This is a genomic window from Variovorax endophyticus (genome assembly GCF_025376855.1).
Taxonomy (GTDB): Bacteria; Pseudomonadota; Gammaproteobacteria; order Burkholderiales; family Burkholderiaceae_C; genus Variovorax.
Genome location: NZ_JAHUTH010000006.1, coordinates 225,256 through 315,011, shown reverse-complemented (window position 1 = coordinate 315,011; position 89,756 = coordinate 225,256). Strand labels below are relative to the sequence as shown.

Below are 89,756 nucleotides of genomic sequence, written 5' to 3'. Positions count from 1 at the left end.
GACATGCATGTCGCCGTCGTCCTTGCCCACGCGCGCGAAGCGCGTGACCTGGCCGCTGATGAAGCGCCGGCCCGCGCCGCCGAGCTCGGTCGCGAGGTCGATCTCGATCGTCATGTCCTTGCCGAGCACGCTCCGGGCGGCGATGCCGGGCGTGTCGGCGACCAGGCGCACGCGCGATTCGAACAGCGTGGAGATCCGCTCCTGTCCCGTCATCGAGCGAAACTTCACGCGCTCGCCCAGCGGACTGTGGGCGATGAAGCTGCGGTTCATTCCTTCTGGTCTCCCCGTGACCTGATGGCCGTCGATCGCTGGAGCGCAAGACGGTGTGGCCCCAGGTGCTGCGATGACCTTATGAAGCTTTCATGGCCGGGATATGACACGCGGCGCGCGGCGGGCGATCCGGTCGCGCGAGGAGTACGAAAGCTCGCAGCGGCCGCGCGCGCTACGGCATCTGGACCGTCGCCAGGTGCGCGCGCACGCCGTGCCTGAAGGTGTAGAGCGCCAGTTGCGGATGCAGCAGGTCGCCCTTCGCATCGAAGGAGATCCTGCCCGTGAGCCCGGCGTAGTCGCGCGTGCGTGCCAGGAAGGGCAGGTAGGTCTCGGGGTTCGCGGAATCGGCGCGGCGCATCGCATCCGCGAGCAGTTTCACCGCGTCGTAGGAATACAGCGAGACCAGCTCCGGGTCCATGTCGAAGCGCTGGCGGTAGGCCTTCCGGAAGTCGCGCAGCCGGCCTTCGCGGTCGTCCTCGATCTCGCCCGAGGCCGCGCAGAACACCTGGTCGTCGCGCGCCGCGCCGCCGCCCAGGCGCAGCAGCTCGTTGTCGCAGATGCCGTCGCCGCCGAGCATGCCGGCACCGAGCCCGAGCTGCTTCATCTGGCGCAGCATCGGGCCGGCCATCGCGTACATGCCGCCGACGAAGATCGCATCGGGTTGCTGTGCCTTGATCGCGGTGAGGATGGCCGAGAAGTCGCTGCTCCTGTCGCTCGCGTGCTCGCGGCCGACGATGGTGCCGCCCGCGCGCACTGCGGCCTTGGCGAACTCCTCGGCGATGCCGTGGCCGTAGGAGCTGCGGTCGTCGACGATCGCGAAGCGCTTCATGCGCAGCCGCTGCACCGCATGGGTGGCGATCGCGTCGCCGATGCTGGCGTCGCCCGCGACGATGCGGAAGGTGGTCTTGAAGCCCTGGTCGGTGTACCTGGGTGCCGTGACCGAAGGCGAGACCTGCGGAATGCCGGCCTCGCTGTAGAGCCGCGAGGCGGGAATGGCCGAGCCCGAGGTCTGGTGGCCGACCACGCCGTGGACCCTGGCGTCCACCAGCTTCTGCGCGGCCGCGGTGCCCTGCTTCGGATCGCCCGCATCGTCCTCGGCCATCAGCTCGAAGCGCGCGCGTCGTCCGCCGATGCGCAACTGCTGCCGGTTGAGTTCGTCCACGGCCAGTTGCCCGCCCTTCTGGTTGGCCTTGCCCGAGACGGCCAGCGCGCCGCTCATGGGCGCGACCAGGCCGATGCGGATGGTCTGTTCCTGCGCGAGCGCGCCGAAGGCGAGACCGGCCAGCGCGCTCGCCAGCACGCGCCTCGCCATGCGCGACGAAGAAGGCTTCATGGGGTCTCCCGCGCCGCGAACCAATGGGCCGCGAACTCGCGCACCACCTGCACCAGCTTCTGTTCGCCCTTGCTGGCCAGCCGCACGAGCGCGACCGGGATCGACAGCTCGAGCTGCGACTCGACCGTGATGCGCCGCAATCGGCCCGCGGCGATCTGCTCGCCGGCGGCCGCGAGCGCGCCGAAGAAGATCGCGTCGGAGCGCGCCGTCGCGGCGATCAGGGGCTCGAGTTCCTCCGACTCCACGGTGGTCGAGTGGCGCACGTCGTCGCTCAGGCCGTAGTGCTCCTTCGTCAGCGTCGCCACCTCGTCCGACACGTCGGTGCTGAGGATCGGGTACTGCAGCAGGTCCTGCATCGTGACCGCCGCGCGCGCGGCCAGCGGATGGCCGACGCGGCAGATGGCACCGCCCGCGAGGCCGCCCATGCGCTCGACCACGAGCTCGTCGGACAGCACCAGCGAGCGCGCGTCGATCAGGACGGCGTCGATCGAGCGGTCGCGCAGGGCACCCATGAGGAAGCGCGCCGTGCCGCGGCGCACCAGCAGCTTCACGCGCGGATGCGCCTCGAGCACGTGGGCGATGAAGTCCGCGCTCATGCAGGCGCCGGGTCCGGCGCCGAAGCCCACGCGCAGCGTGCCCTCGAGCACGGCCTCGTCCCTCACGCCGATCGAGAGGTTGTCGACGTCGACCAGCAGCCGGCGCGCGCGCTCGACCACCAGCGAGCCCGCCGCGGTGGTGGTGCAGCGCCGCCCGAGCCGCTCGATCAGCGGCACGCCGATCTCGGCCTCGAGCGACTGGATGCTCTTGCTCAGCGCCGATTGCGTGAGATGCAGGTTGGCGGCCGCGCGGCTGAAGGAGCCGGTCATCGCCAATTCGATCAGGTGCGCCAGCTTTCTTGTCTCCATGAGGATCCGGAATAGGTAAATCGAAAATCTTTCGTTAGACGCTGGCAGGACCGGGCACTACAGTCCGCCCCCGGGAGTGCGCACCCCCCAAAAAAGCCTGGCGAGCATGCCAGAGATTCACAACTTGAGGAGACTCACAGTGCCCTTCACGCACGCCACGTCGCGCCGCGCATTTCATTCCCTGATCCTGTTCGCCACCATCGGTATTTCCGCTTGCGGCGGTGGCGGATCGGGCACCGCCTTCGCCCCCGTCGTTCCCGCCGCGCCACCGGCGCCTCCGGCCGAGAGCACCACGCTCAACGCGGGCGCGGTGGCATCGCCCGACCAGTTCGGCGCGGCCGCCGCCAAGCAGATCCTCGACGCGGGCGGCAATGCCGTCGATGCCGGCGTCGCCACGGCCTTCGCGCTCGCCGTGACCCTGCCCGAGGCGGGCAACCTCGGCGGCGGCGGCTTCATGACGACCTGGATGAACGGCAAGCCCTACTTCCTCGACTTCCGCGAGAAGGCACCGGGCGCGGCCACGCCCACCATGTACCTCGACAAGAACGGCGACGTGATCCCGGGCCTGAGCCTCGACGGCTCGCTGGCCGCGGGCGTGCCGGGCTCGGTCGCGGGCATGTGGACCGCGCACCAGCGCTTCGGCAAGCTCAGCTGGGCGCAGGTGCTGGCACCGGCCATCGCCTATGCGCGCAACGGCTTCGTCGCGTACTCGACGGCCGAGCTGACCACCGTCAACAGCCGCTCGAACTTCAACAAGTACTTCGGCGGCAAGATGATCAAGGGCCAGCTGTTCAAGCAGTCCGAGCTGGCCGACACGCTGCAGCGCATCAGCGACAACGGCGGCAGCGAGTTCTACACCGGCAAGACGGCCGACCTGCTGGTGGCCGAGATGGGACGCACCGGCGGCCTCATCAGCAAGAACGACCTGAAGAACTACCAGGCGGTGTGGCGCGATCCCGTGGCCATCGACTGGAACGGCCACACGGTCTACACCGCGCCGCCGCCGAGTTCGGGCGGCTTCGGCATCGGGCAACTGCTCAAGATGAAGAAGGACCTCGAGCCGCAGTTCGCCAAGGCGCCGCTCAACTCGGCGCAGTACGTGCACCTCACGGCGGAGATGGAGAAGCGCGTGTTCGCGGACCGCGCGCAGTACCTCGGCGACTCGGACTTCTACCAGGTGCCGATGCTGAAGCTGCTGGCCGACGACTACCTCAAGGGCCGCGCGGCCGAGGTCAACCCCGCCACGCCGACGCCGCTGGCCAAGGTGAAGCCGGGCCTCGGCACCGACCCCGTGCCGCCGGTCAGCACCGGCGAGAAGCCGCAGACCACGCACTTCTCGGTGGTCGACAAGTGGGGCAATGCACTGGCCATCACCTACACGCTCAACGGCGGCTTCGGCAGCGGCATCGTGGTCGAGGGCGCGGGCTTCCTGCTCAACAACGAGATGGACGACTTCTCCGCCAAGCCCGGCGTGCCGAACCAGTTCGGCGTGGTCGGCGGCGATGTCAACTCGATCCAGCCCAACAAGCGCCCGCTGTCGTCGATGAGCCCGACCATCGCGGTGAAGGACGGCAAGCTCGCGCTGGTGCTCGGCACGCCCGGCGGCTCGCGCATCTTCACGGCGGTCTACCAGGTGCTGGTCAACGTGCTCGACTACAAGCTGCCGCTCGACCAGGCGCAGGCGCAACCGCGCTTCCACCACCAGCTCCTGCCCGACAACGTCATCTACTACGAGGCCGAGCGCTTCCCCGCGGCCACGGCCGACAACCTGCGCGCACGCGGCTGGACGATGCAGGACGGACTGGCCGGCGGCCAGAACATCCAGGCGATCCAGGTCGTGGGCAATGCGCCGGTGCCGGTGTCCGACCCGCGCAATCCCGACGGCCTCGCGCTCGTGGTGGCGCCGAAGCCCTGAGGCCCTGACGTGAAAAAGGCGGTGAAGGCGTTGCCGCCTCCACCGCCTTCATCGCCTTGCGGATGGCGAACGCCGGTGTGGCGTCAGACCACCGTGCCGCTGACCTCGCCGAGCCCGATGCGCACCGCGCCCGCGCGCTCGCACCAGCCGCGCATCACCAGCGTGTCGCCGTTCTCGAGGAAGGTGCGCTTCTCGCCGTTGGGCAAGGTCACCGCCTGCTTGCCGCCGAGCGTGAGCTCCATCAGCGAGCCGGCCTGGTCGGGCTTCGGGCCCGAGAGCGTGCCCGAGCCCAGCAGGTCGCCGGGCTGCAGGTTGCAGCCGTTCACCGTGTGGTGGGTCACGAGCTGTGCCGCGGTCCAGTAGGCGGCCTCGGTGGTGTTGCCGAGCGTGAGGCGCACCGGCGCCTCGCCGGCCTCGCGCATCTTCGCGGTCTGCAGCAGCACCTCGAGCGTGATGTCGAGCGCGCCGGCTGCGCGGTTCGACGGCGCATCGAGGTAGGGCAGCGGCTGCGGATCGCCCTCGGGCCGCTCGAACTTCGCGCGGAAGGGCGCGAGCGCCTCCATGGTCACGATCCACGGCGACAGCGTGCTCGCGAAGTTCTTCGCGAGGAAGGGGCCGAGCGGCTGGTACTCCCAGGCCTGCAGGTCGCGCGCCGACCAGTCGTTGAGCAGGGTCACTCCGAACAGGTGCTCCTCGGCCTCGCCGATGGCGATCGGCTCGCCGAGCGCATTGCCGCGGCCGACCAGGAAGCCGAGCTCGAGTTCGTAGTCCAGGCGCTTCGACGGACCGAAGCTGGGCTCGGCGGCATCGGGTGCCTTGGTCTGGCCCTGCGGGCGCTTGAAGACCTGGCCGCTCACGCCGATCGACGAGGCGCGGCCGTGGTAGCCGATCGGCACCCACTTGTAGTTGGGCATCAGCGGCTGGTCGGGACGGAACAGCTTGCCGATGGTGGTCGCGTGGTGGATGCCGGTGTAGAAGTCGGTGTAGTCGCCGATGCGGCAGGGCACGGTCATCTCGGCTCGGGCCTGCGCGACGAGCGCCTTCGACCAGGCGGCCTGCTTGTCGCTGCCTTCGGCGAGGCCGGCCGAGAGCGCGGCGCGCAGCGCCTGGCGCTCCTGGGTGCCGGCGGCCATCAGCGCGTTCATGTCGTCGCTGTCGACCAGGCCCGCGGCGCGCAGGTCGAGCACCTGGTCGCCGATGGCGACGCCGATGCGGAAGGCCTCGGTGCTGCCGGCGGCGCGGAAGCGGCCGAAGGGCAGGTTCTGGATCGGGAAGTCGCTGCCGGCTTCATTGGCCGAGGCGACCCAGCTGCGCAGCTTGGGGTCGTGGGTGGCGTTCAGTGCGGTGGTCATGGATGTGTCTTTCGTTGCGGTGTTCGGTTCACTCGGCCGTCATGCCGGCCTTCTTCGCCACCTCGCCGAGCCGCTGGTACTCGGTCTGCGTGAGCGTGGCCAGTTCCTGCGCGCTCGAGCCGCGCGGCGAGAAGCCGGCCTGCGCCAGCTTGGCTTTCACGTCGGGCTGCGCGAGCGCCTCCACGAAGGCCTCGTTGAGCGCCTTCACGATCGGCGCCGGCAGGTTGGCCGGGCCGTAGACGCCGAACCAGGGCTCGAGCGCATAGCCCTTGAGGCCGGCCTCGGCGATGGTCGGCACCTCGGGCAGCGAGGGCGAGCGCGTGGGACCGGCCACGGCCAGCGCGCGCAGCTTGCCGGCCTGGATGTGCGGCAGCGAGGCCGGAAGGTTGTCGAACATCAGGCCGATGTTGTTGCCCAGCATGTCGGTGATGGCCGGGCCGCTGCCCTTGTAGGCCACGTGCGTCAGCTCGGTACCGGTCATCTGCGCGAACATCACGCCGGCCAGGTTCATCGAGGTGCCCGTGCCCGCGGTGGCGTAGGGCATGCCCGGAGTCTTCTTCGCGGCCGCGATCAGGTCGGCCACCGACTTGATCGGCGAGGCCGCCGGCACTTCGAGCACGATGGTCGAGGTGCCCAGCAGGCTGATGGCCGTGAAGTCCTTGCGCGGGTCGAAGGCCATCGACTTGTAGATGTGCGGGTTCAGCGCATTGGTCGAGATCGCGCCGAAGCCGATGGTGTAGCCGTCGGGCGCGGCCTTGGCCACGGCATCCATGCCGATGTTGCCGCCCGCGCCGCCGCGGTTGTCGATCAGCACCGGCTGGCCCAGCTTCTCCGACACCTTCTGGCCCACGGTGCGCGCCACCAGGTCGGTGGTGCCGCCCGGGGTGTAGGGCACGATGAAGCGGATCGGCTTGGCGGGGAAGTCCGCGGCCTGCGAGAACAGGGGCGCGGCGAGCAGCGCGAGGACCGCGGCGCGGCGCGTCAGTGCGAAGACGGGGTTCATGGCTTGAACTGGTCCTTGAGGCCGGCCCAGCAGTCGGCGTAGTCGGTGTCGAGCGCCTTGCTCTGCAGCGCGAAGTTCGTCGGGATGAAACGGTAGCGGCTCTCGAACATGAAGGCCAGCGTGTTGTCGAGCTTGTGCGGCTTGAGGTCGGCGTGGGTGGCCTTGTCGAAGGCTTCCTCGTCGGGGCCGTGCGGCACCATGCTGTTGTGCAGGCTCGCGCCGCCGGGCTTGAAGCCGCCGGGCTTGGCGTCGTACTCGCCGAGCACCAGGCCCATGAACTCGCTCATCAGGTTGCGGTGGAACCACGGCGGACGGAAGGTGTTCTCCATCACCATCCAGCGCGGCGGGAAGATCACGAAGTCGCAGTTGGCGGTGCCGGGCGTGTCGCTCGGCGAGGTCAGCACGGTGAAGATCGAGGGATCGGGATGGTCGAAGCTGATCGAGCCGATCACCATGAAGTGCGCGGTGTCGTACTTCACGGGCGCGAGGTTGCCGTGCCAGGCGACCACGTTGAAGGGCGTCTGCTTCATCGGCGCGTGCCAGAAGCGGCCGCCGAACTTCTTGACGATCTCGTAGCCGCCTTCTTCCGCTTCGAAGGCGGCCACCGGCGCCTGGAAGTCGCGCGCGTTGGCCAGGCCGTTCGAGCCGATCGGGCCGAGCTCGGGCAGGCGGAAGTGCGCGCCGTAGTTCTCGCAGACGTAGCCGCGCGAGAGGCCGTCGGGCAGCGCCACCTTGAAGGCCATGCCGCGCGGCAGCAGCGCGATCTCGCCGGGCTTCACCTCGAGCACGCCGAGCTCGGTGGTAATGACCAGCCGGCCCTGCTGCGGCACCACCAGCATCTCGCCGTCGGCGTTGACGAAGGCGCGCTTGTCCATCGAGCGGCCCGCCAGGTACATCAGCGAGCCGATGCCGACCTGCGATTCGGCATCGCCGTTGGCCGCGATGGTGTGCATGCCGTCGACGAAGTCATGTTCCCCCGCGCCGTCCAGCGGCTGCGGATGCCAGCGCAGCGGCTCGGGCGGCAGCGCGATCTCGCGGTCGGCGCCGGTGGTCCAGTGCGCCTGCGCATAGGGCTGGTAGCGGCCCGACACCACCGAGGGCTGGCGGCGGTAGAGCCAGGTGCGGCGGTTCTCGTGGCGCGGCGCGGTGAAGGCGGTGCCCGAGAGCAGCTCGGTGTAGAGGTCGAAGGGCCCGCGCTGCGGGTTGTTGCGGCCCTGCGGCAGCGCGCCGGGCACGGCCTCGGACGCGTATTCGTTGCCGAAGCCGCTCTGGTAGCGGCGCTCGGTGGCGGGAGTTGCGGCGGTCATGGTGTCCTCACTGGGTGGTGTTCATTTCGCGGCCGCGAGCGCTTCGCGCAGCACGGGCAGCGAGCCGATGTGGTTGGCCAGCAGCAGCACGAGGCGCGCGTTGTACGCGTGGCTCTCCTCGGTGCTCAGGCCCTGGTGCGCCTCGATCAGCGCTTCGTAGAAATCGTCGGGCGCCTCGAGGTGCGCGTCGGTGATCAGCGTGGGGGTGGATGCGGTCATGGCAATGTCTCGCTGCGTGTGGTCTCAGGCCTTGCCGAGCGCGCGGTCGAAGGCCGCGCGGATCTGCGCGGACGATGGCGTGCGCCAGCGCGCGCTCACATGCTGGTCGGGGCGCAGCAGGTAGACGGTGCCGGGCCGCGCATCGTAGCGCCGCACGGCCAGTTCGCTCGCCGCGTCCGCGGGCACGCGCACCGTGCGCAGCGGCAGCGCCGCGGCCTCGATGGCGCGCAGGCTCTGCGTCACGGCCGCGTCGTCGGCATCGCCGAACACCAGCGCCGTGAAGCCGTGCGTGCGGCCGAGCTCGCGCAGCAGCCAGCCGCTGCCGCCATCGGCGAGCGCCACCGGCGCGTCGGCCGCGGCCGCGCCCGGCACCATCGCGCCCGCGAAGCCGTCGCCTTCCACGTCGGGCGTGTTGAGCGGCGAGCCGCGCAGCACCGAGGGCACCGACAGCCGGCCGCTGTTGACCAGCGTGCGCGCGAAGGCGTGCCGCCGCGTCAGCGCCAGCACGGCGTCGCGGAACAGCCGGCTGACCTCGCTCTTGGGCGTGATGAAGTCGGTGGCGCGCGTGGAGTTGCGGATGTTCTCGTCGGCCGCGTACTCGCGCTCGCCGGCGTAGCTGTCGAGCAGCGCATCGGGCGCCTCGCCGCGCACCACGGCGGCCAGCTTCCAGGCCAGGTTGTCGGCGTCCTGCACGCCCGAGTTGGCGCCGCGCGCGCCGAACGGCGACACGCCGTGCGCCGAGTCGCCCGCGAACAGCACGCGGCCGTGGCGGAAGCTGTCCATGCGCTGGCAGGCGAAGGTGTAGACGCTGGCCCAACCGATCTCGAACTGCACGCCCGCGTGGCCGATGCTGTCGAGCAGCGCGCGCACGCGCGGCACGATGCGCTCGGGCTTGCGCTCCTCCACCGGGTCGGCCTCCCAGCCGAGCTGGAAGTCGATGCGCCACATGCCGTCGGCCTGCTTGTGCAGCAGCACGCTCTGGCCCGGATGGAAGGGCGGGTCGAACCAGAAGCGGCGCTCGGTCGGCAACTGCGCGTCCATCGTGATGTCGGCGATCAGGAAGCGGTCGCGGAACACGCGGCCCTTCGATTCCTGGCCCAGCAGCTGGCGCAGGTTCGAGCGCGAGCCGTCGCAGGCGCTCACGTAGTCGGCGGCCAGCCGGTACTCGCCCTCGGGCGTCTCCACGGTCAGCGTCGCGCCCTCGGCGTCCTGCGCGATGCCGGTGACCTTGTTGTTCCAGCGGATGTCGATCAGCGGCAGCTGCGCCGCGCGCTCGGCCAGGTAGCCCTCGACGTAGTACTGCTGCAGGTTGATGAAGGCCGGGCGCTCGTGGCCGGGCTCGGGCAGCAGGTCGAAGCGGTAGACCTGCTCGTCGTGGAAGTAGACCTTGCCGATGTTCCACGACACGCCCTTGTCGACCATGCGGTCGCCGCAGCCCAGCCGGTCGAAGACCTCGAGCGTGCGCTTGGCGAAGCAGATCGCGCGCGATCCGGTCGACAGGGTGTTGTCGTTGTCGAGCAGCACCACCGGCACCTGGCGCAGCGCGAGGTCGATGGCCAGCGCCAGGCCCACGGGGCCGGCGCCGACCACCACCACCGGGTGGCGCGCGGGCGGGGCCGCGTCCTGGTCGGGGTGGCGGCGGTAGTCGAAGCGCAGGCTCTGGTAGTCGACCTGCGCTGCTTCGGTGGCGAGTGCGTTCACGTCCGTTGTCTCCGTCTCTTCTGTCCTGCCGCTCCCTCGGCGGGGAGGGAGCGCCCGTCTCAGCCTTCGAGCGCCTTCCACATCTCCACGTCGCGCTCGGCGGTCCACACGCGCGGGTCGACATGGCCCGAGGCCTCGTCGTAGGCGCGGCTCACGTCGAAGGGCATGCAGTGGTCGAAGATCACCCACTGGCTGTACTTGGGCTTGAGCTTCTCGTAGGTGTCCTTGTAGACCGCGTTCAGGTCGCGCCCGGCCTTCACGCCTTCCTGCACGCTGGCGTAGACGTCGGCGATGAAGTCGCGCGTGCCCGTCAGGCCCTCGGCCACGGCCTCGGGCGTGGTCAGCGCGGCGCCGCGGCCCGGCACCAGCGCGGCGGGCTTGAGGGCGGCGACGTTGTCCAGCGTCTGCGGCCAGTCCTTGAAATAGGCGTCGCCCGCGTACGGCGTGGCGCCGAACTCGACCAGGTCGCCCGAGAGCAGCGCGCGTTCCTGCGGCAGCCAGACCACGGTGTCGCCCTTGGTGTGGCCGCGGCCGAGCTGCAGCAGCTGCACCTCGAGCTTGCCGAGCCACAGGGTCATCTTGCCGGTGAAGGTCATGGTGGGCCAGGTCAGGCCCGGCGGCACGGTCTCGACGTTCTGGAACAGGCGCGGGAAGCGGCCGATCTCGCTGGCCTTGTCCTGCTCGCCGCGCTCGACGATCAGGTCGCGCGTGTCCTGGCTGGCCAGGATGTGCTCGGCACCGTAGCCGGCCGCGCCCAGCACGCGCACCGCGTGGTAGTGCGTGAGCACCACGTACTTGATCGGCTTGTCGGTCACCTCGCGGATGCGGCGCACCACGTCAGCCGCCATCGCGGGCGTGGCCTGGGTGTCGGCCACCAGCACGCAGTCGTCGCCGATCACGATGCCGGTGTTCGGGTCGCCCTCGGCGGTGTAGGCCCAGGCGTGCTCCGAGATCTGGCTGAAGGTGACCTTCTTCTCTTCCATGTCGGCCTGGCTGGCGAATTTCTTGGCTTGGCTCATCGTGTGTCTCCGGTGGAGTGAGTGGGTGGATCGTGAATTCGTCTAAATCGAACGAATTTGCGGTTAACGAATTTCCGCGAGTGTAAGCCGCGAATCGCTTCATGTCTAATCCCCACTCCATGAACGAAGCACAACCTGACGCCGACCGCGCCCAGCGCGGCATCCAGAGCATCGAGGTCGGCGGCCAGCTGCTGCGCGCGCTGGTGCACCACGGCCGGCCGATGGCGCTCAAGGACCTGGCGCGCGAGGCCGACATGACGCCCGCCAAGGCCCATCCCTACATGGTGAGCTTCGGCCGGCTGGGGCTGATCGAGCAGGACCGCGCGAGCGGCCACTATCTGCTCGGCCCGCTGGCGCTGCAACTGGGCCTGATCAGCCTGCAGCAGGCCGACCCGGTGCACATCGCCACCCCGGCCATCGCCCAGCTCGCGCAGCAGACCGGCCACACCATCGCGCTGGCGGTCTGGGGCGCGCGCGGCGCGACCATCGTGCGCACGGCCGAATCGCCCTCGCCGGTGCACGTCAACATGCGCCACGGCACGGTGTTCTCGCTCACCAACACGGCCTCGGGCCGGGTGTTCGCGGCCTACCTCGACGCCGAGCGCGTGCGCGAACTGCTCGAGGCCGAGCGCCTGCGCCAGAAGCAGCGCAAGGCCGAGCCCGCGCCGCCGGCCGGCATGCCGCCGGTGCAGCCGCTGCCCTCGTGGGCCGATTTCGAGCGCCAGTTGCAGGAGGTGCGCGCGCACGGCATCAGCCGTTCCGACGGCGAGGTGATCGAGGGCGTGAGCGCCATGGCCGCGCCGGTGTTCGACCACACGGGCGCGATCGTGCTCGCGATCACCGCCATCGGCCCGGCCGGCATCTTCGACACGACCTGGGACGGCGCCATCGGCACCGCGCTCAAGGGCTGCGCCGACGCGGTGTCGCAACGGCTGGGGGCGAGCCGCCGATGAACGCGTCGAATGCCGTGGCCGCGGGCCTCCAGGCCCTCTCGCTGTCCGTCTCCCTCGCCTTCGCGGGCGCTGCCGCCGCGGCCGACGAGGGCCCCTGGCCCACCGCCGGCTGGACCGTCGCCACGCCCGCCTCGCAGGGCATGGACCCGGCCGAGCTCGCGCGGCTGGTCGAACTCGGCGCCACCCACCAGCTCGACAGCCTGCTGGTGGTGCGCCACGGCCGCATCGTGGTGGAGGCCTACTACGCGCCGTTCCGCCCCGGCCTGCGCCACGCGGTCAACTCGGTCACCAAGGCCGTGGTGGGCACGCTCGCGGGCATCGCCATCGAGGACGGCCGGCTGCGCCTCGACGACCCGGTGTTCGACGGCGCCACCGATCCCCGGCGCGCCGCGGTCACGGTCGCGCACCTGCTCGACATGACCTCGGGCATCGACTGGACCGAGCCGCTCAACGACCGCGGCAAGCCGGTCTCGCTGATCGAGATGGAGCGCGCGAGCGACTGGGCCGCCTACGTGCGCGGCCGCCCGATGGCGCAGGCGCCCGGCGCCGGCTTCAACTACAACAGCGGCAACTCGCAACTGCTGTCGGCGCTGCTCGCGCGGCGCACCGGCGGCGACCTGCGGGCCTACGCCGCCGAGCGCCTGTTCAAGCCGCTGGGCATCGCCGACCTGCGCTGGCGCCAGGACCCGCAGGGCCTGCCCGTGGGCGGCTTCGGCCTCGCGCTGCAGCCGCGCGACATGGCGAAGATCGGCCAGCTCTACCTGCGCGGCGGCCGCTGGGAAGACCGCCAGCTCGTGCCGGCCGCCTGGGTCGCGAAGAACCTCGCGGCCACGGTCGAGATGAAGGACCTCGGCACGCCGGGCTTCTTCTATGCCAACGGCTGGTGGACCCTGCCCGCGCGCCGCGTCTACATGGCCATGGGCCACAACGGCCAGGGCATCGTGGTGCTGCCCGAGGCCGACGCGGTGGCGGTGTTCACGAGCACGCGCGCGGCACCGGTGCCTCTGCTGATCGAGCGCATCCTGCGGTCGGTCAAGGCCGGCGGCGCCGTCGCCGACGATGCCGCGGCCCAGGCCGCGCTCGAGGCCGCGGTGGCGAAGGCCACGGCCGAGAAGCCCTCCGAGGCCGGCCCGGTGCCCGAGGCGGCGCAGCGCCTCGCGGGCCGCACCTGGCGCTTCGGTGCCAATCCGATCGGGCTGCGCAGCCTGCGGCTCGAGCTCGATCCCGCGAACCCGCGCTACGAGGTCGTGACCGCCGCGCGCCGCCCCGGCGGCGCCGACGAGCGCTTCACCGCGCCGATCGGCCTCGACGGCCTGTTCCGCACCAGCCCCGCGGGCGGCCCGATGCCGGTGGTCGCCACGCGGGGCCGCTGGAGCGATGCGCGCAGCTTCGACGTGGAGGCGCGCATCCTCGGCGAACCGCTGCGCACCCGCTACCTGCTGCGGCTGCGCGAAGATGGCGCCGAGGGCATCGACCTCGTCTTTTCCAACTCCTACGGCTTCCAGGCCGAAATGCGCGGGGAGCCCGCGCCATGACCATGAACGCTTCCTTCGCCAGGCTCTGGCTCTGGATCTTCGGCATCGGCTATGCCGTGCTCGTCGGGCTGCTGCTGCAGACCCTCTTCACGCCCGCGCCCTACGGCGACCTCGCGCGCATCGGGCGCATCTCCGACCACGACTTCGGCTGGCGCATCGACCCGCCGCACGTCGACCCCGCGCTGCTGCGCGGCGTGCCGCTCGAGCAGGCCGACATCCTGGTGATCGGCGACAGCTTCTCGGCCACGCACCGCTGGCAGTCGCAGCTCGCGAAGGCCGGATACGGCGTCGCCACCACCTACTGGCAGGGCATCGACGAGACGCTGTGCGACGACTTCGACGGCTGGCTCGCGGCCGGCGGCTTTCGCGGCAAGCTGGTGATCGTCGAGAGCGTGGAGCGGCTGGTCGATTTCCGGCTCGAGCGCTCGCAGGCCTGCCGCGAAATGAAGAAGCCGCTGGCGGCGAATCCCGAGGTGCCGTCGCCGCCGCTCGACAGCGTGCCGGGCTTCGCGCTCAACTGGGACGGCCAGCTCTACGCGGGTTTCCTCACGCAGCGCTGCACGCGCGCGGCCATCGAGGGCAAGCAGCGCAGCGGCTGCGACCAGCAGACGCGCGCGCACGCGGTGCCCGACGGCTGCGCGCTGTTCAGCAACCGGCGCTGCGAGATGGCGCTGTTCCTGGCCCAGGACGAGGACAGCCGCGAACTCACGGCCGCGCACGCGGCGCAACTGCAGGCCTTCGGCAAGGCGCGCGGCACGGTGCCGATCCTCTGGATGATCGTGCCCGACAAGACCACCACCTATCTCAAGCCCGCGCATTCGCGGGACTTCGTGAAGGCCTTCGGCGAGGCCGGCCTCGGCCCCGACCTGTACGCCTTCGCGCAGCAGCAGAAGACCGCGATGCGCGACTTCTACATGCCCAACGACACCCACATCTCGATGCAGGGGCAGCTGGTGCTGGGCGACCGCATGGTGCAGGCGGTGAAGGAGAAGCTGGCCGCGCCGCGCGGGGGCTGAGGCCGCGAGGCCGTTCAGCCCTTGCGGCCGCCGAACAGCACCAGCACGCCGCCCACCACGATCGCCGCGACGCCGGCCCAGGCCGGGAAGTTCACGGTCTGCTTCTCCTTGACCGACAGCTCGATCGGCCCGAGCTTGGCCTGGTGCGTCTCGCGCGTGAAGCTGAAGCCGCCGAGACCGAGCCCGGCGATGCCGGCGACGATCAGGATGATGCCGACGATGCGGGTGGCGTTCATGGTGGTGTCCTCCGTCCGTGGGCCGATGCGGTGTGCCGCGGCTGGCGGCAGCTTACTACCGCGGCTGCTGCTGTTGCTGCTGGTCCACCCACTGCACGATCTCGGCGATCGCCGCGTCGCTGGCCGCGGCCAGCGCCTTCACGCCGCCCGGTGCGTCGGCGCTCGGCGCGGGCCGGCGCACGGTGATCAGCTTCTGGCCCAGCACGCGGTCGCCGCCGGTGCCGCCGCGCACGAGCGTGACGCGCAGCCGCACCAGGCCCACGCTGGCGGTGGGCGAATCGAAGTAGTGGCTGAACTCGTCGAGCGAGAGACGCAGCGTGTCGGGCACGCGGCCCTCGGCGCGCGCGATGGTCGCGCTCTCCTCGGGGCCGAGCACGGTGCGGCGCTCGGCCAGCGTGTCGCGCAGCCGCTGGCGCAGCAGCTGCGCGGGCGACAGGCTCCAGCGCGACTGGCCGTAGGGCTTGAGTTCGTTGGCGTCGGCATAGCCGAGGCGGTAGAGGATCTGCGTGCCGTCGAGCCGTGGACTGGCCTCGATCTCGGGCAGCGCGATCATGGTCTGCGCCGTCGGTGCGCTGCTCGCCAGCTGCGCCGCCATCGGCCCGGGACCGAAGTCGTAGAGCGTGGCGCGCTGGGGCTTGTCGGGCAGCGCGCCGCAGCCGGCCAGCAGCAGCGCGAGGCCAAGGCCGAGAAGGGGATGCGTGGCGTTCTTCATGGTCGTTGTCCTGCCATCGTGGATGCCGGGGCCTCAGGGCCGGGCGCCGTTGCCCGAGGCGGGCGGCGGCGAGAAGCCCGGCTCGCCCGGTCCGGCCGCCGCGCCGCCGTTGCCGAACAGCAGCGATTGCGGGTTGTCGTTGATGCTGTCGGCCGCGCGGCCGAGCCGGCGCACCGCGTGCGAGGTGTCGTCGGCCACGCGGTTCACGCGCGGCAGCGTGGCCGCGTTGAAGGAATCGACCGCCTGCGCCAGCGCCTTGGTGCCGTCGCCCAGGCGCTGCACCGGTCCGTCGGGTGCGTTGAGCCGGGTCACGGTGCCGTTGAAGTTGTTCGCCACGCGCGAGACGTCGCCCGCGGCCTTCTTCACCGAATCGAGCGTATCGGGCAGCCGCTGCAGCACGGGGGCGACGCCGGTCTTCACGGTGCCGTCGAGGCGCTGCATCAGCTGGTTGGCGCTCGAGGTCGCGGCCGCGATGTTCTCGAGCGCATCGGCCACGCGCTTCTGGTTGTCGTCGTTGAGCAGGCGGTTGGCGCGCTTGGTCACCTCCTCGACCTGGTTGATGATCGCCTCGCCGCGGTCCTGCAGCTGGGCCAGCATCGAGGGCTTGAGCGGGATGCGCGGCGGGTCGCCGTTGTCGGGCTTGAGCGCCACGTTCGATTCGCCCTTGTCGTCCAGCGCGATGAAGGCCAGGCCGGTCACGCCCTGGTAGCTCAGCGTGGCGAAGCTCGAGGTGGTCAGCGGCACGCGTTCGTCCACCGTGATGCGCACGCGCACGTTGCCCTTCACCTTGGGGTCGAAGTCGATCAGCGTGACCTTGCCGACCGCGATGCCGCGGTAGCGCACCATCGCCTGCGGCTGCAGGCCGCTGACCGGGTCGCGCGTGGAGAGCTCGTAGATGTTGCGCACGGTGCTGTCGCGCGTGAACCAGACCACCAGTCCCACGAGCACGGCGAGCAGGCCGAGCACGAAGGCTCCGGCGGCGAGGGCATGGGCCTTGTTTTCCATGGACTACCTTTCGGCGCCGCCGGCCCCGAGCCGCGGCGCATGTGATTCGGGGGCGGGTTTGTCGTGCAGCGCCTCCAGGGCGCGCTGGCCGCGCCCACCGAGAAAGTACTCGTGGATGAAGGGATGCGGGTAGGCGATCACCTCGCGCGCGGTACCGCTCACGATGACCTTCTGGTCGGCCAGCACCGCGATGCGGGTGCTGAGGTCGAACAGCGTGTCGAGGTCGTGCGTGACCATCACCACCGTGAGGCCGAGCTCGCGGTGTAGCCCGCGCAGCAGGTCGCAGAAGCTGTCGGAGGCCTCGGGGTCGAGGCCGGCCGTGGGTTCGTCGAGCAGCAGCAGCGGCGGGTCCATGATCAGCGCGCGCGCCAGCGCCACGCGCTTGATCATGCCGCCCGACAGGTCGGCCGGGCTGCGGTTCGCATGGCGCGGCTCCAGGCCCACCATCTGCAGCTTGACCAGCGCCGCGTTGCGGATCAGCTCGTCGGGCAGCAGCTTGAGCTCGCGCAGCGGAAAGGCAATGTTCTCGAGCACGCTGAAGGCCGAGAACAGCGCGCCGTGCTGGAACAGCATGCCGACGTTGGCCGCGCCCGCCGCGCTGAGTTCGCCGGGCGCCTGGCCCAGCACCTCGACCGTGCCCTTCGAGGGCTTCTCCAGGCCGAGGATCTGGCGCAGCAGCACCGTCTTGCCGGTGCCCGAGCCGCCGACCAGCGACAGCACCTCGCCGCGCGCGATGCGCAGGTCGAGGTCGCGGTGCACCACCTGCTCGCCGTCGGTGTTCCTGAACACGGTCCACAGCCGGCGGATGTCGACCACGGTCTCGGGCGCGGCGGTGGAAGGCGTGGCCTGCGCGTTCATCCGCGGAACCCGATGCCCTTGAACAGCACGGCGAACAGCGCGTCGACCAGGATCACCGCGGTGATCGAGGTCACGACCGACGAGGTGGTGCCGCGCCCCAGGCTCTCGGTGTTGGGCTTGACCTTCATGCCGAAGTAGCAGCCGATCAGCGCGATCAGGATGCCGAACACCGCCGACTTGGCGGTGGCCAGCCAGAGGTTGGCGATCGGCACCGCGCGCGGCAGCGCCGAGAGGAAATAGGCCGGCGAGATGTCGAGCGCCGCGTCGGCCGCGAGCATGCCGCCCAGCAGCGCCGCCATCGAGGTCCACAGGCTGATCAGCGGCATCGCGATGGCGAGCGCCAGCACGCGCGGCATCACCAGCCGGAAGCCGTGCGGGATGCCCATCACGCGCATCGCGTCGAGCTCCTCGGTCACGCGCATCACACCGATCTGCGCCGTGATCGCCGAGCCCGAGCGGCCCGCGATCAGCACCGCCGCGAGCACCGGGCCGAGCTCGCGCACCAGCGACAGGCCGAGGATGTTGACCACGAAGGTCTCGGCGCCGTACTGGCGCAGCTGCTGCGAGATCAGGTAGGCCAGCACCACGCCGATCAGCAGCCCGACCAGCGCCGTGATGTGCAGCGCCGTCGCGCCGAACTGGTAGAGGTGGCCCGAGAAGTCGCGCCAGGGCCCGCGGTGCGGCGCCGCCAGCAGCTTGCCGACGTCGATCGTGAGCTGGCCGATCAGCCCGACGAAGTCGCGCACCACGCCCATCGCGCGCGGGCCGTTGTGCGAGAAGTCGCGCAGCCGCTCGGTCAGCGTCCTGGCCGGTTCCTCGGGCGTGCCGACCGTGTATTGCGCCACCTGGTCGAGCACCGCCTTGTGCCGCGGCGCCAGCTCGAGCGTGGCCGGCCAGTCGTGGCGCCAGCGCTCCCACAGCAACTGCGCGCCGATGTGGTCGAGCTGCGCGATCGGGCGCAGGTCCCAGGCCGCATCGTCCTGCCTGGGCAGCGCGTCCAGGCTCTTCGCGAGCGCCTGCCAGTCGGCGGCCGAGGACATCGCCAGCGTGGTCCAGCGGCCGCTCGCCACGATCCAGCGCCGGCCGTCCTGTTCGCGCGACTCGATGCGGGGGCTCGCGCCGACGTCGGCTGCAGCGGGGCTGTCGGCAGGCGTCGTGGTGGAGGGCATGGTCCGGGGGGCGGGTGGGAAGAGGAGGAAGGAGGAGCGAAACGAACCAAAGGTTTCAAAATGCAGCGCGCATCCTAACCGTAGGCCCCGGGGCGCCATGTGCGACCGAACCCTGGATTACGTAGGGAAGCACGCCGTTTTTCCTGAGGCCTTTCTTAACTTTTCGTGAAACCTTTTGGAGGCTCAGCTCCAGGCGCGCGTCAGCGCGTCCCAGGCACTCGCGATCACCGGCTCGTTGCGCCGCGCCGCCAGCGACACGAAGCGCAGCGCGCAGTCGAGCTGCACCCGGTCGGCCAGCACCAGCCCGTGGGCCTGGCTCTCGCGGATCGCGATCGAGTCGCGCAAGAGGCTCAGGCCCACGCCCGACTTCAGCAGGTCGAGCATCGAGGCCTCCTGGTCGACCAGCGCCACGCGGCGCGGCGCCAGGCCCAGCGGTCCGAACACGCGCTCGAGCAGCCGGTGGTGCGCCGATTCGGGCGGCGTCGCGAGCCAGGGCAGCGCCGCCAGCGCCTTCCAGTCGCGCCCCGTCACCTGAGGTCCCCAGCCGGCCGGCGCGACCACGCGGTAGGTGAAGCGCGTGAGGGTGCGCGCGGCCAGCGCGGCATCGCCGCCGTCCGCATCGCCGTCCGCATCGAGATGGAAGCCCACGTCGAGCTCGCCGCGCAGCACCTGCGCCAGCACCGTGCCGCTCATGCCGTGGCGCAGCTCGGTCTCGATCTGCGGCGCCGACTCGACCAGCTCGCGCAGGAACATGCCCAGGCGCGTGAATTCGGGGTCGAGGATGGTGCCGATGCGCAGCGCGCCGCGCACCGTCGACTGCAGGTTGCGCGCCGCCTGCTGCAGGTCGCCCACCGCGGCCAGCACGCGCTCGGCCTGCGGCAGCAGCGCCGCGCCGTCGGCCGTGAGCGCCAGCCCGTGCGGCGTGCGCGTAAACAGTTGCAGGCCGGTGTCCTCCGCCAGGCGCTTGAGTTGCAGGCTCACGGCGGGCTGCGTGAGGTGCAGCCTGGCGGCGGCGCGCGAGACGCTGCCTTCGCGCGCGGCCAGCACGAAGGCGCGCAGGATCTGGAGGTCCATCGGGGCGGCGGCAGTCATATAAGGTGGGTTTATACGCTGGGCGAACCGAATTCATTGGCTTTCCCCTCGTGGATTGGGCCCAATGACGGCCATGGAGCAGTCGTCGCATCCATCAGTCCGTGAAATATCTTTCGCCGTCACCGGGGCGGGTCGATGCCGCTTTCGCTGAAACCTTTCTTTCGTAGAGTCGCCGTGATCCCCAGGAGGGGTGGACGGAGCGCAGGCCTTGCGCATCCGCGGGCACAAGACTTCACGAAGAACGGAGGAACCATGGCTGCGACTTCTCGCGAGGCATCCCGTCGAACCCCTTGGCCGATGGCCGTGCTGGCCGCGTTGCTGGCGGCCTGCGCGGCGGCGCCGCTGCATGCGGCCGGCGTGCTGTCGGTGAGCCCGCAGGGCGAGGCGCGCGACGTGCGGCAGGTGGCGGTGCGCTTCGACGCCGACATGGTGCCGCTGGGTCAGGACGACGGCGCCGAACCCGCGAGCGTGCAGTGCACGCCGCGGACGCCGGCGGGCAGCGCCCGCTGGATCGGGCCGCGCGCCTGGGCCTTCGAGTTCGCGCGGGACGTGCGCGGCGGCACGCGTTGCCGCGTGGTGTTCAAGCCGGGGTTGAAGACCTTGGCTGGCGAGGCGGTGAGCACGCCGTCGATGGCCGGCTTCGTCGCCGGGCCCTACGGCTTCTTCAGCAGCGAGCCGGCCGAGGGATCGGAGATCGCGCCCGATCAGGTCGTCCTGCTGCGCCACCATGACCCGCAGCCGGCCGAAGCTGCGCCAACGCTGGCGGCCGGCTTCGCCTGCGAGGTGCACGACGGCGACCGGGTGCGGCGCCAACCCGCGGTGGCCGTGACCGGGGCGGCGCTCGAGGCTGCGCTCGAGACCGCGCGCCGCGAGCGCGGATCGCGCAATTTCGCACTCGGCCTGCGCTGCGCGCAGCCGGTGCCGGAGGGCGCCGTGCTGCGGTTCGTCCAGGACGGCGAGCCGCGGTCCTTCAGCTATCGCGTGCGTCCGCCCTTCACCGCCCGCGTCGGCTGCACCGTCCTCGAACATCCCAGGGGCCGCGAGGCCTGCGACCCGCGCCTGTCGCTGAACATCGTGTTCTCGGCGCCGCTGTCGCTGGAGGCCGCGCGGCAGGTTCGGCTCGTGGACCCGGCGGGCCGGGACATGCCGCTGACCCCGATGCCCGCCTGGCGCCAGCCGCAGGAGACGACGCAGCTGACGGCGACGCCCTCCGCGGCGGGCTTCGGCGAGGACAGCCGCTACAGCCTGCGCATGCCGGCCGAACTGCGCGACACGCTGGGCCGGCCGCTCGCCAACGCCGGCGAGTTCCCGCGAAGCGTCGCCTTCGTGCAGCTGCCGCCCTATCTGGGCGCCGTCCATGCGCAGTCGGTCATGCCGTGGCAGCCGGGTGGCGGCGGCGCGGTCGCGGCCTTCGCGGTGCGTCGCGCTGAAAAGTCCTTGCCGGTGCGCCAGTGGCGCTTCGGCGGCGAGATGGGCGAGGGCATCGAGGCCTATGCGATCGAGTTGCTGCAGGCCCGCAGGTCGAACGCCTGGCCTGCCACGCCGCTGGACGACAAGGCCGGCGCGCCGCGCACCTCGACCATTCCCACGCAGGGCGGCGCGATGGAGTTCGTCGGCGTGCCGCTGACAGCGCCCGGCCTGCACGTGGTGCGCGCCGACAGCGCGGCCTTCTCCGACTACATGGGCAACCGCAAGCCCTTGCCGGGCGAGCGGCCGGACCCCGGGCCGTTCCAGCGCTACACGGTGGTGCAGGCCACCAACCTCAATCCCGATGCGCGCTTCAGCGACATCGGCGCCTCGTCGGTCTGGGTGACCGCGCTCGACACCGCGCTGCCGGTGGCGGCCGCGGAGGTGGCGATCTATTCCTGCAAGCGCGAACTGCTCTGGCGCGGCAGGACCGACGCGCAGGGCCTGGCCCAGCCCGGCGAGGCGCTGCGGGGCCGGCTCGCCTGCAGCGACGCCGGCTATGCCAACGGCGCCTGGGTGGTGGTGCGCGCCGGCAACGACATGGCCGTGATGCAGGTGCCGGCGAACTGGTACGGATATCAGGCCACGGGCGGCGCCGCGCGCAACCTGCGCGCCCACACGGTGCTCGACCGCACGCTCTTCAAGGCCGGCGAGACCGTCGGCATGCAGCACGTGGTGCGGTTGCTGGAAAGCCGCGGCTTCGCCCTGCCGCCGCGCGGCGCGGTGGAGATCGAGATCCGCCATGGCGCGGGCGAGAAGGTCTTCGCCACCGGCGCGATGCTCGGCGCCGACGGCAGCGCCACGAGCGCATGGACGATCCCGCGCGATGCCCGGCTCGGCGACTACACGGTGAGCCTGTCGCAGGCCGGCAGCCGGCTCGGCGGCACGCAGTTCCAGGTCGAGGAGTTCCGCACGCCGGTGTTCGACGCGGCCCTGCAGGCGAAGGCCTTCTGGGAGCGCGACACGCAGGTGGCGCAGCTCGATGCGCGGCTGGCCTACTTCGCGGGCGGTGTCGCGGCGGGATTGCCCGTCGAGGTCAAGCAGAGTTGGCTCGCGCAGGTGCGCGCGCCGCGCGAAGGCTATTCCTTCTACGCCGCGGAGACCGCCCAGGACCGCGCGATGCCGCCGGCCATCCCGGCCGAACAGGCGCGGCTCGATCGCGACGGCAAGGCGCGCATCCGTCTCGTGGCGCCGCCGCTCGAGCGCCCGATGCTGCTGCAGACGGAGTTGAAGTTCCAGGACCCGAACGGAGAGACGCAGACCGTCGGCAGTGCCGCCATGCTGTGGCCCGACCGCATGAAGCTCGGCCTGCGCGTGCGCGCGAAGGAGCGCGACCGGCCGCAGGCGATCGAAGGCATCGCGCTCGACGACAGGGACCGGCCGGTGGCGGACGAACCCGTCACGGTGCGCGTCAGGCCCGTGCGGCGGGACTGGAACGGCGGCCAGTACAGCATCGTCGATCTGGGCCCCGAGACGCAGGTGTGCAGCGCGCGCACCGACGCCCAGGGCCAATGGCCTTGCGAATGGCGATTGCCCGACGATGCGCAGGGGGCACAGGTCGCCGAACACTGGCTGTTCGAGGCCAGCGCCGATTCGCTCAGGCACAGCCGAGCGATCGTGCGCACCGCGATGCTCGAGAACCGCTGGTCGCTCGGCTGGCGCGAGGCGCTGGCGCGCGACGCGCTGCAGGTCGACAACGGCCCGGACTTCGGCCCCGGCGACACGGCCATCGTCGTCGCGCGCCCCGAGCGCCTGCCGGCTCATCTGCTGCTGACCGTCGAGCGCGAGGGCGTGCTGAGCGCGAGCGTGCATGCGCTCTCGGCGCTGCAGCAGCGCATCGCGTTGCCGCTCGCCGCGCAGCACGCGCCCAACGTGGCCCTGTCCGCGCGCTACGTGTATCCGCTGCAGGGCGCGGGCAAGGACGAGCCGCGGTCGAGCGCGCAGCGCGCCGACCTGCGGGTGCGGCCCGATGCGTGGACGCTCTCGGTCGGCGTGCGGCCCGCGGCCACGGATGCGCGGCCGCGCGCGCAGGTGCCGGTCGAGGTCGCGGTGCGCGATGCCGCCGGCCGGGCCGTGGCCGATGCGCGCGTCACGCTGGTGGCGGTCGACCAGGCACTGCTCGCGCTCAAGCCCAACGGGACCTGGGCGCTCGCGAAGGCGATGTTCGCCCAGCGCGGCAATTCGGTGCGCGGCGGCGCGCTCGATGCCGGGCTGCTGCGCGGCGTGGACCTCGGATGGCAGCCCACGCATCGGCCTTACGACGAGGCCGCGCGCAGCATGCCCGGCGTGGTGCCGGCTCCCGCGGCGATGATGGCGGCCGGCAGGGCGCCGGGGCTCGACGGCGGCGACGCGCCCCCGACACGCTCCGATTTCTCCTCGCTCGTCCTCTGGCGCACCGACCTGCGCACCGACGCCCAGGGCATCGCCCGCGCCACCGTGCCGCTCAACGACGCGCTGACCCAGTTCCGCATCGTCGCCATCGCGAGCGCGGGCGAAGCGCAGTTCGGCGAGGGCGAGGCCACGCTCGTCAGCACCCAGCCGCTGCAGATCTTCAGCGGCCTGCCCGAGCTGCTGCGTGCGGACGATGCGATCGTGCAGAAGCTCAGCCTGCGCAACACCGGCAAGGCAGCGCTCGCCGTGGTGCTCAAGGCCGAGGCCGCGGTCGAGCCCGGCGACGAATGGTCGGGCGCGCGCGAGATCGTGCCCGCCGAGGCACTGGCCGCGCGCGGCCTGAAGATCGAGCGCCGGCTGCAGCTCGCGCCCGGCCAGACGCAGGAGGTGCTGTGGCCCGTGGCCGTGCCGGGCGGCGCGGGCGCGCTGCGCTGGCGCATCGGTGCGCAGGGCCGGGGGGCCGGCGTCGACGAGCGCGATGCGCTGGAGATCGTGCAACGCGTGGTGCCCGCGCTGAGCGCCACGGTGCGCCAGTCGATGCTGCTGCCGGTGGCCGACGCGGGTGCCGTGCCCGTGGCGCAGCCGCGCGATGCGGTGCCGCTGGTCGGCGGCGTGCGCGTCGCGCTGCAGTCCAGCCTGGTCGATGCCGCGCTCGCCGAATCGATGCGCTGGATGGCGCAGTACCCGTACATGTGCCTCGAGCAGCAGAGCTCGCGCTTCGTCTCGCTCGACGACCGCGCGAGCTGGGACCGGTTGATGGCGCAGTTGCCGAAGTACATCGACGACAAGGGCCTGGCGCGCTACTTTCCCGAGCCCACGCTGCCGGGCAGCGAGATGCTCACGGTGCAGTTGCTCGACATCGCGCAGGCCAAGGGCTGGCCGGTGCCCGAGGCGCAGCGCCGCCGCATGCTCGATGCGCTCGAGTCGCTGCTCGAAGGCCGCCTCGAGGCGCAGGACTGGGCGCCGCGCAACTACCTCGAATCGCAGCAGCTCGCCGCGCAGGCCACGCTGGTCGAGCAGGGGCGCCGGAACATCGTGCTGCGGCCCCAGTCCGTCGCTGCGCTCTCGGCGCAGTCGCTGGTCGACTGGTCGCGCACGCTGCTGGCCATGCCCGCGGACGCCGTGCGCGATGCCGCGCTGGCCGAGGCCGGCGCGCAGCTGCGCGGCCGCTTCGACGTGCAGGGCACGCGCATGCGCTGGCGCGACGAGCCGGCGCTGCACTGGTGGTGGTTCATGTGGAGCGGCGACAGCACGGCCGCGCGCATGGCGCTGCTGGCGCAGCAATGGGCGCGCACCGATGCGGCCTGGAAGGCCGATGCGCCGCTGATCGTGCAGGGCCTGGTCGGCCGCCAGAGCGCGGGCCGCTGGAGCACCACCACCGGCAATGCCTGGAGCACCGTGGCGCTGCGCAACTTCCAGCAGCAGTTCGAGGCCGGACCGGTCGACGGCGTCACGCGCGCGGCGCTGGGCCGCGCGACGCGCGAGGCCGCCTGGACCGATGCGAAGGCGCCCGACATGCTGCTGCCCTGGCCCGCGCAGGGCGCGCAAGGCACGCTGCAATTGCGCCACGAAGGCGGCGGCAAGCCCTGGGCCGTCGTCAGCGCGCTGGCCGCGACGCGCAATGCGCAGCCGCTCGCGCACGGCCTCTCGGTGCGCCGCAGCGTCACGCCGGTGGAGCAGAAGCGCAAGGGCCGGTGGTCGGTGGGCGACGTCTACCGCGTGCGGCTCGATCTCGAATCCACGGCCGCGCAGACCTGGGTGGTGGTGCGCGACGCCGTGCCCTCGGGTGCCAGCCAGCTCGGCCGCGGCCTGGGCCGCGAGAGCAGCCTGGCGCGGCAGGGCGAGACGCAAGGCGGCTGGGCCTGGCCCAGCCACGTCGAGCGCGCCACCGACAGCTGGCGCGCCTATTTCCGCTACGTGCCGCGCGGCCAATGGCGCGTGGAGTACACCGTGCGCCTGAACAACGCGGGCGAATTCAGGCTGCCGCCCGTGCGCGCCGAGGCGATGTACGCGCCCGAGGTCTTCGGCGAGGGCGTGCCCGAAACCATGACCGTCCAACCCTGAGAGCACACGCCAGAAAAGAGAAAGCAAAGATGAGAGACAACGACACCACCTTCGACTACATCGTCGTCGGCGCCGGCACCGCCGGCGCGCTGCTCGCGAACCGGCTCAGCGCCGACAAGGACAAGCGCGTGCTGCTGGTCGAGGCCGGCCGCAAGGACGACTACCACTGGATCCACATCCCGGTGGGCTACCTCTACTGCATCGGCAACCCGCGCACCGACTGGCTCTACAGCACCGAGCCCGATACCGGCCTCAACGGCCGCGTGCTGCGCTATCCGCGCGGCAAGACGTTGGGCGGCTGCTCGAGCATCAACGGCATGATCTACATGCGCGGCCAGTCGCGCGACTACGAGCAGTGGGCCGCGCTCACCGGCGACGAGGAATGGCGCTGGCAGAACGTGCTGCCGGCCTTCAAGAAGCACGAGGACTTCTACCTCGGCGCCGACGAGATGCACGGCGCGGGCGGCGAATGGCGGGTCGAGAAGCAGCGGCTGCGCTGGGACATCCTCGATGCCTTCGCGGCCGCCGCGGTCGAGGCCGGCGTGCCGCACACCACCGACTTCAACCGCGGCAGCAACGAGGGCGTGGGCTACTTCCAGGTCAACCAGAAGAACGGCTGGCGCTGGAACACGGCCAAGGCCTTCCTGCGGCCCACCTGCTACGGCCGGCCCAACTTCGAGCTCTGGACCGGCGCGCAGGTCTCGCAGCTGGTGATCGAGCGGCAGGCCGACGGCACGCAGCGCTGCACCGGCGCGCGGATCTGGAACGGCCAGGAGATGGTGACGGCGCATGCCGCGCGCGAGGTGATCCTGAGCGCGGGCAGCATCGGCTCGCCGCAGATCCTGCAGCTCTCGGGCATCGGCCCGGCCGAGCTGCTGCGCCAGCACGGCATCGAGGTGGCGGTCGACGCGCCCGGCGTCGGCGCCAACCTGCAGGACCACCTGCAGATCCGCGCGGTCTACAAGATCGACGGCGCGCCCACGCTCAACGTGCTGGCCTCCTCGCTGTTCGGCAAGGCGCGCATCGGCCTGGAGTACGTGATGAGCCGCAGCGGCCCGATGAGCATGGCGCCCTCGCAGCTCGGCGCCTTCACGCGCAGCTCGCCGGATCGCGAGTGGCCCAACATCCAGTACCACGTGCAGCCGCTGTCGCTCGATGCCTTCGGCGAGCCGCTGCACGCCTTCCCGGCCTTCACCGCGAGCGTGTGCAACCTCAACCCCACGAGCCGCGGCACGGTGCGCATCCGCTCGAAGCGCTTCGAGGACGCACCCGCGATCGCGCCCAACTACCTGAGCACCGACGAGGACCGCAAGGTGGCGGCCGACTCGCTGCGCGTGACGCGCCGCATCGCCGCGCAGCCCGCGCTCGCCAAGTACAAGCCGCAGGAATGGAAGCCCGGCGTGCAGTACCAGAGCGACGAGGACCTCGCGCGCCTGGCCGGCGACATCGCGACCACCATCTTCCATCCGGTGGGCACCACCAGGATGGGCGCCGACAACGATCCGATGGCGGTGCTCGATGCGCGGCTGCGCGTGCGCGGCGTGCAGGGCCTGCGCGTGGTCGATGCGGGCGCGATGCCGACCATCACGAGCGGCAACACCAACAGTCCCACCTTGATGATGGCCGAGAAGGCCGCGGGCTGGATCCGCGCCGAGGCGCGCTGAACCGGCCTCAGCGCCGCGGCGCCGGGCCGCGCCGCGGCGGCGCGCCCTCGGCGGCCGCGCGGCGCCTCGCCTGCGGGGCCTGGGCCGCCAGCCGCACCTTCGCGCCTTCGAGCATCAGGTCCACACCGATCTCGAACAGCGCATCGGGCCCGGCCGCGCGGTAGGTCGAGAAAGCCTCCGCCAGCAACGGCCGCGAGGCCGCGGCGGCATCGAGCGTCTGCTGCTGCATCGCCGCGTCGGCCGGCGTCGCCTGCTGCTCGAGCACGCAGCCCACGGTGTAGCGGCCCAGCGCGATCAGCAGGGTCATCGCCTGCGCGGGCGGCACGCCCAGGCGCACCACGGCCGCGAGCTGGGCCTCGACCATGTCGAGGTCGCCCGGGTCGGGCTCGGAGCCCGCATGCAGGCGCGCGCCGTCGCGCCGCGCCAGCAGCGCGCGCCGGAAGCTGCGCGCGTTCTCGCGCAGGAAACCCTCCCAGGTCTCGTCGGGCAGCGGCAGCTTGCGGTGATGGCTGCGGCGCAGGATCTCGCCGTTCATCGCGTCGAGCAGCGCGCGCTTGTTCTTGAAGTGCCAGTAGAGGGCGGGCTGCTGCACGCCCAGCCTCTCGGCCAGCAGCCGGGTGCTGAGCTTGTCCATGCCGACCTCGTCGAGCAGCGAGAGTGCCGCCTCGAGGATCGCTTCGCGGTCCAGTTTCATTCAGATGTGCTTGCCGGGTGTCGATCCGGGAGGGTACTTCACAGCCCAAAATTTATCGCTGATAATTCCGTATCAACGATAAATTCCAACATGTCCTCCACTTCCATTCCATTCGCCGGAGGCCGCCATGCGCAGGCGGTGATCCTGGCGATCGTCACGCTCGATGCCATCGGCATCAGCCTGGTCATGCCGATCGTGCCGAGCCTGCTGCGCGAGGTCGGCCACGGCGGCGAGCTCGGCTGGCACTTCGGCGCCTTCCTCTCGCTCTACGCGCTGATGCAGTTCCTCTGCGCGCCCGTGCTCGGCGCGCTCAGCGACCGCTTCGGCCGCCGGCCGGTGCTGCTGGTCTCGGTGCTGGGCGCGGCGATCGACGCGCTGTTCATGGCCTTCGCACCCTCGCTGTGGCTGCTGTTCGTGGGTCGCGCGATCGCCGGCATGACCGGCGCGAGCATGGCCGTGGCCTCGGCCGCCATCGCCGACCTCACGCCCGAGCACCAGCGTGCGCGCTGGTTCGGCCGCATGGGCGCCTGCTTCGGGCTGGGCTTCATCGCCGGGCCGGCGCTCGGCGGCGTGCTCGGCGACCACGGCGTGCGCCTGCCCTTCCTCGCGGCGGCCGCGCTCAACGGCCTGACCTTCCTGGTCGGCCTGCTGGTGCTGCGCGAATCGCGGCCGCCGGCGCTCGCCGCGCAGCCCTTCGACCGCGGCGTGCTGCATCCGCTCGCGCCGCTGCGCTGGGCCACGAGCTTTCCGGCGCTGCTGCCGCTGCTCGGCGTGTTCCTGCTGCTGGTGCTGGTGGGCGAGGTCGCGGGCACCACCTGGGTGCTCTACGGCCAGGACCGCTATGCCTGGAACGGCACCATGGTCGGCTTCTCGCTCGCGGTCTTCGGCCTGCTCCATGCGCTGGTGCAGGGCTTCGCGGCCGGCCCGCTGGTCGAGCGCTGGGGCGAGCGCGCGGCGATCGCCGTCGGCACCATCGCCGACGGCACCGGCTATGCGCTGATCGCCTTCGCCTCCCAGGGCTGGATGGCCATCGCGCTGCTGCCGCTGCTGTGCATGGGCGGCGTCTGCGCGCCCGCGCTGCAGGCCACGCTGTCGGCGCGCGTGGGCGAGGCGCAGCAGGGTCGGCTGCAGGGCGTGCTCGCGAGCATCACCAGCCTGGCCGCGGTGTTCGGGCCGCTCTTGATCAGCCCGCTGTACTTCGCGTTCCGCGCGCGCTTTCCGGGCATCGTGTGGCTCGCGGGTGCCTCGCTCTACCTGCTGTGCCTGCCGGTGCTGCTGCGCCGCACGCGCTGAGCCGCTTCACCGAAAAGCGCGAGTCACTTCTCGATCGTCTTGTTCCAGCGCGCGTTCCAGGCCGGCCGGTTGGCGTTGATGCTCTCCCAGTCGATGGTGATGGCGCTCTTCATCCACTGGTTGATCTCGGCCACCTGCGTCGCGCCCTCGCCCACGGCCGGGGCCTTGGGGTTGGTCGGGATCTGCGCGCCGTACTGCAGCACGTTGGCCTGCGCCAGCGGGCTCAGCAGGAACTCGGCGAGCTTCTGCGACAGCTCGGGCTCGCTGTTGTTGGCGATCACGCACTGGCCCACCATCAGCACCACCGCGCCCTCCTTGGGCGGCGCGTATTCCACCGGGATGCCCTTGACCTTGAGCGCGGCCACGGCCGTCGGCGTGAGCGGGAAGATCGCGGCCTCGCCGGTCTGCACCATCTCCGAGAGCTTGGCCGAGCTCGGGATGTACTCGAGCACGTTGGGGCCGATGGTGGTGGGCCAGGCCTTGAAGCCGGGTTCCACGTTCCTGTCGTTGCCGCCCTGGATGCGGTTGAACATCAGGAAGCCGTGCAGCCCGAAGGACGAGGACGACATCGACTGGAACACCACCTTGCCCTTGAACTTCGGATCGGCCAGGTCCATCCACGAGGTGGGCGCGGCCCAGCCCTTCTCCTTGAACATCTTCGCGTTGTAGGCCAGGCCGGTCATGCCCAGGCTCACGCCGCTGGCCATGTCGTCCTTGAAGCGCGCGGCCGGGTAGATCTCGGCCAGCGAGGGATTGGGCTTCTGCTTCTGGCACAGGCCCATGCCGATGGCGCGCACCATGATGCCGTCGTCGAGGAACATCACGTGCATCTGCGGCCGGTCCTTGTTGGCCTGCGCCTTGGCGAGGATGTCGGAGGAGGTGCCGGGAACCACCACCACCTTCGCGCCGTAGAGCTTCTCGAAGGCCGGGAAGACGTACTGCGTGTACGCCTTCTCCATCGTGCCGCCGTTCATGCCGATGTAGAGCGTCTTCGTCTGCGCGTGAGCCGCGCCGCCGAAGCCCGCGAGGGCGGCCGCCGCGGTGGCGGCGAAGGTGAGGAAAAAGGAAGTGCGTTCGCGTCGTGCCATGGTGGGACTCTCCGTTCGGTGTCGAGGGTGGATCTGCGGTTGCGGTGGGTTGCTCTGGTCGTGTTCAGTGCGAGGCCGATGCGGCGGCTTCGGCGGGCCGCTCGGCCCGCGTGTCGGGAAGGAAGCGCTCGATCGCGAAGGCCTCGATCGGCGTGGTGCTGCGGCCGTCGCGCGCGAGCTCGGCCAGCACCTCCCCTGCGGCCGGGCCGATCTGGAAGCCCGCGCCCGCGAAGCCGAAGCCGTGGAACAGGCCGGGCGTGGTGCGGCTCGGCCCCAGCACCGGCTGCCGGTCGGGCAGGTAGCCCTCGGTGCCGCTCCAGGTGCGGATGAAGTGCGCATGCGCGAGCCGCGGCAAGAGCTCGATCGCCTGCGTCGACAGCGTGGCGATCGCGTCGCGCTCGGAACGCGCGCGCTCGGCATCGAGCCCGATGCCGGCACCGCCGCCGAGCACGAGGTTGCCGCGCGCGACCTGGCGGCAGTAGATGCCGCCGCCCTCGACGCCGAGGCTCCAGTCCATGAAGAAGGGCAGGGGCTCGGTCACGGCCATCGCGGGATGGCCCGACTGCAGCGGCACGGCCTCGCCGAAGTGGGTGGCGATCGGGCCCGACCAGGCGCCCGCGCAGTTCAGCAGCACTGGTGCCCGCACCTCGAGCGTGCCCTCGGCATGCGTGGCGCGCAGCCGGAACAGCGTGCCGTCGTGCGCCACCTCATCGACGTGGTGGCGCTCGAGCACCTGCGCACCCGCATGGCGTGCCGCGAGCGCGAAGGCCGGCGACACCAGCCGCGGATTGGCCTGCCCGTCCTCGATGCACAGCGAGCCGCCGAGCGCGCGCGCGCCGAGCCAGGGGCAGCGCTCGCGCAGCCGCGTGCCCGTCACCAGCTCGAGCCCGAGGTCGAAGCCGGCGTCGCGCACGCTCGCACGGTAGCGTTCGAGCGCGGCCATGTCGTCCTCGCTGCGGCCGATCTTGAAATGGCCCGAGCGCTGGTACTCGCCCTCGGTGCCGATCAGTTCGCCGAGACGGCCCCAGATGCGGTGCGCGCGCTGCGCCAGCGGCAGCTGGCTCAAGGGCCGGCCCTGGCGTCGCACGCCCCCGTAGTTGACGCCGCTGGAGCGCGAGCCGCAGAGGTCGCGCTCGAGCAGCACCACGCCCAGGCCCATGCGCCGCAGCGCGAGCGCGGCCGACGAACCCACGATGCCGCCGCCGACGATCGCCACGTCAGTGCGCAGGGTGCGGGTGGTGCTCATGTGCGCGCTCCCTCGGCGGGAGCCTGCGTGACGAGCCGGATCGGTATCGGCTTGACCGGCGCCTGACCGCGCAGCCTGCCCACCTGCGCGAGCGGCTGGCCGGTTGCATGCGCGAGGATCTCGGCCGCGGCCACGCCGCACATGCGGCCCTGGCAGCGGCCCATGCCCACGCGCGACAGCGCCTTGAGGCGGTTGAGTTCGTCGGCGCCGTTGACCGCGACGGTCTGGCGCAGCGTGCCGGCCGTGACGTTCTCGCAGCGGCAGACGACGAGCTCGTCGGGTGCGTTGGCGGCCCAGTCCCGCGGCAGCGGAAATGCGCGTTCGAGTCCGCGGCGAAAGCCCGTCAGCTGGTCGAGCTTGCGCTCGAGCAGCGCGGCGCGCGCACCATCGACGGCCACGCCCTGGTCCGCGAGCAGCGCGAGCGCCGCGCGCTCGCCGGCCCACTCGGCCGCGTCGGCGCCCATGATGCCGGCGCCATCGCCCGCGAGGTACACGCCCGCCACGCTCGAGCGGCCCGCCGCGTCGCGCACGGGAAGGTGCGCGCGGTGCATCGGCGCGAATTCGAAGCGGCAGCCGAGCAGGTCGGCCAGCTGGGTCTCGGACCGCAGCGCATAGCCGAAGCCGACGGCATCGCAGTCGATGCGGCGTTCCTCGCGGCCGTCGTGCCAGGCGACGCCGGTGACGCGGCTCGAGGCATCGTCGCCGAGCACGCGCAGCGGCCGCACGCCGCCATGCAGCGGCACGCCATGCGCGCGCAGCCAGGCGACGAAATAGACGCCCTTCGCGAACACCGCGGGCTGCCGCAGCATCGCGGGCGTGGCCGCGAGCTGGTCCGCGAGGCGCGCGGTGTCGAGCACGGCCGCGACCCGCGCGCCGGCCTTCGCATACTGGTAGGCCACCAGATAGAGCAGCGGCCCCGTGCCCATGAACACCACGCGCTGCCCGATGGCGCAGCCCTGGAACTTGAGCGCCACCTGCGCGCCGCCGAGCGTGTAGACGCCGGGCAGGGTCCAGCCCGGCAGCGGCAGCACGCGGTCGGTGGCGCCGGTGGCCACGATCAGCGGGCCATGCAGCAGGCGCGCGGTGCTGCGCGTCGGGCCGTGCAGCACGTCGAGCACGCCGCCCTGCGCGTTCCACACCAGGCTGTCGGGCCGGTACTCGATGCGATCGCGCAGGCCGTCGAAGGCCGCATGCACCGCGTTCGCGCGCGCGGCCTCGAAGCCGTAGAGCGTGGCCGCCGCGCGTTCGACGAAGTTGGCGGGCGGGCGGCGGTAGATCTGCCCGCCGGCGCGCGAAGCCTCGTCGATCACGACCGGGCGCAGGCCATGCGCGACCAGCGCCTGCGCAGCGCGCACGCCGGCCGGTCCGGCGCCGACGATCACGGGAGGAAGTGCCGTCGTCGTCATGCCTCGCCCCGGCCGGTGAGCAGCGCCATGCCCGGCGCGATGAAGGTGGAGCAGGCGCGCAGCCGCTCGCCCTCGGCGGTCGCGATCCAGCAGTCCTGGCAGGCGCCCATCATGCAGAAGCCCGCGCGTGGCGCGTCGCTGAATTCGTTGCGGCGCAGCTGGGCGGCCTGCGTGAGCACGGCGGTCAGCACCGTGTCGCCGGCCAGCGCCGAGGCGGGCGCGCCGTCGAGCGTGAAGGACACCGTGGCGCGGCCGGTCTCGGCCACGCGATGCAGCAATGCATGGGTCGCCATCTACTTGCGCCCCACCAGCACGCGGTCCAGGCCATAGAGCCGGTCGAGCACCACCATCGCGACGGCCGTCACCGCCACCATCAGTGCCGACACCGCGGCCATCAGCGGGTCGATCGACTCGGTGGCGTACATGTACATGCGCACCGGCAGCGTCACCGTGCTCGGCGAGGTGACGAAGATCGACATCGTCACTTCGTCGAAGCTGTTGATGAAGGCCAGCATCCAGCCGCCGGTGACGCCCGGCAGGATCATCGGCAGCGTGATGCGGCGGAACACCGTGGCCTGGCTCGCGCCCAGCGAGAGCGCGGCCTGCTCGGCGCTGCGGTCGAAGCCCACCAGTGCCGCCACCACCAGCCGCAGCGTGTAGGGCGTGACGATCAGCGCATGCGCCATCACCAGCCAGCCGAAGCTGCCGGTGCCGCCCACCAGCGCGAACAGCCGCAGCAGCGCGACGCCGAGCACCAGGTGCGGAATGATCAGCGGCGACAGGAACAGGCCGTTGAGGAAGTCGCGGCCCGGGAAGTCGTAGCGCGTGATCGCCATGCCGGCCGGCACCGCGAGCAGCGTCGCGATGGTGGCCGCGCTCAGCGCGAGCCACAGGCTGTTCCAGAACGACTGCATGAAGTCCGGATGCGCGAACACCGCCTCGAACCAGCGCAGCGAGAAGTGCGTGGTCGGAATGGTCAGCGTGTTCTCGGGCGTGAACGCGACGATGCAGACCACCAGCAGCGGGGCCAGCATGAAGGCGATGACGAGCGCGTTGAACGCGAGGGCGATGGGGCCGTTCCTGCTCATGCGATCACCCCAGCGCTTTCTTGTAGCGGCCTTCGACCAGGCGGTTGTAGCTGAGCATCACCACGAGGTTGGCCACCAGCAGCGTGAGCGCCACGGCCGCGCCCAGCGGCCAGTTGAGCTCGCTCAGGTACTCGTCGTAGACCACGGTCGCGACCATCTTGAGGCGGCGTCCACCGAGCAGGCCGGGGATCGCGAACGAGCTCGCCGCGAGGCCGAACACGATCAGGCTGCCCGAGAGGATGCCGGGCATCACCTGCGGCAGCACGATGCGGCGCAGCGTGGTGAAGGGCGTGGCATTGAGCGAGAGGGCCGCGTTCTCCACGCCGGGATCGAGCTTCTGCAGCGAGGTCCAGACCGGGATCACCATGAACGGCAGCATCACGTGCACCAGCGCGATCACCACGGCCGCGCTGGTGTAGAGGATCTTCACCGGGCCGATGCCCACCAGTTGCAGCAGCGCGTTGACCGCGCCCTCGGGGCCCAGCAGCATGCTCCAGCCGAAGGCGCGCACCACCACCGACACCAAAAGCGGCGCCAGCACCACGAGCAGCAGCACCGAGCGCCAGGGGTTGCGCATGCGGCTCAGCACATAGGCCTCGGGCGCGCCGATCAGCACGCAGATCAGCGTGACCAGCGCCGAAATCCAGAAGGTGCGCCAGAAGATGCCGTGGTAGTAGTCGTCGCCGAACACCTGCGCGTAGTGCGCGAGCGTGAACTCGCCGGCGCGCGGGCCGCTGGCCGGGTCGTAGACGTTGAAGGACAGCACGGCCGTGAGCAGCAGCGGCACCACGAGCAGCGCGATGAACAGCGCCAGCGCGGGGCCCGAGAGCCACCAGGGCGTGGCCTTGCGAGCGATGCCGCTCATGCCGCCACCGCCTCGTCGTCGCGCAACAGCCGCGTGCAGTGCGCGGGCCAGTCGATGCCGGCCGCGTCGCCCTCGGCCAGCGCGGCGCGGCCGTCGTTGGGGCTCAGCACCATGAGTTCGCCGGCCGGCGTGGCGAGCCGGTAGAGCCACTGGCTGCCGAGGAAGAAGCGCTCCCGCACCGTGCCGTCGAGCCGGCCGCTGCCCGCGGGCACCAGCTGCAGCTTCTCGGGGCGCACGCTCATGAGCACGGCGGCGCCGCTGTCGTAGCCACCTTCGTCCACCTCGACCGCGAGCGGCCCGACCGCCACGTTGCAGCTGCCCGTGCCGCAGGCCGTGACCCGGCCCGGCAGCAGGTTGGCCTTGCCCACGAAGGTGGAGATGAAGCGCGTGCCCGGATGCTCGTAGACGCGGTGCGGATGGTCGATCTGCGTCGCGCGGCCGCCTTCCATCACCACCACGCGGTCGCTGATCGACATCGCCTCGCTCTGGTCGTGCGTGACCATCACCGTGGTGGTGCCGACCTTGCGCTGGATCTGGCGCAGCTCGAACTGCATCTCCTCGCGCAGCTTGGCGTCGAGATTCGACAGCGGCTCGTCGAGCAAGAGCACCGGCGGCTCGATCACCAGCGCGCGCGCCAGCGCCACGCGCTGCCGCTGGCCGCCCGAGAGCTCGCGCGGATAGCGCGCGGCATGGGCCTCGAGGTGCACCAGCGCCAGCGCCTGCTGCACGCGCTCGCGGCGCTCGGCCTTGGGCATCTTGCGCATCTCGAGGCCGAAGCTCACGTTGTCGGCCACCGTCATGTGCGGAAACAGCGCATAGGTCTGGAACACGATGCCCAGGCCGCGCGTGTTGGCCTTGGCATGCGTGATGTCCTGGCCCGCGAGCTCGATGCGGCCGCTGGTCACGGCCTCGAAGCCCGCGATCATCTGCAGCGTGGTGGTCTTGCCGCAGCCCGAGGGGCCGAGCAGCGAGACGAACTCGCCCTTCTCGACGGTGAGGTTCATGGCCGTCACCGCGCGGGTGGCGCCATAGGACTTGGACACGTCGCTGAGCCGCAGGAATGACATGGAAACGCCTTTCGTCGGGGGTCGGAATCCACGGCCGGCGCGCGGGCGCCGGGACCATGGATCCGTGAGTGCTTTCGGTTCACTCTATTGCAACGATCGCGCCAGATCGCCACGGGTATTCCACTAATCAGAATATTTATTCAATTTATTCCGTTCAATGGAATATGATGGCTCGAGCAAGATCGACATATTCCAAGGAAACGGGACATGGAAACCACAACCGCGGCCAGCGGCGGCGTGCCGCGCATCTTTTCGGTGATCCGGGCGCTCGGCGTGGTGCAGGCCGAGGGCGGCCGCGTCACCCAGATCGCGCGCGCCGTCGGCCTCACGCAGGCCACCACGCACCGCCTGCTGCAGTCGCTGATGGCCGAGGGCGTGGTCGAGCAGGACGAGCGCAGCAAGCTGTACCGGCTGAGCATCGAGTTCTTCGCGCTCGCGGCCAACGCCGGCAATCCCGGTGACCTGCGCACCCTGTGCCGGCCCGCGCTGCTGCGCCTGTGCGCGAGCCTGGGCGACAGCATCTTCCTGCTGGTGCGCAGCGGCTTCGACGCCGTGTGCCTCGACCGCAGCGAGGGCCCGTTCCCGATCCGCTCGTTCACCGGCGACATCGGCGGGCGCATCGCGCTCGGCGTGGGGCAGGGCGCGCTCGCGATCCTGGCCTTCCTGCCCGAGGGCGAGCGCGAGGAGGTGATCCGCTTCAACCTCTCGCGCGTGCGCGAGTACGGCGTCTACGACGAGGTCTACCTGCGCACCGAGATCGAGCGCGTGCGCCAGAGCGGCTTCGCGGGCCGCAACACCGGCCTGCTCGAGGGCATGGCCGGCGTGGCCGTGCCCATCCTCGACCGCGAGGGCCGCGCCGTGGCCGCGCTGAGCGTGGGCACCATCGCCGACCGCCTCAACGCCGACCGGCTGCCGACCGTGGTCGACCTGCTGCAGCGCGAGGCGGTGGCGATCGGGCCGAGGATCAATCCCTTCGATGCCTCGCTGCGCCGGCCGGCGCAGAGCCTGGCGGGGTCGCCGGCGGGGCAGAGGATTCCGATGCCGGAGGCGGCGGGGCCGGGGTGAGGTCGGGCAGCGTCCGCCTCAACGGCCGGGACGCTTCTGCAGGGCTGCGCGCCCTAGCACTTCAGCGCGGTCTTCGAAGGGCCGCGCTTCGACGCGTTGCCCTGCGCAGTGGATGGCGTGCGGGACGACTCGGCCAGCTTCCGTTCGAGCTGCGCCACGCGCTGCGCATACTGGTGTTCGGCCATTGCATCGCCATACGCGCGGCCATCGCGCAGCATCTGGCGCGCCTGCGCGAGATCGGCACGCAGGAACTGCAGGTCAAGCGGAGCGGGCATCGGTATCTCCTTGAAGCGTGGCCAGAGCCGTGCGGGCGAGTTCGTCGTCGGAATCCAGGGGCAATTGCAGCATGCCCTTCCACAGCGCGTCCGCGCGACGGTGCGAGAACAGACCGTACCAGTATCGCGTCTGCGTCACCAGCCACTCCGGCGCCGTCGAGAGGTTGACGATGTTCACGTCGCAGCGGAAATCCTGCTTGCACCGGGCCTGATCGAAGAGGTCCGGACGCTGGCGCAGCAGGTTGCGTGTTTGTTCCTGGCTCAGGCCCGGCGGTGGATAGGCGAAGGTGACCACGTCGATGTCGCGCGGCGGGCGCTTCTCCAGCGCTTCCACGTCCTCGACGAAGCTGCCATCGAGCCACTGGAAACCGTGCGCGAACCCCAGGCCTCGCAATTCGCTGCGGTATCGCAGCAGTCCATCGAGGATGGCGCAACGCTCGGCGCCAGAGGCAAAGCGCCGGACCAGTTCACCGCATGTCACCGGGTACGGGGAACTGTGTGCACTGGCCATTCGCTCGCCCTCGAAGGGCGGCAGGACATGGAAACGAGTGAAGGCGGGAATCACGGGGCCGCCAGCTTAGCGGCCGAGGCATTCACGAAGAATAAGAAACGTGGCCCGGCGCCGGGCCGCCCCACTTCCTTCGCCAAACGCATCAGGTCCTTCCATATTTTCACTAGCCAAGGTCTGCCGGTTCGCAGATATTGGCGCGGTTCGCCGACCCCTTCGCTTCCCTCTTCCCTTTCTTTCGCGCCTCCCGCGCAGCGCCCATGTCCGAATCCCAAACCTCCCTGCCCTCCGAAGTCGAACAACTGCTCCAGCGCCTGGGCGTGCCGCGCGAGTCCCACGTCGGCGGCGAGCTGACGGTGCGCTCGCCGCTCACGGGCGAGGTGATCGCGCAGGTCGCGCAGACCACGCCGGCCGCGGCCACCGAGACCATCGCGCGCGCGCATGCGGCCTTCAAGGCCTGGCGCGCGGTGCCGGCGCCGCGGCGCGGCGAACTGGTGCGGCTGCTCGGCGAGGAACTGCGCGCGGCCAAGCGCGACCTCGGCCGGCTGGTCACGCTCGAGGCCGGCAAGGTCCCGTCCGAGGGCGCGGGCGAGGTGCAGGAAATGATCGACATCTGCGACTTCGCGGTCGGGCTCTCGCGCCAGCTCTACGGTCTCACGCTGGCCACCGAGCGCGCCGAGCACCGGATGATGGAAACCTGGCATCCACTGGGCGTGTGCGGCGTGATCTCGGCCTTCAACTTCCCGGTCGCGGTGTGGTCGTGGAACGCGGCGCTGGCGCTGGTGTGCGGCGACCCGGTGGTGTGGAAGCCGTCGGAGAAGACGCCGCTGACCGCGCTCGCGGTGCATGCGATCGCCGCGCGCGCCATCGAGCGCTTCGGCGCCGACGCACCCGAGGGCCTGCTCGGCCTGCTGCTGGGCCAGCGCGACATCGGCGAGCTGCTGGTCGACGACCACCGCGTGGCGGTGCTGTCGGCCACCGGCTCCACCGCGATGGGCCGCCAGGTCGGTCCCAAGCTCGCGGCCCGTTTCGCGCGCGCCATCCTCGAACTCGGCGGCAACAACGCGGCCATCGTCACGCCTTCGGCCGACCTCGACCTCACCCTGCGCGCGATCGCCTTCGCGGCCATGGGCACGGCGGGCCAGCGCTGCACCACGCTGCGCCGGCTGTTCGTGCACGAGAGCGTGTACGACAAGCTGGTGCCGCGCCTCGTCAAGGTGTATGGCGGCGTGAAGGTCGGCGATCCGCGCGAGGCCGGCACGCTGGTCGGTCCGCTGATCGACCGCGCGGCCTTCGAGGGCATGCAGAAGGCGCTCGATGAGAGCCGCGATGCAGGCGCGATCGTGCATGGCGGCGGCCGCGTCGAGGGCATCGGCGGTGCCGAGGCCTACTACGCGCGCCCGGCGCTGGTCGAACTGAAGGCGCATGCCGGCGCGGTGCTGCGCGAGACCTTCGCGCCGATCCTCTACGTGCTGCGCTATGCCTCGCTCGACGAGGCGATCGAGCAGCACAACGCGGTGGGCGCGGGCCTGTCGTCGTCGATCTTCACGCTCGACATGCGCGAGGCCGAGCGCTTCCTCTCGTGCGCCGGTTCCGACTGCGGCATCGCCAACGTCAACATCGGCCCGAGCGGCGCCGAGATCGGCGGTGCCTTCGGCGGCGAGAAGGAAACCGGCGGCGGCCGCGAGGCCGGCTCCGACAGCTGGAAGGCCTACATGCGCCGCGCGACGAACACCATCAACTACTCGACGGCACTGCCCCTGGCGCAAGGCGTGACCTTCGACATCGGCGACTGATTTTCTGACGGCATACCGGCCGCGGCGGCGCATGAGCGTCGCCGCGGAGCGGATGCCTGCGCGCTTGCCTGACCATCCACCACAACGACGAGGAGACGACGACATGAACTTCATTCCATCCCTGCACCCGCTCAAGGCCGCGGCCGCCACGCTGCTGCTGGCCCTGGCCGCCACGGCCGGCGCGCAGCAACCGGCGCCCGCGGGCACGCTCGAGAAGATCGCCGCCAGCGGCAAGGCGGTGCTGGGCGTGCGCGAGGCCTCGCCGCCCATGGCCTACATGCTGGGCGCGGGCGAGAAGTACGTGGGTTACCACGTGGAGCTGTGCGAGCGCGTGCTCAAAGACATCGTGCCGGCCGCGAAGCTCGAGTACATGGCGGTCACGGCGCAGAACACCATCCCGCTGGTGCAGAACGGCACGCTCGACATCGGCTGCGGCCCCACCACCAACAACCTCGCGCGCCAGCAGCAGGTGGCCTTCGCGCTCACCACCTACGTGAGCGAGGTGCGCATGGCCACGCGCGTCGACTCGGGCATCACCACGCTCGACCAGCTCGCGGGCCGCACCGTGTCGGCCTCCACCGGTACGACGGCGGTGCAGCTGCTGCGCAAGCGCGAGCGCAGCAACAACGTGAGCATCAACACCATGCTCGGCAAGGACCACCTCGAGAGCTTCCTGCTGATGGAGTCCGGCCGTGCCGATGCCTTCGTGCTCGACGACAACCTGCTGGCCGGGATCATCGCGAACTCGAAGAACCCGACGGCCTACCGCATCGTCGGCGAGCCGCTGGGCTCGGAGCCGATCGCGCTGCTGTTCCGCAAGGACGACCCGGCCTTCAAGGCCGCGGTCGACGGCGCGCTGCGCCGCCTCATGAAGAGCGGCGAGCTCGAGCGCCTCTACACCAAGTGGTTCGTGGCGCCGATCCCGCCGAAAAACACCAGCCTGAACCTGCCGATGAGCGCGATGCTCAAGCAGCTGGTGCTCGAGCCCAACGACAAGCCGCTGGAGAGCTACGCCAAGTGAGTCCCGCTGCCGCCGTCTCTTCTTCCTCGGACTTCGTGCCGGCGCAGCGCGTGCGCGCGCTCGGCGTGTCGGAGATCCTGCGCATCACCGACCATGCCAATGCGCTCAAACGCGCGGGCCGCCCGGTGATCGTGCTGGGCGCGGGCGAGCCCGACTTCGACACGCCCGACAACGTGCGCGAGGCCGCGGTGCGCGCCATCGGGCGCGGCGACACGCGCTACACGGTGCTCGACGGCAGCCCGGCGATGAAGGCGGCGGTGCAGCTCAAGTTCAGGCGCGACAACGCGCTGGACTTCGGCCTCGACGAGATCAGCGTGAGCGCGGGCGCCAAGCAGGTGATCTTCAACGCGCTGATGGCGAGCCTGGATCCGGGCGACGAGGTGATCCTGCCCGCGCCCTACTGGACCTCGTACGCCGACATCGTGCGCATCTGCGGCGGCGTGCCGGTCGGCGTGCCCTGCGGCGACGCGCAGGGCTTCCGGCTCGAGGCCGCGCAGCTCGAGGCGGCGATCACGCCGCGCACGCGCTGGTTGTTCCTGAACTCGCCCTCGAACCCGAGCGGCGCGGCCTACGGCGCCGATCAATTGAAGCCGCTGTGCGAGGTGCTGCTGCGGCATCCGCGTGTGTGGGTGCTGGCCGACGACATCTACGAGCACATCCTCTACGACGGCTTGGCCTTCGCCACGCCGGCGGCGGTGGAGCCGCGGTTGCGCGAGCGCACCTTGACGATCAACGGCGTGTCGAAGGCCTATGCGATGACCGGCTGGCGCGTGGGCTACGGCGCCGGGCCGCGCGCGCTGATCGCGGCGATGGCCGTGGTGCAGAGCCAGACCACCTCGTGCCCCTCGTCGGTGAGCCAGGCCGCGGCGATCGAGGCGCTGACCGGGCCGCAGCAGATCGTGGCCGAGCGGCGCGACGACTTCCAGCGCCGGCGCGACTTCGTGGTGGCCGCGCTGAACCGCATCGACGGCCTGCACTGCCCGCGGCCCGAGGGCGCGTTCTATACCTTCGCGCGCTGCCAGGGCCTGCTGGGCCGGCGCACGCGCCATGGCGCGCTGCTGGCCAGCGACGCGGACTTCTGCCGCTACCTGCTCGAGGACTTCGAGGTGGCGGTGGTGCCGGGCAGCGTGTTCGGGCTCGCGCCCTATTTCCGCATCTCGTACGCGACCTCGATGGCGCAGCTCGAGGAGGCCTGCGCGCGCATCGCGGCGGCCTGCGCGGCGCTCGAATGAATCCGTCCTTCCTTCTTCTTCTCCCTCGCATCGGAGCCCTCTCGTGACCCCCACCTCCCGCACCGGCGGCCAGCTCCTGGTCGACCAGCTCGTCCTGCACGGCGTCGAGCAGCTGTTCTGCGTTCCCGGCGAAAGCTTCCTCGCGGTGCTCGATGCGCTGCATGACGCCTCGATCGCCGTCACCGTCTGCCGCCAGGAAGGCGGCGCCACCATGATGGCCGAGGCCCAGGGCAAGCTCACCGGCCGGCCCGGCGTCTGCTTCGTCACGCGCGGACCGGGCGCGACCAATGCCTCGGCCGGCGTGCACATCGCGCACCAGGACTCGACGCCGCTGCTGCTGTTCGTGGGCCAGGTGGCGCGCGAGGCACTGGGGCGCGAGGCCTTCCAGGAGCTCGACTACGGTGCGGTGTTCGGCACCATGGCCAAGTGGGTGGTGCAGATCGACGACCCCGCGCGCGTGCCCGAGCTGGTGTCGCGCGCCTTCCACGTGGCGACCTCGGGCCGGCCCGGTCCGGTGGTGATCGCGCTGCCCGAGGACATGCTGACCGAGGCCGCCGCGGTGGCCGACGCGCTGCCCTATGCCGTGACCGAGACCCATCCGGGCGCGGCGCAGATCGCCGAGCTCCAGCAGCGCCTCGCGCAGGCCGAGCGGCCGGTGGTGGTGCTCGGCGGCAGCCGCTGGTCGGCCGAGGCCGCGCGGCAGTTCGCGCAGTTCGCCGAGGCCCACTCGCTGCCCGTGTACTGCTCGTTCCGGCGCCAGATGCTGCTGTCGGCCGAGCATCCCTGCTACGCGGGCGACCTGGGGCTGGGCGCCAATCCGCGCATGCTGCAGCGCCTCCGCGAGGCCGACCTGGTGCTGCTGGTCGGCGGCCGGCTGTCGGAGGTGCCGTCGCAGGGCTACGAGCTGCTGGCCATTCCGCAGCCCGCGCAGGCGCTGGTGCACGTGCATGCCGATGCCGACGAACTCGGCAAGCTCTACCGGCCCGCGCTGGGCATCCATGCCACGCCGCGTGCCTTCGCCGAGGCGGTGGCCGGGCTGAAGCCGGCGCGGGCGCCGGCCTGGAAGTCGCGCACTGCCGAGGCGCGCGAGGAGTTCCTGCGCTGGAGCGATCCGGCGCCGATCCGCGTGCCGGGTCCGCTGCAGATGGGCGAGGTGATGCAGCACCTGCGCGAGGTGCTGCCGCACGACACCATCTTCTGCAACGGCGCGGGCAACTTCGCGACCTGGGTGCACCGCTTCTGGCCGTTCCGCGCCTTCGCGAGCCAGCTCGCGCCCACCAGCGGCTCGATGGGCTACGGCCTGCCGGCCGGCGTCGGCGCGAAGCGGCTCTGGCCGCAGCGCGAGGTGGTGGTGTTCGCGGGCGACGGCGACTTCCTGATGCACGGCCAGGAGTTCGCGACCGCGGTGCAGTACGGGCTGCCGATCCTCGTGGTGCTGCTCGACAACGCCATGTACGGCACCATCCGCATGCACCAGGAGCGCCACTACCCGGGCCGCGTCAGCGCCACGCAGCTGAAGAACCCCGACTTCCGCGGCTATGCCGAGGTGTTCGGCGGCCACGGCGAGCGCGTGACGAGCACCGCCGAGTTCGGCCCCGCGCTGGCGCGCGCGCGGGCCAGCGGCAAGCCCGCGATCCTGCACTGCGTGCTCGATCCGGAGGCGATCACGCCGTCGACCACGCTGCAGGCGATCCGCGACACGGCGCTCGCGAAGACGGTCTAACGCAGGCCGCCGATGTACTTTGGCGGCGGCTGCCGCCCGCTGCCATCGGGCAGCCGCGCCGCGGCCTCGAGCCGCGCGGCGCGCGCCAGCGGCTCCATCGCCTGCTCGAGCCGCAGCGCGATGGCCGCGAGCTCGTCGTCGTGGGTCTCGGCCGCATGCGCGCGCGCGAAGCGCACCATCTCGGTGGCGTACTCGGCATTGACGGCCATCCACTCGGTGTCGGTCACGCGGCCGTGCTTGCGGCGCAGGGCCACGTGCAGGCGCGCCGCGAGCGCGATGCGCTCGCTCTCGGACATGACGTGGCCATCCATCGCGGTTCAGCCTCCGATGTGTTCGCGGTGCTGGGCCAGGTCGAGCCCCTGCACCTCGCTGTCGGGATCGACGCGCAGCCCCACCAGCACGCGCACCAGGAACAGCACGATCGCGGTGCCGGCCGCGCTGTAGACCGCCACGCCGCCGACCGCGATCGCCTGCGTCAGCACGTTGCCGCTGGCGCCAGAGATGGCCTTGTCGGCGAACACGCCCGTGAGCAGCGCGCCCACGATGCCGCCGATGCCGTGCACGCCGAACACGTCGAGCGAATCGTCCGCGCCCAGCAGGCGCTTGAGGCCGGTGGCGCCCCAGTAGCAGGCCAGGCCGGCGATGGCGCCGATGGCCAGCGCCGAGGGCGGCGTGACGAAGCCCGCGGCCGGCGTGATCGCCACCAGCCCCGCGACCAGGCCCGAGCACAGGCCCAGCAGCGAGGGGCTGCGGCGCACCGTCCACTCGGCGATCATCCAGCTCGCCGCGCCCGCGGCGGCCGCCACGTGCGTGACCAGCATCGCGAGGCCCGCGCGCCCGTCGGCCGCCACCGCCGAGCCCGCATTGAAGCCGAACCAGCCCACCCACAGCAGGCTGGCGCCGGCCATGGTGAAGGCCAGGTTGTAGGGCTCGAAGGGCTCGCGGCCGTAGCCGCGGCGCGGGCCCAGCGCATAGGCGCAGACCAGTCCCGCCACGCCCGCATTGACGTGCACCACCGAGCCGCCCGCGAAGTCGAGCGCGCCCATCTGCGTGAGCCAGCCGCCGGGCTCCCAGACCCAGTGCGCGATCGGTGCGTAGACCAGCACGCTCCACAGCAGCGCGAACCACAGCACCGCCGAGAAGCGCATGCGCTCGACGAAGGCGCCGAGCACCAGCGCGGTGGTGATGATCGCGAAGCTCAGCTGGAACATCGCGTAGACCGTTTCGGGCACGTTGGGCGCCACGTGGCTCACGGCCAGCGTGCCGGCGTCCTTCAGGTAGTCGAAGCCCGCGAACCAGAAGCGCCCGGTGCCGCCGAGCCAGGGCCAGCCGGGCGTGAAGGCCAGCGAGTAGCCGAGCGCGAACCAGGTCAGCGACACCACCGCGGCGATGGCGACCACGCAGGCCATGGTGGCGAGCACGTTCTTGCGCCGCACCATGCCGGCATAGAAGAGCGCGATGCCCGGCAGCGTCATCAGCAGCACCAGCACCGTGGAGGTCATCATCCACGCGGTGTCCGCGGCGCTGATGGAGGCTTGCGGTACCAGGGCCATGGGGGCGGTCTCTTCTTGGAGTGGTGGTCCCGGGCTCTGTGCACAAGTCGTGCCACATCGTTAACTGCGTGAAACACTTTGGTTTGCTACGCCGTGCGCGAAAGTAAGGCAAAGCGGGTAATTCCCAATGCACTGCGGCGGTGCACCCCCTAAAGTCCAGCCACTCGCGAACGGGCCCTGCTCGTGCTGCCGAGGGCCGAGGAGACAAATTCCCGATCGACAAGAACAATCATCCAAAAGGCTACATCCGAGAGCCGGGTTGAAAAATTCAGAAGCGCCGCTGGTCGGCGCTTTTTTTTGCCTGTCGCTTTCGCATCGGCGCCCCGATTTCTTGCCTTGAAAAGCAGCCGGAGAGTCGGCTGCGTCGCCATTGGTTGCTACTCTTTTGATAGTGATTCCAGTGCGACAATCGCAGCCATGGAAATGTGGCTGATGACCGCGGCCTCGCTGCTCGCGGGGTTCGTGGATGCGATCGTGGGCGGTGGTGGACTGATCCTGGTGCCGGCGCTGTTCGCCGCCTTCCCCGGGGCACCGCCGGCCACGTTGCTGGGCACCAACAAGAGCGCGTCGATCTGGGGCACGGCCGCTTCGGCGGCGCAGTTCAGCCAGCGTGTGCAGATGCGCTGGGGCGCGCTGTGGCCGGCCGCGCTGGCCGGTTTCTGCGGCGCGCTGGCCGGCGCCTGGGGCGTCACCCAGTTCCCGGGCGACTTCCTGCGCCGCGCGCTGCCGGCCATCCTGCTGGCGGTGCTGCTCTACACGCTCGCGCGCAAGGACATGGGGCGTCACCACGCGCCGCGCTTCACCGGCCGCGCCGAGACGCTCGCGGCCTGCAGCATCGGCCTGGGCATCGGCGTCTACGACGGCTTCTTCGGCCCCGGCACGGGCAGCTTCCTGGTGTTCCTGTTCGTGCGCTGGATGGGCTACGACTTCCTCAACGCCTCGGCCTCGGCCAAGGTCATCAACGTGCTCACCAACGGCGCGGCGCTGCTGCTGCTCGCGCTCAAGGGCCATGTCTGGTGGCATTACGGGCTGGCGATGGCGGTCGCCAACGTGGCCGGCAGCCTGATCGGCACGCGCGTGGCGCTCAGGCACGGCGCGGGCTTCGTGCGGATCGTGTTCATGGTCGTGGTGAGCGCGCTGATCCTCAAGACCGCGTACGACGCCTTCCTCAAATAGAAAAGGCCCCGGGGCGAACACCGGGGCCTTTGCTCAGTCGAACGGCGCGGTGGCGCTCAATCCTCGACGAAGGCTTCCTCGCGCTTCGATTTCACGGCCGGCAGCAGCACGATGCCCAGCAGCAGCGCCGCGGCCACCAGCAGGCCCGCCGACAGCGGCCGCGTGACGAACACGCTCCAGGCGCCGCGCGACAGCAGCAGCGCGCGCCGCAGGTTCTCTTCCATCATCGGGCCGAGGATGAAGCCCAAAAGCAGCGGGGCCGGCTCGGTGCGCAGCTTGAGGAACAGGTAGCCCACGAAGCCGAAGATCGCGACCATCCAGACGTCGAAGGTGTTGTTGTTGGTCGAGTACACGCCGATGGCGCAGAACAGCACGATCGCCGGGAACAGGAACTTGTAGGGCACCGTCAAGAGCTTGATCCACATGCCGATCAGCGGCAGGTTCAGGATGATCAGCATCGCGTTGCCGATCCACATCGAGGCGATCAGGCCCCAGAACAGCTCGGGGTTGCTGGTCATCACCTGCGGGCCGGGCTGGATGTTGTGGATCGTCATCGCGCCCACCATCAGCGCCATCACGGCGTTGGGCGGGATGCCCAGCGTCAAGAGCGGAATGAAGGAGGTCTGCGCGCCGGCGTTGTTGGCCGACTCGGGCGAGGCCACGCCGCGGATGTTGCCCTTGCCGAAGGGCACTTCGCCCGGACGCATCTTGATCTTCTTCTCGAGCGCATAGGCCGCGAAGGCCGCCAGCAGCGCACCGCCGCCGGGCAGGATGCCCAGGGCCGAGCCCAGGGCCGTGCCGCGCAGCACCGCGGGCACCATGCGCTTGAAGTCTTCCTTGGTCGGGAACAGGCCCTTCACCTTGGCGGTGAACACTTCGCGCTCTTCGTCGGGACGCGAGAGGTTCGCGATGATTTCGCCGTAGCCGAACACGCCCATGGCGATGGCCACGAAGCCGATGCCGTCGGTCAGTTCGGGGATGTCGAAGCTGAAGCGCGCCACGCCCGAGTTCACGTCGGTGCCCACCAGGCCCAGCAGCAGGCCCAGCACGATCATCGCGATGGCCTTGAGCAGCGAGCCCGAAGCCAGCACCACGGCGCCGATCAGGCCCAGGATCATCAGCGAGAAGTACTCGGCCGGGCCGAACTTGAAGGCCAGCTCGGTCAGCGGCGGCGCGAAGGCGGCCAGGATCAGCGTGCCCACGCAGCCCGCGAAGAACGAGCCCAGGCCCGCCGCGGCAAGCGCCGGCCCCGCCCGGCCCTTGCGCGCCATCTGGTAGCCGTCGATCACTGTCACCACCGAGGATGACTCCCCTGGCAGGTTCACGAGAATCGCGGTGGTGGAGCCGCCGTACTGCGCGCCGTAGTAGATGCCGGCCAGCATGATCAGGGCCGACACCGGGGGCAGCGCGTAGGTCGCGGGCAGCAGCATCGCGATGGTCGCGACGGGGCCGATGCCGGGCAGCACGCCGATCAGCGTGCCCAGGATACAGCCGACCAGGCAGTACAGCAGGTTCGTGAAGGTGAACGCGACGCCGAAGCCGGTCGAGAGATTTTGAAAGAGTTCCATGGTGCTTGCGTCCTCAGCCGATGAAGGTCGGCCAGACCTGGATCTGGAGCTTGAGCGCCCAGATGAATGCCACGTAGCTGCCGACGGCCAGCACGGTGGCCAGGATCAGCACGCTGGGCAGCTTGAACTCGTGGCCCGCGAGACTCGCGATGATCACCAGCGCATAGATCGCGATGATCATCCCCATGGCCGGCAGGCCGATGCTCGGCAGGCCGCCGAGCAGGATGCCGAACATCAGGTTGGCGCCGAGAATCAGCACCACCTGCTTCCAGGCCCACTTGCCGATCTTCTCGCCGTCGGTGGTTTCGACGGTCAGGCCGCTGAACATGATGCCCAGGCCGATCACCGCCATCAGGATGCCGAGCACCAGCGGGAAGTACCCGGGGCCCATGCGAGCGCCTGTGCCCACGCTGTAGTTGGTGGCGCCCCAAGCGAAGGCGACCCCGACCACGGTGAACATCAGGCCCGAGAAAAAGTCTTTCTGACTCTTGATTTTCACGAACAGTCTCCTCGAACAAATTTCGATGCGGGATTGTGGAGTCAGGTGGAAGTCAGCCTCATGTGGGTTCCACCTATCGAGAACTTAGGGATAACCCCGGTGCACGGGGCGCCTCGAATGTAGGTAGTTCGTGTTCGGCGCGAGGCTGCGCCGGGACACATCAAGCGTCGAGCGGCGGGCTCGCGCTCAGCACTTCCTCGATCGTGGTCAGGCCCTCGGCCACGCGCAATGCGCCCGCGAGGCGCAATGGCCGCATGCCGTCGACCACGGCCTGGCGGCGCAGCGCGGCGAGGTTGGGCTCCTTCGTGACCTCGGCGCGGAAGGTCTCGCTGATGCTCAGCAGTTCGTACAGGCCCATGCGGCCCATGTAGCCGGTCATGCGGCAGTCGACGCAGCCCACCGGCTTGTAGGCGCGCACCGAGCCCGTGATCTGCCACGGCTTGACGATGGCCTCGAGCTTCTCGCGCGTGATGCCGTCGTCGGGCTGCTTGCAGTGCGGGCACAGCGTGCGCACCAGCCGCTGCGCGAGCACGCCCAGCATCACCGCATTGATGAGATACGAAGGCACGCCGAGCTCCATCAGCCGCGTGATGGCGCTGGGCGCGTCGTTGGTGTGCAGGGTGCTGAACACGAGGTGGCCGGTCAGCGCGGCCTGCACCGCCATCTCGGCGGTGGCGAGGTCGCGGATCTCTCCCACCATGATGATGTCCGGGTCCTGGCGCATCAGCGCGCGCAGGCCCTCGGTGAAACCGAAATCGAGTTGCGGTTGCACCTGCGTCTGATTGAACGAGGGCTCGATCATCTCGATCGGGTCTTCCACCGTGCTGACGTTGACCTCCTCGGTCGCCACGCGCTTGAGCGTGGAGTACAGCGTGGTGGTCTTGCCCGAGCCGGTCGGGCCGGTCACGAGGATGATGCCGTTGGGCCGCGTGACGAGCTGCTCCCAGCGCTGCGCATCGTGCTGCGCGAAGCCCAGTGCGTCGAGGTCCTTGACCGCGGTGTCGGGGTCGAAGATCCGCATCACCATCTTCTCGCCGAAGGCCGTGGGCAGGGTCGACAGCCGCATCTCGATCTCTTCGCCGCGCATGTTGCGGGTCTTGATGCGGCCGTCGAGCGGGCGGCGCTTCTCGACCACGTCCATGCGGCCCAGCAGCTTGATGCGCGCGACCATCGCGTTCATCACGCCCATCGGCATCTGGTAGGCCGGGTGCAGCACGCCGTCGATGCGAAAGCGGATCACGCCCTGGTCGCGCCGCGGCTCGAGGTGGATGTCGCTCGCGCGCTGGTCGAAGGCGTACTGCCACAGCCAGTCGACCACCTGCACCACGCTCTGGTCGTTGGCGTCGAGCTGCCTGTTGCTCTTGCCGAGTTCGACCAGCTGTTCGAAGCTCGCGCCGCCGGTGTTGCCGCCGGCCTTCTGCGCCGCGCGCACCGATTTCGCGAGCGCGAAGAACTCGGCCGTGTAGCGCTGGATCTCGGCCGGGTTCGCGACCACGCGCCGCACCGTGCGCCGCGACTGGCGCTCGACCTCGGAGATCCAGTCGGTGAGGAAGGGCTCGGCCGTGGCCACCACCACCTCGTTGGGCAGCACCTGCACCGGCAGCACCTTGTGGCGCTCGGCATAGGCCGCGCTCATGGTGTCGGCCACCTTGCCCACGTCGACCTTGAGCGGATCGATGCGCAGATAGGACAGGCCCGCGCGACCCGCGAGCCACTGCGCGAGCGTCTCGAGGTCGAGCGGCTTGCTGTCGCTCTCGCGCGTCATCGCGACATTGGCCAGCCGCACCAGCGGATGCTGGCGGCTCTCGGCCTGGGCGCAGCGCGCGATGGTGCGCTTGGCTTCCATCGGCGAGATCACGCCGTCGGCGGCCAGCCATTCGATCAGGCGACGCAGCTCGAGCGGCCCTTCGGGGCGGGTGGCCGGTGCGGCGGAAGCGGGAACGGCGCTCATGGATTCAGATGGAAAGGACCGGCTTGAAGACCCGCAGCCACTTGGGCGCGGGCAGGCCCCAGCGAGTCTGGATGGTTTGGGCACGCTCGGCAAGCGCCTCGCGCTTGGGCCGGCTGGGCTGGCGCTGCGCGAGCACCACCGTGTTGCCCTCGCGCGTCGGCTTGAAGGCCCAGACCGCGTCGGCGCCGAAGGCGGCCTGGATCTTCTCGAGGCTGCGCTCGTAGCTCGACGAGCGGCCGAAGAGGTTGACCGTCATCGCGCCGTCCTCGGTGAGCAGCGCGCGGCAGTCGGCATAGAAGTCCTCGCTGTCGAGCACCGGCGCCGCGGCCTCGTGGTCGTAGAGATCGACCTGCAGCGCATCGACCGTGCCCTGCCATTCGGGCCGGCGGATCTCCTCGGCCGCGTCGGCGATGACCACGCGCAGCTTGGCGTCGTCGGGCGGCAGCTTGAACCAGCCGCGGCAGGCCGACACCACCTGCGGGTTGAGCTCGACCGCGGTGGTGCGCATGCGCAAGGTCTTGCGGCAGAACTTGGTGAGCGTGGCCGCGCCCAGGCCGAGCTGCATCGCATGGCGGTTGCCGATGCCGGTGCCGTCGACGAACAGCAGCCAGGCCATCATGCGCTGCACGTACTCGAGCTCGATCTCGTAGGGCGCGTCCAGCTTCATCGAGCCCTGGACCCATTCGGTGCCCAGGTGCAGGTAGCGGATGTCGCCCCAGTCGGAGAAGTTGACCTCGGGCAGTTCGGCCGGAAGGCGGGAAGTGGATTGCTTGCGTGCGGCCATCGGGTCAGACCAGTCCGTGGACAGAGAACACCTCGCGCCATGCGGCGAGCTTGCGCTCGAAGCTCCACGACGCATTGGCCGGGCTGGTGGAAGGCAGTTGATGGACCGGCACGCCCAGGGTTCGGGTGTGCCGGGCGTGCTTGAAGCTCTCGCCGCCGTTGTGGGCCACGGCCGCCAGCTTCGGCAGCCGCAGCGCCGCGATGTCGTTGGGCACGGCAGCGCGGATCGCCGAATCGAGGCTGCCCTCGCGCTCGCAGGCCGCATAGACGTCCCACACGCCGAGGCCGTGCTCGATCAGCCAATCACTACGCTTTCGATAGCTATCTACTCCCGTGGGGAGAGGGTCGTGGGGCCACAAGGCTTGCAAGATTTTCCAGAACTGGTTTTGGGGATGCGCATAGTACTGCTGCAGCTCGAGCGATCTCGCGCCCGGGAAGCTGCCGAGGATCAGCAGCACGGTGGCGGGCGAGACGATCGGCGCAAGTCCTGTGAGCAACGGCCCGGGGGTGGCTTCGCGCTCGGTCGGGGCCGGGCTTGCGGGGGGTCTGGATCTGGGCATGGATGCGCATTCTGGCCGCAAGCGATCGGCCGGGACGGTCGTGGCGCGCCCCAAAAGAAAAACCCGCCGCAGCGGGTTTCCATATCGACCGTGCCGGCCCGAGGGCGCGGCGCGTGCCGTCTGCTTACTTCTTGGCGGCTTCGTTCTCGGCCGTGCCCGGGATCTTCTCGCCGATGGCGTGACCCGTGCTGCGCATGCCGTCGGCCGTCTTGTGGCCGGCGTTCTCGACCACTTCACCGGTCTTGGTGGCGGCCTTCTTGGTGGCGTTGGTGGCCTTCTTGGTGGTCTTCTTGGTCGCGTCCCAGGTCTTCTCGGCGCCCGACTCGGTCGCGTTGGCGGCCTTCTTGGTGGTGCGCTTGGTCGCGTCCCAGGCCTTCTCTGCCCCACGCTCGGTCGCGTTCACGGCCTTCTTGGTGGTGTTCTTGGTCGCGTCGTAGGCGTCCTTGCCGGCTTCCTTCACCTTTTCGGTGGTCGTGGGTTCGGCGGTTGCGGGCGCGGTGGTCTGTGCCACGGCGGAGATGCCCACGGCACCGAAGGCCAGTGCGAGCACGACGGGGAGGGTGCGAGCGAAAGTTGCTTTCATGGATGAACTCCTTTTCTTGGATGAAATGCTGGGAGCCGTTGTCGTTCGACATCGGTGACGAAGGTCGCCACCCCTGTCCAACGAAGCTCCACGGTTCAAGGATGACAGCAAATGCAGGCCCGGAAAGCACTTGGCCCCAAGTCAAGGCATTGGCCTACGGCCCGGGTAAGGACCCCTCCGACAGGCCCGGAAGACTTTGGAGCTTCGGCATCGCCTCGATGGCATTGCGCGTGGTTTTTTCGGCCAGTTCATCCACGCCGATGCCGCGCAATCGAGCCACCACGTCGGCGATGCGCGGCAGCTCGCCGGGCTCGTTGCGGCCCTGCGGCTCGCCCGCGTCGCGCTGCGCCTGCGTGCGGTAGAGCCAGTGCGGCTGGATGTCGGGCGCGTCGGTCTCCATCACCAGCGCCTCGATCGGCAAGGTGGCCGCGAGCCGGCGCAGTTGCAGCGCGCGCTCGAAGGTCACGGCGCCGCCGAAGCCCAGCTTGAGCCCGAGCGCGATGCAGGCTTGCGCCTGCTGTTCGCTGCCGTTGAAGGCATGCGCGATGCCGCGCCACGGCTTCCCGCCGGCGGTCTGCCGCAGATGCTTGAGTACCTTGTCGACCGAGCGCCGCACATGGATCAGCACCGGCAGGTCGTGCTTGCGCGCCAATTGCAACTGTGTGTGAAAGAAGTGCTGTTGCTTGTCGTCGTCCAGGTGCTCGACGAAGTAGTCGAGCCCGATCTCGCCGACCGCCACCAGCCGCGGGTCGCCGCGCCGCGCGCCCAGCTCGGCGTCGAGCAGGGCCAGGTCCTCTTCCCTGGCCTCGCCCGTGCACAGCGGATGGATGCCCAGCGCATAGGCGTCGCCCTGGCGCTCTGCCAGCTCACGCACGGTCGCGAAATTGAAGGCGGCCACGGCCGGGATCACGCACAGCGCGACGCCCCGCTCGGCCGCGCGGGCGCGGATCTCGGGCATCTGCGCACCGAATTCGGGCGCGTCGAGGTGGCAGTGGGTGTCGACGAAAAGAGCCATCGCGTCATGATGCCCGAAGGGATGCAAGGCAGAAGAAAGCGTGCTACCGTGCTTTTCATCACGCTCATCGCGTGACACCCACCACGCGACATCCTTTTGCCGGAGGTGCACCCATGCGCAGGCCCGCCATGTACAGCCGCTCGCCACGCACGCCGATCGAGTCCGACGACGGGGCCTCCGGGCAGGCCGCGGCCGATCCCGTGGCGCCGCAGCCCGCCGCCGCGCGCCAGCGCTGGCAACCCGGGCGCCGCAGCTTCGCGCTGCTGAGCCTCGCGCTGTGCGCGGCCCTCGCGGCCGGCGGCGCGGCCTGGTGGCAGCGCGGCAACACGCGCCAGCTCACGCAGAAGGACATCGACGCGGCCGTGCTGCGCACGCTGCAGACCAACACCCTGCCCTCGCCCGCCGCCAAGGCCGCCGACATCGTGCGGCCCTCGGTGGTGCGCGTGGTCGGCTACGGTTCCGAGAAGGCCACGCCCGAGGCGAAGACTCAGAAGCGCGGCCGCAACATGGCCAAGGGCAAGTCGCCCGAGGCGCCGGCCGACGACGGCCCGCCGGGCCAGGTCGAGCGCGGCGTGGGCACCGGCGTGGTGATCGTCGACAAGGGCGTGATCCTCACCAACCTGCACGTGGTCGCGGGCTCCGAGACCATCAAGGTGACCTTCGCCGACGGCCTGGAGGCGCCGGCCGTCATCACCGGCGTGCAGCCCGAGAACGACCTCGCGGTGCTGCAGGCGCAGAAGATCCCCGACGACCTGATCCCCGCCGTGATGCGCTCGACCGCCGACCTGCGCCCCGGCGATCAGGTGGCTGCGGTGGGCTTTCCCTTCGGCATCGGCCCCTCGGTGTCGGCCGGCGTGGTGTCGGGCCTCAAGCGCTCGTTCCGCTCGCCCGAGGGCAAGCAGGAGCTCGGCAACCTGATCCAGTTCGACGCGGCCGCCAACCCCGGCAATTCGGGCGGCCCGCTGGTCAACATGGACGGCGAGGTGCTCGGCATCGTCACCGCCATCCTCAATCCCACGCAGCAGCGCACCTTCATCGGCATCGGCTTCGCGGTGCCGATCGAGAACGCCGCCTCGGCGGCCGGCTCGCCGCCGTTCTGACCCTCCTTCCTCTTCCTTTCATCCGATCCAGAAAGAGCCCCGAATGAGCAGCACCGAGACCTCCTCCTTCGCCACGCCCGCCAGCACCGCCGAGCTGATGGAGCAGATCCTCTACCAGGTGAAGCGCGTGGTGGTGGGCCAGGACCGCTTCCTCGAGCGCGTGATGGTCGCGATGCTCGCGGGCGGCCACCTGCTGGTCGAGGGCGTGCCGGGCCTCGCCAAGACGCTGACCGTGAAGACGCTGGCCGACACCGTGCAAGGCCAGTTCAAGCGCATCCAGTTCACGCCCGACCTGGTGCCCTCCGACCTCGTAGGCACGCGCATCTACAACCAGAAGACCGGCGACTTCAGCACCTCGCTGGGCCCGGTGTTCGCCAACCTGCTGCTGGCCGACGAAATCAACCGCGCGCCGGCCAAGGTGCAGAGCGCGCTGCTCGAGGTGATGCAGGAGCGCCAGGTCACGATCGCGGGCGAGACGCACAAGGTGCCGCGCCCCTTCCTCGTGATGGCGACGCAGAACCCGATCGAGACCGAGGGCACCTATCCGCTGCCCGAGGCGCAGGTCGACCGCTTCATGATGAAGGTGCTGGTCGACTACCCGACCGACGAGGAGGAGTTCGTGATCGTGCAGCGCGTGATCGGCGCGCCGGTCGAGGCCGTGCCGGTCGCCACCACCGAGCAGCTCGCTTCGCTGCAGGCCGAGGCGCGGCGCGTGTACGTCGATCCCTCGCTGATCCAGTACGCGGTGAAGCTGGTCTCGGCCACGCGCACGCCCGACAAGCACGGGCTCAAGGACATGGGCCGCTTCATCACCTTCGGCGCCAGCCCGCGCGCGAGCATCAGCCTGACCGAGGGCGCGCGCGCCCTGGCGCTGCTGCGCGGACGCAGCTATGCGCTGCCCGAGGACATGACGGCGCTGGTGCCCGACGTGCTGCGCCACCGCGTGACGCTGTCCTACGAGGGCCTGTCCGAGGGCCTGACGCCCGACGGCCTGATCGAGAAGATCATGCGGGCGGTGCCCGCGCCGCCGAAGCCGCTCGAGCACGAGAAGCTCGCCGCCTGAAACCGCACCGCACGACACGACCCGCCATGAAGAAAAGCTGGTGGCGCAAGGCCCCCGAGGCCGCCGCGAACGACGAACGCCCCGCGCTCGAGGCCGGCGGCGCCGAGCGCGCGCTGCGCCGCCTCGAATGGACCGTGATCCGCCGGCTCGACGGCCTGCTGCAGGGCGACTACCGCACGCTGATGCGCGGCACCGGCCTCGACCTGGCCGACCTGCGCGAATACCAGTTGCACGACGACGTGCGCCACATCGACTGGAACGTCACGGCGCGGCTGCAGACGCCGCACGTGCGCGTCTTCACCGAAGACCGCGAGATGTCGGCCTGGTTCGTGCTCGACCTGAGCCGCTCGGTCGACTTCGGCTCGGGCCTGAAGGCCAAGCGCGAGATCTCGGCCGGCTTCGTCGGCGTGCTGGCACGGCTGCTCACGCGCCACGGCAACCGCGTCGGCGCGCTGGTCTACGGCCATGATCTCGAAGCCGTGATCCCGCCGCGCAGCGGCCGGCGCCATGTGCTGCACCTGCTGCATGCGATGGAGCGCCGCGCCGACCAGGCCGACAAGGCGCCGCCGCAGAAGGGCATGACCCGGCTCGACGACCTGCTGAAGTCGGCCGCCACCCTGATGCCGCGCCGCTCGACCGTGTTCGTGGTGTCCGACTTCCTGAGCGAGCCCGGCTGGGAGAAGCCGCTGGGCCAGCTGGTGCAGCGCCACGAGGTGGTGGCCGTGCGCCTGTTCGACCCGCTCGAGCTCGACATGCCCGACCTGGGCCTGGTGCCGCTGCGCGATGCCGAGACCGGCGAGCAGCTCTGGGTCGACACCCACGATGCGGGTTTCCGCCGCCGCTTCGCGCGCATCGCCCGCGAACGCGAGGATGCGCTGCGCGGCGCGCTGGCCCGTGCCGGCGTCGACACGCTGGAGCTGTCGACCGCCGACGACCTGGTCGAGGCGATCGTGCGCTTCGCCGACATGCGCAAGCGGCGCGTGCGCACTTCGGGTGCCTCGCGTCCTGTAAAGGCGGTGGCTGCATGACGACCATCGGGTATATCGAGTTGACGTTGGCGACGACGAGCGCGAGGATTTCGCCGTGACCTTCCTCTGGCCCCAATTCCTCTGGCTGCTGCTGGCGCTCCCGCTGCTGGTGCTGCTCTACCTCTGGCTGCTGCGCCGCAAGAAGAAGCTCGCGGTGCGCTACGCCAGCTTGTCGATCGTGCGCGAGGCGATGGGCACCGGCCAGAGCATCCGGCGCCATGTGCCGCCCTTCCTGTTCCTGCTCGCGCTGGCAGCGATGCTGGTGGCGGCCGCGCGGCCGATGGCGGTGGTGATGCTGCCGTCGAACCAGCAGACCATCATCCTCGCGATGGACGTCTCGGGCAGCATGCGCGCCGCCGACGTGCAGCCCAACCGGCTGGTGGCGGCGCAGGATGCCGCCAAGAGCTTCATCAAGGACCTGCCGCGCAACGTGAAGGTCGGCATCGTCGCCTTCGCGGGCAGCGCGCAGGTGGCGCAGCTGCCCACCACCAACCACGACGACCTCGTGACCGCGATCGACAGCTTCCAGCTGCAGCGCGCCACGGCCACCGGCAATGCCATCGTGGTGTCGCTCGCCACCCTGTTCCCCGAGGCCGGCATCGACGTCTCGCAGTTCAGTGCGCCGAGCCGCCAGCGCGGCGTGGCCATCGACCAGGCCGACAAGCCGGCCAAGGAATTCACGCCGGTCGCGCCGGGCTCCTTCACCTCGGCCGCGATCATCATGCTGACCGACGGCCAGCGCACCACCGGCGTCGATCCGCTCGACGCGGCCAAGGCCGCGGCCGACCGCGGCGTGCGCATCTACACCGTGGGCATCGGCACGGTCGACGGCGAGACCATCGGCTTCGAGGGCTGGTCGATGCGCGTGCGGCTCGACGAGGAAACCCTCAAGGCCGTCGCCAGCAAGACCCAGGCCGACTACTTCTATGCCGGCACCGCCGCCGACCTCAAGAAGGTCTACGAGACGCTGAGCTCGCGGCTCACGGTCGAGAAGAAGGAAACCGAGATCTCGGCGCTGTTCGCGCTCGGCGCCGCGGTGCTCACGCTGCTGTCGGCCGGGCTCTCGCTGCTCTGGTTCAACCGGATTCTTTGAAGCGGCCGCCGGGCGCGCCCTTCAGGCCGCCGGCTTCGGCTTCTTCTTCGCGTGCGCCGGCGGCGCCTTCACGGCACCGATGCCGCCGAGGAACAGGTCGGCCACCACCGGCGCGATCGAGGCATGGTCGAGCTGGCCGCCAGGCTTCATCCAGGTGAACATCCAGTTGATCATGCCGAACAGCAGCATGGTCAGCGGCTTGGCCAGGTCGTCGCTCGGCGTGCCCGGGCGCAGCGCGGCCACCGCGCGCGCGAAGCCCGCGACCACCTCGCGCTCCTTGTCGAGCACGCGCTCGCGGTCTTCTTCCTCGAGGAAGCGCACGTCGTCGGTCAGCACGCGGTGCGCGTCCTGCGCACCCGCGTACTCCTCGACGATGCGGTAGATGAAGCGCCGCAGCCGCTCCTCGTCGGTCTGCGTCGAGGCCTCCTCCTCGGCCACCAGCGCCGCCAGCTTGGAGACGTGCGTCTCGGCGATGCTGATCAGCAGGCTGCGCTTGTCCTTGTAGTAGTGGTAGAGCGTCGCCTTCGAGAGATTGCAGGCCTCGGCCACCTGGTTCATCGAGGTGGCCGGGTAGCCCTGGCGCGCGAACAGCCGCGCGGCCCGCTCGAGGATGAGCTCGCGCTGGTCGTCGTAGCTGGCGGATCTTCCTCTGGGCATCGGTGTTCTTTCTGTTCTGGCGTTGAGAGGGTGTGACGGGCAGCGCGCGATCCTAGCTGCGCCTGGTCGCGATCAGCGGCTTGACGTCGATCGCCGGCAGCCGCGGCCGCCCGGCCTCGACCTGCGCCAGCGGCTCGACCTCGCGCATCGTCGCGAGGCTGCGCACCGCGAGCGCCTGGTAGACCTGCGTGCCCTCGAGCTTCCACGCGATCTCGGCCTCGCTCAGTTCTCTTTTCACGCGCGCGGGCATGCCCGCCACCAGCGTGCGCGGCGGCACCTTCATGCCGGCCGGCACGAAGGCGCTGGCGGCCACGATGGCTTTCTCGCCGATCTCGGCCTCGTCCATCACCACGGCGTTCATGCCCACCATGGCGTCGCGCCGCACCACGCAGCTGTGCAGGATCGCGCCGTGGCCGATGTGGCCGTTGACCTCGATCACCGTGTCGTTGTCGGGAAAGCCGTGCACGCAGCAGTTGTCCTGCAGGTTCGAGCCCTCCTCGAGCACGATGCGGCCGAAATCGCCGCGCAGGCTGGCGCAGGGGCCGACATAGCAGTTCGGGCCCACGATCACGTCGCCGATCAGCACGGCGGACGGATGCACGTAGGCGGTGGGGTCGACGACGGGGATCACGCCGTCGATGGCGTAGCTGGGCATGGGTGCGGTCTCCTGTGGGTGCCGGTCCTTCGTCTCGCGATTCAGGGTTTTCCCTGAATGCTTTGGACTTGTGCCGGATTCGTTCGCGATCCTAAAATCTACCGAACGGTCGGTCAATAGTAATTGACCCGAAGTCATCCCCCACACAGATGAGAGACAAGCCCATGTCGGAACCCCTGGTCCTCGTCGGCAATGCCGGCGCCGTCCGCACACTGAGCCTCAACCGCCCCGCGGCGCTCAACAGCTTCACGAGCGAACTGCACGCCGAACTGCTGGCGGCGCTCGAAGCGGCCGCGGCCGATGCCGAAGTGCGCTGCGTGGTGCTGACCGGCGCCGGCCGCGCCTTCTGCGCCGGCCAGGACCTCGCCGACCCGATGGTCGCGCCCGACACCAGCCCCGGCGCCGCCCCCAAGGACCTGGGTCATGTCATCGAGAAGCTCTACGGCCCGCTGGTCCAGCGCATCCGCACCATGCCCGTGCCCGTGGTCGCCGCGGTCAACGGCGTGGCCGCCGGCGCCGGCGCCAACCTCGCGCTGTGCTGCGACCTCGTGCTCGCCGCGCGCTCGGCCAGCTTCATCCAGGCCTTCACCAAGATCGGCCTGGTGCCCGACACCGGCGGCACCTGGCTGCTGCCGCGGCTCGTGGGCCCGGCGCGCGCGCTGGGCATCGCGATGCTCGGCGACAAGCTGCCGGCCGAGGAAGCCGCGCGCATCGGCCTGATCTGGCAGGTGGTGGACGACGCCGCGCTGGCCGACACCGCCGCCGCGCTCGCGGGCCGGCTCGCCGCCATGCCCTCGCGCGCGCTGGTCGCCACGCGTGCCGCGATGAACGCCGCGCAGACCATGGACCTCGACACCGCACTGGCCGAGGAGGCCCGCCTGCAGCGCGACCTCGGCGCCGCCAACGACTACCGCGAAGGTGTCGAGGCCTTCCGCGCCAAGCGCGCCCCCGTCTTCAAGGACCGCTGAACCATGAGCGCAGAACGCACCCCGCAACAGACCGCCGAATACGTGCGCGACGGCATGTTCGCCAACGACAACGCCTCCAAGGGCCTGGGCATGCGCATCGTGGAGGTCGGCCCCGGCCAGGCCACGATCGAGATGCGCGTGCGCCCCGACATGCTCAACGGCCATGCGATCTGCCACGGCGGCTTCATGGCCACGCTGGCCGATTCCACCTTCGCCTTCGCCTGCAACTCGTACAACGAGCTGACCGTGGCCTCGGGCTTCGCGATCGACTTCATCGCCCCGGCGCGCGAAGGCGACCTGCTGACCGCGCGCTGCTTCGAGGTCTCGAAGGCCGGCCGCACCGGCGTCTACGACACCGAGATCACCAACCAGCGCGGCGAGCGCGTCGCGATCTTCCGCGGCCGCTCCTACACCGCCAAGGGCCGCCCCGCCGTCGCGGCCTGAACCGAACGCAAAAGAACCGAGGACCCCGTCATGCCAGCACCCCGCCCCGCCCCCGGCGATCTCGAACCGATCGAGACCGCGAGCCGCGACGAGATCACCGCGCTGCAGGTGCAGCGCCTGCGCGACACGCTGCAGCGCGCCTACGACAACGTGCCGCACTACCGCCAGGCCTTCGACGCCAAGGGCGTGCAGCCGGGCGACCTCAAGACGCTCGCCGACCTCGCGAAATTCCCGTTCACGGTCAAGAGCGACCTGCGCGACAACTACCCCTTCGGCATGTTCGCGGTGCCGCGCCAGCAGGTCGCGCGCATCCACGCCTCGTCGGGCACCACCGGCAAGCCGACCGTGGTGGGCTACACGAAGAAGGACATCGACACCTGGGCCGACCTGGTCGCGCGCTCGATCCGCGCCGCGGGCGGCCGCGCCGGCGACCTGATCCACATCGCCTACGGCTACGGCCTGTTCACCGGCGGCCTGGGCGCGCACTACGGCGCCGAGCGCGCGGGCTGCACCGTGGTCCCGATGTCGGGCGGCCAGACCGAGAAGCAGGTGCAGCTGATCCAGGACTTCCGGCCCGACATCATCATGGTCACGCCGAGCTACATGCAGGTGATCATCGAGCAGTTCGAGCGCCTGGGCCTGGACGCCAAGGACAGCTCGCTGCGCATCGGCATCTTCGGCGCCGAGCCCTGGACCGAGGCCATGCGCCGCGACATCGAGGCCAAGGCCGGCATCGACGCGGTCGACATCTACGGCCTGAGCGAAGTCATGGGCCCGGGCGTGGCCAGCGAATGCGTCGAGAGCAAGGACGGCCCGGTGATCTGGGAAGACCACTTCTATCCCGAGATCATCGATCCCGAGACCGGCGAACTGAAGGCCGACGGCGAGGAAGGCGAGCTCGTCTTCACCTCGCTGAGCAAGGAAGCGATGCCGATCATCCGCTACCGCACGCGCGACCTCACGCGCCTGTTGCCGCCCACCTCGCGCGCCTTCCGCCGCATGGGCAAGATCGTCGGGCGCAGCGACGACATGATGATCATCCGCGGCGTGAACGTGTTCCCCACCCAGGTGGAGGAGATCGTGCTCGCGCACGGCGCCCTCACCGGCCTCTACCAGGTGCACGTGAGCCGCGAAGGCCTGCTCGACCAGGTCGAGGTGCACTGCGAGCTCGCGCCGAACGAAGCCGCCGCGGCCGACCGCGCGGCCATCGCCGGCTGGGTGCAGCACCGCGTGAAGACGCTGGTCGGCATCTCCACCCGCGTGGTGGTGCATGCACCGAACGAGATGGAACGCACGCAGACCGGCAAGGCCCGGCGCGTCGTCGACAACCGCCCGCGCTGAGGCGCCGCCGCTTTCCCCCGAACCGCCACCGATGACACTGAATTTCCGATCGATCGCCCTCGCCTGCGCCCTGGTGGCGCTGGCCGGCTGCGCCGCCAACTCCACCGCCCCGGCCACCGGCGCGGCCATGCCCCCGGCCGGCAAGGTCACGATCAAGCGCGACGACTACGGCGTGCCGCACGTCTATGCCAACGACGTGCGCGGCCTGTTCCACGGCTTCGGCTACGCCGTCGCGGAAGACCGCCTGTTCCAGATGGAGATGGCGCGCCGCGCCGTGCTGGGCACCGTCGCCGAAGTGATGGGCCCGGCCTATGTCGCGCTCGACAAGGGCAGCCGCGCCAGCTTCGACCCCGCCTCGATCCGCGCGCAGATGGCGCGCCTGTCGAGCGAGGACAAGGCCATCTTTGACGGCTATGCCGCCGGCTTCAATGCGCGCGTGAACGAAGTGCTGGCCGCGCCGGCCACCCTGCTGCCCAAGCAGTTCGCCGATGCGGGCTTCCGCCCGAAGGCCGACTGGACCGGCTACGACGTGGCGATGATCTGGGTCGGCACCATGGCCAACCGCTACTCCAACGTGAGCAGCGAACTGGCCAACCTGCGCCTGCTCGAGCAGCTGCGCAAGGCGCGCGGCGACGAGGCCGGCCGCCAGCTGTTCGACCAGATCCGCTGGGTGGAAGACCCGCTCGCGCCCACCACCGTGCCGCGTCCCAAGGCCGTGGCGCAGGGCGCCGCCGACGATGCGCACGCCGCCCATCGCGCGGCGCTGGCGCCGGTCTCGCCCGAGCTGCTGGTCGCGCGCAACGAGATCGATGCCGCGCGGCGCGGCGTGGCCGAGCCCTGGACCCGCCCGATCGCCAGCAACCTCTGGATCGCCGGCCCGAACAAGACCACCGACGGCAGCACCGTCTTCATCAACGGTCCGCAGTTCAACTGGTTCAATCCCTCTTACGTGTTCGGCATCGGCCTGCACGGCGCCGGCTTCGACGTGACCGGCAACACGCCGTTCGCGCATCCGGTGGTGCTGTTCGGCACCAACGGCAAGATCGCCTGGGGCGCCACCGCCGGTCCGCTCGACGTGAACGACATGTACCAGGAGAAGCTGGACCCGGCCAACCCCCACCAGTACCGCTTCAACGGCGCGATGCGCGCCATGAGCAAGCGCACCGAGCTCATCAAGGTCAAGGGCCAGCCCGACCAGAGCCTGGACGTCTACGCCACCGTGCACGGCACCGTGACCAACTTCGACCTGCCCAACGGCACCGCGTATTCGATGAAGCGCAGCTGGGACGGCTACGAACTCGAGTCGCTGCTGGGCTGGATCCACGCGATGCGCGCGCAGAACTGGGAACAGTGGCTGGCGCAGGCCTCGCGCGTGGCCATCACCATCAACTGGTACTACGCCGACACCGCCGGCAACATCGGCTACGTCTCGCCGGGCCGGCTGCCGATCCGCCCGGCCACGCAGGACATCCGCCTGCCCGCCGTGGGCGACGGCTCGATGGAATGGCTCGGCATCCGCCCGTTCGGCGAGGACCCGAAGACCTTCAATCCGGCGCAGGGCTACGTCGCCAACTGGAACAACCAGTCGGCACCGGGCGCGGTCAGCGACGGCGGCAACTACTCGGTGGTCGACCGGGTGCGCGAGTTCACGGCGCGGCTCGAGGCCAAGCCCCGGCTCACGCCCGACGAGCTCTGGGCGCTCAACCGCACCACCGCCTACGCCGACACCAACGCGCGCTACCTCGTGCCCTTCGCGCTCGAGGCGACGCGCGGCCTGCCGGCCGCCGACCCGGCGCGCCGCGCGGCCCAGCTGCTGGCGGACTGGAACATGCTCAACGAGGACCCGGCCGAGCGCGGCGTCTACGACAGCCCGGCCACCACGCTCATGACGGCCTGGCTGCCGATCCTCTACCGCAAGGTGCTGGCCGACGACCTGCCGCCCGAGGTGTTCGCGGCCTATGCGGGCACCGGCTATGCCGGCGAGACGCAGGTGGCCAGCATCCGCCCGGGCAACGGCCTGAAGCTGGTCTACAACGCGCTGCTCGGCCCCAAGGCCGGCGTGCCGCAGCGCTACGACTTCTTCAACGGCGAGGACAAGAACGCCGTGCTGCGCGCCACGCTCGCGCAGGCCGTGGCCGAACTCGACAAGCGCTACGGCAGCGACACCGCCAAGTGGCGCACGCCGGTGACGAAGCATGTGTTTCTCACCAGCAACTTCATCGGCGCGCCGCAGGCCGGGGCCGACGAGCAGCTGAGCCTGCCGAGCTACATGAACCGCGGCACGCAGAACGACAAGGTGGTGCTCGGCGCCAAGGGCGTCGTGCTGTGCACCGCCGCCCCGCCGGGCCAGAGCGGCTTCGTCGGACCCGACGGCCGCAAGTCGCCCCACTACGCCGACCAGATGGCGCTGTTCAAGGATTTCGGCTGCAAGAGCGAGGCCCTGACGCCGGCCGAGGTGGACCGCCGCGCGCGATCCACGAAGCAGCTGAGCTACTGACCACCGATCGACGACCTCTTCACCTCTCAAGGAGAACCGCGATGTACACACAAGCCATGGACACCATGGGCAAGGACGCCGGCGACGGCAAGAAGGCCCTGCGCTCGGCCGACGAGTTGCGGCTCGAGGAACGCTTCGACGCGCGCATCGACGCCGGCGACTTCATCGAGGCCAAGGACTGGATGCCCGATCACTACCGCAAGACGCTGGTGCGGCAGATCAGCCAGCATGCGCACTCGGAGATCGTCGGCATGCTGCCCGAGGGCAACTGGATCAGCCGCGCGCCCACGCTCAAGCGCAAGGCGATCCTGCTGGCCAAGGTGCAGGACGAGGGCGGCCACGGCCTCTACCTCTATGCCGCGGCCGAGACGCTGGGCACCTCGCGCGACCAGATGTTCGACGCGCTGCACACCGGCAAGGCCAAGTACAGCTCGATCTTCAACTACCCCACGCTGACCTGGGCCGACATGGGCACCATCGGCTGGCTGGTCGATGGCGCGGCCATCATGAACCAGGTGCCGATCTGCCGCTGCTCCTACGCGCCCTATGCGCGCGCCATGATCCGCATCTGCCGCGAGGAGAGCTTCCACCAGCGCCAGGGCTACGAGGCGCTGTTGACCATGATGACCCACGGCACCGACGCGCAGAAGGCGATGGTGCAGGACGCGGTCAACCGCTGGTGGTGGCCCTCGATCATGATGTTCGGCCCGCCCGACGACCAGTCGCCCAACTCGGCGCAGTCGATGCGCTGGGGCATCAAGCGCTTCAGCAACGACGAGCTGCGCCAGAAGTTCATCGACGCCACCGTCGAGCAGGCGGCCATCCTCGGCGTGACCCTGCCCGACCCCGACCTCAAGTGGAACGAGGAACGCCAGGCGCACGACTTCGGCACCATCGACTGGAGCGAGTTCTGGCGCGTGATCGGCGGCGACGGCCCCTGCAACCGCGAACGCCTGCAGGCCCGTGTCGACGCCTGGGAAGACGGCGCCTGGGTGCGCGAAGCCGCACTCGCCCATGCCAACAAGCAACCGATGAAGGAGGCGGCATGACCGTCGAACAGAAACAAGAATGGCCCCTGTGGGAAGTGTTCGTGCGCAGCAAGGCCGGCCTGGACCACAAGCACTGCGGCAGCCTGCATGCCGCCGACTCGAAGATGGCGATCCAGATGGCGCGCGACGTCTACACGCGGCGCCAGGAAGGCTGCAGCATCTGGGTGGTGCGCTCCGAGCAGATCGTCGCGAGCGATCCGGGCGACAAGGACATGTACTTCGATCCCGCCGAGGACAAGGTCTACCGCCACCCGACCTTCTACGCGCTGCCCAAGTCCGTCGACCACATGTGAGCGGCCGGCCATGCAAGCATCGATCGAACTGAACCGCACGCCCGCCGTGCAGTACCTGCTGCGCATCGGCGACACCTGCCTGGTGCTGGCCCAGCGCCTGGGCGAATGGTGCGGCCATGCGCCCGTGCTCGAGGAGGACATCGCGATGGCCAACATCGCGCTCGACCTCGTGGGCCAGGCGCGCGCGCTGCTCACCCACGCCGGCAAGCTCGAAGGCGCCGGCCGCGAGCACGACGAGGACCAGCTCGCCTACCTGCGCGAGGAGCGCGACTACTTCAACCTCACGCTGGTCGAGCTGCCGCGCGGCGACTTCGCCTTCTCGGTGGTGCGCAACACCATGATCGCCACCCTGCTCAAGCTGCTGTGGGAACGGCTGGCGAGCTCGAGCGACGAGGAAGTGGCCGCCATCGCCGGCAAGGCGCTGAAGGAAGCGCGCTACCACCAGCAGCATTCGGCCGACTGGGTCGTGCGCCTGGGCGACGGCACCGAGGAATCGCGCTGCCGCACCGAGGCCGCGCTCAAGCAGGCCTGGCTCTACATGCCCGAGCTGTTCGAGGCCGACGCCGTCGACCGCGAGGCCAGCGCCAGCGGCCTGGGCCCGGCCTGGAACGAACTGCGCGAACCGTGGTTCGCCGAGATGCAGCAGGTGCTCGACGCCGCCGGCCTCGCCGCGCCGGCCGAGGCCAAGTTCCGCAGCACCGGCAAGCAGGGCGTGCACAGCGAGCACATGGGCTACATCCTGGCCGAGATGCAGCACCTGCAGCGCGCCTTCCCCGGGGGCGTGTGGTGACTGCCGACACCATGGCCGCCTCGCGCATCGACGCCGCCTGGGAGGTCTTGCACACGGTGCCCGACCCCGAGGTGCCGGCCGTGTCGGTCTGCGACCTCGGCATCGTGCGCGACGTGATCGAGCACGACGACGGCCTCGAGGTGGTGCTGACGCCGACCTATTCGGGCTGCCCCGCGACCGAGGCCATCGAGCACGACGTGCTGGCCGCGATCGAGCGCGCCGGCCTCGGCCCCGCGCGCGCCACCCTGCGCCGCGCGCCGGCCTGGACCAGCGACTGGATCAGCGACGAGGGCCGCGCGAAGCTCAAGGCCTACGGCATCGCCCCGCCCGCCCACCTCACGCCCGAGCAGGCCGCCGGCACCGCGGTGCCGATCCGCCTGTTCGGCCGCCTCGCCGGCGAGCGCATCGCCTGCCCGCGCTGCGCGAGCGAGCGCACCGAGCGGCTGTCGGCCTTCGGCTCCACCGCCTGCAAGGCGCTGTACCGCTGCATGGCCTGCCGCGAACCCTTCGAACATTTCAAGCCGATCTAGGCCCCACGCCGATGAGTACCCTGTTCCACCCCCTGCGCGTGAAGGCCATCGAGCCCGACACGCCCGAGGCCGTCATCGTCTCCTTCGAGGTCCCCGAGACGCTGCGCGAAGTCTTCGGCTTCACGCAGGGCCAGTACCTGACCCTGCGCAACGAGATCGACGGCCAGGATCTGCGCCGTTCCTATTCGATCTGCGCCGGCGTCGACGACGGCGAGCTGCGCGTGGGCGTGCGCAAGGTGCGCGGCGGCCAGTTCTCGAACTGGATCAACGCCCACCTCAAGCCCGGCGACTCGATCCAGGTGATGGCGCCGCAAGGCCGCTTCTTCGTGCCGATCGAGGGCGAGTCCGCGCGCCACCACGTCGGCATCGCGGGCGGCAGCGGCATCACGCCGATCCTGTCGATCATGAAGACCGTGCTCGCGCGTGAGCCGAAGAGCCGCTTCACGCTGATCTACGGCAACCGCCAACTCCAGTCCACGATGTTCAAGGAAGAGATCGAGGACCTGAAGAACCGCTACATGACGCGCCTGGTGCTGCAGCACGTGTTCTCCGACGAACACACCGACTCGCCGCTGGGCTTCGGCGTGATGAACCGCGAGAAGATCGGCGAGTTCCTGCAGGGCCTGGTGCCCGCGGGCAGCATCGACCATGTCTACATCTGCGGCCCGTTCCAGATGAACGACGAGGCCGAGGCCGCGCTGCTGGCCGCGGGCGTGCCCGAGGAACGCATCCACATCGAGCGCTTCGGCGTCGCGCTGCCCTCGGCGAGCTCGACCGCGCAGGTCGGCGCCGTGGTGCACGAGGCCCAGCCCGGCGACGCCAAGCAAGCGCGCGTGACCATCGTGCGCGACGGCCTGCAGCGCGAGATCACCTACACCGAGGGCCAGCCCAGCATCCTCGACGCGGCCTCGGCGGCCGGCCTCGAGGTGCCGTTCTCGTGCACCTCGGGCGTGTGCGGCACCTGCCGCGCCAAGTGCGTGGACGGGGAAGTCCGCATGGAAAGAAACTTCGCGCTCGACAAGAATGAAGTGGCCGCGGGCTTCGTATTGACCTGCCAGGCCCATCCCCTTACCGAACGCGTCACGCTCTCGTTCGACGAGCGCTGAGATACTTCAGGCCTCAACCTTTTTTCAACCGGAGACAAGCCAACCATGAAATTCTTCAAGCCCCTGCTGATTGCCGCCCTGTGCGCCACGGCCCTGTCGGCCTGGGCCGACGTCAACGTCGGCGTGACCATCTCGGCCACCGGCCCGGCGGCTTCGCTGGGCATTCCCGAGAAGAACACGATCTCGCTGATGCCCAAGACCATCGGCGGCCAGAAGATCAACTACATCGTGCTCGACGACGCCTCCGACACCACGGCCGCAGTCAACAACACGCGCAAGCTGATCGCCGAGAACAAGGTCGACGTGATCCTGGGCTCGACCACCACGCCGGCCTCGCTCGCGATGATCGACGTGGCCGCCGAGGCGCAGACGCCGATGATCTCGGTCGCCGCCTCGGCCCGCATCATCGAGCCGATGGACGCCAAGAAGAAGTGGGTCTTCAAGACGCCGCAGAACGACATCATGATGTCGCTGGCCATCGCCGAGCACATGGCCGCCAACGGCGTGAAGAGCGTGGCCTTCATCGGCTTCTCCGACGCCTACGGCGAAGGCTGGTCGCAGGAATTCGCCAAGGCCGCCGAACTCAAGAAGATCAAGGTCGTGGCCAACGAGCGCTATGCGCGCACCGACACCTCGGTCACCGGCCAGGCGCTGAAGATCATGGCCGCCAAGCCCGACGCGGTGCTGGTCGCCGGCTCCGGCACGCCGGCCGCGCTGCCGCAGAAGACGCTCAAGGAGCGCGGCTACACCGGCAAGATGTACCAGACGCACGGCGTGGCCAACGCCGACTTCCTGCGCGTGGGCGGCAAGGACGTGGAAGGCACCTTCCTGCCCGCCGGCCCGGTGCTGGTGGCCGAGCAGCTGCCGGCCGCCAACCCGGTGAAGAAGTCCGCGCTCGCCTACGTGGCCGCCTACGAAGCCGCCTACGGCAAGGGCTCGGTCTCGACCTTCGGCGCGCACGCCTGGGACGCCGGCCTGCTCATGAGCTCGGCCGTGCCGGTCGCGCTCAAGAAGGCCCAGCCGGGCACGCCCGAGTTCCGCGCCGCGCTGCGCGACGCGCTCGAGCAGACCAAGGACGTGGCGGGCGCGCACGGCGTGTTCACCATGAGCGCCACCGACCACCTGGGCCTGGACCAGCGCGCGCGCGTGATGGTCAAGATCGAGAACGGCGCCTGGAAATACCAGCCCTGATCGCACGGGCTTGAACGACGGACACCGCGGGCCGGCGCCACCGGCCCGCGGTGTTCCTGCAAGAGGGGCACGGTTTTCTTTCGCCCCCAGGTTTTCTGAAGGAAAGTTGGTCGTATGGATTTGCAGATCGCCCTGCTGCTCGGGCAGGACGGCATCGTGAACGGCGCGGTCTACGGACTGATGGCGCTCGCGCTGGTGCTGGTGTTTTCGGTCACGCGCGTGATCTTCATCCCGCAGGGCGAGTTCGTCGCCTTCGGCGCGCTCTCGATGGCCGCGCTGCAGGGCGGCCGCGCGCCGTCCACGCTGTGGCTGCTGCTGGCGCTGGCGGTGGTCGTGCTGGCGGTCGAGGCCTGGCGCTGGAAACGCGGCGCCACGGTCGACTGGCGCTCGGCGCTCACCTGGTGCGTGGCCTTCCCCGCGGTCGCCGCCGCGCTGGTGCTGGTGCTCAAGCCCACCTCGCTGGCCGCGCAGGCGCTCACCGTGCTGGTGCTGATCGCGCCGCTGGGCCCGCTGCTCTACCGCCTCGCCTACCGCCCGCTGGCCGATGCCAGCGTGCTGATGCTCCTGATCGTCTCGGTCGCGCTGCACGGCGTGCTGGTCGGCCTGGGGCTCTTCTTCTTCGGCGCCGAGGGCTCGCGCACCAGCGCGTTCTCCGAACTGCGCCTCGACCTCGGCGGCATCCCCGTCAGCGGCCAGTCGCTGGTGGTGGTCGGCGTCACGCTGGTGCTGGTGATCGCGATGTTCTGGTTCTTCGGCCGCTCGATGATCGGCAAGGCGCTGCGCGCCACCGCCATCAACCGCGTGGGCGCACGGCTGTCGGGCATTCCCACCGAGCTCTCGGGCGACCTGAGCTTCGCACTCGCGGCCGTGATCGGCGCCATCTCGGGCCTGCTGATCGCGCCGATCACCACGGTCTACTACGACACCGGCTTCCTGATCGGCCTCAAGGGCTTCGTGGCCGCCATCGTCGGCGGCCTCGCGAGCTATCCGCTGGCGCTCGCGGGCGCGCTGCTGGTGGGCCTGCTCGAGGCCTTCTCCTCCTTCTGGGCCAGTGCATACAAGGAAGTGCTGGTCTTCACTTTGATCATCCCGGTGCTGTGGTGGCGTTCGCTGCGCAGCCATCACGTGGAGGACGAGGAATGAACCCGTCTTCATCGACCCCTGTGACTTCTTCTTCCGCCAACGCCGTGCCCGAGGGCCGACCGCTGGTCACGCCGCGCGTGCTCACGCTCGTCTTCATCGTCGCGCTCGCGCTGGCCTGGGGCTGGCTGCCGCCCTTCACCGTCACCGTGCTCAGCAACATCGGCCTCTACGCGCTGGTGGCGGTGGGCCTGGTGCTGCTGACCGGCGTCGGCGGCATGACCTCCTTCGGCCAGGCCGCCTTCGTCGGCATGGGTGCCTATGCCACGGCCTGGATCTGCACCTCGCCGACCGCGGCCGGCTGGCTCGGCGGCCTCGCGGGTTCCGCGCTGGTGCCCTGGCTCGGCCTGCTGCTCGGGCTGGTGCTGACCTTCGCGCTGGCCTGGGCGCTCGGCGCGGTCACGCTCAAGCTCTCGGGCCACTACCTGCCGCTGTGCACCATCGCCTGGGGCCTGAGCCTGTACTTCCTGCTCGGCAACATGGAGTTCCTCGGCGGCCAGACCGGCATCACCGGCATTCCGCCGCTGGTGGTGGCGGGCGTCTCGTTCGCCACGCCGCGCATGCTCGGCGTGGTGATCTGGGCCGTGCTGCTGCTCGCGCTGTGGGCCATGCACAACCTGCTCGACTCGCGCGAGGGCCGCGCCATCCGCGCGCTCAAGGGCGGCCGGCTGATGGCCGAGTCGATGGGCGTGGACACCGCGCGCCACCGCATCAAGCTGTTCGTGCTGGCCGCGCTGCTGGCCGCGATCTCGGGCTGGCTCTATGCCCACATGCAGCGCTTCGTGAACCCCACGCCCTTCAACCTCAACATCGGCATCGAGATGCTGTTCATGGCGGTGGTCGGTGGCGCGGGCCATCTCTGGGGCGCGGTGCTCGGCGCCACGCTGATCACGCTGCTGAAGGAAAAGCTGCAGGACATCCTGCCCGCGCTGCTGGGCACCAGCGGCAACTTCGAGGTGGTGGTGTTCGGCCTCCTGATGCTGTTCGTGCTGCAGCGCTTCGCCGACGGCCTGTGGCCCACGCTGGCGCGGCTCACGCGCCGCTGGGTGCGAGAGCTGCCGCGCGCCGCCGGCGCCGGCCCGGCCGTCTCGAGCACCGAGCAGCTCGCGCAGCGCGCGCTGCCGGCCGCGGGCAGCCTGCTGCTGCAGGCCGACGGCGTGAGCAAGCGCTTCGGCGGGCTGGTCGCCAACAACGACATCTCGATGACCCTGAAGGCCGGCGAGGTGCACGCGCTGATCGGCCCCAACGGCGCCGGCAAGAGCACCTTCTTCAACATGATCTCGGGCGTGGACGATCCCACCACCGGCGAGGTGCGGCTGGTGGGCCAGCCGATGTCGGGCAAGCCCTCGCGCGCCTTCGCCGCGCTGGGCCTGGGCCGCACCTTCCAGCACGTGCGCCTGCTCGGCCAGCGCAGCGTGATCGAGAACGTGGCGCTCGGCGCCCACCTGCGCGCCAGGCGCGGCTGGGTCTCGGCGATGCTGCGGCTGGACCGCGCGGAGGAAGCCGCGCTGATGGCCGAGGCACGGCGCCAGATCGAGCGCTGCGGCCTCGGCGCGCATGCCGACACGCCCGCGGCCTCGCTCTCGCTGGGCCAGCAGCGCGTGGTCGAGATCGCGCGCGCGCTCGCGGGCCAGCCCTCGGTGCTGCTGCTCGACGAGCCCGCGGCCGGCCTGCGCCACCTCGAGAAGCGCGCGCTGTCCGAGCTGCTCGGCCAGCTGCGCGCCGAAGGCCTCGGCATCCTCGTGGTGGAACACGACATGGAGTTCGTGATGAACCTCGCCGACCGCATCACCGTGCTCGAGTTCGGCACCGTGATCGCCACCGGCTCGCCCGCCGAAGTGCAGGCCAACCCGCGCGTGCTCGAGGCCTACCTCGGCGGCGCCGACGACGAACTGCTCGAGGACGCATCGCGATGAGCCAACCCCTGCTTCAACTCGACGGCTTCTGCGTCGCCTACCGCGAGGTGGAGGCGGTGCACAGCGTGCGCCTGCACGTGAACGAAGGCGAGATCGTCACCGTGATCGGCCCGAACGGCGCCGGCAAGACCACGCTGCTGTGCGCGGCGATGGGCCTCTTGCCCTCCACCGGCAGCCTGTCGCTGCACGGCGAGCGCATCGCGCGCCCCGGCGTCGAGGCCATGGTGGCGCGCGGCGTGGCGCTGGTGCCCGAGCGGCGCGAGCTGTTCGGCGAGATGTCGGTGGAAGACAACCTGCTGCTCGGCGGCTTCTACCAGTGGCGCAAGGGCAAGCGCGACCAGCGCGCGCGCATGGACGAGATCTTCGAGATCTTCCCGCGCCTGAAGGAACGCCGGCCGCAGATGGCCTCCACGCTCTCGGGCGGCGAACGCCAGATGCTGGCCATCGGCCGCGCGCTGATGGCGCGCCCGCGCCTGCTGATGCTCGACGAGCCCTCGCTGGGCCTGGCCCCGCTGGTGGTGCGCGAGGTGCTGCGCGTGGTGGCGCAGCTGCGCAAGCACGGCGTGTCGGTGCTGCTGGTGGAGCAGAACGCGCGTGCCGCGCTGCAGGTGGCCGACCGCGCCTACGTGCTCGAGATGGGCGCCGTGGCGCTCGAGGGCCCGGCGCGCGAGCTGCTGCACGACCAGCGGATCATCGACACCTACCTGGGCATCGGCAAGAAGGACGACGCCCACTGACGAATGTCTCCCTCCCCCGCAGGGGAAGGCCCAACACAGAGAGAGCAAAGGACCCAGCACCATGAGCACCACCCTCCAAAGCTACATCGCCGGCCGCTGGATCGGCCGCGAGGCCGCGCAGTCGCTGCGCAGCGCCGTCAACGGCCAGGCCATCGCCAGCACGCACGCCGAGGCGATCGACTTCGCCGAGGCGCTGGCCCATGCGCGCCGCGTCGGCATCCCGGCGCTGATGGCGCTCGACTTCCAGCAGCGCGCCGAGCGCCTCAAGGCACTGGCCAAGTACATCGCCGCCAACAAGGAAACGCTCTACGCGGTCTCGGCCCACACAGGCGCGACGCGCGCCGACGGCTGGGTCGACATCGAGGGCGGCGCCGGCACGCTCGCGGCCTACGCGGGCATCGGCAGCAACGAGCTGCCCTCGGGCAACCTGGTGCACGAGGGCCCGGCCTTCCCGCTCGGCAAGAAGGGCGGCTTCGCGGGCACCCACATCCTGGTGCCGCGCGGCGGCGTGGCGGTGCACATCAACGCCTTCAACTTCCCGGTCTGGGGCCTGCTCGAGAAGTTCGCGCCCAGCTTCCTCGCGGGCATGCCCTGCATCGGCAAGCCGGCCACCGCCACCAGCTACCTCACCGAGGCGGTGGTGCGGCTGATCGTGCAGTCGGGCATCCTGCCCGAGGGCAGCCTGCAGCTGGTCATCGGCGGCACGGGCGACCTGCTCGACCGCCTCGAAGGGCCCGACGTCGTGACCTTCACCGGCTCGGCCGACACCGCCGCCAGGCTGCGCGTGCATCCGAACCTGGTGCGCCAGTCGATCCCGTTCAACGCCGAGGCCGATTCGCTCAACTGCGCGATCCTCGCGCCCGACGTCACGCCCGACGACGAGGAGTTCGACCTGTTCGTGAAGGAGGTGGCGCGCGAGATGACGGTGAAGGCCGGCCAGAAGTGCACCGCCATCCGCCGCGCCATCGTGCCGCGCCAGCACCTCGACGCCGTGGCCGAGCGCCTGCGCGCGCGGCTGGCCAAGACGGTGGTGGGCGATCCCTCGCGCGAGGAGGTGCGCATGGGCGCGCTGGCCTCGCATGCGCAGCAGGCCGACGTGGCCGAGCGCGTGGCCGAGCTGCGCAAGGGCGCCGAGCTGGTGTACGGCGGCGGCGACGGCTTCTCGCCCGTGGGCGAGGGCACGGCCGAGGGCGCCTTCTTCGCGCCCACGCTGCTGTTGAGCCGCAAGCCGCTCGAGCACGACGCGGTGCACGACATCGAGGCCTTCGGCCCGGTCAGCACGCTGATGCCCTACGAGGGCATCGACGAGGCGCTGGCGCTGGCCGCGCGCGGTCGCGGCAGCCTGGTCGGCACGCTGGTCACGCGCGATCCCGCGACCGCCGCCAAGGCGATCCCCGTGGCCGCCGCCTGGCACGGCCGGCTGCTGGTGCTCGACCGCGAGGCCGCGGCCGAATCGACCGGCCACGGCTCGCCGCTGCCGCCGCTCAAGCACGGCGGCCCGGGGCGCGCGGGCGGCGGCGAGGAGCTCGGCGGCCTGCGCGCCGTCAAGCACTACCTGCAGCGCGCCGCGCTGCAGGGCTCGCCCACCATGCTGGCGGCCGTCACCGGCGAGCACGTGCGCGGCGCCAAGGTGCGCGAGACCGAGGTGCATCCGTTCCGCAGCCACTTCGAGGACCTGCGCATCGGCGACTCGCTGCTGACGCACCGCCGCACCGTGAGCGAGGCCGACATCGTGGCCTTCGGCGGCCTGTCGGGCGACTACTTCTACATGCACTTCGACGAGATCGCGGCCAAGGAGTCGCCGTTCGGCAAGCGCATCGCGCACGGCTACTTCGTGCTGTCGGCGGCCGCCGGCCTGTTCGTCTCGCCCGCGCCGGGCCCGGTGCTGGCCAACTACGGCCTCGACACGCTGCGCTTCGTCAAGCCCGTGGGCATCGGCGACACCATCCGCGCGCGCCTGACCTGCAAGCGCAAGATCGACCGCAACCGCAAGGACGCCAACGGCCAGGGCCAGGGCGTGGTGGCCTGGGACGTCGAGGTGACGAACCAGGACGGCGAGCTGGTCGCGAGCTACGACATCCTGACGCTGGTCGCGAAGAAGCCGGTGCCGGCGGCGGCGGCCTGATGTTCGACCTCGGCGGCAAGGTCGCGCTGGTCACCGGCGGCAACGGCGGCCTGGGCCTCGGCATGGCCCAGGGCCTGGCGCGGGCCGGCGCGCGCGTGGTGATCGCCGCGCGCAACCCCGAGAAATCGGCCGCCGCGGTCGAGACGCTGAAGGCGCTCGGCAGCGACAGCTTCGCGGTCGCCATCGACGTGGCCGACGAGGCCTCGGTGCGGCAGGCGGTCGACGCCGTGGCCGCGCGCTGCGGCCGGCTCGACATCCTGGTCAACAACGCCGGCACCACCGTGCGCAAGCCGGTCGACCAGCTCACGCTGGACGAGTGGAACCTGGTGCTCCAGACCAACCTCACCAGCGCCTTCCTCGTGAGCCGCGCGGCGCATCCGCACATGCAGCGCGCGGGCGGCGGCAAGATCGTCAACGTCGGCTCGATGATGTCGATCTTCGGCGCCGCCTATTCGCCCGCCTATGCCGCGAGCAAGGCCGGCGTGGTGCAGCTCACCAAGTCGACCGCGCTCTCGTGGGCGGCCGACAACATCCAGGTCAACGCGATCCTGCCGGGCTGGTTCCAGACCGAGATGACCGACGGCGCGCGCGCCCAGGTCGCGGGCCTCTACGAGCGCGTGGTCGCGCGCACGGCGGCGGGCCGCTGGGGCCGGCCGGCCGACATCGCGGGCACGGCCGTGTTCCTCGCGAGCTCCGCGGCCGACTACGTGACCGGCGTGGCGATCCCGGTGGACGGCGGCTACTCGACGATGGGCTGACAAGGTGTGAGGGCGCCGGCGGCCCGGCGTGTAGATTCGGGCCCCATGCCTTTCGCCTGGATCCAGATCGCCCTCTTCGTCGCCGTGTCGGCCGCGCTGCTGTACGTCTCGCGCGGCGCGCTGCGCCGGCGCGGCTCGCACGGCTTCTACCGCTTCTTCGCCTGGGAGTGCATGCTGGCGCTGATCCTGCTGAACCTGCCCGTGTGGCACGTGGATCCGCTGGCGCCGCACCAGCTGCTGTCTTGGCTGCTGCTGGCGCTGTCGGCCTGGCTGCCGGTGCATGCCTGGCGCCGGCTGCGGGCCGCGGTGCGGCCCGGCGCGGCGCGCGACGACGATGCCGCGCTGCTCGGCTTCGAGAAGACCGACTCGCTGGTCACCGACGGCGCCTTCCGCTACATCCGCCATCCGATGTACACCGCGCTGATGCTGCTGGCCTGGGGCGCCTGTCTCAAGGACATCGGCGGCCCCGGCCTCGCGCTGGCGCTCGCGGCCACCGTGCTGCTGGTGCTGACGGCGCTCAGCGACGAGCGCGAATGCATCGCGCATTTCGGCGACGCCTACCGCGCCTACATGCGCGGCACCAGGCGCTTCGTGCCCTTCCTGCTCTGACGGCGCGGCCGGCGCGGCGCCGGGCATAGGCAATCCGGCCAATGCCCAGCCGCGGTGCTTTCTCCTATCGTTCGGGCTTGAAGGGCGCGCGCGGATCCGCCGCCGCCATCGATCCCACGATTCCCCATGACCGAGAAAAACAAGACCGCCCGCTGGCTGCGCCGCGGCGTGCTCGCGCTGCTGGCGCTGGCCCTGCTCGCCGCGGCCGCGCTGTCCGGCGCCGTGCTGATGGCGCACCACAAGATGGAACGCCGCGTCGACGTCGACGTGAAGCCGGTGGCCCTGCGCCCGCGCGGCGACACCGCGGCGCTCGAGCGCGGGCGCTACCTCTATGCCTCGCGCGGCTGCGTCGACTGCCACGGCGCCGACGGCGGCGGGCGTCTCTTCATCGACGCGCCGAACGGCCTGCGCGTGGCCGGGCCGCAGATCGCGCCCGGCGCCGCGAACGCGACCGCCGCCTACCGGCCCGAGGACTGGGTGCGCGCGATCCGGCACGGCGTCGATCCGGCCGGCCGGCCGCTGATGATCATGCCGAGCGAGGACTACAACCGCTTCACCGACGAGGACCTCGCCGCGCTGGTGGCCCACATCCGCGCCCTGCCGCCGGTGCAAGGCACGCCTGCCATGGTCGAGATGCCGCTGCCGGTGCGCGCGCTCTACGGCTTCGGCCTGATCCAGGACGCGGCCGCCAGGATCGACCACCGGCTGCCGCCCGCGCTGCCGGTGGCCGAGGGCGTGAGCGTGGCGCATGGCGCCTATGTGGCGAACATGTGCCTGGGCTGCCATGGTCCGCAGCTCGCGGGCGGCAAGGTCCCGGGCGGCCCGCCCGACTGGCCCGCGGCCTCGCGGCTCGCGCCCGGCAAGGATTCGGCGCTGGCGCGCTATCCCGACGCCGAGTCGATGATCCGGCTCTTCCGCAGCGGCCTGCGCCCCGACGGCACGCCGGTGCGCGTGATGCCCTTCGAGTCGCTGCGCGAGATCAGCGACACCGACATGCGCGCGCTGTACCTGTTCCTGCGGCAGCTGCCGCCGCCGCGCAAAGGCTGAACGCGCCGGTCAGGCGGGCCGGGCCGGGCGCGGCTAACATGCGCGCCACCGCCCCGCCCGCGCCATGCCCTCCCCCCAACGCCCGGCCTTCCCCTCGGCGACGCAGGCCGTCCTGCTGTACCTCGCCCTGTTCCTGTGCGAGCTGCTCGTGGGCGCCGTGCTGCGCGATGCCAACCGCGTGTTCGGCCTGAGCACGATGCAGATCGGCGTGCTGTCGGCCGTGCTGGGCAACGGGCTGGTGTTCGCGGTCGTGATGCAGCAGCAGAAGCTGGGCTGGCGCGCGCTGTTCCATCCCTCGCGTGCCTCGATGCGCGCCACGCTGATGCTGGTGGTGCCGCCCGCGCTGCTGCTGGTGCCGGCGCTGATGCTGGCGATCACCTGCGCGATCAACCTGCTGACGCTGGCGCTGCCGCTGTCGGCCTGGGAGGAGGCGATGTTCAGCCGCATGGCCGACGGCAGCGTGGCGGCGGTGCTCGCGGTCTGCGTGATGGCGCCGCTGCTCGAGGAGATGCTGTTCCGCGGCATCGTGCTGCGCGGCTTCCTGCAGCGCTACGGGCGCTGGCAGGCGATCCTGATGTCGGCGCTGCTGTTCGGCGCGGCCCACATGAACATCTACCAGTTCGTGGTCGGCGTCGCCATGGGCACGGTGCTGGGCTGGCTCTACGAGCGCACGCGCTCGCTGATCCCCTGCATCGCGCTGCACGCGGCCTACAACTGCACCACGCTGCTGGTGGCCGGCTGGCTCGAGGACGCCTCGCCCGCCGGCGTGCTGAGCTTCGTGCTGCTCGCGGGCGCGGCCGCGCTGTGCGGCGGGGTGGTGCTGCGGCAGCTGCTGGTGGCCTCGGGCCGGACCAGCGAGGGCTGATTCAGCGCCCGGCCTGCGCCAGCGGCTTCGCGTCCACCGCCTCGCCATCGACGATGAAGTGCCCGCCCGCCACGTGGTGCAGCGTGCGCAGTTCGTCATGGCCCTCGAAGTGCCAGCGGCCGTTCGAGAACACGCGCGCGTCGGCCTGGGCCGCGATCACCTCGCCGAGGAACAGGTCGTAGCGCTGCTGGATCGGCGGCTCGGGCAGCAGCCGGCATTCGAGCCAGGCCGCGCAGCCCTCGAGCAGGGGCGCCTCGGTGGCGCTGCCCGCGAAGCTGCGCAGCCCGTAGGCCTCGAACTTGTCGCGGCCGTCGCGTTCGACCAGCTCGCGGCCCGAGCTGCTGCCCAGCGCCTCGGTCAGGTCGAGCTGCGCGCGCACCGGCACCTGCAGCGCGAAGCTGCCCGCACCCTCGAGCAGCACGCGGGTCCAGGTGCTCTTGTCGAGCACCACCGCCACCTTGGGCGGATCGAAGTCCAGCGGCATGGCCCAGGCCGCCGCCATGATGTTGCGCCGGCCCGCGTGGGCCGCGCTCACCAGCACCGTGGGGCCGTGGTTGAGCAGGCGGTAGGCCTTGGCGAGGGGAACGGGCTGGCGGTGGGAGGCGTTGGAGGTCATGCGCGAAGCGGGTCGGGAAGCGGGGGCGCCAGCCTACCAAAGCGGCGCCCTGCCCGCTTCAGGCCTCGGGCGGCACCACGGGCACGCGCCGCACCGCCACCTCGCGGATGCGCTGCGCGTCCACGCCGGTGACGACGAACTCCCAGCCGTCGTGCACCCAGGTGGCCTCGGCCGCGGGCAGGCCGCCGAAGCGGTCGAGCAGCAGTCCCGCCACCGAGGTGTAGCTGTCGTCCTCGCTCGCCAGGCCGTCGGTCTGCAGCGCCTGCTCGAGCAGGTGCGGGTCGGCGCTGCCGGCCACGGTCCAGGCCTCGGGACCGGTCTGCTGGATCTCGAGCGACTCGTCCTCGTCGGGGAACTCGCCCGCGATCGCCTCCAGCACGTCGATCGGCGTGACCACGCCGGTCAGCGTGCCGTGCTCGTCGGCCACCAGCGCGAGCTGGCCGCGCGCGCCGCGCAGGGTGTCGATCAGGCGGATCACGCGCGTCGACTCGGCCACGTAGATCGGCGCGCGCAGGCCATGGCCCTCGTCGATGCGGCCGTGGCGCAGCAGCTGGCCCAGCAGGTCCTTGGCGCGCGCCACGCCCACCACCTGGTCGAGCGAGCCGCGGCACACCGGGAACAGGCCGTGCGGGGTGTCGAGCAACTGCTCGCGCAGCGCCTCGGGATCGTCGTCGAGGTCGACCCAGGAGACATCGGCGCGCGGCGTCATCACCGAGCGCACGTTGCGCTCGGCCAGCGAGAGCACGCCGCTGACCATGTTGCGTTCCTCGATGCCGAAGGCGGGTTCGTCCACGGGCGCATCGGCATCGGCCGCGGCGGCGCCCACCGGCACCGGTTCGCCGCGCGTGCGGCCGCCGAGCAGGCGGATCACCGACTCGGCCGTGCGCTCGCGCAGCGGCCGGCGCGCCTCGTGGCGCAGTTCGTTGCGGCGCGCCCACTGGTTGAGCGCCTCGATCAGCACCGAGAAGCCGATCGCGCCGTAGAGGTAGCCCTTGGGAATGTGGAAGCCCAGGCCCTCGGCCACCAGGCTCAGGCCGATCATCAACAGGAAGCTCAGGCACAGCACCACCACCGTGGGATGGGCGTTGACGAAGCGCGTCAGCGGCTTCGAGGCCCACAGCATGATCGCGATCGAGATGATCACCGCAGCCATCATCACCGGCAGGTGGTCGACCATGCCGACGGCCGTGATCACCGCGTCGAGCGAGAACACGGCGTCGAGCACCACGATCTGCGCCACCACCACGCCGAAGCTCGCATAGGCGGTGGTGCCGGTCACGGCATGGGTCACGCCCTCGATGCGCTCGTGCAGCTCGGCCGTGGCCTTGAACAGCAGGAACAGGCCGCCCAGCAGCAGGATCAGGTCGCGGCCCGAGAAGCCCTGGCCGAACAGGCTGAACAGCGGCGTGGTCAGCGTCACCAGCCACGAGACGATGGACAGCAGCCCCAGGCGCATCAAGAGGGCCAGGCTCAGGCCGATGAGCCGCGCGCGGTCGCGCTGGTGCGGCGGCAGCTTCTCCGCGAGGATCGCGATGAAGATCAGGTTGTCGATGCCCAGCACGATCTCGAGCACGACGAGCGTGAGGAGACCGATCCAGACGGCGGGGTCGGACAGCAGTTCAATCATGGAAGGTGGCGCGCGAGCGCGTGCGGCCCGGCATGGCGCGAACCATGGCGAGCGATGAGGGAGAAATCGGGAGGAGAGAAAAGGCCGAAGGACCCGGCGGAGGCCGTGTCATTGGCGGGGACAGCGCGCTCGGAAAGCGGCGGCGGGGAGCGGGACGGCTGGCGCAGGCCAGCGACGGACTGGGAGGCTCGGAAGAGGTTGTCACCCGCGCAGTCTATCGAAGCCCTCGCGCGGCCCCACGTTTGCAAGGGCTTTGCCGGGGGCGCCTCAGCCTTCGAGGAAGTCGGGCTGCCTGAACTTCTTCTCGAGGAACCGGCCGTTGGCCACCAGCGCCGCGGCATCGCTCGCCGCCAGGTTGGCGACCACCTCGCGCAGCTTGGCATCGAGCAGGCCGAGCTGCTCGCCGAGCAGCTGGCGCGCGGTCTTGCCGTCCTTCAGCGGCTGCGTGACGCGAAAGGCCGGCGGCAGCGCCACATAGTTGGCCAGGGTCTCGGGCAGGTAGCGCAACACGGTCTCGCGCACGGTGAACAGGTCGTCGCCGCCCGCGCCGGCGTCCATCAACTGCGGCAGCACCTCGACCACCAGGCCGCGCACGCTCTCGAGGCTGTGCCGCATGTCCTCGGTGAGGTGCGGCGAGGCGCGCGCGACCACCTCGTCGAGCCGCCGCAGCGTCTCCTCCAGGCTCAGGCTGTCCTCGATGCGGCGCTCGAGCTCGGGCGCGCGCCGGCCCAGCAGCCAGCCGACGATGTAGAGGCCGGCGGTGATGGCGAGCCAGCCGCGGTCGATGACGCCCGCGAACAGCAGCGCCGGACCGGCCAGCGCGAGCGCGCAGCCGAGGATGTTGCCGTTGCCGTAGAGGAACAGCAGCGCGCGCAGCTTCAGCGAATGCCGCGCCACGCCAGGCCTTTGCACAGGGTCACTGGTAGCCCCGGATTTCCTTGAACACCTGCGCCAGCACCAGCCGGCGGCCGTCGAACTCGCGCCCGCCCGAGGCTTTCGCGAGCGCCCGCATCTCGGCCACGTTGCCCTCGCCGAACAGGATCGGGAAGATGCGCGCCGGCAGCCCGTTCGCGTAGCGCGCCTGGAACTCCTCGGGCTTCAGGCCCGCGTTGTTCTGGCCGTCGGTCAGCAGCACGATGCTCACGAAGCGATCGGGATCGCTGCGCTGCTCCTCGCGCGCGAGGTCCTCGGCCACGGCCAGCGCGGAATAGATGGCGGTGCCGCCATCGGCCTGCATCGCGTCGGCCTGGCGGCGCAGTTCCTCGCGCGCGGCGCCGATGCGCTCGGGCTCGAAGCGCACCCACACCGGCTCCGACACGCGCGTGGCGAACGGAACCAGCACCACCCGCTCGCGGCTCTGGAAGGCGCTGTAGCGCACGCTCGCCGCGGCGCCGGCCTCGGCCCCCGACAGCCGCTTGAGCGCCTCGCGCATGGCTTCCAGGCGCTGCCCCTGCATCGAGCCGCTGAGGTCGAGCACGAAGATCGAGGTGGAGGGCTTGCGCCAGCGCGCCTGGTAGGTGCCGAGCACGGCGTCGATCACCTCGAGCCGGTTCGGAAAGGACAGCTCCGACACCGCCGCCGTGGGCAGCGCGCTCGCGGCCTGCACCTCGGGATTGGCCGGGCGCAGGAAGGCGGCCGACAGCGCATCGCGCTGGAACGCGGCCCCCTTCCAGGCCGCCACCAGCCGGTTGTACGGCTCGCGCCGTGCCTCGTCGAGCAGCATCAGCGGATAGTCGGCCGAGATCATGCCGTCGCGCGGATAGATCGGCAGCAGCCGGTCGGCCGCGGGCAGCCGCTCGTTGAGGCGCAGGATCACGGCCTCGTAGTTGACCATCGCATCGATCGCGGCGGGATCGGCCAGGTAGGCATCGGCGAGCCAGCCCGAGCTGCCGGCCGTGAGCTTCTGGCCCGAGAGGAAGGCCTTGAGCGTCTTCTCGTCCACGTCCTGCGCCGCCAGGTCCTCGGTCTTGCCCGCGAGTGCCGAGGCGACCGCGAACAGCGCGCTCATGCCGGTGTTGGAGCTGGTCGCGTTGGTCATGCCGTAGCGCAGCTGGCCCGTGCTGGCGGCCCGCGCGATGTCGGCCCAGCCGGGCGCGCGCTTGTCCCAGCCCAGCCGCGCGGCCTTGGCGGCCTTCACCCCGAGCGCGATGCGCGAGTAGAAGAGCTTCTCGCGCGCCACCGCCGGCTTGGCGAGCGCCAGCGCGGGATAGGCGCCGTTGGGCGGCAGGATCGCATCGAAGCGCTCGCCGGCATTCACGCGCTCCACGATGTCCAGCGTGCCCGCGTACGACAGCTGCAGTTCCACCCCGGCGGCGCGCGCGGCCTCGACCAGCGGCGCCTCGAGGTCCTTGAGCTCGGAGCCCGCGAGAACGGTGAAGGCCGTCGATGGCGGACTGACCTGCGGCGCGGCGGCGGTGGGCGTGGCCGCCTCGTCGCGGCCGCAGCCGGCCAGCCCGAGCGCCAGTGCCAGCAGCGCACCGAGCGCGAAGCGCCGTGCCGGCGCCAGGCTCACAGCACGACCCCGCTGCCCGCCGACGGCTCGCGCAGCGCGACGGCCGAGGTCTCGCGGCGCGCGCGGTCGAGGTAGCCGCGGCTGCGCGCCACCTCGTCGCTCAGCGTGTCGACCGTGGTCTGCATCGCGTCGAGCGCCTTGAGCTTGAAGTCGGCGATCGCGTCCATGGTCTGGTAGATGTTGGCGAAGGCCTGCTGCAGCTTGGCGATCTCGATCGTGCCCGAGGCCGCCTGCTGGTGGATCTGGCCGGTCTGCTCGCGCAGCAGCTCGCTGGTGGTCGCGATCAGGTTGCCGGTGGTGGCATTGAGCGCGCCGATCTGGTCGAGCACCAGCTTCTGGTTGGCCAGCGCCTGCGCCACGATCACCGCGGTGCGCAGCGCCGACACCGTGGTGGTGGTGGCGCGGTCCACGCCCTTGGTCAGCTCGAGGTTGTTCTTGCGGATCATGTCGAGCGCCAGGTAGCCCTGGATGTTGACCGCGAGCTGCGTCAGCAGGTCGGTGACCTTCTGGCGCGCGTAGAACAGCATCTCCTCGCGCACAACGCGCGCCTTCTCGGGATCGGTGGCGTCGAACTCGCGCGCCTTGGCGTCGAGGCGCGCGTCGAGCGCCTTGCCGATGTGCACGTACTTCTCGAGCCGCTCCATCAGCGTCCAGAGGTTGACCTTCTCCTGCTCGATGGCCGCGTTGTCGCGCAGCAGCTCGTCCTTGCCGCGCTTGAGCGATTCGATGATGGCGTCGAGGTGCGACTGCGAGGACTGGTAGCGCTCGAAGTAGGCGACCAGCTTGTTGCCCAGCGGGATCAGGCCCAGCAGCTTGCGCGCCGAGAACAGGTCGCCCTGCTTCGAGGGATCGAGGTCCTCGACCTGGTGGCGCAGGTCGATCAGCGACTGGCCGATCTGCGAGCCCTGGCCGAACAGGCCGTTGCGCAGCGAGCCCACCGGGCGTTCGAGCATGCGGTTGGAGACCGAGGCCGAGGCCTCGATCTCCTTGCTGCCCATCGAGTGGATGCGCGCCACCGCCTCCTTGAACTGCGGATGCTGGCTGTCGTGCGCCGTGATGTCGTCGATGAAGCGATCGACCTGCGCATCGAGCTCGCCGACCTCCTCGGGCTTGAGCCGCACCCGCCCGCTGGCGGATTCGACCGGCACCGGCGCGACGGGCGCCGGCGGCTCGAGCACGAAGGACTGCGGCGGCTGCAGCACGTCGAGTGCGGCAACGGCGACCGCCGTGGCGGGAGCGGACTCGGGACGGGAAGTGTTCATAGGTTCCTCGGGTTCACTTGAAGCGGCCTTCGATGGCGGTGGTCATGCGTTCGAGCCATTCGAAGCTGGGCGGGTCGATCACGTCGACCAGCACGTCGGGCACCTTGACGCCGCGTCCGGCCCAGTTCTCCGGCCCCTTGGCATCGCCACCGGTGCGAAAGCCGTATTCGTGCGCGAGCTCGCGCAGCTTGGGATCGTTCTCCAGCGCCGCGCCCAGGCGCGCGCCGCCCGGCGTGTAGGGCACCAGCACGTGCTTCGAATAGACCGTGGGCCGCGGATAGAGCAGCACCATGTCGCCGCGCAGCCGGTCGGGATGCTTGAGCCAGAACTCCACCAGCTGCGATTCGTAGGCCACCAGCAGCGGCGCCTTGCCCATGCCGAGCGCGAGGTAGTCCTCGAACGGGCCGGCCGAGGACTGCTCCTGGAAGCCCTGCCGAAGGAACAGCGGCGCCACCGTCGGCAGCACGCGGTCCACGTCCTGCTGGCTCTGCACGATCTGCTGGCCGTTCGCGAGATAGCTCGCCAGCGCCAGGTACATCGCCGCCGAATTGGAGGTGCGCACGTCGGTCGAATTGATCAGCAGCGACTTGCTGGTGGAGAACGCGGCGCTGGCCTTGAGCTCCTTCCAGCGCGTGCCCTTCTCGATCATCGCCATCAGCCTGGGCAGGTCGACCACGTAATAGAAGTCGCCCTGCTTCTCGGCCACGCCGTTGGCGATCAGGATCTCGGCGATCGGCCGCCAGCTCGCGAGCACGATCGGCGTGTAGAAGGGGTTGTAGACATTGGGCGCCTTCGCCAGCTCCTTGAGCCGCTGCGCCGCCGGCGCGCCCGAGGGAAAGCCGAAGTCGAACCTGCCGGCGTCGTAGCGCTCGGCGATGGTGCGCGAGCCGGCCTTCTCCACCGTGACCGTGATGCCCTGCGCGGCCAGCGCCTGCTGCACGCGCTCGTCGGCGAAGAACGATTCCTTTTCGGAACCGATCAGCCCGCGCAGCGCCACATGGCGCGCCTGCTCGATCCGCGCGGCGTTGCCGGCCGCCGTGTCGTCGCGCACGCGCTGGTTCGAATACCAGACGCCGCCCGCGACCGCGGCCAGCAGGACCACGGCCAGCGCCGGCGCGATCAGTTTGCGGATTTCCAACGGTGCTGCTCCTCGGCCCCTTCATCGGGGTTCGAGGAACATCCTAGCCACGCAATATGACGGTTCGTGACAGTCCGATGACAGCGGCGCGGCGCGCCGCCGCGCTCAGGTCCCGCGCGTCAGCATGCGCCCCGCGCGCGCCAGCACGCGCGCCTCGTCCACCGTCGCGCCGCCGCGGTAGGCCAGCACGCCGTTCACGAACACGCGCTCGATGCCCAGGCTCAGGCCCTTGGGCCGGTCGTAGGTGGCGGTGTCGGCGATGGTCTCGGGATCGAACACCACCACGTCGGCCATGTGGCCCGCGCGCAGCAGGCCGCGCTCGGCGATGCGCAGGTTGCGCGCGCTCATGCCGGTCATCTTGTGCACCGCCTGCTCGAGCGTGAACAGCCGGCGCTGGCGCCAGTAGCGCGCGAACACGCGCGGGAACGCACCCCACAGCCGCGGATGCGGATGGCGGTCGTGCGGCAGGCCGTCGCTGCCGATCATGGTCAGCGGATGCGCGATCACGCGCTCCACGTCCTCTTCCTGCATCTGGAAATAGCAGGCGCCGCCGGGCTTCAGCCGCAGGCAGGCCGCCTGCTCGCTCACGCCCCATTCGCGCGCGATGTCCGACACCAGCCGGCCGGTCATCTCGGGATGCGGGTCGGACCAGGTCAAGAGCACGTCGATCACGCCGTCGACCAGGTCCTCGCGCAGCACGGTGGAACCGGCGACGTAGGGGTAGACGTCCATCGCGATCTTCTGGCGCTGCGCGAGCGACTCGATCAGCGGCAGCGTCTCCCTGGTGCGGCCCCAGTTCGCGGGCCCGGCGCACTTGTGGTGCGAGATCACCAGCGGCACGCCCGCGGCGAAGGCCGAGTCGCCGGCCTCGTGCAGCGCCTCGACGATCTGCTGCATCTCGCTGCGCAGGTGGGTGGCGTAGACGCCGCCATGGCGCGCCACCACGCGCGCGAGCGCGGTCACCTCCTCGGCGGGCGCGGCGAAGGCTTCTTCATAGAACAGGCCCGAGGACATGCCGTGCGCGCCCTCTTCCATGCAGGCCTCGAGCAGCGCCGCCATGCGCGCGAGCTCGTCGGCGCTGGCGGGCCGGTCGAGCGCCTCCATGGCCGCGAAGCGCAGGGTGGTGTGGCCCACCAGCGCGGCCACGTTGAGCGCGGGCTGCGTGGCGTCGACCGCGGCGCGGTACTCGGCCATGCTCGCGTGGCGGAACGAGTCGGCGCCCAGCAGCGTGAGCGGCGGCTTGGACTGCGGCGTGCGGTAGGGCGCGAGCGAGATGCCGCAGTTGCCCGTGACCACGGTGGTGATGCCCTGCGACACCTTGGGCAGGCACAGCGGGTCGCGCAGCACGATCGCGTCGTCGTGGGTGTGGGCGTCGATGAAGCCCGGCGCGATCACCTTGGCGCGGCAGTCGACGACCTCGACATCGGCCAGCTCGAGGCCCTCGGGCAGGCGCGCGCGCAGGCCCTCGCCGAGCGCGAGGATGCGGTCGCCGTGCAGCAGCACGTCGCCGGGCCACGAGGGGCCGCCCGAGCCGTCGACCACGAGGCCGGCCTCGAGCAGCACGGCTTGGGGAGCGCTCACGACCGGTGTCCTTTCTCGTTGATGCCGCCGCCGTCCCAGCTCTGCAGCGGGTGCGTGGTGGCGTCGATGCCGTGGCGCTGGAAGGCTTCGCGCGCGCGCTGCAGGCGCTGCACCGCCGGCTCGCCGCGACGCTGCGCGACCAGCACCGTGAGGATCTCGATCGCCGTGAGGTGCGTCAGGTAGGCATCGATGCCCACGTGCATCACGGCGTCGTCGGGCACCGAGAGCCCGAGCAGGAAATCGGCCCTGGCCGCGAGCGCGGTGCCGGGCCGCGTGAGCGCGACCACCTTGGCGCCCTGCCCGCGCGCGATGTCGACCGCGTCGAGCAGCGAGGGCATGCCGCCCACGTGCGAGATCGCGATCACCACGCCGCCCGGGCGCTGCGCGGCGCCGGCCACCTGCTGCAGGTGGTAGTCGGCCCAGGCATTGGCCGACAGGCCGAGCCGGAACAGCCGCGCCTGCAGGTCGTTGGCCATGAACCACGAGGTGGCGCCGGCGCCGTAGAGGTCGACGTGCGGCGCGGCCGCGATGGCCGAGACGGCGCCGTCGAGCACCTGCATGTCGAGCTGGCCGCGCACGCCCGAGACCGAGGCGGCCGCGCTGCGCGCGATCTTCGACACCACCTCGTCGGCGGCGTCCTCGATGTTGACGCGGCGGTGCAGCGGCGAGCCGCCGAGCGCGAGCTCCTGCGCCAGCGCGAGCTTGAACTCGCGCAGGCCCGCGAAGCCGAGGTCGCGGCAGGTGCGCATGATGGTCGGCACCGAGCTGCCGGAGCGCTCGGCCAGCGATTCGAAGCTCTCCTCGAGCACCCGGTCGGGGTCCTCGAGGATCAGGTCGAGGATCGCGCGCCGCGTGGCGGGCGCGCCCTCGCGGGTCTGCGCGATCTTCTGGAGCAGCGAGGGAGTCATCGGCCGCGCGGTCAGAAGTGCATCGCCACCGCGTCGCTCACGCGGTAGTCGTTCTCGACCACGGGCATCCAGTGCCACTTGTCGAAGGTGGTGCAGGGGTGCGAGATGCCCAGGCCCACGCGGTCGCCGACGGCCGGCGCGCGCGCCTCCTCGTCGGCCTCCCAGCGCAGGTAGGCATGCTGGTCGTTGAGCGCGGTGATCTTCCAGCCGGCGGGCACGGCCTCGGGCACCAGCACGCCGCGCGCCGCGCGCGCGATCGGCACCGGCAGCGAGAGGTCGAAGGAGATGTCGCGCTTGCCCACGGCCAGGATCGCGAGGCCGGGCTCGGGCCGCGACTGCACCGTGGCCCAGACCTCCATCGCGGGCACCAGGCTCTCGCCGCAATCGCAACCGAGGCGCTCGTCGACCGCGCTGACCATGCGCTTGTAGAAGCCATGGTCGTGCGTGACATAGCAGCCCGAGCGCAGCAGGCCGCGCACCGGCGACGCCAGCGCGGGCTTGAGTCGCCCGGCCACGAGGTCGAAGATGGCCGAGCCGCCGGCCGAGACCAGCACCTCGTCGGTCTCGAACAGCTGCTGCGTGTCGCAATGGCGCGCCACCGCTTCCACGCGGTCCATCAGGGTCGCGGCATAGGCCGCGTCGGGCTCGCTGGCGCCGGTGGCGCCCTGCCCTTCGTAGGTCTCGATGCCCACCAGCCGCACCGCGTCGCTCGCGCGCAGCCGCGTGGCGAGCGCCACCGCCTCTTCATGCGTGCGACAGCCGGTACGCGCGCCCGCAACGCCGATCTCGAGCATGACCTCGAAAGGAACGCTGTTGGGGTGGCGGCGCGCCCAGTCCTCGATCAGCGCGAGCTGCGCCAGCGAATCGACCAGGAACACGATGCGCAGGCCCGCATGGTCGCGCAGCAGCAGCTGGATGCCGGCCAGGTCCTCGTCGCTCACCACCTGGTTGGCGATCAGCGTGCGGCGCGCGCCGGCGGCCACGCCCACCGCGAGCTGGGTCACGGTGGCGAAGGTCAGGCCCCAGGCACCGGCATCGAGCTGGCGCTGGAACAGCTGCGGCGACATGGTGGTCTTGCCGTGCGGCGCGAGGTCGATGCCCCATTCGCGCACGCGCGCCTGCATCCAGGCCAGGTTGTGCTCGAGCGCCTCGCGCTTGAGCACGGCCAGCGGCAGCGGCAGGTCGCCCGCGAGCACGTTCCAGCCCGCGGCGCCGATCTCGCTGCGCCGGCGCGGCGCCTGGGTGCGCGGATAGCCCTTGAAGCTGCTGCCCAGCAGCGGGTCGTCGAAGGAGGGAGCGGCGGTGTCGGTCATGGTCATGCGGCGATGGGAGAAAGCAGGTCCTTGCGGATGCAGGCGCTGTAGTGTCCGCTCGAAACCTGCTCGAGCGGCGGCACGGTCCGTGCGCAGGCCTCGATGGCATGCGGGCAGCGCGTGCGGAACACGCAGCCCGAGGGCGGCGAGATCGGACTGGGGATGTCGCCCTTGAGGGCGATGCGCTCGGTGGCGAGCTCGGGATCGGGCTTCGGGCTCGCGGCCAGCAGCGCCTGGGTGTAGGGGTGCGAGGGGCGCGCGAAGAGTTCGTCGGTTTCCGCAACCTCCATCACCTTGCCCAGGTACAGCACCACCACGCGGTCGCACAGGTACTCGACCACGTCGAGGTCGTGCGAGATGAACAGCATGGTCAGGCCCAGGCGCTCGCGCAGGTCGGCCAGCAGGTTGATGACCTGCGACTGGATCGACACGTCGAGCGCCGACAGCGGCTCGTCGGCCACGATGAACTCGGGCTCCACCGCGAGCGCGCGCGCCACGCCGATGCGCTGGCGCTGGCCGCCCGAGAACTCGTGCGGGAAGCGGCTCGCATGCTCGG

81 protein-coding genes (1 of these 81 running past the window's edge) are annotated in these 89,756 nt (G+C 70.7%); 35 read left to right on the top strand and 46 right to left on the bottom strand.

The features are described from left to right. From KV106_RS10780 to KV106_RS10770, 3 genes are all read right to left on the bottom strand, one after another. The coding region (locus KV106_RS10780; protein WP_261210121.1) for a phage late control D family protein at positions 1-270 on the bottom strand (270 nt) is incomplete at its 3' end. A 172-nt stretch (positions 271-442) separates the two neighbouring features. Further along, positions 443-1,603, bottom strand: coding sequence for a branched-chain amino acid ABC transporter substrate-binding protein (locus KV106_RS10775; RefSeq protein WP_261210119.1), 1,161 nt, complete (start codon positions 1,601-1,603; stop codon positions 443-445). Then, positions 1,600-2,508: a LysR family transcriptional regulator gene (locus tag KV106_RS10770; RefSeq protein WP_261210117.1), complete on the bottom strand. Its 909-nt coding sequence runs from the start codon at positions 2,506-2,508 to the stop codon at positions 1,600-1,602. Before KV106_RS10770 ends, KV106_RS10775 begins: the two co-directional genes overlap by 4 nt. 106 nt (positions 2,509-2,614) lie before the next feature. Between KV106_RS10770 and ggt the strand changes: the two genes are divergently transcribed. Then, the gene (gene ggt / locus KV106_RS10765) at positions 2,615-4,423 is read left to right on the top strand and encodes a gamma-glutamyltransferase (RefSeq protein ID WP_409976505.1); all 1,809 of its coding nucleotides are present in this window, start codon (positions 2,615-2,617) and stop codon (positions 4,421-4,423) included. A gap of 83 nt (positions 4,424-4,506) precedes the next feature. Here ggt and fahA read toward each other — a convergent pair whose 3' ends face one another. From fahA to KV106_RS10735, 6 genes are read right to left on the bottom strand one after another with little or no spacing between them, the layout of a single operon-like run. Beyond that, positions 4,507-5,775, bottom strand: a complete 1,269-nt coding sequence (fahA, locus tag KV106_RS10760; protein WP_261210112.1) for a fumarylacetoacetase — start codon at positions 5,773-5,775, stop codon at positions 4,507-4,509. A 28-nt stretch (positions 5,776-5,803) separates the two neighbouring features. Continuing rightward, on the bottom strand, positions 5,804-6,778 hold the full coding sequence (locus KV106_RS10755) for a Bug family tripartite tricarboxylate transporter substrate binding protein (protein ID WP_057593177.1): 975 nt from the start codon (positions 6,776-6,778) through the stop codon (positions 5,804-5,806). Continuing rightward, positions 6,775-8,085 carry a homogentisate 1,2-dioxygenase gene (hmgA, locus tag KV106_RS10750; protein ID WP_261210110.1) on the bottom strand — a complete coding sequence of 437 codons (1,311 nt, stop codon included), beginning with the start codon at positions 8,083-8,085 and terminating at the stop codon, positions 6,775-6,777. Before hmgA ends, KV106_RS10755 begins: the two co-directional genes overlap by 4 nt. 21 nt (positions 8,086-8,106) lie before the next feature. Beyond that, a complete protein-coding gene (locus KV106_RS10745) occupies positions 8,107-8,304 on the bottom strand; it encodes a DUF2783 domain-containing protein (RefSeq protein ID WP_057593179.1) in 198 nt (65 codons plus the stop codon). A gap of 24 nt (positions 8,305-8,328) precedes the next feature. Further along, positions 8,329-10,005: an FAD-dependent oxidoreductase gene (locus KV106_RS10740; RefSeq protein WP_261210109.1), complete on the bottom strand. Its 1,677-nt coding sequence runs from the start codon at positions 10,003-10,005 to the stop codon at positions 8,329-8,331. Positions 10,006-10,064: 59 nt separating this feature from the next. Beyond that, complete coding sequence (locus tag KV106_RS10735) at positions 10,065-11,024, bottom strand: MBL fold metallo-hydrolase (RefSeq protein WP_057593181.1); 960 nt, start codon at positions 11,022-11,024, stop codon at positions 10,065-10,067. Between the two features lie 119 nt (positions 11,025-11,143). Here KV106_RS10735 and KV106_RS10730 point away from each other — a divergent pair, with 119 nt between their 5' ends. Genes KV106_RS10730 through KV106_RS10720 form a run of 3 tightly spaced genes read left to right on the top strand, consistent with a single transcriptional unit; the run spans position 11,144 to position 14,528 of the window. Next, on the top strand, positions 11,144-11,977 hold the full coding sequence (locus tag KV106_RS10730) for an IclR family transcriptional regulator (protein ID WP_057593182.1): 834 nt from the start codon (positions 11,144-11,146) through the stop codon (positions 11,975-11,977). Further along, positions 11,974-13,512: a serine hydrolase domain-containing protein gene (locus tag KV106_RS10725; RefSeq protein WP_057593183.1), complete on the top strand. Its 1,539-nt coding sequence runs from the start codon at positions 11,974-11,976 to the stop codon at positions 13,510-13,512. Before KV106_RS10730 ends, KV106_RS10725 begins: the two co-directional genes overlap by 4 nt. 2 nt (positions 13,513-13,514) lie before the next feature. Further along, entirely contained in the window at positions 13,515-14,528 is a 1,014-nt protein-coding gene (locus KV106_RS10720; RefSeq protein ID WP_261210107.1) for a hypothetical protein, read from the top strand. A gap of 14 nt (positions 14,529-14,542) precedes the next feature. Here the strand turns inward: KV106_RS10720 and KV106_RS10715 are convergent, their stop codons facing one another. From KV106_RS10715 to KV106_RS10690, 6 genes are all read right to left on the bottom strand, one after another. After that, positions 14,543-14,764, bottom strand: coding sequence for a hypothetical protein (locus tag KV106_RS10715; RefSeq protein WP_057593185.1), 222 nt, complete (start codon positions 14,762-14,764; stop codon positions 14,543-14,545). A gap of 55 nt (positions 14,765-14,819) precedes the next feature. After that, positions 14,820-15,476 (bottom strand): ABC-type transport auxiliary lipoprotein family protein, encoded by a 657-nt coding sequence (locus tag KV106_RS10710; RefSeq protein WP_261210104.1) that lies wholly within the window; start codon positions 15,474-15,476, stop codon positions 14,820-14,822. Positions 15,477-15,509: 33 nt separating this feature from the next. After that, positions 15,510-16,481, bottom strand: a complete 972-nt coding sequence (locus KV106_RS10705) for an MlaD family protein (RefSeq protein WP_261210102.1) — start codon at positions 16,479-16,481, stop codon at positions 15,510-15,512. A 3-nt stretch (positions 16,482-16,484) separates the two neighbouring features. After that, positions 16,485-17,339 (bottom strand): ABC transporter ATP-binding protein, encoded by an 855-nt coding sequence (locus KV106_RS10700; RefSeq protein WP_261210100.1) that lies wholly within the window; start codon positions 17,337-17,339, stop codon positions 16,485-16,487. Beyond that, positions 17,336-18,508, bottom strand: coding sequence for an MlaE family ABC transporter permease (locus tag KV106_RS10695; protein WP_057598159.1), 1,173 nt, complete (start codon positions 18,506-18,508; stop codon positions 17,336-17,338). Before KV106_RS10695 ends, KV106_RS10700 begins: the two co-directional genes overlap by 4 nt. Positions 18,509-18,691: 183 nt before the next feature. Continuing rightward, positions 18,692-19,582: a LysR family transcriptional regulator gene (locus KV106_RS10690; protein WP_261210097.1), complete on the bottom strand. Its 891-nt coding sequence runs from the start codon at positions 19,580-19,582 to the stop codon at positions 18,692-18,694. A 270-nt stretch (positions 19,583-19,852) separates the two neighbouring features. Here KV106_RS10690 and KV106_RS10685 point away from each other — a divergent pair, with 270 nt between their 5' ends. Together KV106_RS10685 and KV106_RS10680 are read left to right on the top strand one after the other, a co-directional pair. Beyond that, positions 19,853-25,522 carry an alpha-2-macroglobulin family protein gene (locus KV106_RS10685; protein ID WP_261210095.1) on the top strand — a complete coding sequence of 1,890 codons (5,670 nt, stop codon included), beginning with the start codon at positions 19,853-19,855 and terminating at the stop codon, positions 25,520-25,522. A gap of 29 nt (positions 25,523-25,551) precedes the next feature. Then, positions 25,552-27,186, top strand: a complete 1,635-nt coding sequence (locus KV106_RS10680) for a GMC family oxidoreductase (protein WP_261210093.1) — start codon at positions 25,552-25,554, stop codon at positions 27,184-27,186. Between the two features lie 7 nt (positions 27,187-27,193). Here KV106_RS10680 and tetR read toward each other — a convergent pair whose 3' ends face one another. Continuing rightward, positions 27,194-27,880 carry a tetracycline resistance transcriptional repressor TetR gene (tetR, locus tag KV106_RS10675; protein WP_057597406.1) on the bottom strand — a complete coding sequence of 229 codons (687 nt, stop codon included), beginning with the start codon at positions 27,878-27,880 and terminating at the stop codon, positions 27,194-27,196. Positions 27,881-27,970: 90 nt separating this feature from the next. Between tetR and tet the strand changes: the two genes are divergently transcribed. Then, positions 27,971-29,173 carry a Tet(A)/Tet(B)/Tet(C) family tetracycline efflux MFS transporter gene (gene tet, locus KV106_RS10670; protein ID WP_057597405.1) on the top strand — a complete coding sequence of 401 codons (1,203 nt, stop codon included), beginning with the start codon at positions 27,971-27,973 and terminating at the stop codon, positions 29,171-29,173. Positions 29,174-29,196: 23 nt separating this feature from the next. On the opposite strand, the gene KV106_RS10665 is transcribed toward tet, so the two are convergent. From KV106_RS10665 to KV106_RS10635, 7 genes are all read right to left on the bottom strand, one after another. Further along, positions 29,197-30,261 carry an ABC transporter substrate-binding protein gene (locus tag KV106_RS10665; protein ID WP_057597404.1) on the bottom strand — a complete coding sequence of 355 codons (1,065 nt, stop codon included), beginning with the start codon at positions 30,259-30,261 and terminating at the stop codon, positions 29,197-29,199. Between the two features lie 64 nt (positions 30,262-30,325). Then, positions 30,326-31,507, bottom strand: a complete 1,182-nt coding sequence (locus KV106_RS10660; protein WP_261210086.1) for an NAD(P)/FAD-dependent oxidoreductase — start codon at positions 31,505-31,507, stop codon at positions 30,326-30,328. Next, entirely contained in the window at positions 31,504-32,913 is a 1,410-nt protein-coding gene (locus tag KV106_RS10655; protein WP_261210084.1) for an NAD(P)/FAD-dependent oxidoreductase, read from the bottom strand. Before KV106_RS10655 ends, KV106_RS10660 begins: the two co-directional genes overlap by 4 nt. Further along, the gene (locus KV106_RS10650; RefSeq protein WP_261210082.1) at positions 32,910-33,206 is read right to left on the bottom strand and encodes a (2Fe-2S)-binding protein; all 297 of its coding nucleotides are present in this window, start codon (positions 33,204-33,206) and stop codon (positions 32,910-32,912) included. The genes KV106_RS10655 and KV106_RS10650 overlap by 4 nt, the downstream gene beginning before the upstream one ends. Beyond that, positions 33,207-34,001, bottom strand: coding sequence for an ABC transporter permease (locus KV106_RS10645; RefSeq protein WP_093351031.1), 795 nt, complete (start codon positions 33,999-34,001; stop codon positions 33,207-33,209). It lies immediately after the preceding gene. A 4-nt stretch (positions 34,002-34,005) separates the two neighbouring features. Continuing rightward, positions 34,006-34,866 (bottom strand): ABC transporter permease, encoded by an 861-nt coding sequence (locus tag KV106_RS10640; protein WP_261210079.1) that lies wholly within the window; start codon positions 34,864-34,866, stop codon positions 34,006-34,008. Next, the gene (locus KV106_RS10635) at positions 34,863-35,933 is read right to left on the bottom strand and encodes an ABC transporter ATP-binding protein (RefSeq protein WP_261210077.1); all 1,071 of its coding nucleotides are present in this window, start codon (positions 35,931-35,933) and stop codon (positions 34,863-34,865) included. The genes KV106_RS10640 and KV106_RS10635 overlap by 4 nt, the downstream gene beginning before the upstream one ends. 207 nt (positions 35,934-36,140) lie before the next feature. Between KV106_RS10635 and KV106_RS10630 the strand changes: the two genes are divergently transcribed. Further along, on the top strand, positions 36,141-36,998 hold the full coding sequence (locus KV106_RS10630) for an IclR family transcriptional regulator (RefSeq protein WP_261210075.1): 858 nt from the start codon (positions 36,141-36,143) through the stop codon (positions 36,996-36,998). Positions 36,999-37,051: 53 nt separating this feature from the next. Here the strand turns inward: KV106_RS10630 and KV106_RS10625 are convergent, their stop codons facing one another. After that, complete coding sequence (locus KV106_RS10625) at positions 37,052-37,273, bottom strand: hypothetical protein (RefSeq protein WP_261210073.1); 222 nt, start codon at positions 37,271-37,273, stop codon at positions 37,052-37,054. Continuing rightward, entirely contained in the window at positions 37,257-37,838 is a 582-nt protein-coding gene (locus tag KV106_RS10620; protein ID WP_261210071.1) for a DUF6932 family protein, read from the bottom strand. The genes KV106_RS10625 and KV106_RS10620 overlap by 17 nt, the downstream gene beginning before the upstream one ends. 203 nt (positions 37,839-38,041) lie before the next feature. On the opposite strand from KV106_RS10620, the gene amaB reads away from it, so the two are divergent. From amaB to KV106_RS10600, 4 genes are all read left to right on the top strand, one after another. Beyond that, positions 38,042-39,577, top strand: coding sequence for an L-piperidine-6-carboxylate dehydrogenase (amaB, locus tag KV106_RS10615; protein ID WP_261210069.1), 1,536 nt, complete (start codon positions 38,042-38,044; stop codon positions 39,575-39,577). Positions 39,578-39,680: 103 nt separating this feature from the next. Further along, positions 39,681-40,598 (top strand): amino acid ABC transporter substrate-binding protein, encoded by a 918-nt coding sequence (locus tag KV106_RS10610; RefSeq protein WP_057597263.1) that lies wholly within the window; start codon positions 39,681-39,683, stop codon positions 40,596-40,598. Next, positions 40,595-41,830, top strand: a complete 1,236-nt coding sequence (locus KV106_RS10605; protein WP_261210064.1) for a pyridoxal phosphate-dependent aminotransferase — start codon at positions 40,595-40,597, stop codon at positions 41,828-41,830. Before KV106_RS10610 ends, KV106_RS10605 begins: the two co-directional genes overlap by 4 nt. Positions 41,831-41,873: 43 nt before the next feature. Next, positions 41,874-43,553 (top strand): thiamine pyrophosphate-binding protein, encoded by a 1,680-nt coding sequence (locus KV106_RS10600; RefSeq protein ID WP_261210062.1) that lies wholly within the window; start codon positions 41,874-41,876, stop codon positions 43,551-43,553. Here KV106_RS10600 and KV106_RS10595 read toward each other — a convergent pair. Together KV106_RS10595 and KV106_RS10590 are read right to left on the bottom strand one after the other, a co-directional pair. Further along, a complete protein-coding gene (locus tag KV106_RS10595) occupies positions 43,550-43,864 on the bottom strand; it encodes a hypothetical protein (RefSeq protein ID WP_203203224.1) in 315 nt (104 codons plus the stop codon). The two genes, KV106_RS10600 and KV106_RS10595, sit on opposite strands and share 4 nt — an antisense overlap. A gap of 6 nt (positions 43,865-43,870) precedes the next feature. After that, positions 43,871-45,106: an ammonium transporter gene (locus tag KV106_RS10590; protein ID WP_261210057.1), complete on the bottom strand. Its 1,236-nt coding sequence runs from the start codon at positions 45,104-45,106 to the stop codon at positions 43,871-43,873. Between the two features lie 417 nt (positions 45,107-45,523). On the opposite strand from KV106_RS10590, the gene KV106_RS10585 reads away from it, so the two are divergent. Beyond that, the gene (locus KV106_RS10585; RefSeq protein WP_057597258.1) at positions 45,524-46,282 is read left to right on the top strand and encodes a sulfite exporter TauE/SafE family protein; all 759 of its coding nucleotides are present in this window, start codon (positions 45,524-45,526) and stop codon (positions 46,280-46,282) included. A 56-nt stretch (positions 46,283-46,338) separates the two neighbouring features. Here KV106_RS10585 and KV106_RS10580 read toward each other — a convergent pair whose 3' ends face one another. The 7 genes from KV106_RS10580 to KV106_RS10550 all read right to left on the bottom strand — a co-directional run bounded on the left by KV106_RS10580 (position 46,339) and on the right by KV106_RS10550 (position 53,241). Continuing rightward, positions 46,339-47,850 (bottom strand): tripartite tricarboxylate transporter permease, encoded by a 1,512-nt coding sequence (locus tag KV106_RS10580; protein WP_261210054.1) that lies wholly within the window; start codon positions 47,848-47,850, stop codon positions 46,339-46,341. 13 nt (positions 47,851-47,863) lie between these two features. After that, positions 47,864-48,349, bottom strand: coding sequence for a tripartite tricarboxylate transporter TctB family protein (locus KV106_RS10575; RefSeq protein ID WP_057593755.1), 486 nt, complete (start codon positions 48,347-48,349; stop codon positions 47,864-47,866). A gap of 160 nt (positions 48,350-48,509) precedes the next feature. After that, positions 48,510-50,300 (bottom strand): type IV pilus assembly ATPase TfpB, encoded by a 1,791-nt coding sequence (gene tfpB, locus KV106_RS10570; RefSeq protein WP_261210050.1) that lies wholly within the window; start codon positions 50,298-50,300, stop codon positions 48,510-48,512. Positions 50,301-50,304: 4 nt separating this feature from the next. Then, positions 50,305-51,084, bottom strand: a complete 780-nt coding sequence (locus tag KV106_RS10565; protein WP_057593753.1) for a class I SAM-dependent methyltransferase — start codon at positions 51,082-51,084, stop codon at positions 50,305-50,307. A gap of 4 nt (positions 51,085-51,088) precedes the next feature. After that, positions 51,089-51,643 carry a DNA-deoxyinosine glycosylase gene (locus tag KV106_RS10560; protein WP_057593752.1) on the bottom strand — a complete coding sequence of 185 codons (555 nt, stop codon included), beginning with the start codon at positions 51,641-51,643 and terminating at the stop codon, positions 51,089-51,091. Between the two features lie 124 nt (positions 51,644-51,767). Next, positions 51,768-52,226 carry a hypothetical protein gene (locus KV106_RS10555; protein WP_057593751.1) on the bottom strand — a complete coding sequence of 153 codons (459 nt, stop codon included), beginning with the start codon at positions 52,224-52,226 and terminating at the stop codon, positions 51,768-51,770. Positions 52,227-52,380: 154 nt separating this feature from the next. Continuing rightward, complete coding sequence (locus KV106_RS10550) at positions 52,381-53,241, bottom strand: TatD family hydrolase (RefSeq protein WP_261210042.1); 861 nt, start codon at positions 53,239-53,241, stop codon at positions 52,381-52,383. 113 nt (positions 53,242-53,354) lie between these two features. On the opposite strand from KV106_RS10550, the gene KV106_RS10545 reads away from it, so the two are divergent. From KV106_RS10545 to KV106_RS10530, 4 genes are read left to right on the top strand one after another with little or no spacing between them, the layout of a single operon-like run. Beyond that, positions 53,355-54,341 (top strand): S1C family serine protease, encoded by a 987-nt coding sequence (locus KV106_RS10545; protein WP_057593749.1) that lies wholly within the window; start codon positions 53,355-53,357, stop codon positions 54,339-54,341. 43 nt (positions 54,342-54,384) lie between these two features. Next, a complete protein-coding gene (locus KV106_RS10540) occupies positions 54,385-55,404 on the top strand; it encodes an AAA family ATPase (RefSeq protein ID WP_057593748.1) in 1,020 nt (339 codons plus the stop codon). Positions 55,405-55,430: 26 nt separating this feature from the next. Beyond that, entirely contained in the window at positions 55,431-56,432 is a 1,002-nt protein-coding gene (locus KV106_RS10535; RefSeq protein ID WP_203204706.1) for a DUF58 domain-containing protein, read from the top strand. Between the two features lie 55 nt (positions 56,433-56,487). Continuing rightward, positions 56,488-57,525 carry a VWA domain-containing protein gene (locus tag KV106_RS10530; RefSeq protein WP_057593746.1) on the top strand — a complete coding sequence of 346 codons (1,038 nt, stop codon included), beginning with the start codon at positions 56,488-56,490 and terminating at the stop codon, positions 57,523-57,525. 21 nt (positions 57,526-57,546) lie between these two features. Here the strand turns inward: KV106_RS10530 and KV106_RS10525 are convergent, their stop codons facing one another. After that, positions 57,547-58,182, bottom strand: coding sequence for a TetR/AcrR family transcriptional regulator (locus tag KV106_RS10525; RefSeq protein ID WP_057593745.1), 636 nt, complete (start codon positions 58,180-58,182; stop codon positions 57,547-57,549). 52 nt (positions 58,183-58,234) lie between these two features. Continuing rightward, positions 58,235-58,837, bottom strand: a complete 603-nt coding sequence (locus KV106_RS10520) for a phenylacetic acid degradation protein PaaY (RefSeq protein WP_261210036.1) — start codon at positions 58,835-58,837, stop codon at positions 58,235-58,237. Positions 58,838-59,001: 164 nt separating this feature from the next. Between KV106_RS10520 and KV106_RS10515 the strand changes: the two genes are divergently transcribed. The 18 genes from KV106_RS10515 (at position 59,002) to KV106_RS10430 (ending at position 78,243) form a co-directional block, all read left to right on the top strand. Beyond that, positions 59,002-59,805, top strand: a complete 804-nt coding sequence (locus KV106_RS10515) for an enoyl-CoA hydratase-related protein (RefSeq protein ID WP_261210034.1) — start codon at positions 59,002-59,004, stop codon at positions 59,803-59,805. A 3-nt stretch (positions 59,806-59,808) separates the two neighbouring features. Then, entirely contained in the window at positions 59,809-60,249 is a 441-nt protein-coding gene (gene paaI, locus KV106_RS10510) for a hydroxyphenylacetyl-CoA thioesterase PaaI (protein WP_261210032.1), read from the top strand. 30 nt (positions 60,250-60,279) lie between these two features. Beyond that, positions 60,280-61,590 (top strand): phenylacetate--CoA ligase PaaK, encoded by a 1,311-nt coding sequence (gene paaK / locus KV106_RS10505; RefSeq protein ID WP_093351760.1) that lies wholly within the window; start codon positions 60,280-60,282, stop codon positions 61,588-61,590. 31 nt (positions 61,591-61,621) lie between these two features. Then, on the top strand, positions 61,622-64,087 hold the full coding sequence (locus KV106_RS10500) for a penicillin acylase family protein (protein ID WP_261210029.1): 2,466 nt from the start codon (positions 61,622-61,624) through the stop codon (positions 64,085-64,087). A 41-nt stretch (positions 64,088-64,128) separates the two neighbouring features. After that, positions 64,129-65,136, top strand: coding sequence for a 1,2-phenylacetyl-CoA epoxidase subunit PaaA (gene paaA / locus KV106_RS10495; RefSeq protein ID WP_057593739.1), 1,008 nt, complete (start codon positions 64,129-64,131; stop codon positions 65,134-65,136). Beyond that, positions 65,133-65,429, top strand: a complete 297-nt coding sequence (paaB, locus tag KV106_RS10490) for a 1,2-phenylacetyl-CoA epoxidase subunit PaaB (RefSeq protein ID WP_057593738.1) — start codon at positions 65,133-65,135, stop codon at positions 65,427-65,429. Before paaA ends, paaB begins: the two co-directional genes overlap by 4 nt. Positions 65,430-65,439: 10 nt before the next feature. Then, positions 65,440-66,219: a 1,2-phenylacetyl-CoA epoxidase subunit PaaC gene (gene paaC / locus KV106_RS10485; protein ID WP_261210026.1), complete on the top strand. Its 780-nt coding sequence runs from the start codon at positions 65,440-65,442 to the stop codon at positions 66,217-66,219. Positions 66,220-66,230: 11 nt separating this feature from the next. Then, the gene (gene paaD, locus KV106_RS10480) at positions 66,231-66,749 is read left to right on the top strand and encodes a 1,2-phenylacetyl-CoA epoxidase subunit PaaD (RefSeq protein ID WP_261210137.1); all 519 of its coding nucleotides are present in this window, start codon (positions 66,231-66,233) and stop codon (positions 66,747-66,749) included. Between the two features lie 11 nt (positions 66,750-66,760). Continuing rightward, positions 66,761-67,855, top strand: a complete 1,095-nt coding sequence (gene paaE / locus KV106_RS10475; RefSeq protein WP_057593735.1) for a 1,2-phenylacetyl-CoA epoxidase subunit PaaE — start codon at positions 66,761-66,763, stop codon at positions 67,853-67,855. A gap of 45 nt (positions 67,856-67,900) precedes the next feature. Continuing rightward, a complete protein-coding gene (locus KV106_RS10470; protein ID WP_261210023.1) occupies positions 67,901-69,046 on the top strand; it encodes an ABC transporter substrate-binding protein in 1,146 nt (381 codons plus the stop codon). A gap of 114 nt (positions 69,047-69,160) precedes the next feature. Beyond that, the gene (locus KV106_RS10465) at positions 69,161-70,189 is read left to right on the top strand and encodes a branched-chain amino acid ABC transporter permease (RefSeq protein WP_261210021.1); all 1,029 of its coding nucleotides are present in this window, start codon (positions 69,161-69,163) and stop codon (positions 70,187-70,189) included. Then, complete coding sequence (locus KV106_RS10460; RefSeq protein WP_261210019.1) at positions 70,186-72,102, top strand: branched-chain amino acid ABC transporter ATP-binding protein/permease; 1,917 nt, start codon at positions 70,186-70,188, stop codon at positions 72,100-72,102. Before KV106_RS10465 ends, KV106_RS10460 begins: the two co-directional genes overlap by 4 nt. Next, complete coding sequence (locus KV106_RS10455; RefSeq protein ID WP_261210016.1) at positions 72,099-72,839, top strand: ABC transporter ATP-binding protein; 741 nt, start codon at positions 72,099-72,101, stop codon at positions 72,837-72,839. The genes KV106_RS10460 and KV106_RS10455 overlap by 4 nt, the downstream gene beginning before the upstream one ends. A 61-nt stretch (positions 72,840-72,900) precedes the next feature. Then, a complete protein-coding gene (paaZ, locus tag KV106_RS10450) occupies positions 72,901-74,964 on the top strand; it encodes a phenylacetic acid degradation bifunctional protein PaaZ (RefSeq protein ID WP_261210014.1) in 2,064 nt (687 codons plus the stop codon). Continuing rightward, positions 74,964-75,722 carry an SDR family NAD(P)-dependent oxidoreductase gene (locus tag KV106_RS10445; protein WP_261210012.1) on the top strand — a complete coding sequence of 253 codons (759 nt, stop codon included), beginning with the start codon at positions 74,964-74,966 and terminating at the stop codon, positions 75,720-75,722. Before paaZ ends, KV106_RS10445 begins: the two co-directional genes overlap by 1 nt. Before the next feature lie 45 nt (positions 75,723-75,767). Beyond that, positions 75,768-76,331 (top strand): methyltransferase family protein, encoded by a 564-nt coding sequence (locus KV106_RS10440; RefSeq protein ID WP_261210010.1) that lies wholly within the window; start codon positions 75,768-75,770, stop codon positions 76,329-76,331. A gap of 126 nt (positions 76,332-76,457) precedes the next feature. After that, complete coding sequence (locus KV106_RS10435; RefSeq protein WP_261210009.1) at positions 76,458-77,378, top strand: c-type cytochrome; 921 nt, start codon at positions 76,458-76,460, stop codon at positions 77,376-77,378. A gap of 64 nt (positions 77,379-77,442) precedes the next feature. Continuing rightward, positions 77,443-78,243 carry a CPBP family intramembrane glutamic endopeptidase gene (locus tag KV106_RS10430; RefSeq protein WP_261210007.1) on the top strand — a complete coding sequence of 267 codons (801 nt, stop codon included), beginning with the start codon at positions 77,443-77,445 and terminating at the stop codon, positions 78,241-78,243. 1 nt (position 78,244) lies between these two features. Here KV106_RS10430 and KV106_RS10425 read toward each other — a convergent pair whose 3' ends face one another. The 10 genes from KV106_RS10425 to KV106_RS10380 all read right to left on the bottom strand — a co-directional run. After that, entirely contained in the window at positions 78,245-78,859 is a 615-nt protein-coding gene (locus KV106_RS10425) for a flavin reductase family protein (protein WP_261210005.1), read from the bottom strand. 58 nt (positions 78,860-78,917) lie between these two features. After that, a complete protein-coding gene (locus KV106_RS10420) occupies positions 78,918-80,483 on the bottom strand; it encodes a TerC family protein (RefSeq protein WP_261210136.1) in 1,566 nt (521 codons plus the stop codon). Between the two features lie 270 nt (positions 80,484-80,753). Continuing rightward, the gene (locus KV106_RS10415) at positions 80,754-81,398 is read right to left on the bottom strand and encodes a hypothetical protein (RefSeq protein ID WP_261210003.1); all 645 of its coding nucleotides are present in this window, start codon (positions 81,396-81,398) and stop codon (positions 80,754-80,756) included. Positions 81,399-81,402: 4 nt separating this feature from the next. Continuing rightward, positions 81,403-82,998, bottom strand: coding sequence for a vWA domain-containing protein (locus tag KV106_RS10410; protein WP_261210001.1), 1,596 nt, complete (start codon positions 82,996-82,998; stop codon positions 81,403-81,405). Further along, positions 82,995-84,260 carry a toxic anion resistance protein gene (locus KV106_RS10405; protein ID WP_261209999.1) on the bottom strand — a complete coding sequence of 422 codons (1,266 nt, stop codon included), beginning with the start codon at positions 84,258-84,260 and terminating at the stop codon, positions 82,995-82,997. The genes KV106_RS10410 and KV106_RS10405 overlap by 4 nt, the downstream gene beginning before the upstream one ends. 13 nt (positions 84,261-84,273) lie before the next feature. Next, complete coding sequence (locus KV106_RS10400) at positions 84,274-85,398, bottom strand: substrate-binding domain-containing protein (protein ID WP_261209998.1); 1,125 nt, start codon at positions 85,396-85,398, stop codon at positions 84,274-84,276. A gap of 105 nt (positions 85,399-85,503) precedes the next feature. Continuing rightward, a complete protein-coding gene (locus KV106_RS10395; RefSeq protein ID WP_261209996.1) occupies positions 85,504-86,979 on the bottom strand; it encodes an N-acyl-D-amino-acid deacylase family protein in 1,476 nt (491 codons plus the stop codon). Further along, entirely contained in the window at positions 86,976-87,887 is a 912-nt protein-coding gene (locus KV106_RS10390) for a MurR/RpiR family transcriptional regulator (protein WP_261209994.1), read from the bottom strand. Before KV106_RS10390 ends, KV106_RS10395 begins: the two co-directional genes overlap by 4 nt. An 11-nt stretch (positions 87,888-87,898) precedes the next feature. Then, positions 87,899-89,200: an amino acid deaminase gene (locus tag KV106_RS10385; protein ID WP_261210133.1), complete on the bottom strand. Its 1,302-nt coding sequence runs from the start codon at positions 89,198-89,200 to the stop codon at positions 87,899-87,901. Positions 89,201-89,202: 2 nt separating this feature from the next. Next, positions 89,203-89,756, bottom strand: the 3' portion of a protein-coding gene (locus tag KV106_RS10380) for an ABC transporter ATP-binding protein (RefSeq protein WP_261209992.1). 427 nt of this gene lie beyond the right edge of the window; 554 of the gene's 981 nt are visible here — the last part of the coding sequence; the start codon falls outside the window, past its right edge; it ends in the stop codon at positions 89,203-89,205.

What these genes read in the sequence shown, in the direction of transcription:
- KV106_RS10775 (WP_261210119.1), bottom strand. Translation starts at nt 1,603, where the DNA reads ATGAAGCCTTCTTCGTCGCGCATGGCGAGGCGCGTGCTGGCGAGCGCG.
- KV106_RS10770 (WP_261210117.1), bottom strand. Translation starts at nt 2,508, where the DNA reads ATGGAGACAAGAAAGCTGGCGCACCTGATCGAATTGGCGATGACCGGC.
- ggt (WP_409976505.1), top strand. Translation starts at nt 2,615, where the DNA reads ATGCCAGAGATTCACAACTTGAGGAGACTCACAGTGCCCTTCACGCAC.
- fahA (WP_261210112.1), bottom strand. Translation starts at nt 5,775, where the DNA reads ATGACCACCGCACTGAACGCCACCCACGACCCCAAGCTGCGCAGCTGG.
- KV106_RS10755 (WP_057593177.1), bottom strand. Translation starts at nt 6,778, where the DNA reads ATGAACCCCGTCTTCGCACTGACGCGCCGCGCCGCGGTCCTCGCGCTG.
- hmgA (WP_261210110.1), bottom strand. Translation starts at nt 8,085, where the DNA reads ATGACCGCCGCAACTCCCGCCACCGAGCGCCGCTACCAGAGCGGCTTC.
- KV106_RS10745 (WP_057593179.1), bottom strand. Translation starts at nt 8,304, where the DNA reads ATGACCGCATCCACCCCCACGCTGATCACCGACGCGCACCTCGAGGCG.
- KV106_RS10735 (WP_057593181.1), bottom strand. Translation starts at nt 11,024, where the DNA reads ATGAGCCAAGCCAAGAAATTCGCCAGCCAGGCCGACATGGAAGAGAAG.
- KV106_RS10730 (WP_057593182.1), top strand. Translation starts at nt 11,144, where the DNA reads ATGAACGAAGCACAACCTGACGCCGACCGCGCCCAGCGCGGCATCCAG.
- KV106_RS10725 (WP_057593183.1), top strand. Translation starts at nt 11,974, where the DNA reads ATGAACGCGTCGAATGCCGTGGCCGCGGGCCTCCAGGCCCTCTCGCTG.
- KV106_RS10720 (WP_261210107.1), top strand. Translation starts at nt 13,515, where the DNA reads ATGAACGCTTCCTTCGCCAGGCTCTGGCTCTGGATCTTCGGCATCGGC.
- KV106_RS10715 (WP_057593185.1), bottom strand. Translation starts at nt 14,764, where the DNA reads ATGAACGCCACCCGCATCGTCGGCATCATCCTGATCGTCGCCGGCATC.
- KV106_RS10710 (WP_261210104.1), bottom strand. Translation starts at nt 15,476, where the DNA reads ATGAAGAACGCCACGCATCCCCTTCTCGGCCTTGGCCTCGCGCTGCTG.
- KV106_RS10705 (WP_261210102.1), bottom strand. Translation starts at nt 16,481, where the DNA reads ATGGAAAACAAGGCCCATGCCCTCGCCGCCGGAGCCTTCGTGCTCGGC.
- KV106_RS10700 (WP_261210100.1), bottom strand. Translation starts at nt 17,339, where the DNA reads ATGAACGCGCAGGCCACGCCTTCCACCGCCGCGCCCGAGACCGTGGTC.
- KV106_RS10695 (WP_057598159.1), bottom strand. Translation starts at nt 18,508, where the DNA reads ATGCCCTCCACCACGACGCCTGCCGACAGCCCCGCTGCAGCCGACGTC.
- KV106_RS10690 (WP_261210097.1), bottom strand. Translation starts at nt 19,582, where the DNA reads ATGGACCTCCAGATCCTGCGCGCCTTCGTGCTGGCCGCGCGCGAAGGC.
- KV106_RS10685 (WP_261210095.1), top strand. Translation starts at nt 19,853, where the DNA reads ATGGCTGCGACTTCTCGCGAGGCATCCCGTCGAACCCCTTGGCCGATG.
- KV106_RS10680 (WP_261210093.1), top strand. Translation starts at nt 25,552, where the DNA reads ATGAGAGACAACGACACCACCTTCGACTACATCGTCGTCGGCGCCGGC.
- tetR (WP_057597406.1), bottom strand. Translation starts at nt 27,880, where the DNA reads ATGAAACTGGACCGCGAAGCGATCCTCGAGGCGGCACTCTCGCTGCTC.
- tet (WP_057597405.1), top strand. Translation starts at nt 27,971, where the DNA reads ATGTCCTCCACTTCCATTCCATTCGCCGGAGGCCGCCATGCGCAGGCG.
- KV106_RS10665 (WP_057597404.1), bottom strand. Translation starts at nt 30,261, where the DNA reads ATGGCACGACGCGAACGCACTTCCTTTTTCCTCACCTTCGCCGCCACC.
- KV106_RS10660 (WP_261210086.1), bottom strand. Translation starts at nt 31,507, where the DNA reads ATGAGCACCACCCGCACCCTGCGCACTGACGTGGCGATCGTCGGCGGC.
- KV106_RS10655 (WP_261210084.1), bottom strand. Translation starts at nt 32,913, where the DNA reads ATGACGACGACGGCACTTCCTCCCGTGATCGTCGGCGCCGGACCGGCC.
- KV106_RS10650 (WP_261210082.1), bottom strand. Translation starts at nt 33,206, where the DNA reads ATGGCGACCCATGCATTGCTGCATCGCGTGGCCGAGACCGGCCGCGCC.
- KV106_RS10645 (WP_093351031.1), bottom strand. Translation starts at nt 34,001, where the DNA reads ATGAGCAGGAACGGCCCCATCGCCCTCGCGTTCAACGCGCTCGTCATC.
- KV106_RS10640 (WP_261210079.1), bottom strand. Translation starts at nt 34,866, where the DNA reads ATGAGCGGCATCGCTCGCAAGGCCACGCCCTGGTGGCTCTCGGGCCCC.
- KV106_RS10635 (WP_261210077.1), bottom strand. Translation starts at nt 35,933, where the DNA reads ATGTCATTCCTGCGGCTCAGCGACGTGTCCAAGTCCTATGGCGCCACC.
- KV106_RS10630 (WP_261210075.1), top strand. Translation starts at nt 36,141, where the DNA reads ATGGAAACCACAACCGCGGCCAGCGGCGGCGTGCCGCGCATCTTTTCG.
- KV106_RS10625 (WP_261210073.1), bottom strand. Translation starts at nt 37,273, where the DNA reads ATGCCCGCTCCGCTTGACCTGCAGTTCCTGCGTGCCGATCTCGCGCAG.
- amaB (WP_261210069.1), top strand. Translation starts at nt 38,042, where the DNA reads ATGTCCGAATCCCAAACCTCCCTGCCCTCCGAAGTCGAACAACTGCTC.
- KV106_RS10610 (WP_057597263.1), top strand. Translation starts at nt 39,681, where the DNA reads ATGAACTTCATTCCATCCCTGCACCCGCTCAAGGCCGCGGCCGCCACG.
- KV106_RS10595 (WP_203203224.1), bottom strand. Translation starts at nt 43,864, where the DNA reads ATGGATGGCCACGTCATGTCCGAGAGCGAGCGCATCGCGCTCGCGGCG.
- KV106_RS10590 (WP_261210057.1), bottom strand. Translation starts at nt 45,106, where the DNA reads ATGGCCCTGGTACCGCAAGCCTCCATCAGCGCCGCGGACACCGCGTGG.
- KV106_RS10585 (WP_057597258.1), top strand. Translation starts at nt 45,524, where the DNA reads ATGGAAATGTGGCTGATGACCGCGGCCTCGCTGCTCGCGGGGTTCGTG.
- KV106_RS10580 (WP_261210054.1), bottom strand. Translation starts at nt 47,850, where the DNA reads ATGGAACTCTTTCAAAATCTCTCGACCGGCTTCGGCGTCGCGTTCACC.
- tfpB (WP_261210050.1), bottom strand. Translation starts at nt 50,300, where the DNA reads ATGAGCGCCGTTCCCGCTTCCGCCGCACCGGCCACCCGCCCCGAAGGG.
- KV106_RS10565 (WP_057593753.1), bottom strand. Translation starts at nt 51,084, where the DNA reads ATGGCCGCACGCAAGCAATCCACTTCCCGCCTTCCGGCCGAACTGCCC.
- KV106_RS10560 (WP_057593752.1), bottom strand. Translation starts at nt 51,643, where the DNA reads ATGCCCAGATCCAGACCCCCCGCAAGCCCGGCCCCGACCGAGCGCGAA.
- KV106_RS10555 (WP_057593751.1), bottom strand. Translation starts at nt 52,226, where the DNA reads ATGAAAGCAACTTTCGCTCGCACCCTCCCCGTCGTGCTCGCACTGGCC.
- KV106_RS10550 (WP_261210042.1), bottom strand. Translation starts at nt 53,241, where the DNA reads ATGGCTCTTTTCGTCGACACCCACTGCCACCTCGACGCGCCCGAATTC.
- KV106_RS10545 (WP_057593749.1), top strand. Translation starts at nt 53,355, where the DNA reads ATGCGCAGGCCCGCCATGTACAGCCGCTCGCCACGCACGCCGATCGAG.
- KV106_RS10540 (WP_057593748.1), top strand. Translation starts at nt 54,385, where the DNA reads ATGAGCAGCACCGAGACCTCCTCCTTCGCCACGCCCGCCAGCACCGCC.
- KV106_RS10535 (WP_203204706.1), top strand. Translation starts at nt 55,431, where the DNA reads ATGAAGAAAAGCTGGTGGCGCAAGGCCCCCGAGGCCGCCGCGAACGAC.
- KV106_RS10525 (WP_057593745.1), bottom strand. Translation starts at nt 58,182, where the DNA reads ATGCCCAGAGGAAGATCCGCCAGCTACGACGACCAGCGCGAGCTCATC.
- KV106_RS10520 (WP_261210036.1), bottom strand. Translation starts at nt 58,837, where the DNA reads ATGCCCAGCTACGCCATCGACGGCGTGATCCCCGTCGTCGACCCCACC.
- KV106_RS10515 (WP_261210034.1), top strand. Translation starts at nt 59,002, where the DNA reads ATGTCGGAACCCCTGGTCCTCGTCGGCAATGCCGGCGCCGTCCGCACA.
- paaI (WP_261210032.1), top strand. Translation starts at nt 59,809, where the DNA reads ATGAGCGCAGAACGCACCCCGCAACAGACCGCCGAATACGTGCGCGAC.
- paaK (WP_093351760.1), top strand. Translation starts at nt 60,280, where the DNA reads ATGCCAGCACCCCGCCCCGCCCCCGGCGATCTCGAACCGATCGAGACC.
- KV106_RS10500 (WP_261210029.1), top strand. Translation starts at nt 61,622, where the DNA reads ATGACACTGAATTTCCGATCGATCGCCCTCGCCTGCGCCCTGGTGGCG.
- paaA (WP_057593739.1), top strand. Translation starts at nt 64,129, where the DNA reads ATGTACACACAAGCCATGGACACCATGGGCAAGGACGCCGGCGACGGC.
- paaB (WP_057593738.1), top strand. Translation starts at nt 65,133, where the DNA reads ATGACCGTCGAACAGAAACAAGAATGGCCCCTGTGGGAAGTGTTCGTG.
- paaC (WP_261210026.1), top strand. Translation starts at nt 65,440, where the DNA reads ATGCAAGCATCGATCGAACTGAACCGCACGCCCGCCGTGCAGTACCTG.
- paaD (WP_261210137.1), top strand. Translation starts at nt 66,231, where the DNA reads ATGGCCGCCTCGCGCATCGACGCCGCCTGGGAGGTCTTGCACACGGTG.
- paaE (WP_057593735.1), top strand. Translation starts at nt 66,761, where the DNA reads ATGAGTACCCTGTTCCACCCCCTGCGCGTGAAGGCCATCGAGCCCGAC.
- KV106_RS10470 (WP_261210023.1), top strand. Translation starts at nt 67,901, where the DNA reads ATGAAATTCTTCAAGCCCCTGCTGATTGCCGCCCTGTGCGCCACGGCC.
- KV106_RS10465 (WP_261210021.1), top strand. Translation starts at nt 69,161, where the DNA reads ATGGATTTGCAGATCGCCCTGCTGCTCGGGCAGGACGGCATCGTGAAC.
- KV106_RS10460 (WP_261210019.1), top strand. Translation starts at nt 70,186, where the DNA reads ATGAACCCGTCTTCATCGACCCCTGTGACTTCTTCTTCCGCCAACGCC.
- KV106_RS10455 (WP_261210016.1), top strand. Translation starts at nt 72,099, where the DNA reads ATGAGCCAACCCCTGCTTCAACTCGACGGCTTCTGCGTCGCCTACCGC.
- paaZ (WP_261210014.1), top strand. Translation starts at nt 72,901, where the DNA reads ATGAGCACCACCCTCCAAAGCTACATCGCCGGCCGCTGGATCGGCCGC.
- KV106_RS10445 (WP_261210012.1), top strand. Translation starts at nt 74,964, where the DNA reads ATGTTCGACCTCGGCGGCAAGGTCGCGCTGGTCACCGGCGGCAACGGC.
- KV106_RS10440 (WP_261210010.1), top strand. Translation starts at nt 75,768, where the DNA reads ATGCCTTTCGCCTGGATCCAGATCGCCCTCTTCGTCGCCGTGTCGGCC.
- KV106_RS10435 (WP_261210009.1), top strand. Translation starts at nt 76,458, where the DNA reads ATGACCGAGAAAAACAAGACCGCCCGCTGGCTGCGCCGCGGCGTGCTC.
- KV106_RS10430 (WP_261210007.1), top strand. Translation starts at nt 77,443, where the DNA reads ATGCCCTCCCCCCAACGCCCGGCCTTCCCCTCGGCGACGCAGGCCGTC.
- KV106_RS10425 (WP_261210005.1), bottom strand. Translation starts at nt 78,859, where the DNA reads ATGACCTCCAACGCCTCCCACCGCCAGCCCGTTCCCCTCGCCAAGGCC.
- KV106_RS10405 (WP_261209999.1), bottom strand. Translation starts at nt 84,260, where the DNA reads ATGAACACTTCCCGTCCCGAGTCCGCTCCCGCCACGGCGGTCGCCGTT.
- KV106_RS10390 (WP_261209994.1), bottom strand. Translation starts at nt 87,887, where the DNA reads ATGACTCCCTCGCTGCTCCAGAAGATCGCGCAGACCCGCGAGGGCGCG.
- KV106_RS10385 (WP_261210133.1), bottom strand. Translation starts at nt 89,200, where the DNA reads ATGACCGACACCGCCGCTCCCTCCTTCGACGACCCGCTGCTGGGCAGC.